Raw genomic sequence first — 111,855 nt, 5'->3', positions numbered from 1 at the left:
AAACTGTCGGGACTGCTAACGCGCATTGCCGACGCGCTCGACCGGATGGCACCGCCCCCAGCGCCGCCGGTCGATCTTCATGCCGCCCCGGCCTATCGCTGGGGCGCGTCGGGGCTGACTGCGGTGCCGCGGATCGTCGCGCCGGACACCGACATGCTGTGTGGGATCGACCGGCAACGCGATGCGGTTTTGTCCAACATGCGCCGCCATGCGACCGGCGCCGCCGCGCATGATGTGTTGCTCTGGGGTGCGAGAGGCACGGGCAAATCCGCGCTGGTCCGTGCCGCGGTGCGCGATGCGGGGGCGCATGGCGATATTGCGCTGGTGCAGGCGAGCGCGGACAGCCTCGACAGCCTTCCGCATCTGTTTGCCCTGTTGAACGATGCCGGGCTGCACGATGCAGGACGGCGCTTCGTGGTTTTTATCGACGATCTGGGTTTCGCACCGGGCGAGGAACGCGCCGTGCGGCAATTGCGGTCGCTGCTGGAGGGGGGCGTGGCACCGCGGCCCGCCAATGTGCGGATAGCCGTAACCTCCAACCGCAGGGCGATCGTTCCGCGCCACGGCGGTGAGCAGGACGATCCGATCAATCCGCGCGATGCCGTCGACGATGCGCTGGCCCTGGCGGACAGGTTCGGGCTCGTGCTGGGCTTTCACGCGGTGTCACAGGACGATTACCTCGCCATCGTCGCGGCCTATGCCAATGCCCATGCGCTGCAATATGAGGAGGCCGATGCGCTTGCCTGGGCACAGCGGCGCGGGGCGCGTTCGGGCCGCGTCGCCCGGCAATTCGTGACAGAACTCGCCGGGCGCGCAGGGCTCGACCTCGCTTGAAAAATTAGCGCGCTTCTTCGTCCCCCGCGCCCACGGACGAGCGCGCGCCTGTCACGCGCCAGATGATACCCGCCGTGTCGTCGCTCACCAGAAGACCGCCCGCATTGTCCCATGCGAGCCAGGTCGGACGGCCATGCGCGTCCTCGCCATCCTCGGTCAGAAATCCGGTCAGCACCGGCAGAGGGGTTTCGCCCTGCGGGTTGCCACGCGCGTCGAACGGCACGAACACCACATCATAGCCCGATTTGGGCACGCGGTTCCATGAACCGTGACGCGCCACGAACGCCCCCCGGTCATATGCGCCGCCAAGCCCGTTCCCGTCCGCGAATACGAGCCCCAGAGGCGCGGCATGCGTGCCGAGCGCATATTCCGGCCGCCTCGTATATTCGGTCAGGAAATTGGGCATCGGTGCCTCGACCCGTTCGTCGATGTAGGTTTTCCAATACACCCACGGCCAGCCATATTGCGCGCCGACGGGCACATTGGTCAGATAATCGGGCGGCACATCCGGCCCGATCATGTCGCGTTCGTTTACCGTGGTCCACAATTCGCCGCTCGACGGTTGAATGGCGAGCCCGTTGGGATTGCGCAGACCCACGGCAAACAGACGATGGGTGCGCGTGGCGAAATCATATTCGTGGATCGCGGCGCGGCCGGTTTCCTCCGCCATACCGTTTTCGGCCACGTTGCTCGCCGAACCGACCGTGATGAAAAGCCGGTCACCCTCCGGATCATACAGCACGTTGCGGACCCAGTGATTGCCCCCGCCGGGCAGATCCATGAGCTTTTCCGGCTCCGCGGTGATCCGCCCCTGCCCCACCTCGAACGGAAAGGACAAAAGCGCATCCGTATTCGCGACGATGAGCCGCCCATCGCGAAGCGCCATGCCGAACGGCGAATGCAGGCCGTCGAGCAGGACAGAGCGTTGGTCCGCCCGACCGTCCCCATCACTGTCGCGCAGCAATGTGATGCGGTCCGCCGATACGCCGCCCGCGCCGACCCGGTCCATGAACAGCCCCATGATCCAGTCGGTGATGCCCCCGTCGTCGCCCGTGGCCGGACCGCGCGTTTCGGCCACGAGCACATCGCCATTGGGAAGGGTGAACACCGAACGCGGATGATCGAGCCCATCGGCAAAGCGCACGACGGAGAGGCCCGCCGCCGCGGTCGGCGTTGCATCCGCCGCCCACCCGGCCGGTTCGGCAAGAGCGATGCTGGGGAATGTTTCCTCTTCCGCCTCGGCAATGACCGGGTCGGGGCCAGTCAACTGCGCATCGGTATATTCGGCGCGAGTCGGGCGCAATACGAGATAGAAAATCAGGGCCGCCACCAGGACGACGATGCCAATGACGATAATCGTCTTGCGGGTTTTCGGTGTCATGGCCGAAGAATAGTCTGTGCCACGACCCCCGGCAATGGGCAGCTTCGCATTGCGCATGGCGTCGGGATCGCTAAGGCGGTGCCATGTTCGATTTCACTCCCTCCGACGCTGCGGACAAGCCGCTTCTCTATCGTGAATTGTGCGAGGCCGCCGATGCGCTGACGTCGGGCGAGCCGGATGGGATCGCCAATATGGCGAATGTCGCGGCGCTGATCTGGGGCTTCGTCCCGGATTTGAACTGGGCCGGGTTCTACCGCGTGATCGGCGACGGGCTGGTGCTCGGCCCGTTCATGGGCCGCCCCGCCTGTATCCGCATCCCGCTTGGTCAGGGGGTATGCGGCACGGCAGCTGGCGAAAAACGCTCCGTCCTGGTGGAGGATGTTCACAGCTTCGCCGGGCATATCGCCTGCGACGCGAATAGCCGGTCCGAACTTGTCGTGCCGATCATCGTCGATGGCGCGGTGAAGGCAATCATCGACCTCGACAGCCCCCTCCCGTCCCGTTTCGATGCGCAGGATCAGGACGGTTTCGAAACGCTTGCCGCAACACTGGCGACGCGGATCTAACTAGATTTCGCCACCCGAAAGCCGCTGACAGACGAGATCGAGTTGATCGAGCGTCTTGTAGCGCACGGTTACCGCCCCGCCCTGTTCCGACCCGTCCGGATCGATCCGGATGGGCAGGCCGAGAAATTCTTCCAGCTGTTTTTGAATGGCGAGAATATCGGCATCGTTTTCGCGCGTGCTGGGCCGCGCCGCACGGTGGCGCGGTTCCTTTGTCGGCGCATTGCGGCGACGGATCAGCTTTTCGACATCGCGCACCGACAAATTGTCGTCCACGACGGTCTGCGCAATCTCTTCCGCATTGTCCACGTTGATAAGCGCGCGTGCATGGCCCATCGACAACGCGCTCGATTCCACCATGGTCAGAACCGGCTCCGGCAAGGCCAGCAATCGCATGAGGTTTGCAACATGGCTGCGCGATTTGTCGACCATGCGGGCGATTTCGGTTTGCGACATGTCATTGCGCGTATGGAGACGGTGGTACGCGCGGGCCTCCTCTACTGGGTTCAGATCCTCACGCTGAATATTCTCGATAAGCGCGAGCGCCGCGACGTCGCGGTCGGCAAGATCGCGAACGATCGCGGGAATTTCATGCAATTGCGCTTTTTGCGCGGCACGCCAGCGTCGTTCACCCGCGACAAGCCGGTAACGCCCCTGTCCGCTCGCCGTCACGATCACCGGCTGAATGACGCCCCTGCTCGCAATGGATCGGGCGAGATCATCGAGCGCATCGGGATCGAAATTAACACGCGGATTATCGGGATGCGGTTCGATCGAGGCGACCGGCAACACCGTCAGACCATCCTGATGGACGGTAGGTTCGGGAGTTGCTGTTTCACGTGAAACAGGACGCTCGATCTGCGTGTCGCCGAGTAGCGCGCCCAGCCCACGACCGAGTGCGGCTCTTTTCTTCGTCGCCTTCGCCCCCTCGCTCATGCTGCCTTCCTCTGTTCCGGAAGCCGACCGATCAGCTCACGCGCAAGTTCCATATAAGCCCGTGATCCGGCGCAGTGATGGTCATACACGATGGCGGGAAGTCCGTAGCTTGGCGCCTCGGAAAGACGCACGTTGCGCGGGATCACGGTATCGAACACCACATCGCCGAGCACGGCGCGAACGTCATCGGACACCGACTCGGTCAAACGGTTCCGGCGGTCGAACATCGTCAATGCGATCCCGATGATATTGAGGTCCGGGTTGAAGCGGTCCTTAACCAATTCGATGGTTTGCATCAGCTGGCTCAGCCCTTCCAAAGCGAAAAACTCGCATTGCAGCGGAACGAGAATTTCGTGCGACGCGGTCAGCGCATTCAACGTCAACAACCCCAGCGAAGGCGGGCAATCAATGAAGCAGATATCGTAACCGCCTGCAGCATCGAGTGCGCCTTGAAGGCGCCGCGTGCGATTGTCATATCCCACCATCTCGATCTCCGCACCGGACAGATCGACAGTCGCGGGCACGATGTCGAGGCCGGTTATCTGCGTCGACATCTTACACTCATCGAGCGGCTTGCAATCGATAAGGAGGTCGTAACTCGAATGTTCGCGATCGTTGGTTTCGATTCCGACGCCGGTGGACGCATTGCCCTGCGGATCGAGATCAATGAGCATCGTACGCCACCCAATCGCAGCGAAAGACGTCGCAAGATTGATCGCAGTCGTCGTCTTTCCGACTCCGCCCTTCTGATTCGCGACCGATACCGTAATCATGAACCCGATTTTCCCGATAAGCTTGGTATAGTACCGACTATAACACCGGACTCCGGATCGGTCACCGAGTGTTCCACGTGAAATGCATGTGGCATGACCATCCCATCGAGTTCAGCCAAAGCGCCCCGCCCTTTGGGAAGAAGCCAGTACGTGTCGGCATCGGCCAGATGGCCAGCGATCGCCACGATCTTGTCTGTTACGGCAACCGCACGGGCGGATATGATATCGACTCTGTTTCGAACGACATTCTGAACCGTAGACGCTTCGATGCATATATTCGTAAGCGCGAGGCGGTCAGCCACACAGCGAAGAAATTCAACCCGTTTGACCCGAGGTTCAACCAAAATGAATTCGCATTTCGGTAGAAGGATGGCGCAGACCACACCCGGTAGCCCGGCGCCCGACCCGATATCAACCCAAGAGTCCGCCCGCGTTTCACGTGGAACGAGATTGATCAATTGCGCCGAATCGAGAATATGACGCGACCACACATTCGAAATCGTGGACCGCGCGATCAAATTCTGATGGCTAGTCTCCGCTAATAACGCCGCAACATAGGCGTCCAGCAGGGGAAGCCTGGACCCATCCACACGTGGCATCCGACAAATCCGCGCCAGACAATCGTCGCGATCCTTGGCATCGACGAATTCGCTCAACATACCAACTCATATTTGCGCAAGGCGACCAACACCGCGGAAACGGCAGCGGGGGTCACTCCCCTTACCCGCTCTGCCGAGGCGAGGGTCTCGGGTCGTGCCCGCGTAAGGCGTTCGACCATTTCGCCCGAAAGGCCAGGCACCTTCGCGAAATCGAAGTGGCTTGGTATCGCAAGCGCTTCACTCTGCCTCAAATCCCGCAATTCGGCGTCCTGACGCTGTAGATACGGACGATATCGGCAATCTTCGATCAGGCTTTCCCATACCTCGTCATCTGCGACATCGTAATTGACCAGTGCGGATATATTCCGTGCAACCGTGTCATGCCGAAGCCAATCAGACAGCGGCATTGCATCATAGCCACGAATGTCCATCCCCGCATCGCGTAATTGCTTAGCGGAATGAACGACGCTCAGCTCCTCTTCGGCACGACCAATGGCATCCTTGCGTGCGGCGAACCATGCGCGGCGTTCCGCGCCCACCGCTCCCACCTCGATCGCCAATTCGGTGAGGCGGTCGGCGGCATTGTTGGCGCGGAGTCGGAGGCGATATTCTGCCCGTGACGTCAACATGCGATAGGGTTCGGTCACGCCCTGAAGCGTCAGATCGTCGATCATCACGCCGATATAGCTATTCGCGCGATCGAGTGGGATCGTGTCCGAACCGGTTGCGGCGGCCGCAGCCGAAATCCCGGCAACCAGACCCTGCGCGCCGGCCTCTTCATAGCCGGTAGTGCCATTGATCTGACCTGCACAAAACAATCCGTCGATGTCTTTCAACTCCATCGAGCGTTTGAGCGCACGCGGGTCGATATGATCATATTCGACGGCATAGCCCGGCTCCACGATCTCGACCTGCTCAAGCCCTGTGATCGTGCGGACCATGGCGTGTTGAACATCGACGGGTAAGGACGTGCTGATCCCGTTGGGGTAGACCAGATGGCCGTTCAATGTCTCCGGCTCCAGGAAAATCTGATGCCCGCTGCGATCTGCGAAGCGATGAATCTTGTCTTCGATCGACGGGCAATAGCGCGGCCCCACCCCGGAAATCGACCCGCCAAACAATGGGGAACGGTCGAGATTGCGGCGAATGAGGTCGTGCGTCACCTCATTCGTGCGGGTAATCGCACAGGAGAGTTGCGGATTTTGTCGCCCTTTCGACAATGGCGACATGGTCCACTGATCCTGGTCCGACGGCTGCCGCTCAAGCTCGGACCAATCGATGGTGCGACCATCCAGGCGCGGCGGTGTGCCGGTTTTAAGCCGCGCCATCGGCAGCGCAGCATCCCGCAATTGCCGGGCAAGGATCGACGCGGAGGCTTCGCCGACACGGCCGCCTTCGAAACGCTCTTCCCCCCGAAAAAGCCGACCCCCCAGAAACGTACCCGTACACAGGACGACCGCCCGCGCACCGATCCTGTCGCCCGCCCCGGTCACCACTCCCGAAACCCGCGAACCTTCGAAGATCAGGCCCGCGGCCTCCGCCTCGATTTCCTTGAGATTGGGAAAAGCGCCGATCATATTTTGGATCGCACGCCGGAACAGGACGCGGTCCGCCTGAATCCGCGGCCCCTGCACCGCGCTCCCCTTGGAGCGATTAAGCATGCGATAATGGATCGCCGCTGCATCGGCAGCGCGGCCCATCAATCCGTCAAGCGCGTCGATCTCCCGAACAAGATGCCCCTTGCCCAATCCGCCGATGGCAGGATTGCACGACATGGCGCCCGTGCGGTTTTTATCGAAGCTGATCAGGGCGACGCGCGCCCCGCCGCGGGCCGCTGCAGCCGCAGCTTCGCAGCCAGCGTGGCCGCCTCCGATGACTATGACATCAAATGTGAGCATGGTCGCCCTATAGACCAAGATCGTGTCCGCTGGAACCGCGTTCCACGTGAAACACTATTTCCCGATGCAGAAGCGCGCGAAAAGCCGGTCGAGCATGGCCTCGACATCGCTCTTACCTGCAAGACGGTCGAAGGCTTTCCGCGCCACGCGCAACCGCTCGGCGAGAACGAGCAAATCCTCCGACTGCGGAATGTCGCGCAATGCGTCCAAAGCCTGATTTATCTGAGCGCGTTGAAAGCTCGAGATAGCGACCGAACCCGGTTTGGGCATACGAGCCCGTGCCAGTGTGACGAGGTCGCGAACCAGATCATCGACGCCCGCTCCGGTACGGGAGGATACGACCGCACGCGGATCTGCCTTCGCCATCCGATCCGCTACGTCGGATTTGGTTTCTATCTCCAATGCGCCATCCGGCCCTTCACCCTCCGGCCCCAACCAGAGAACGACATCTGCAGTTGCGAGAGCGGATTTCGCGCGCTCAATGCCGATTTTCTCGATCTCGTCGTTCGTGTCGTCGCGAATACCGGCGGTATCGACGAACTGGAACGGGATCCCGTCAATAGCGACCGGCCGATACAGCACGTCGCGCGTCGTGCCCGCGACGGGCGTTGCGATCGCCGCATCCTCCCGCAGGATTGCATTGAAAAGACTGCTTTTCCCGCTGTTGGGCGGTCCCGCAATGACGACGCGAAACCCCTCCCGCAGCGCTTCGAGATGGGGCGCATTCGTCCATTTCTCGAGATCAGCGTACAACCCGTTGCGTTTCACGTGAAACGTTGACGAGATTTCTTCCCCGTCCTCCTCGTCGGAAAAATCGAGAACCGCCTCGACCTCCGCACCGAGCATCAGGACGGTCTCCCGCCATTCGGCAACCTGTTTGGATAGAACACCGTCGGCAAGGCTTTGCGCGTTCCGCCGCTGTAACTCCGTTTCGGCTTCCAGCAAATCGGCGAGACCCTCCGCTTCGCTGAGATCGAGGCGCCCGTTCGCAAAGGCACGCCGGGTAAATTCGCCCGCATACGCGGCGCGAAACTCCGGCAATTCGCCCAGCTCCCGTTCGACAGCGGCGATGACCGCACGCCCACCGTGAAGGTGAAACTCGACGCTATCCTCCCCCGTCGCACTGGCCGGGCCCGGAAAAAACAGGACGATCGCCTTGTCGAGGATCATGCCGTCACGATCACGCAAATGGCGAAGGGCCGCTTTTCGCGCGGGCACCATTCCACCTGCCAAGGCGATAAGCGCGTCGGTTGCCCGCGGTCCGCTTATGCGCAAAACCGCGATGGCTGCCGGCGGCTGTCCGCTCGACAGCGCGAAAATGGTGGCATCATTCATGTCGCGATTGCAGCGTGCAATAGGATCAGTCTTTTCGCGGCGTGTTCTTGCCGAACGCGGCATTCGCGCTATTTTCCATCATCTGGCGGAACATCTTGAGGCCAAATTCACCCATGGGTGCAAATTGCTTCATCATGTCCTGAAGCTGCTCGATATTGCCGGTGCCCTTCATCGCATTGACGAGGCTGTCGACATAAATATCGTTGGCGCGCGAGACATCGGGCAGGCCGAGAAACCGCCGCGCTTCCTCCGGCGAGCACTCGAACTCGAAATGACCTTTCATGATGCTCTCCTCTCTTATCGATGGTTTTCACGCTGTCACAGCCGCTTTGCAAAGTCCATCGTCGCCCCCTACTTAATCGTAAACGCCACGAAGGAGATACGCGATGACTCTCGATACCCGGATCAAGACGCTCGACGAAAAGCAGGAATTCGGCGCCTATGTTGCAAAGCCGGCTAGCGCTCCAAAAGCGGCGATCATCGTCATTCAGGAAATTTTTGGCGTCAACGACGGCATTCGCAAGAAATGCGACGATTGGGCGGCGAAAGGGTATCTCGCCATCGCGCCCGATCTGTTCTGGCGCGTCGAGCCGGGCGTCGAAACCAGCTGGGACGACGAAGACGAACGACAGAAAGCCTTCGACATGATGGCCAGGAACAACCCCGACCGCAATGTCGAGGATATCGAAGCCACCATCCGCTGGCTCCGCGCGGAATGCGATATTGCCAAGGTCGGTGCCGTCGGTTTCTGCCTCGGTGGGAAGATCGCCTATATGACCGCGGCCCGGACCGATATCGATGCAACGGTCGGCTATTACGGCGTTGCCATCGATGAAATGCTGAACGAGAAAGAGGCGATCGCAAAGCCGCTCATGCTGCATATTCCGACCGCGGACGATTTCGTCGGCCCCGATGCGCAGGCCCGCATGCATGCAGGGCTCGACGATCATCCAAAGGTCACGCTGCACGATTACGAAGGGCTCGGCCACGGTTTTGCCACCGCGGATGGTTCGCGCCGGGACGATGACGCAGCCGCGCTCGCGGACCGCCGCACCGACGAATTTTTTGCGCAGCATCTTGCCTGAATAGCGCAGCATGGAAAACAAATCGAACGCCCGCGGCTCCGCCAATCTGGCCCGGCGGTTCCTCGTACCGGCGGTGTTGCTGCTGCTGTCCGGCCTCGCCCTGATATGGGGCCCGACGCGTTGGGCGTTGCTGGTTCTGGTGCCGCTGTTGGCCATTGCCTTGTTCGATTTCTTTCAAAAGCGCCATACGCTACGCCGCAATTATCCTCTGATCGCGCGGTTTCGCTGGATCATGGAGGATCTGCGCCCCTATCTGCGCAGCTATGTCGTGGAAAGCGATCTGGAAGGGCGGCCGTTCAACCATGATGAGCGCGCTCTCGTCTATGCCCGGTCGAAGGGGCAGCTCGACGCCCATCCCTTCGGCACCGAGCTCGACGTTTATTCCGATGAATATGAGTGGCTAAGCCATTCGATCGTACCCAATGCCGACGCGCCATCCGAATGGCGCGTTCCCGTTGGCAATGCGCAGTGTTCGCGGCCCTATCATGCGTCCTTGCTCAATATTTCGGCGATGAGCTTCGGCTCGCTCTCCGCCAATGCGATCATGGCGCTGAACAAGGGCGCGGCCATGGGCAATTTCTACCACGATACGGGCGAAGGCGGGCTTTCACGCTATCACCGTTCGCACAATGGCGATCTCGTCTGGGAAATCGGGAGCGGGTATTTCGGATGCCGCACCGAAGATGGCAGCTTCGATCCGGCGCGTTTCGCCGATGTGGCGCAGGATCCGCAGGTCAGGATGATCGAGATAAAGCTGAGCCAGGGGGCGAAGCCGGGACACGGCGGCATGCTTCCCGGCAGCAAGGTGACGAAGGAAATTGCCGAGGCACGCAATGTGAAGGTGGGCGAGGATTGCCTGTCCCCGCCCGGGCATTCGACCTTCTCAAATCCGATCGAAATGCTCGAATGGGCGGCCGGCCTGCGCGACAAATCGGGCGGCAAGCCGGTCGGCATCAAGCTGTGCGTCGGACAGCCGCACGAGGTTTTCGCCATCGCGAAGGCTATGCTCGCAACCGGGATCTATCTCGACTTCATCACCGTCGACGGCGCGGAGGGCGGGACTGGCGCGGCGCCGATCGAATTGTCCAACCGCGTCGGCATGCCGCTACGCGAGGGGCTGATCATGGTGCGCAATGCGCTTGTCGGGACCGACCTCAAACAGCATGTAAAGATCGCCGCGGCGGGCAAGGTGCATTCGGGCGCGCAAATGGCAATGAATTTCGGACTGGGCGCCGATTGGTGCAATGCCGGCCGCGCCTTTATGTTCGCGCTGGGTTGCGTCCAGTCGATGCGGTGTCACGACGACACCTGCCCCACCGGCGTCGCGACGCAGGATGCCACCCGCCAACGCGGCCTCGTCGTGATGGACAAGGGCGAGCGCGTCGCCCGCTTTCAAAGCCACACGCTTCACGGTCTGCGCGAAATCGTCGTGGCCATGGGGCTGGAAACGCCGTGGCAGATCGCCCCGCGCCATATCGGCGAACGGTTCAACACCGTGCGTTCGGATTCGATGGACCGGTTCTACAATTTCCTCAAACCGGGCGAATTGTTGAACGATCCGGGCGATACGCAATATTTGCGCCACTGGAAAGCGGCGCAGGTGGACAGTTTCCGGGCCCGTACGGCGTAGGATCCAGCCCGAACATCGTCACCGCGAACATCGCGTCCAGGGGCCGCCATGCGCGGCGGCCCCTGGTGCAATCTCACTGATTCATGGTGGTGAAGAAATCCTCGTTCGACTTGGAATCCTTCATCTTGTCGAGCAGGAATTCCATCGCGTCGATCGTGCCCATCTGCATGAGAATCCGGCGCAGCACCCACATCTTCGACAGCTTGTCCTTGTCGACGAGCAATTCTTCCTTGCGCGTGCCGGACTTGCCGACGTCGAGCGCGGGGAAGATGCGCTTGTCCGACACCTTGCGGTCGAGGACGATTTCCGAATTGCCGGTGCCCTTGAATTCCTCGAAGATGACCTCGTCCATGCGGCTGCCCGTGTCGATCAGCGCGGTGGCGATGATGGAAAGCGAGCCGCCCTCCTCGATATTGCGGGCCGCACCGAAGAACCGCTTTGGCCGTTGCAGCGCATTGGCATCGACACCGCCCGTAAGCACCTTGCCCGAGGACGGCACGACCGTGTTGTAGGCCCGGCCGAGGCGGGTGATGGAATCGAGCAGGATGACGACATCCTTCTTGTGCTCGACCAGCCGCTTTGCCTTCTCGATCACCATTTCGGCGACCTGCACGTGGCGCGTGGCGGGCTCATCAAAGGTCGAGGAGATGACCTCGCCCTTGACGCTGCGCTGCATGTCGGTGACCTCCTCCGGTCGTTCGTCGACCAGCAGGACGAGCAGGAACACCTCCGGGTGGTTGTCGGTGATGGCCTTGGCGATATTCTGCAACAGGACGGTCTTGCCGGTCCGCGGCGGCGCGACGATCAAGGCACGCTGCCCCTTGCCCTGCGGCGAGATGATGTCGATCACGCGCGACGATTTGTCCTTCACCGTCGGGTCGGCGATGTCGAGCGTGAGCTTCTCTTCGGGATAGAGCGGCGTCAGATTGTCGAAATTGACGCGGTGACGCACGACATCGGGATCGTCGAAATTGATCTTCAGCAACTTGGTCAGCGCGAAATAGCGTTCGCCGTCCTTGGGCGCGCGAATCTCGCCCTCGACCGTGTCGCCGGTGCGCAGGCCGAATTTGCGTACCTGGTTGGGCGATACGTAAATGTCGTCCGGCCCGGCGAGATAGTTCGCCTCCGGGCTGCGCAGGAAACCGAACCCGTCGGACAATACCTCGATCGTGCCGATGCCGAGGATCTCTTCCCCATCGTCGGCGACCTCCTTCAGGATCGCGAACATGAGGTCCTGGCGGCGGAGCGTGGAGGCACCCTCGACACCCATTTCCTCGGCCATTTCGACGAGTTCGGCGGGTTTTTTCTGTTTGAGTTCTTTAAGATGCATGGGCTTTTGTTCCGTGGCGCGGGCGCCGGGTGTCATGGGAATGGACGATCCCTTGCGGATGCCCGCAGGCCGGATCGACGATAGGAAATTGGATCGTACCGCCGCGATGGGCGCAGACCGTGCCGTCCGAAAGGACGAGGAGCGGCAGGACGCCGTCTTGGCTTCGCGAATTACGCCCCCGTGCGCAAATCGTCAATCCGGATTCGCGCAAAGGCCCGAATAGCGGCGGTTCAGCCCGGCAGATACAGACGGAGGACGATCACCGTGGTCACGATGAGAATGACGGCAATGCCCGGCACCTCGTTGACGAGGCGCAGCGCCTTGCCCGAAAGGCGCTTGTCCCCGCGCGCCAGCTTCTTGCCATAGCCGATCATCCAGCCGTGATAGCCCGACAGCAGCAACACCAGCAGCAGCTTCAGATGAAACCAGGGCGCGCTCCACGCATTGGTCACGAAGGCGAGTGCGAGGCCGAATCCCCATACCGCAATAATTGCGGGGTTGAGGATGATCTTGCGCAATTTGCCCTCGCGCTCGACCCAGCGGGCCGCCTCGTCCGATCCCTCGGCCGTTTCCTGATGATAGACGTAGAAGCGCGGCAGCATGAACAATCCCGCCATCCAGAAGATGACGAAGACCAGATGGCCAACCTTGAGCCAGGGATAGAGCACGGCGATACCTTCCATCATAGCCACGTAAATAGGGCATCACGGCCCTTGCTGAAAGCCCCGCCTTAGACGCTCCCGCCTATCGCCGCCACCCTCGCACCGCCTGCAACAATTGCTCGACATGGGCGATCGGCGTTTCCTTGCCGATTCCGTGGCCGAGGTTGAACACGTGTGGACGATCGGCAAAACAGTCGAGGATGAAATGCGCGCGGCGGGTCATCGCCTCCCCCCCGGTGAGCAGCAGAAGGGGATCGATATTGCCCTGCACCGGCATGCCGGCTGGCAATTCGCGTGCGGCCCATTGCGGATCGACCGTTTCGTCAATGCCGACCGCATCGATCCCGGTTTCGCGCGCATAGGCGGCCAGCTTCTCTCCCGCCCCCTTGGGAAATCCGATGAAGGGCGTATCGGGGCATTGGGCCTTGAATGCATCGACGATGCGCACCGTCGGCGCGATGACCCAGCGTTCGAATTCATCGGGGGCGAGTGTGCCTGACCAGCTATCGAACAATTGCACCGCCTCGGCCCCGGCCTGCGCCTGTTTCACCAGATATTCGACCGTAACTTCGGCGATGGCGTCGATGATCGCCCCGAACGCGACCGGATCGCGATAGGCCATGGCGCGGGTGGCATGCTGATCCCGGCTGCCTTCGCCGTTCACCATGTAAGTCGCCACGGTCCACGGCGCGCCGGCAAAGCCCAGCATCGTCCGCTCCGCGCCCAACCGTTCCCGCACCAGGGCCACGGTCCGGTAGATCGGCTCAAGACGCTCAGGCACGGCCTGCAGCGCCCCCAGCGCATGATCGGCGAGCCGGGGCGAGAGATGCGGCCCCTCGCCTGCCAGGAATTGCAGGTCCTGCCCCATGGCGTAGGGCACGATGAGGATGTCGGAAAACAGGATCGCCCCGTCGAAGCCGAAACGCTCTATCGGCTGCATCGTGATTTCGGCGGCCGCCTCGCTATCGTAGACCAGCGCCAGGAAACCGCCCTTTTCCGCGCGCAAGGCCCTGTATTCGGGGAGGTAGCGCCCGGCCTGCCGCATGAGCCAGAGCGGGCGTTCGGCATGGTTCGCGCTGTTCAATGTGTCGAGGAGAAGTCCGGCCATTTTTTGAAAAGCTCCGCGCAGAATACAGAATAATAAGATTCTAGATAAGAGTTGATGAGGGTTGTTGACCCTGTGGATATCGGGAAAACATGGCGCCTGCCCGAAATATCACCCGATGGCCACGGGCAATTGCAACTGCGACTCCTGTCCCGGCATGAGTCAAAGCAAACTTGTCCGCCTTATGCACAGGCTGTGCACCACCGGACGCCCTGTCCACAACCCGCCGCAACGATTCCGGCACAGCGGGGACAGTTCTGAAGCCCGCACTTGTCCACAAGCCTGTCCCGTGGTTTATCGGCGAAGCTTTCCACAGGGCGTCCGGCCGGCCCGCCCGCGGCGCGAAAACAGATGAAAGAGGATGTTCGCTTGACCCCCCTCCACCTCCACCTGCTGTCGGATTCCACGGGCGAAACGCTGGAGATGATCGCAAAGGCCGCCCTCGCGCAGTTCGAGAATGCGATCGTGGATCGGCATTTCTGGCCGATGGTGCGGTCGCAGCAGCATCTCGACCGGATCATGACCGAGATCGTGACGAAGCCGGGGCTGGTCCTGTTCACGGTCGTCAACGAAGCCCTTCGCGACAGCCTCGAAAAACGCTGTGCCGAGGCGGGGCTGAAGACGGTCAGCGCGCTCGATTCCGTCACCGATCCGCTGGCCCGCCTGCTCGACAAGGAGAAGGTCCACCGCCCCGGTCGCCAGCATGTGCTCGACGACGCCTATTTCGAGCGGGTCGAGGCGATCCAGTTCACCATCGCGCATGACGATGGCCTGCTCTGGGAAGAGTGGGAGGAGGCCGACATCCTGCTCGCCGGCGTATCGCGCACGTCGAAGACACCGACGGCGATCTATCTCGCCAATCGCGGCTTTCGCACCGCGAATATCCCGATCGTGGTGGAATCGCCGCCGCCGCCCGCGCTTTTCGGCCTGCGTCATCCGATGGTCGTGGGGCTCACCACCTCGACCGACCGGCTGGTGCAGGTCAGGCGCAACCGGCTCCTCTCGCTGAACCAGACGCCGGAAACCGATTACGTCGACAAGGAGCGTGTGGAGAAGGAGGTGAAATATGCCCGGCGCATGTTTGCCGACAATGGCTGGGCCGTGATCGACGTGACGCGCCGCTCGATCGAGGAGACCGCCGCCGCGGTCATCAAGCTTTACAATGAACGCAAGGCACGGCTCGCCGCCGACCCGGACAATACCGGCGGGACGAAGCCGATATGAGTGCGTCTTTCCCTGCGCGTTCCCATCCGCCTTCCCCTGCAACTGCCCCCGCACCGGGCCTCGTGCTCGCTTCCCGCTCCGCCTCGCGGCGCGCGATGCTCGACGGGGCGGGCGTGCATTATACCGCGCGGCCAGCCGACGTGGATGAGGCCGCGATCAAGACGGGCATGGCGGGCGAGCAACCGGGAAAAATCGCACAGGCGCTCGCCGATGCGAAGGCGCTGGCCATTGCGAAGGATGCCGGCGACGCGCTCGTGCTGGGCAGCGATTCGCTCGTGCAATGTGGCGGGCGATTGTTCGACAAGCCTGAAAACCGCGAACAGGCGGTCGAACATCTGCGCTGGTTCTCTCGCCGCAAGATGGAGCTGCACAGTGCCGCAGCATTGGTGCAGCATGGCACGGTCCAATGGCGCCATACAGCGCTTGCCCTGCTTCGCGTGCGCGAATTGTCGGATGCGTTCATCGCTTCCTATCTCGACAGCGAATGGCCGGACGTCGGCGCGTGCGTCGGTGTTTTCATGATCGAGGGGCGCGGCGTGCAATTGTTCGAATCCGTCGATGGCGATTACTTTTCCATCCTGGGCATGCCGTTGTTTCCGGTGCTGTCCGCCCTGCGCCGGTTCGGAGCGATATCGTCATGAGCATGCCCTTTGCCGAGGTGATCGGCGATCCCATCACGCAATCGAAATCGCCGGTGATCCACGGGTTCTGGCTCGAACGCCTCGGCATTGAGGGCGAGTATAACAGGTGCCATGTGACGGCGGGCGAGCTGCACGGCTATCTCGACGAACGACGCGCCGATGCCAACTGGCGCGGATGCAACGTGACCATGCCGCACAAACAGGCAATCATTCCGTTTCTCGACCGCGTTGATGCGATGGCGGCGCGCATCGGTGCGGTGAATACGGTCGTGTGCGAGGATGGCGCGTTGGTCGGGTACAACACCGATGCGCCCGGCTTTCTCGAACCGTTGCGGCGCGAAATGGCGCAGACGCATCTTTTCCGCATGGCGCGCATCCTGGGCACGGGCGGCGCGGCGCGGGCGATTGTTGCCGCACTGGCCGATGCGGGCGCGGTCCTGGTGCTGGCCGGACGCGACCCGGACAAGGCGCGGGCGATGCTGGACGCGCTAGATCCCGATGGGGAGCATCATGCCGCGCCGCTGTCCCATTTCGCCGAACCGACCGATTTCGCGTTCGACGACCGTGAGGGGTGTCTCGACCTCGTGGTGAATGCCAGCCCGTTGGGCATGCGGGGGCAGCCCCCCCTCCCCTTCGATTTCAGCCATGTTCCGCCGCGCAGCATTTGTTACGACATCGTCACCGTGCCCCTTCGCACCCCATTTCTCGAACAGGCGTCGCAGCGCGGATTTCGCACCATCGATGGCCTTTCCATGCTGATCGGACAGGCGGATCACGCCTTTCGCCGGTTTTTCGGCGCGCGTCCGCCGCGCGGCGAAGATGACGAATTGCGGCGGCGGTTGACGGCATGAGCAAGCCTTTCATCCTGGGGCTTACGGGCGGTATCGGCATGGGAAAATCGACGGTTGCGGACATGTTTCGCGACCACGGCGTGCCGGTGTTCGACGCCGACGCGGTGGTGCACCGGTTACAGGGGCCGGGCGGGCGCCTGATCCCCGGTATCGAGGCGGAATTTCCGGGCAGCACCGGCCCGGACGGGGTGCGGCGCGCCGCGCTGGGCGATATGGTGTTTGGCGATGCGGGCGCGCTTTCCCGGCTCGAATCGATCATCCATCCCGCCGTGCGCGAGGAACGCGATCTTTTCATGGCGGATAATGCGGGTGCGCTGCTGATCGTGTTCGACATACCGCTTCTCTATGAAAAGACGGGGACCGCCGGCCTCGACGCGGTTGCCGTGGTGTCCGCCCCGGCAGAGGTGCAGCGCGCGCGCGTCATGGCCCGGCCCGGCATGACGGCGGAGAAATTCGATCATATCCTGGGGTTGCAGGTTCCGGATGCGGAAAAGCGCGCCCGCGCCGATTACATCATCGACACCGGTACCAGCCTTGAGAAAACGCGCGCCGCCGTTGCCGCGCTGATTGCGCGCGTCCGACCATAAAAAGGGCGACCGCCGGGCCGCCCTCTTCGCTCAATCCTCGGCGCTGGGTTCGCCGGAGGTCGTGCCCGTTTCGGACCCTTCCTCGCCATCCGTGTCCTTCTTCGGCTTCTTGCGCTTCTTCACCGCCTTGGGCGGCGCAGGCGTCAGCTCGAAATCGAGGATCGGTTTGCCATCCTCGCCATCCTTGGTGCCGACATGCACCTCGCCGCCCTGTGCCAGCTTGCCGAACAGCAATTCCTCGGCCAGCGGTTGCTTCACCTTTTCCTGGATCAGCCGGCCCATCGGGCGCGCACCGTAGAGCCGGTCGTAACCGCGTTCACCCAGCCATTCGCGCGCATCGCTGTCGAACTGGATATGCACGTTCTGATCGGCGAGTTGCAGCTCGAGCTGCAGGATGAACTTGTCCACCACGCGGCTGACGATCGTCTTGCCGAGATAGGCGAAGGGCACGATCGCGTCGAGCCGGTTGCGGAATTCGGGGGTGAACATCTTCTTCACCGCCTCCTCGCTCGCATCGTCCTTCGATACGTCGCCGAAACCGATGCCGCTACGCTGCATGTCGGCGGCGCCCGCATTGGTCGTCATGATCAGCACGACATTGCGGAAATCGACCGTCTTGCCATGATGATCGGTCAGCCGCCCGTTATCCATCACCTGCAACAATATGTTGAAGAGGTCGGGATGCGCCTTCTCGATCTCGTCGAGCAAGAGCACGCAATGCGGCTGTTGATCGATGGCATCGGTCAGAAGTCCGCCCTGATCGAACCCGACATAGCCCGGAGGCGCACCGATCAGGCGCGAAACCGAATGCCGCTCCATATATTCCGACATGTCGAAACGTTGCAGCGGAATGCCCATGATATCGGCCAGCTGCCGCGCGACCTCGGTCTTGCCGACGCCGGTGGGGCCGGAAAACAGGAACGAGCCGATCGGCTTGTCCGGATCGCGCAAGCCTGCACGGCTCAGCTTCATCGCGGTGGAGAGCACCTCGATCGCGCGGTCCTGCCCGAACACGACATGTTTCAGATCCCGGCTCAGGTTTTCGAGCGCTTTCTTGTCGTCCTTCGACACCGATTTGGCCGGGATGCGCGCCATGGTGGAGATAACCTTCTCGATCTCCTTGGCGGTGATGGTCTTCTTCCGGCGGCTTGGGGGCACGAGCATTTGCATCGCGCCAACCTCGTCGATGACATCGATCGCCTTGTCCGGCAATTTGCGGTCGTTGATATAACGCGCGGACAGTTCCACCGCCGTCTTGATCGCGTCGGGGGTGTATTTCACCTTGTGGTGATCCTCGAACGCGGTGCGCAGGCCGCGCAGGATCTTCACCGTATCCTCGACCGACGGTTCGTTGACGTCGATCTTCTGGAACCGGCGCAGCAGGGCGCGGTCCTTTTCGAAATGGTTGCGGAACTCCTTGTAGGTCGTCGACCCGATGCACCGGATCGCGCCCGACGAGAGCGCCGGCTTCAACAGGTTCGACGCATCCATCGCACCGCCGCTGGTCGCGCCAGCACCGATGACGGTATGGATCTCGTCGATGAACAGCACCGCCTCGGGCATTTTTTCCAGCTCGGAGACGACCTGCTTCAACCGCTCCTCGAAATCGCCGCGATAGCGCGTGCCCGCCAGCAAGGAGCCCATGTCGAGCGAATAGATGACGGCATCCTGCAACACCTCGGGCACCTGCCCCTCAACGATCTTGCGCGCCAGGCCCTCCGCGATGGCGGTCTTGCCCACGCCCGGATCACCGACATAGAGCGGGTTGTTCTTCGACCGGCGGCACAGGATCTGCACCGTGCGATCAACCTCGGAATTGCGGCCGATGAGCGGATCGACCTTCCCGCCGCGTGCCTTGTCGTTGAGGTTGACCGTGAATTGGTCGAGCGCGGTTTCCTTCTTGCTCTTGTGCTCGGCCTTTTCCTCGGCGCGGGGTTCATCGTCCGCGCCCTTGGCCGGGCCGGCTTCGGCACGGCCGGTCTTGCCGATACCGTGGCTGATGAAGCTGACCGCGTCGAGGCGGCTCATGTCCTGCTGCTGCAGGAAATAGACGGCGTAGGAATCGCGCTCGGAAAACAGCGCGACCAGCACGTTGGCGCCTGTCACGGTATCCTTGCCCGACGATTGCACGTGAAGGATCGCGCGTTGGATCACCCGCTGAAACCCGGCGGTGGGGGACGGGTCGGCCTTCTCCGCGGTCTTGAGCGACTGATATTCCTGATCGAGATATTGTTTGACCACGCCGCCCAGTTCGGAGGTGTCCACGCCGCAGGCTTCCATGACCTGCGCGGCATCGTCATCGCCGATGAGTGCGAGCAGGAGATGTTCCAGAGTCGCATATTCGTGACTGCGCTCCGCCGCATTGGCGAGCGCGGTGTGCAGCGTCTTTTCGAGGCTCTGGGCAAATGAGGGCATATCTTACTTCAATCCTTGCCGAAATCTGATTGCGGGACCGATGATACGATACCGGGTATGAACGGAACGCGAATGTCGTGGTCCGCACGGGCTTTCGCGCAGGTCATCGCGGGTCTTTCCGGGCGGGTCCGTCCGGGGATACGCGCAGGCGAGACGCACGCCGCCATCCGCATGGGCGAGGCGGCGCGAACCATCACGCAGGCGGCCTGAACAAGAGTTCTGCCGCCTTGCGGTGCCGGTCCGCGTTTTCCATGTGGGAACGGGTGCGCGCGATTTCCAGTTCGAGTAGCCCGATACGATCGCGCAATTCGTTCTGGGACAGGGAATCGAGCGATTCGGCTGCGAGCATGCTCGCCAGGTCGCCCTTCGTGCGTGGAAGATCGTCGCCGTCCATTGCAGTGCACAATGTTGGCCGTGATCGGCTTGCTGTCAACACGGTAGCGCGTTAACGGTTCGATTGTGGCGCGAAATCCACATGGCGGGTACGCCGGGGCGATCCGTGCATGGTCCGGCACGCGCGCCGCCAGCCCCGCGCGACGGCGGCCCGTTCAGGGGGGCCCGTTCGGGGGGGGCGTTCCCAGCTATGGAAGGAATTGCGATGACGCAGGACGAGATGACCGCGGTGCTTTTCGACAAACCCGGCGGTCCCGAAGTCGCACGGACGCAGACCGTGACCCGCCCGAAACCGGGACCGGGGCAGGTGCTGATCCGCGTCGCCCATGCCGGGGTGAACCGCCCGGACATCATTCAGCGCGAGGGCAAATATCCGCCGCCGCCGGGCGCGCCGGATATTCCCGGGCTTGAAATATCGGGCACGGTCGCGAAGCTGGGCGAGGGGGTAAATACGCTGGCCGAGGGGGACAGGGTCTGCGCGCTGGTCTCGGGTGGCGGCTATGCGCAATATTGCGTGGCGGATGCACGCCACTGCCTGCCGGTGCCGGGCGCGCTTTCCATGGCGGAGGCGGCGGCCATGCCCGAAACGCTGTTCACCGTATGGCACAACGTGTTCGACCGCGGATCGGCCGCGGACGGCGATACGCTGCTGCTGCACGGCGGGACGAGCGGTATCGGCACGATGGCCGCGATGCTCGCGAAACTGTTCCGGGTTCGCACGATCGTGACCTGCGGGAGCGATGAAAAATGCGCGGCCGCGCTTCGCATCGGGGCGGATCACGCCATCAATTACAAAACGCAGGATTTCGTCGCCGAAACCGCCCGCATCACCGGGGACAAGGGCGTGAACGTCGTGCTGGACATGGTGTCGGGCGATTATGTCGCGCGCAATATCGAATGCCTTGCGCCCGATGGGCGGCACGTGACGATCGCGGTGCTCGGCGGGGCGAAGACGACGATCAACATGGCCCATGTCATGGCCAAGCGCCTGCATCTCACCGGCTCCACCCTCCGCCCGCGCAGCGCCGATTTCAAGGCCGCGCTGGCGCAGGAAATCCGCCGGGTGGTATGGCCCTTCGTCGAAAACGGACAGCTGCGCCCGGTAATGGACCGCCGCTTCGCGCTTGGCGAGGTGGCGGACGCCCATGCCTACATGGACAGCGGCGACCACATCGGGAAGGTCGTGCTCGACGTGGAGGGGTGAGTTGCGCGGGCGGCCCTGCGCCCCGGTTTGCCACTAATGCTTGCCCTTGCGCGCTGTATGGCGTAATCGGAACGGGCAAGCGGCCGCTCCGGGAAGGGGCGGCCCTTATCGTATTCAACCCCCGCGCGCAGGCCGTTCCCGGCCCGCCGGGGCCAAGCCAGAGGGTTTTCCCGTGAGCCAGAACCAAGCAACCCCGCTGATGCCGCATGCAACCGCGAGCTGGCTGGTGGACAACACCGCCCTGACCTTCGACCAGATCGCCGACTTCTGCGGCCTCCACATCCTCGAGGTGCAGGCCATGGCGGACGACATGGCGGGTCAGAAATACACCGGGCGCGATCCCGTCCGCGCGGGCGAAATCACCAATGCCGAGATCGAGAAGGCGCAGGACGATTCGTCCTATCGCATGAAGATGCACAAGGCGCCGGTACAGATGCAGCGCACGAAAGGCCCGCGCTATACCCCGGTGTCGAAGCGTCAGGACAAGCCCGACGGCATCGCGTGGATCCTGCGCAATCACCCGGAAATTTCCGACGCGCAGATTTCGAAGATGATCGGCACGACGCGCAACACGATTGCCGCGATTCGCGATCGTTCGCACTGGAACATTCAGAACATCAATCCCAAGGATCCGGTCACGCTCGGCCTGTGTTCGCAGCGCGAACTCGACGCCGCGGTCGCCAAGGCGGCGAAGAAGGCCGGCACCGACGAGGCGGAACCCAAGACCGACACCCGCCTCACCGACGATCGCCAGGCGCTGATCGACGAGCTCAAGGCAGAGCGCGTGCAGGCGGCGCAGGATGCGGTCGAAGCGGCGCAGGAAGCCGAGGCGCAGGCCTGGCTCGACGCGCGCAAGGCCGAGGGCAACGCGCAGGATTGATCCTGCGCCATTTGAGGCGACAATCCGGCAGTCACGCGAAAAGCCCGGCCCCGTTGCGGGAGCCGGGCTTTTCGTGCGCGCGCCGACCGCGAACCGGTGCCGGATCGGCTTGCAGGAAAAGGCGGACTGTGCAAAATAGCTTACAAAGATGTAAGTAGGAGAGGTGCACGTGTCCGAATGGCCCCCGCAGGGTGCGGGCGAAACCGCATTGGTCCACAACTACCGCCACCCGGGAAGCTGGGATCAGCAGTTCGAGCCGTTGACGATGCCGGCCATGTTTGCGGCGTCGCGGGACCGTGCGGGCGGGGATGCGCTGGTCGATTTCTACGGCCGCCGGTTCACCTATCGCGAGATGCACCGGGAGGCATCGCGCATCGCCGCCGCGCTTCAGGCACGCGGCATCGGCAAGGGCGACCGCGTCGGCCTGTTCCTGCCGAACGTGCCGATGTATGTCAGCGCCTATTACGGCATCATGATCGCGGGCGCCTCGGCGGTGAATTTCTCGCCGCTCTACACGGTCGAGGAACTCGCCGCTCAGGTCGCGGATTCGGGCATCGACACGCTCTTCACGCTCGACAGCAGCGCCCTTTTCCCCACTGCGTGCAAGGTCCTCGACCAATCGCGGCTCGAACGGCTCATCGTCGGGCGGTTGAAGCATATGTTGCCCATCGGGAAGAGCGCGCTTTTGCGGGCGTTCGGGCGAAAGCAGGTGTCGGACCTGCCCGATGACGACCGCATCGTCGACCTGTGGGCGTTCATCGCGGGCCATACCGATCCCGAACCGGTCGAACTCGACCCGATGAACGATGTCGCGCTCCTCCAGTATACCGGCGGCACCACCGGCGTTCCGAAGGGCGCGATGCTTACGCATCAGAACCTAACCGCCAATGCGCGGCAGGTCGCTCGCATCGACGCGCATCGCGGCGAACGCGATGTGATCGTCGGCGTGCTTCCGTTGTTTCACGTGTTCGCCAATACCTGCGTACTCAACCGCACCGTGCTGTCCGGCGGGATGATCGCGATGCTGCCCCGTTTCGATGCGCGCGATACGTTAAGGACGATCGAACGGGTTGCGGCGACCGCGATGCCGGGCGTTCCGACCATGTATCAGGCGCTGCTCGATCGGGACGAGGCCGCGAGGACCGATTTTTCCTCTCTGCGCGTATGCATTGCCGGCGGCGCGCCCCTGCCCCTCCCCCTGAAGGAAAAGTTTCAGCAGAAGACGGGCGCGAAGCTGATCGAAGGCTATGGGCTTACCGAAAGTTCGGGGGTGGTTTCGACGAACCCGTATGAAGGTGGGGAGAAGGTCGGGACGATCGGCCAGTTGCTGCCCGGCACGCGCATTCGCCTTCTGAACAAGGAGGATCCGTCCCGGATGGCCGGCCCCGGAGAGCCGGGCGAACTCGCGATCAAGGGGCCGCAGATCATGAAGGGCTACTGGGGACGGGAGTCGGGCAGCGATTTCGCTGATGGCTATTTCCGTACCGGCGATGTGGCGACCGTCGATGCGGAGGGGTTCCTCAACATCGTCGACCGGATCAAGGACATGATCAGCGTGGGCGGCTTCAAGGTGTTCCCGAGTCAGATCGAGGACATATTGCTCGAATTCGATGCGGTGAAGGAAGCCCTGGTCATCGGCGTGCCCGACGCCTATCGCGGCGAAAGTCCCAAGGCGTTCGTCACGCTGAACGACGGATTCGCGGAGGATGGCGATTCGCTCAAGGATCGCCTGAATGCCCGGCTGGGCAAGCATGAGCGGGTCGTGGGCATCGTCGTCCGGCAGGAATTGCCGAAAACCATGATCGGCAAGCTCGACCGTAAGGCTCTGCGCGCGCAGGAAGCGGTTCCCGGCTGATCCTATGGTGTTTCACGTGAAATACCAGTCTCGTTGGGTGAGGTGTTCGGCGGGATCGAACATAACCGCGCGCCCCACCTTGGGATCAACGCTCGTTTCCAAAATTCGGTGAACTGCAGGCCCGACGGGGCCGCGCGTGGAACCCTGATCGCGGCGCTATTTCGCGTGCGCAAATCCTGCGTCGAATGTTGCATTGATCATGTGTCGCGCACATCTTGCCGTAAATCGCGGGGTGCCCCCTGACTTTTGCAGTGCAACATGCTATGTATGGGCCATGAACATGACACAGACACTTGAACCCGAAACGAAGGCGGAAACGCCTGAAGACCTGATCTCCCGCCTTGCGAAGGATGCCCGCGCCGCGCAGCGTGTGCTCGCCGGCATGGCCGATGGCGACAAGGCCGATGCCTTGCGCGCCGCCGCCGCCGCCCTGCGCGAGGATAAGGACGCCATCCTCGCCGCCAATGCGAAGGATATTGCCGCGGGCGAGGAACGCGATCTCGCCCCTGCCATGCTCGACCGGCTGAAGCTGGATGAGGAGCGGCTCGAAGGGATTGCCAGCGCGGTGGAAAATGTCGCCGCCCTGCCCGATCCCGTCGGCGACGTGATCGATCGTTCCGAAATGCCCAACGGCCTCAAGATGTCGCGCGTGCGCGTGCCCATCGGCGTGATCGGCATCATTTACGAAAGCCGCCCGAACGTCACCGCCGATGCCGCCGCGCTTTGCGTGCGTGCGGGCAATGCGGCCCTGCTTCGCGGCGGGAGCGAGGCGGTGCATTCCAATCGCGCCATCGACGCCGCCATGTCGCGCGGCCTCCTGTCCAAGGGCGTACCCGAAGGCGCCATTCAGCTTATCCCGACGCAGGACCGCGCCGCCGTCGGCGCATTGCTCAAGGCTGCGGGCCAGGTCGACATGATCGTGCCACGCGGCGGCAAGTCGCTGGTCGCGCGGGTGCAGGACGAGGCGCGGGTTCCCGTGCTTGCCCATCTCGACGGCATCAACCACACCTATGTCCACGCCGACGCCGCCCCCGACATGGCGGAGGCGGTCGCCGTCAATGCGAAAATGCGCCGGACCGGCGTGTGCGGCGCGCTGGAGACGCTGCTCCTCGATGCGAACTATCCGAAGAGTGCGGCGCTTCTTGGCAGGATTCTCGATTCGGGTTGTGCGCTGCGCGGCGATAGCCGGGCACGCTCGCTCGACAGCCGGATCGACGCCGCCAGTGATGAGGATTGGGACACCGAATATCTCGACGCGATTCTCGCGGTAAAGATCGTCGACGGTCTCGACGAAGCGCTGGCCCATATTTCGGCGCATTCCTCCGGCCACACCGACGCCATCGTCACAAGCGATGCCGACACCGCCGAACGCTTCCTCACCGAAGTGGACAGCGCCATCGTCATGGCCAATGCCAGCAGCCAGTTCGCCGATGGCGGCGAATTCGGACTCGGTGCGGAGATCGGCATTGCCACCGGGCGCCTGCATGCGCGCGGTCCCGTCGCGCTCGAGGGGTTGACCACCTACAAATGGCAGGTGCGCGGCACGGGGCAGACCCGCCCCTGATGCGCGTTCCGATGTGCATGGCGGGTTGAATGCCCGCCATGCATCCCGTGCACACCGGGCTCCTGGGCGGGAGTTTCAACCCCGCCCATGGCGGCCACCGGCGGATCAGCCTGTTCGCGATGGATGCGCTGCGCCTCGACGAGGTGTGGTGGATGGTGTCGCCCGGCAATCCGTTGAAGGCGAAGGCGGGCATGGCCCCCCTCCCCGCCCGTCTGGCGTCCGCGCGCGACATGGCGCGCGGCACGCGCATCCGCGCCACCGCGATCGAGGCGCAGATGCACACGCGATTTACCGTCGATACGTTGCGCGCGTTGATCCGGCGCTATCCCCGACGGCGATTCGTCTGGCTCATGGGGGCGGACAATCTTGCGCAGTTTCACCGTTGGCGCGAATGGCGCACCATTGCCCGGCTCTTGCCGATCGCGGTCATCGCCCGGCCGGGATATGACGCGGCCGCGCTGCGTAGCCCGGCGATGGCATGGCTCCGCCGATATCGCGTTTCCTCGGCTGGCCTGCTGGAAAAACCATATTCGCACGGTCGAACGCGGTCGCCCGCATGGGCATTCCTGCGATTCGATCCCGATTCGCGTTCGGCCACGGCCATTCGCGCGAAATCGCCGGGCTGGGCTGGGGATCATGCATCCCGTACTCCGCGGGACCGGGTGACCCACCGCATCATATCGCAACCAAAGGGTTGAGCCGAGGCCCAAGAGGGGCCACATTCATAAAAGCATGCGCGGCCAGCAACGGTACATCGGCGAATCGATAACGCTCTGGCTGCAACCCAATATCATCCAAGACCACATCAGGAGGCCTAAACACACCATAATGAACGAGGCGCACACTACGCCGGAACCGTCCGGCAACACCCCCACCGGCCATGCCGGATACGCCAGCCCCGCCGATGCGGAGCCGGGCTCGCTTCACGAACTCGTCCTGCAATCGCTCGACGACGATCAGGCTCAGGAAACGGTGACGATCCCGCTTGAGGGCAAGAGTTCGATCGCGGATCACATGGTCATCGCATCGGGCCGGTCGAGCCGCCAGGTCGCCGCCATGGCGCAAAAGCTGTCGGAGCGCGTGAAGCAGGGCGGCTTTGGCCCTGTGCGCATCGAGGGGCTGCCCGCGGCGGACTGGGTGCTGGTCGATGCGGGCGACGTGATCGTCCATCTGTTCCGGCCCGAGGTCCGCACCTTCTACAATCTGGAACGGATGTGGGGCTTCGGCGAGGGCGGCACGGCCTGAGCCGATTGGCTGGACCGGCGGGAGACGGGGCGATAGGGTCGCGCGATGCGTTTGCACATCATCGCCCGCGGGAAAATCGCCCGCTCCCCCGAAGCCGAGCTTGTCGACCGCTATATGAAGCGGATCGCATGGCCGGTCCGCCTGACCGAACTGCCCGATAACGGCGGCTCCATTCCCGCAGGCCAGACCCCGGCCCGCGAAATCCTGCTCGACGAGCGGGGCAAGCAGATGTCGTCGGAAGATTTCGCCGCGCTGCTCTCCAAATGGCGCGATACCGGCGTGCGCGAGGCGCGCTTTTTCATCGGAGCCGCCGACGGCCATGGCGATGCGGCGCGCCGGGATGCGGATCTTTTACTGGGCTTTGGCCCGATGACCTGGCCGCATCTCATGGTTCGGGCGATGCTCGCCGAACAATTGTGGCGCGCGACCAGCATCGTTGCCGGCCATCCCTATCACCGCTCGGGATGAGTGCGTGCGGGGCGTCATCATCCTGATTGCGTCTCTCGCCCTGCCGGTCGCGGTCGTGGCGAAGCCCACCGCATCGGTTGCCGAACCGTCCGGAGATGCCGCAACGGCGCGCGCGGGCGACGCGGCGGCGACGGCCCGCCTGCCGGTGGAGGGGGCGATACTGTCCGCCTATGCTGCGCGGGACGCCGCCGGTTTGCGCAATACCGGCGTCAACATCGCGGCGCGTCCGTTTGCCCCGGTCATCGCACCGCGCGCCGGTGAAATCGCGTTCGCCGGCGCGTTCCGCGGCCATGGCATGGTCGTCATCATCCGCCATCCGGCCCGGCTTACCAGCGTCGTCGCAGGGCTCGGCGAACTGGCGGTCGTGCCGGGACAGCCGGTCGGCCGGGGTGCGCTGCTGGGCCGGGTCGGGGGGAATCGGGCGCGCATATTCTACCAGATGCGCCGCGATGGACAGCCCGTCGATCCGCTGCGCCGGAATTGATGGCGGGACCACCGGAAACGGCCATCTGGCGTTCAGTCGCAATCGGCTATAGAACGCGCGATCGAAGACAGAGGATTTCGCCATTTCCACGTTGACCCGCCCCCTTTCGCATCGTTTCAAATCCCGCCTGCGCGCAGGGGCGCTCGTGGCGGGGCTCGCGCTTTTGCCGGTGGCGACAGCGGGGCTTGCCGCCGTCGATGGCCGTAGCGCGCCGCAGTTCGGCGAATTGATGGCGGTCTATCAACGGATACAATCCACCTATGTCGACGAGGTCGATAGCGAGACGCTGATCCGCGGTGCGATCGACGGCATGCTGGCCAGTCTCGACCCGCATTCGACCTATCTCGACGCGAATGATTTCGAAAACCTGCGCACGCAGACCGAGGGCAGCTATGGCGGGCTCGGCCTTTCGGTCACGATGGAGGACGGGGTGGTCAAGATCATCGCGCCCACCCGCGGCAGCCCGGCGGACGAGGCGGGGCTGAAAGCCGGCGATTACATCACCCATCTCGACGGGAAGCTGGTCTATGGCGGCACGCTGGACGAAGCGGTGGAGCAGATGCGCGGCCTGCCCGGCACGGGTATCGAACTGACCGTGTTCCGCCCCGGCCGCGACGAACCGTTCGAAGTCGAGATTACCCGCGACATCATCGAATTGCACCCGGTCGAACATGCGGTCGAGGGAAAGATCGGAATCATCACCGTCTCCACCTTCAGCGCCAATGTCGGCCGCAAGGTGGAACGCGCGATGGAATCGATCCGGGCGGAGATGGGCGGCGCGCCGGAGGGCATCGTGCTCGACCTGCGTTCCAATCCGGGCGGTCTTCTGGACGAGGCGGTCAGCCTGTCCGACCTGTTCCTGGAAAAAGGGCAGATCGTGTCGCAGCGCGGCCGGTTCGCGCGCGACAACGAAAGCTATTCCGCACGGTCGGGCGATATTGCGAAAAATATCCCGGTCGTCGTACTGATCGATGCGGGGTCCGCTTCGGCATCCGAAATCGTCGCCGGCGCGTTGCAGGATCACCACCGCGCGCTGATCATGGGGGAGCGCAGCTTTGGCAAGGGCAGCGTGCAAACGCTCGTGCCATTGTCGAACGACAGCGCGCTCAAGCTGACGACGGCGCGATATTACACGCCATCGGGCCGGTCGGTGCAGGAAGGGGGGATCGCGCCCGATATTCGCGTGCCGCAGATTTCCGACCCCGATGCCCGCGCGCGGGCCGCGCGCACGGTGCGCGAATCCGACCTGCGCGGCCATCTCATCAATGAGCTTGAGCTGGACGACAAGGAACTGGAAGCCGATCTCATGGAGGATCCCCGCTTCCAATTGACGGCGGAGCAGCTGGAAGAGCGCGGCATCGAGGATTTCCAATTGCATTACGCGATCCAGACATTGCGCAATACGCGGCTTGCCAATGTTCCGGTCAAGCGCCGCAACAATTGAGCATCGCCATGCCGCCCCGCCCCGGTCCCCTGCGAAAGGCGCAGGCTATCGTCGGAACCGTGCCGGCGGCCCTGTTGATCGGGGCGTATGTGTCGCAATATGGCTTCGGCCTGTTCCCCTGCGAAATGTGCTGGTGGCAGCGTTACGCGCATTTCGCGGCGCTGGTGCCGGCGGTGTTGTCCTTCGTCGTGGGCGGCGAGATGCGGGCATGGCTGGTGCGGATCGCCGCGCTGCTGCTGCTTGTCGCGGGGTTGCTCGGCGGGTTTCACGCGGGCGTCGAATATGGCTGGTGGGACGGTGTCACGAGCTGCGCGATGAATGCCGATACCGGCGGCGGCAACGCGCTCGACGCGATCATGAACGCGCCGATCACCCGGTGCGACGTGGCGCCCTGGTCCCTGCTGGGCATATCGCTCGCGGGGTGGAATTTCCTTATTTCGACAGCTGCGGCGATCGCCGCGCTGATCTTTTCGGCACCGCGCGCCGGTTTGCGCGTTGATAGGGCATGACACAGGCGGTGAAAGACAGGCAGAACGACATCGACGCCATGGTGCGCGTCGATCACGCGGGCGAATTCGGCGCGACCCGCATCTATGCCGGGCAGCTTGCCGTGATGGGCGACCGCGCGCCGGGCAGCAATGAAATCGCCGCCATGGCCGCGCAGGAGGCGGAACATCGCGCCCGCTTCGATGCCCTGCTCATCGAGCGGGGCGTGCGGCCCACGATCCTTCAGCCATTCTGGGACGTGGCGGGTTTCGCGCTCGGCGCGGCGACCGCTCTCATCGGACCGGAGGCGGCGATGGCCTGCACCGCCGCGGTCGAGACCGAGATCGACAAGCATTATTCGGATCAGCTCGACGCGCTCGGCGAGGATGATGCGGAGCTTTCGCAAATCATTCACAAGTTCCGCGACGAAGAGCGCGAGCATCACCAAACCGCGATCGAAAGCGGCGCCGAACGCGCGCCCGCCTATGCGCTTCTGTCGGGTGCGATCCGGCTTGGCTGCAAGGCAGCGATCGCGGTGTCGAAACGCATATGACGGCCATGCGGAAGGGCGGGTTTCACCACTGGTTCACGCCTTCTGCGGCTATGAAAATGAATGAGGACGCGCATGGAGGCGCACGCATTATGACCGGATTTGAGTTTCGCACCCGCTGCACAAGGGGCGCCGCGCTCGTCACCGCGATGACGATGGCCGCGTTCGCGATGCCCGCCGCTGCTCAGGACGCGGCCGAACCGTCGGTCAATCAGGTCATCGTATACGGCGATCAACCCTGCCCCGAATCGACGGAGCAGGAGATTACCGTCTGCGTCCGGCAGGAAGATCCGTATCGCATCCCCGCCCCGCTGCGTCAGTCGGACAGCAGGAAGAACGAGAGTTGGAACGAGCGTGTGATGGCGAATCGCGACGTGGGCGCGACCGGCGCGCAAAGCTGTTCCACGGTCGGGCCGGGCGGCTATACCGGGTGTGAGGCGGAGCGGATCGAGGAAGCCTATGCCGAGAAGGAAAACGCCTCCGACGTGCGTTTCGGACAGCTGATTGCCGAGGAACGCGCGCGCAGGCTCGCCGAGATCGACGAGGATGCGGCGGCGGAGCAGGAGCGCGTCGAACAGCTCGAGCAGCAATATGAAGCCCGCCTGCGCGCCGAACGCGAGGCCGAGGGCGAAACCTCCGGCGAAATGGGTGATCCGCTGCCCAATCCCTGATCGGGCGATCCCGATCTGCCTTGTCGCAAGGGTTTCGACGAAATTCCCCTTGCGATATGGGCGATTGCATATAGGAGAGCGGCCATTCCATTGCGGCCCGGGGTGGCCGGACCGCATGGGCCGAACCGTTAGCTTGCGATTCGAAAACGGCGTGACCGGCGCGACGCGGAGGTCGCGCACTGGCCAACCGGTGCGTTTCCGAGGGAAACGGATGCGGACGGTCCGCCTTTCGCGGCCTGGCCCCGATTTCCACCGGTGGCAAGCACAGGTTAACCAAGTTCGGCATATTCGCGCCGCTGTGTTAGGGACCGCTCGCCAGCCGGGATGGACGGCGGGCAGGTCGGGGCTTCTTCGGGAAGGTGTCTCTTTTGGTTTCAAGGACCGAACCGGGTAATCTTTCATGCTCGGTCAGGAAACATGCGTTGCGCTTTGCCGCCGGTCTGAGCCTCGTGCTCATGGCCGGCGTTGCGCATTCCGCCGCGCAGGATAGCTATGGTCCGCCAGTGCCGGCGGACATACGCGCCGCGAACACGGCGATCCCGGTGCCGCCCGCGGTTCCGGACCGACTCGGCATGGCGGCGGCGCGCACCGTATCGACCTATCCCGCGATGGACGCGGCACAGGCCCGCATCCGGGCGAGCGAGGCCGATGTAGACGCGGCGGAATGGATGCGCTTTCCCAGCGTTTCGGTGGGCGGGCGGATCGGCGACAACGCGCGCAGCGATTTCGCCCCGCAGATACAGATCGAGCAGCCGATCTGGACCGGGGGCCGCATCACCGGCAATATCGAACGTGCCGAGGCGGTGTCCTCCGTCGCGGATGCGCAGCTTGCCGAAACGGCGCAGCAGCTCGCGATGCAGACGATCAACGCCTATTACGAGGCGGTGCGCGCCACGCGGCGCGAAGAGATCCTCAACGTCAGCCTCGCCGAGCATCAGCGGCTTGTCGAATCGATGACGCGCCGGGTGGAGCAGGAAGTCAGCCCGCGATCCGATCTCGACCTTGCCAAATCGCGCACGGCGCAAGTCCGTCAGCAATTGAGCCAGACCATCGCGCAGCGCTATACGAGCCTGCAACGGCTCGCGCAGCTCACCGGGAATGCCGATTTCGAGCTGGGGCCGATCCCCGAATATTCGCGCGCCCTGCATCACCCGCCAACCGATTCTGCCGTGCTGCAGGCGCTGACCTGCGATCCCACGCGCCGGCGCTTTGCCGCCGAGGCGCAGGTGGCCGAGGCCGATCGCAAGCTTGCCAAGGCGCAGATCATGCCCAATGTCGGCGTGCAATTGTCCGATGACGAGATTTACGGCACGCGTTTCGGCGTGGTCGTGACGGCCCAATCCTCCGGCGGGCTGGCGCCGTTTTCCGCGGCGCGGGGTGCGGCGCTCCGCGAACAGGCCAGCCTTTTGCAGATCACCGTGGCCGAACGTGAATTGCGCGAATCCATCCTGCTCGACGTGGTGGAAAACGCGACATCTGCCGAAACGATCGAGAGCAGCGATGCCGCCGCGATCGCCACCGACAACGTCACCGAATCCTTCGTGCGGCAGTTCATTACCGGCCGGCGCACCTGGCTCGACGTGATGAATGCCGTGCGCGAAAGCATGGCGGCGCAGATCACGCTGGTCGATGCACAGACGACCGCGATGGCCTCTGCGGCCCGCCTTCTCCTGCGCACATGCGAATGGCGCCCCGACCTTATGGAAACCGGCGACCGCATGGACGCTGCCGACCTCATGGAAGCTGAACGTGAAGAGTAAACTCAAGCAACTCGTCGAAGTCTTCGCGCGGCAACGCGGGGTGGAATTGCCGCCCGACTGGGACGCGAACACGCAGAACGATCAGCCCGACGATGCCTCCGCCATCTATGCGCTGGCCGAGGCTGCCGGGTGGAAGGAGCCGACCGAGGTCGGCGGGCGTCCGCGCCCGAACCAGTTTCCGCTGCTCATCCATTCGCCGTCGCGCGGGTGGGGCATCGCGGATCAGTGGGAAAGCACCGAGACGCTGCGCGTGTATTCGGGCGAAAAGAACGAGCGCTGGGAATATCGCAGCGGGGTCAAATTCTTCGAACTCGCCCTGCCCCGCTCGGTCGAGCGGGAGGACGTGCCCAGCGCGCTTTCGGTCTTCTGGCGCTCGCTTTTGCTGCGCAAGAAGGTGTTCCTGTCCGCCGTCGTTGCGACGATCATCATAAATCTCGTCACGCTGGCGACCTCGCTCTACTCGATGCAGGTCTATGACCGCGTCATTCCGCGCAGCGGTTTTTCCACGCTCTGGGTGCTTACCGCCGGTGTGCTGTTCGCGCTTCTCATCGATTTTGCGCTGCGCACGACGCGCTCGCTCATGATCGAACGCGAGGCGGCGAAGATCGACGCCGAGGTGTCGGAATTCTTCTTCGCGCGGGCGCAGGCCGTCCGGCTCGATGCGCGGCCGGGCGGGATCGGCACGATGGCGGCACAGCTGCGCGGGCTGGAGCAGGTGCGCTCCCTGCTCAGTTCGGCCTCGATCTTCCTGATCGCGGACCTGCCCTTTGCGCTGTTCTTCATTTTCGTCATCGCCAGCCTTGCCGGCATCGTCGCCATCGTGCCGATCATTAGCTTCCCGATCGCGCTCATCATGGCGTTCACCATTGCCCGGCTCATTCGCAAGGACACTGCCAAGGCGCAGGTCAGCGGCAATCGCAAGAACGGCCTGCTGGTCGAATCGCTTGACGCGGTCGAAACGGTGAAGGCCAATCGTGGCGGGTGGCACATGCTGTCCCGCTGGAACACGCTCATGGACGAGCTGCAGCTGCACGAAGACCCGGTGAAACGCTGGCAGGCGATCGCGGGCTCGATCTTCAGCAGCCTGCAGCAGATCGCCTATGTCGCGATCATCGCGCTCGGCGCCATCCAGGTCAGCGATGGCAAGATGACGATGGGTGCGCTGATTGCCTGCGCAATCATTGCCGGCCGCATCAACGGCCCGCTCGTCAGCCAGCTTCCCAATTTTCTCATTCAATGGGGCTATGCGCGGTCCTCGCTCTCCATGCTGGACGCGATTCTCGCGCTGCCGCTCGACCGACCGACCGAGATGGAGCCGCTGCGCCCCGAAAAGCTCGACGGGCCGATCCGGCTCGAAAACGTGCAATTCGCCTATGCCGGGGCGCGCTCGGGGCTTCATATCCCGCATCTGGAGATAAAGCCGGGCGAACGCGTCGCCATCATCGGCGGTATCGGTTCGGGCAAATCGACGCTGCTGCGCGTGCTCGCCGGGCTTTATGCACCGGCGCAGGGTTCGGTGACGATCGGCGGGCTGGACATGCATCACGTCGCGGAAGATATCCTGCGTCAGCATGTCGGATATCTGCCGCAGGATACGCGCATGCTGAACGGGACGCTGCGCGACAATATCCTGCTCGGCATGGCCAATCCGGGCGATGACGAGCTGATGCGCGTTGCGGGCGATCTCGGCCTGGCGCCCATGATCGCTGGACATCCGATGGGGCTGGACCTGCCGATTTCCGAAGGCGGGCGCGGGCTTTCGGGGGGACAGCGCACGCTGTCGGGCCTGACCCGGCTGATGCTGGGCAAGCCGCGGGTGATGCTGCTCGACGAGCCGACTTCCAATCTCGACCAGGCAACCGAATCGCGCGTTCTGGGCGCGTTGAAATCCGGGCTCGACAGTAACAGCACGCTCGTCATCGTGACGCACCGGCTGCAATTGCTGCAGCTTGTCGATCGCGTGATCGTGGTCACCAACGGACAGGTCCGGCTCGACGGGCCGCCGAAGGAAGTCCTCGAAAAACTGCGCGGCAATACGTCCGACAAAAAGGTCACGCAGCAAAAGCGTCAGCGCGTCACCGCCACAAAAACGGGCGAAACGACGGTCGTGCGGCGATCGCCAGCCGCTTCGGACGAGGGTGCTGCCGCGTCGGGCGGAAGCGCCGCCGGGGCCGCCCCCGCCGCGCCGGACCGCAAGGCGTCCGGCCATGTCCATGCCGGGCAGAATGCCGGAAACACGGCTCCGGCGGGCGACGACGCAACCGCATCCCCGAAACCGAGCCCATCCGCAAAACCCGGCGCAGGCGACACGCCGCCCTCTGGCGCCTGAGTTTTCCCGAGGATCGACATGATCAAGCAATCGAATATCATCATCGCCCTCGCGGCCGCGGCCGTGCTGGGTTTCCTTGCGTGGTCGTTCTGGGCCGAGCTGGATCAGATCACCCGCGCGCCGGGCACGGCGGTCCCGTCCGCCCGGACGCAGATCGTGCAGAGTTCGGAAGGCGGGGTGATAAGCCAGATGCTCGTGCGCGAAGGCGACCGGGTGAAGAAGGGGCAGCTTCTGGTCGTGCTCGACAAGGTGACGCAATCCGCGGCGGTGGAGGAATCGGTCGCCACGGTCGAGGATCTGCGCACGCAGATGGCGCGGATCGAAGCCGAGCTGTTCGATCGTCCGTTGCGCTTTCCCTCGGACGTGCGCGACGGCGAGTTCATCGCGAACCAACGCGCGCTTTATTATCAGCGTCGCCGCGCCCTGCGCGAGGAATTGAGCAACCTTCAAACCATGCTGAAACTCGTGCGCGAGGAGTTGGCCATGAACATGCCGCTCGTCGACAGCGGCGACGTCAGCCGGTCCGAGGTTCTGCGCATGCAGCGCACCGTGGCCGATCTCGAAGGGCAGATCACCAATCGCCGCAACGCCTATCTTCAGGAATTGCAGACCGAATACGCCCGCATCGAAGGCGAGCTCGCCACGGCCGAGCAATCCTTCGCGCAGCGGCAGCAGGCGTTGCAGCAGACCGAGCTCTACGCACCGACCGATGGCGTGGTCGTCAACGTCAAGTACACGACGATCGGTGCCGTGCTGAAACCCGGTGACGAGGTGTTGCAGATCGTGCCGACGGGCGGCGCGCTCATCGTGGAGGCGCGCATTCCGCCCAGCGACATCGCCTTCATCCGCACGGGCCAGGATGCGGCGGTCAAGTTCGATGCCTATGATGCATCGATCTACGGTTCGGCGGAAGGCGAGGTGACCTATGTCAGCGCCGACACGCTGACCGAGGAAACGCCCGATGGTCCCGTCAGCTACTACGCCGCAAATCTGGAGGTCGACACGTCCCGCATGCGGCCGCGCCGCCCGGACGAAGTGATCGCCATTCAACCCGGCATGACCGCGACCGCGGAGATCAAGACCGGCGAGACGACCGTGTTCCATTATCTGACCAAGCCGATTCTCAAGACGGCGGACGAGGCGTTGGAAGAACGATGATCGCTGCAATCCCTGGCCAGGTGCATCGCGGCGATGCGCCGGCCGGGGGCATTACCTCCACAACGGATCAGGTTTTTCTTCCGCCGGAGGAGAGGCCATGACCGCGTGGCGCGGCGATCTTGCCGCATGTTTCGACAATCTCGACCGGCTCTTCGTATCGCACGCCATGGATGAGGATCGCGCCTTTGCCTTGCTGGCACGTTTGCGGGCAGAAGGAGTCGGCTGGCGGGAGCTGGATGCCGCGGTGCGCGACCTTCTGACCGCCGATGGCTGCACGGTGCAGCACATAGAGTTGCAGATGCGGCACGTGGAGCCGCGATTCCGCCCGTGGCTCGCCCCCTGACCCGAAGGGGGCTCGACGACCGCGTTCCGGAAAACAAGACGAATGTCCGGAACCAAGGGGAACATCTTAGATCGTTGAAACGTTAGCATTAACGACCCGCTTGCTACCCATGCCTCGTCTCGAACAGGCCGCGCGGCGCGTCAGCCTCGGTTAATCCGAAAAAGGACCCAATAACAAACATCATACCAGACAATCGCCCTTGTCCCATTTTGGCAAAAAATAGTTTGGCGGGGCGATTGAAGCTGTTATGCACAGCGCGTCAGGGGATCGATTAAAGATGGTCTCCGGTGTTACATCAACTTGAACAAAATTTCAGGGAAAGCGGAATTATGACACGAAGCGAAGCACCGACTGCTGTTGAGCAGGGCCAGCAGGCCGGTTCGACCGCAACACCCGCGAACGAAGCAGCCACTCCGGAAACCTCAGCGAACACTGCCGAAACCGCGAAGCCGATGACCGCCGCCGAACTCGCCGCGCTCGCCGCTGCTGCTTCGGAAGCCGCCGTTCCGCAGGTTGAGTCGGAAGAAGCTCCCGTCGAGATGGCCGATGCCGCCCAGGCTCAGGCCAAGGCTCAGGCCGTGTTCGACGAAGACGAGAAGGAAGACGAAGACGACGCCGACGCGCAGGACGCGCCCGTCGATCTCGCGATGGGTTCGGAAGCTGCTGTTTTCGAAGCGATTGCTGCGGCTGACGATGCACGCGCTGCACCCGGCGACGAAGGCGAGGAAGCGTCCGCTCTCGGCGGCGAGTCGAATGGCGCGCCCATCCTGGCCGTTGCTGCCGTTGCGGCTGCCGGTCTCGGCCTCTATGCCGTCCTCGACGACAACGACGATGACATCGACCTTCCCGAGCCCGAGCCCGAGAATGTCGCCCCGGTTTTCACGTCTGAAACCGATGTGGACTTCGATGAGAACACGGACGCCGACGAGATCGTCTACACCGCGACCGCGACGGACGCTGATGGTGACGACATCACCTACAGCATCGATGAGGACAGCGACGATTTCGCCGCGTTCACCATTGATCCCGACAGCGGCGAAGTCCGCTTCGTGGAATCGCCCGACTTCGAGACGCAGGACAGCTACACGCTGACCGTCATCGCGACCGATTCGGAAGGCAATTCCGTGTCGCAAGACGTGAATATCACGATCAACGACATTGATGAGGGCACTGGCGCGCCCACCGGTACGCGTCAGAGCATCGACGAAGACAACGACGGTGATCTCGATACGGGCGCCCCGTTCCAGGCCGCCGATGGCGACTTCATCTTTACGGACGATCCGTCGGTGGAAAGCAACGCCACGATCCTCGGCTTCGACATTGGCGATTATATCCTCGTCCCCGAAGGCACTGAGGTTTTCTTCGGCACGGGCGCCGACGATGCGAACGACCTTGAAATCACGTTCCGTGGCGAAGATGGCGAGACGAACCTCATCACCATCGATGATGTGCTCAGCGACAATGCAACGGTGTTCGACGAAGAAACCGCCGAAGCGGCCGTGGGTGAGTTCCTCGGCTTCGAAGGCGAAGACGGCGGCACCTCCTACGATTTCTTCCAGTTCGGCGACATCAGCGTTCCCGTCGACACGGTTGCGTAATTCTAATCGATAGAAGCAAGAAAGAGATTTAATAATGGCACGTTTTATTCTGGATAGTTCCGGGTCGGCGACTGTCGGCGGACAGAACATCACCGTATTCGGTACGGCCGAATCGGAAACCGTTACCATCGTAAACACCGACGACGGCGACATCAGCTTCGACCAGTCGTTCAACAGCGGCGGCGACACCATTGCCGTGGCCGGCGAGGCCGAGGAATACACCGCGGTTCGTGAGGGCTCGCGTCTGATCCTGACCAACACCGCAACGGGTTCGACCATCAGCATTCCGGTCGGTGGCGTTGCGACCACCATTGAATTCGGCGGCGACGATCCGCGTGAGCTGATGTTCATGGACGGCGCACTGATGTTTGGCGGCGCCGCGATCACCGACACCGAAGTCACGCTCGAACCGGGCGACGACGATGCAAGCAACCTGACGGCTTCGCTGCAGTCGCTGCAAGGTGCGAACGCCGCTCTAGATGCGTTCCTCGAAGCGCAACCCGAAGATGCGGACACGGAAACCGAAATCGAAGGCAATCTTACTACTCTGCAGGGTGAACTGGCGGCGCTGCCGACCGCTGCACAGTTGCAGGCGCGGCTTGATGTTGCCCAGTCCGATCTCGATGCAGTCGAAGCCGATATTGCCGCGGTAGACGGCCTTGAGGAAGCGATCGCCACTCTTGAAGCTGCTACGTTGGAAGAAGAGACGACCAACGCTGAGCTGAGTGTCGCAAATGCCGAGTATAACGCTGCCGCAGCGCGTTTCGAAGCCTTCGTGGGCGGAAATGCAACTCTGATCCGGAATAGCAACGGTACGGTTGACCTGGACGATGGTACGACCCTGACCTCCGTCATCGAACTTGACGATGATGGCAACCTTGTGCTCGCCGATGCCTATAGCTCGGCTCAGGGTTCGGCTGCTCTGCTGACCGCATCGCAGGATCTTGAGGACGCCGAGGCCGCCGAAATCGAAGCCAATACTGCGCTGTCCAACGCGCAGGCGTCAGTTAGCGCCATCCCGGACGGCGACCAGCTGTACACCCAGCTGGTTCAAGAGGAGGCAGATGTCACGCAGGCTGAGGCAGATGTGACCGCGCGTGCTGAGCTGGCGCAAGAGGTTGCGGATGCGCAGGCCGTTTCCGATCAGCTTGACGCGTTGCAGGCGGACGTCGCCGCTGCCGAGGCTGAGATTGAAGCTCTGGGCTTTGAAACCCCGGTTACCGTCGACGACACTTCGACCTCCAACGGAACCGAAGCCAGCGACATCTTCGTTCTGTCGACCGGCGACGGCACCGGATCGGCCACGATCAACGGCTTCGGTGCGGAAGGCGATGACGTTCTGTTCATCGGCGGCAACACCTACACCGTCGTGAACGTCGATGCGGACACCGATATTTCGAACACCGATGTCGGCAATGTCGGCGTGCTCGAAGTCTTTGTTCAGCAGGACGGCGACAACACGGTCATGTTCTTTGAAGACGAAACCTTCTCGGGTTCGGCATCGAACAACAGCTTCCAGGGCTTCACCCTTACGCTGAACGATGTGGACGCGACGAACGTCTCCTTCGACAGCACCGGTTACATCTCGCTCGACGATTCGGCGATGATGGCCTGATCCAACGATACGGGTGCTTCGGCATCCTGTCGCAAAAGACCCCCGGTCCCGTTGGGCCGGGGGTTTTTCGTGCGCGCTTCCTACACGACCCTGCGCAACGGTTCATGTTCCATACGTTTTCGCGTCTCTAGATCGTTTGACTCCCGTCCCGCAGAATGAAATTGCTTACGCGTGCGAACGAGCCCAACCCTACCTAGCCCCCTTTTACAGCGACTTTGCCGCCGGATGCTCCGGCCTCATTACGCATTCGCGGCGCTTCTCGTGCTGTGCATATCGCTCGGTATCGCAGGCGACCTAACACGCCGCCATATGTTTGGCAGCGAGCCGAACTCCACAATGTCGCAGGGTCGGCGGCACGTCCCGGCAAAGCTCGATACGATGACCGCGGATAAGATCCGCCCCCTGCACGCCGAGGATGCCCGCACCATCAATTCGCAGCAGCCGCTTGCCAGCGAGGCAATCACCCCCCCAACTGCGTTCAAGCCCATGTTCGCCGCAGCATCGCAGCGCGTCCGTGCCCTCGACTGTCTTGCAACGGCGATCTACTACGAGGCCGGAATGGAAGGCGAGGATGGCCAACGGGGCGTAGCACAGGTCGTGCTCAACCGGGTCCGTCACAAAGCCTATCCCAATAGCGTGTGCGGTGTCGTATATCAGGGCGCCGAACGGAGCAGCGGGTGCCAGTTCACCTTTACTTGCGACGGCTCGCTTGCCCGCGCACCTGCGCCCCGCCGCTTTGCTCAGGCGCGCAGGATTGCCGCGGATGCGCTCGCCGGTTCGGTCTACGCACCGGTGGGGCTATCGACGCATTATCACGCGGACTACGTCGTTCCATACTGGAGCCCGAGCCTGTTGAAGACAGCAGTGGTCGGCGCGCATATCTTCTACCGCTCGCCCGGTCGGGCGGGGCGAGCGGGCGCGTTCGCCGCACATTACGCCGGGGAGGACGTCGTTGTCCCCGAAGCGACGCCAGCCGCGAGTCCGGTGACGGAGGTGCCGCAGCGCCATGCCGCCAATCCCGCACTGGCGGCCAAACCGATCGCGCCGGAGGATCAGGCCGACGAACTCGATCGTTTCGCCATTCTGGATTATCGAAAAGCCGGGGAGGTGGCGCCGGCTTCTGCAATCGACCGCCGAATCGCGGCATCCGTCCGGTCCGCCGCAAGCGCATCGCCCACAGCGCCGAAGGCCGAAGCTCCGTCCGGAAAACGCCCAACGACCCCCCCATCCACCAGGTCGCGGCCACAGATCGTTCTCGATTGATTGCGGGTCGGCAACTCCCGCTGGCGTTGCGGCCCGCTCCCGCATAAGAGCGACCTTCCCCCCCGCGCATCGAGATGGAAAGCATGATGGGTTTTTGGAAATTCGGTATCGCCCTCGTCGCGGTTGGGCTCGGCGGGTGCCAGACGCCCGGCGTCGCCGATTATACCCCGTCACGCGATACACTGTCCTACCTCCAACAGCTCGACGGGACGCGCGTATCGGTCGGATCGTTTGGAAATACGCCGGCGAGCCTTGCCGATGCGACGGATACGGGCCTGTTTTCGGCGTGTTCGCTCAAGGTGGACGGCGGTCCCGCCTGGACCGGCCCATCGGATTATATTCGCGGCGCCATGATCGAGGAATTGACCGTCGGCGGGCTTTATGCGGCGCAGGACGCCCCCGTGATCGATGGCGCGATCGAGACGCTATCCTTCACCCGCGATCCGGTATTCGGCGGTGCATGGGATATTGCGGTGGTGCTTACCGGGGCGGGCGGGGCGCAATTCCGCCATGAGAACACGTACAAGTTCGATGTCGGCGCGCTGGGCGGGCCGACGGTATGCCGCCGCGCAATCGACGCGTTTCAGCCGGCGATCGTCGAATTCTGGGAAAGCGCCGCCCGCTCGCCGCAGTTCCGCGCGTTTCTGAAGAGCCAGTAAGGCCGCGCCTACCCGCCGGAGGGTAAACGCGCAATCTCGTCGCGCATGAACCGCACGCGCGTACGCCAGCCGGGATGATCGCGGCCAGCAAACAGCGTGCGCCTGCGTGGTCCGAAATGTTCCCAGAACCGGACCGCGCCCGCCGGATCGTAGCCTGCATTGTCGAGCAGGTGGATACTTTCGCGATCAGCGGCGATCTCGGTCGCGCGGACATTCGCAGATCGGCGCCCCACCCGATCGAGATAGGCCCGGTGGCGCAGCGTATTATGCGCCAGCTCATGGGCCAGCACGGCGGCGAGCTCGTCTTCGTTGCGCACTACGCCGGAGATTGCCGTGGTCACGACGACAAAGGTGCCGTCCGCGCGCGCGTTCAATGTCGCCGACGGTTCGAGGTGAAAGCGCGTGGCGCAGCCGGGCTCTCCCACAATGTCGACCGTCATGACATGACCGTTGCGCATGATGTCGAGCTTAGCACGGCCATCGGCGAACGCGGCCATCACGGCCTCTTCGATCGCCTCGATCCCGGCTTTGCTCGCCCCCTCATCATCGCCGGCCGATGTGTTCACACGAACGCCGTCCAGCGCGCGCAACACGTCACCTTCGCGCAGACCCGCGCGGTCCGCGGCGCCGCCCGGAACCACGGCGAGGATACGCGGCCCCGCATCGAGCGCGAATTGCGCGACCGCCGCATCACGGAACGAGGCCGAATATTGCGACAGATCGTGCACGCTGAAGCCCGGAAGAAAGGCACGGTCGGCACAACGCGCGACATTGGCACGCGCGAGCCGGTGCCCGATCGCGGCAATCGTCCGGTCGAGCCGCGCAATCTGCCGCAGCGCGTCCTGCTTGTCATTCGCCTGCGCCTGCGCCCCGCAGAGCAGCCCCAGCGCCGCGAGGACCGCCGCGCCCCGGCGCATCGCGCGGGGGAAGGGCAGGGCGCCCGCCGCCATCAACTCAGCGCGATATCGGGCGCATCTTCCTGCTTCATGCCGATGAGGTGATAGCCGGCATCGACATGATGCACCTCGCCCGTGACCCCGCTCGACAGATCGGATAGCAGGTAGAGCCCCGCGCCGCCGACATCCTCGATCGTGACATTGCGGCGCATCGGCGAATTGAGCTCGTTCCATTTCAGGATGTAGCGGAAATCGCCGATCCCGCTCGCCGCCAGGGTCTTGATCGGACCGGCGGAGATCGCGTTTACGCGAATGTTCTTCGGACCCAGATCGTTGGCGAGATATTGCACGCTCGTCTCCAACGCGGCCTTCGCCACGCCCATGACGTTATAATGCGGGATGACCTTTTCCGCGCCGTAGTAAGTGAGCGTGACGATCGAACCGCCATCGCGCATGAGCGGCATCGCCCGCTTCGTCACGGCGACGAGGCTGTAGGCGGAAATGTTCATCGTTTTCAGGAAATTGTCGAGGCTGGTATCGACATATTGCCCGCGCAATTCGGTCTTGTCCGAAAAACCGATGGCATGGACGATGAAATCGAGGCTGTCCCACCGTTGCTGCAGCGTGGTGAAGGCCGTGTCGAGCTGATCCATGTCGGACACGTCGCATTCGATGAGGAAATCGCTGCCCAGGCTTTCGGCGAGGGGTTTCACCCGCTTGGCCAGCGCCTCGCCCTGATACGAAAAGGCGAGCTCGGCCCCCTGCGCACGCAGGGCGCGGGCGATGCCCCACGCCAGCGACTTATCGTTCGCCAGCCCCATGATGAGACCACGCTTTCCCTGCATCAGATTGCCGGTTGCCGGGTTATTCTGTCCGGTTTCAGTTGTCATTTATGTGTGTCCGCATCTGTCTTGGCTCTTGATTTCGGAATCTCGGTTTCGCGCCTGACCTCGCGCTCTTCGGGCGTTTCGGCAAGCGCGGCATTCAATTCCGCACCCACCACCAGCCCTAGACCCACCAGCCAGAAAAAGAAAAGGGCGATCATCACCCCGGCAAGGCTGCCATAGGTAAGATTATACGCAAACATCAGCCGCAGCGCCGGGGGCAGGGTGGTGCTGACCGTGATCCACCATGCGGTCACCAGCACCGCGCCCGGCCATTTGGGATAGTCGCGCCCCCGATATCTCTTCGGCGTGAGTGACAGGAACAACAACCATAGCGACAGCAACAGCCCGAAACCGGGAATGAAGCGCGACAGCGCCAGCGTGCCGATCAGACCGCTCGCCTCCGGAAACCAGGCGCCGATCACCTCCTGCGCGGCGGAAATGAAGAATTGCGCGGCAAGGCTCATCATCAACAGCATGACCGCGCCGACCACGACCCCTGCGAAAAAGAGCCGCTGACGCAGGAAACCGATCGTCGGCTGCGTGCCATAGGCGCGGTGAAGAATATCGCGAATGGTCCCGATCAGGCTGCCCACGGTCCAGAAGCCGAACAGGGCGCCTGCCCATAACAGCCAGCCATTGCGCGCGCCGACGACGTCGCGGGCGACGGGTTCGATCACGTCGGCGACCACGCCCGGCACGGCGAGGAGAAAGGCATTGATCGCCGCGGTCCGGTCGCTGGCATCGCCGAACAGCGAGAAGATCGCCGCCCCGGTTATGAAAAACGGAAACAGCGACAGGATCGCCATATAGGCGAGATTGCCCGCATGGATGAACCCGTCGTTATAGGCGCCGGTCCACACGCGTTTCGCAATGGCGAAAAAGCGCGAACCCGGCCCGACTTCCTGTTTTGCAAGACGGATGCCCTTGCGCAATTCGGCGCGCAGATGGGCGGCATGGCGGCGGCGCCCCTCTGGCGTGAACTCGGCCGGGTGGGCGGAGGCGGAATCGCCCTCTTCGCGGGGCGGGGGCGGCCTCACACGCCCAGCTTTGCCCTGACCGAACGGGTATCCTGCCACCCGTCGAGGCGGGCTTTCAGATCGGAATCGTTTTCAGGCAAGTCGATGACCAGCGTCACCAGCTGATCGCCCCGCCCCCCGGCCTTGCGGGTAAAGCCCCGCCCCTTGAGGCGCAGCACCCGGCCCGACGAACTCCCCGGTGCGATGGTCAACATCACCGGCCCCTCGACCGTGGGAACCTTGACCTTGGCGCCGTTCACCGCCTCGTCCAGCGTGATGGGAAGGTCGATCCGCACCGCATCATCGTCGCGGCGGAAAATGGGATGCGGCTTTTCCACGATGGTGACGATCGCATCGCCATGGCCGCCCGGCCCTGCCTCGCCCTTGCCGGAAAGGCGCATCTGCGTGCCATCTTCGGCCCCTGGCGGCAGTTTCAAATCGATGGTCTTCCCATCGGCGAGCGTGATCCGCTGCGTTTCGAGATTGGCGAGATCGGGAAGCGTCACGGCGAGGCGATATTGCACGTTCGCCCCCTTGGCCGCGGGGCCGCGTCGGCGTCCTCCGCCCATTCCGGCCCCACCCATTCCGGACGAGCGACCGCCGCCGAAGATCCCTTCGAACAAATCGGACAGGTCGACCTCTTCGGCGTGCATCCCGCCGCCCATTCCGCCCATGCCCGCGCGCGGATCGCCGCCGCGAAAACCGCCGCCGCCGCCCGCTCCGCCCCGGCCATAGCCGAAGGGCGATGTCGGATCGCCGTTCATGTCGATTTCCCCGCGGTCGAACCGGGCGCGCTTGTCCTTGTCGGACAGGAGGTCATACGCCTTCGTCACGTCCGAAAACCGTTCCGCCGCCTTCGGGTTGTCGGCGTTGCGATCGGGGTGCAACTCCTTGGCCAGCTTGCGATAGGCGGACTTGATATCTTTTTCGGTGGCGCCGCGCGCAACGCCGAGGGTGGAATAGGGATCAGCCATGCCCGATAGCTAGGGTGCGCGCGGGCGATAGGCAATGTTTCAATGCGCGATACGCGGCAATACCCAATGCGCCCGGCGTCCCCGGCAAGCTCGATGGGAGCAAGGGAACGCTTTGCGCATCCGGCGCGCTTCATTTACGAGACGCCACGCATCGCGGCAAAGGACATGCCAATGACCGAAATTTCGAACGAGACCACCATCCCCGCGCATGACCCGCACGGGTTGTTCGCGCAATGGATGGCAGAGGCGCGCGCATCCGAACCCAATGACGGCAATGCGGTGGCTTTGGCCACGGCCACGCCCGATGGCGCGCCGTCGGTGCGCATGGTCCTGCTCAAGGGGCATGAGGACGGGACGGCAAATGGCGGGCCGGGCGGTTTCGTGTTCTACACCAACCTGACCAGCCGCAAGGCCGGCGAATTGCTCGCCAATCCGCAAGCCGCGCTGCTGTTTCACTGGAAAAGCCTGCGCCGGCAGATCCGCATCACCGGCCGCGTCGCGCAGGTATCGGACGAGGAAGCCGATGCCTATTTCGCGAGCCGTTCGCGCGATTCGCAATTGGGTGCCCATGCCTCAGACCAGTCTTCGCCATTGCCGGACCGGCAGGATTTCGTCGACCGTTTCGAACAGGCGCGCGAACGTTACGAAGGCCAGGACGTGCCGCGTCCCGGACACTGGTCCGGGTTCCGGCTCACCCCGGATGCCATCGAATTCTGGAGCGACCGGCCCCACCGCCTGCACGAACGCCGCGTGTTTCGCCCCGCCGATGGCGGCTGGACGAGCGCGATGCTCTACCCGTAAACGGCGTTTCATGGACACCGCGCCCCCTGCCGCACCTGCCCCTGCCGCACCTGCCCCTGCCGCAGCTGTCCCCGCCGCGACCGACGCGGCGGCGCGCGCCTCGCTCACCCGGAGCGCGGCCGTCGGCAGCATGGCGGTGGCCGGGCTGTTGCTCGTGCTCAAGCTATGGGCGGTGTGGCAGACCGGGTCGGCCGCGATGCTGGGCAGCCTTGCCGATACCGCGCTCGACCTCGTGGCGAGCCTTGCGACCCTGGTCGGCGTGTGGGTCGCGGCGCAGCCTGCCGATCACGATCACCGCTTCGGCCATGGCAAGGCGGAGGCGCTCGCCGCGCTGGTGCAGGTGGTGCTGATCTCCATTTCCTCCGTCGGCATCGCCGCCCGCGCGATGGAACAATGGCTGGGCGGCGCACGGGCACAGGCCGCGGAAAGCGGCATTGCCGTATCGGCGATCGCCATGGTCGCGACGCTGGGCCTGCTGTTGTGGCAACGCCATGTCATCCGCCGCACGGGAAGCCTCGCGATACAGACCGACCATGTGCATTACCGTTCCGACCTGTTGCTCAATTTCGCGGTGATCGCTGCGCTGATGCTCGACCAATATGTCGGCATTACCGGGGCGGACCCGGTCTTCGCGCTGGGCATTGCGGTCTGGCTGGCGTGGAATGCATGGGGGGCAATCCGGGACGCGGTCGATAATCTGATGGATCGGGAATGGCCGGTCGAACGCCGCGAAAGGCTGCTCGACCTTATGAGGGATCATCCGGCGCTGCGCGGCGTGCACGATCTGCGCACGCGGACGAGCGGCACCCATGATTTCGCGCAATTCCATGTGAATGTCGACGGGCAGATGACCGTCGCCGCCGCGCATCAGGTGATGGACGAGATCGAGGCCGCGCTGGCGCTCGAATTTCCGGGGACGGAATTTCTCATCCATCCCGACCCCGACGGCCATGTCGAAACCGGTGTGGAGCGCCCGGTGGATCTCCTCACCGCAGGAGTCGATGCCGATTTCCCCGAAACCCAGGCACAGGGATAACCCGCCATGCCCCGCATACCATACTGGCACGTCGATGCCTTCGCCGCCCGCGCGTTCGAAGGCAACCAGGCCGCCGTCATGCTGTTCGATGCCTTCCCCGACGATGCCACGATGCAGCGCATCGGCGAGGAGAACAATTTTGCCGAAACCGCCTTCGTCGTGCCGTATGAGGGGGAGGAGGCCGATTATCATCTGCGCTGGTTCACGCCGGAGACGGAGATCCGACTGTGTGGTCATGCGACGCTGGCGGCGGGGCATGCGCTGCTCACCTGTGACGGCGGCGCGGAACTGCGCTTTGCCACGCGGCGGGCCGGCGTGCTGCGCGTGCGGCGACAAGGCGAGGGTGGTGAGGGTTACGAGCTCGCGCTTCCCGCCATTCCGACGCAGCCTGGCGAATGGCCCGCCGCCGTTGCCGGGCTCGGCGCGATGCCGCAGGCGATTCAGCGCCACCCCGATGGCTACGACATATTCCTCTATGACAGCGAGGAGGCCGTGCGCGCCTTGCGTCCCGACATGGCCGCGCTCGCCGCGCTGGGCGATGCGCAGTTCATCTGCACCGCGCCCGGTTCCGCAACCGACGTGGTCAGCCGCGTTTTCGTTCCCGGCGCCGGCGTCGCGGAGGACAGCGTCACCGGAAGCGCGCATGCCGCGCTCACCCCGTTCTGGGCCGGGCGGCTGGGCCGGGCGGAATTCACCGCGTTTCAGGCCTCGCGCAGGGGCGGGCGGCTGATCTGCCGGCTCGATGGCGACACGGCGTGGCTGGGCGGGCCGTGCGTGACGGTGGTGACGGGCGAATTCGCCTATTGAATCGGGAACAGCGTCACGATTTCGCGCAATGCGGTATTGAGCGCGTCCATCTGCGCCCGGTCCGAATTGCCGAGCCGCACGATGGTCAGCTTCTGTTCGGGCGAAACGATCGTGAACTGTCCCCTATGGCCGAGTGCGGCAAACAGCGTGTCCGGCGCATCGGCGGGAAACAGCACCGCATTGCGCCCCTCCGGCCGCGGGTGGTTGAGCCAGACATGCCCGCCATAGGCCGGATCGCCGGGCGATGACGTCGTCATGAACCGCACCCAGCCGCGCGGCACGATCTGCGCCCCGTTCGCCATGCCGCCAAGGCGCAGCATCTCCCCGAATTTCGCCCAGTCGCGCGCCGGGGCGTGGATCATGCTTCCGCCGATCATCGTGCCCGCGCGGTCATATTCCGCGATCGTCGCATCCATGCCGACGGGATCGAACAACCGCATCTGAAGATAGCGGTGCATCGCATCGCGGCGCCGGTCGGGATCGGGTGAACGGGTCAGCGCCCGCGCCGCGATATCGGCAAGGATGACGCTCGTCGGCGTGGCATAGTTGAATTGCGCGCCCGGGGTATGGTCGAGCGGCTGCGTCTCGGCATAGGCGGCCATGTCGTCGCGCCCGTCCACCGCGAGCATGCGGACCGTGTCGGCATCCTGTGCCGGGCTCGCGGTTTCGGCATGGCGCAGGCCCGATCGCATCTGCAGCAAATGGCGGATCGTGATGTCGCCGCGCGGATCGCCGGGCCGCTGCCACGCAGGGATCGGCGCCGGCTGATCGAGCGAAAGCGCCCCGTCCGCGATCAACATGCCGATGAGCACGCCCGTCACGGTCTTGCTCATCGACCAGCCGATCATGGCCGTGTCCGCATCATACCCGTCCGCATAGCGTTCCGCGACGACCTTCCCGTCGTGAAGGATCAGCAGCGCGCGCGTTTCGCCCGCACGCTCGGCAAAGACATCGTCGATGGCATAGGCGAGCTTTTCGCGCGGCACGGCGGCACCGGGCGCAATTGCGGCGCGCGATTCGGTGCTCGGCGGCTGCGGGCCTGTTTCCTGTGGCGAACAGGCGGCGAGCGCTGGCACGCAGAGCAGGGCGAGCATAGAAGGAAGGCGGCGCATCATCGTGCCGCCCGTTCAACCGCGAAGCGCAGACAAAGGCAATGGCCGACACCGATATGCCCACCAGTAACACGCCGAAACGCAAGGACGCGCCGCATTCCGCGGCTCGCCATCCCATCCGGCAACCGCCGCGCACGGTGGCGATGATCGTCCTCGCCATCGTGATTGCCGCGGGGGTCGCGTGGTATCGCTACCAACCCGGCCTTGCGGCGCAGGCGGGGGCGGGGACGGCTTTCGGTGCGCGCACGGCCTGCTCATGCCGCCACATCGGCGGGCGCGACCTGTCCGATTGCAGGAAGGATTTCGAACCGGGCATGGAGTTCGTGATGTTGAGCGAAGACACCGACGAACGCAGCGTCACCGCGCGCGTGCCCCTGCTCGCATCGAGCACGGCGACATGGCGCGAGGGATATGGCTGCGTGCTCGACCCTTACGAGGGGTAGCGGCATTCTTCCTGCCGGTTCGAGGGCAGTTCGGGCCAGGCTGCGTCTTTGGCAAGCTGCGGCGGCGGGGGCGATGGAATGGGCGGCGGCGGGGGGACCGTGACGCGGCATTGATTCTCCGACCGGCCCCGCGCCATGCAGCGGGCCATAGCCTCGTCCCGCATGGTGCGGACCCGCCTCTGTTCGGCGGTGAGTGCGGCGTCATAGGCGGCCTGCAACCGGGCATCCTCTTCGCGCGAATTTTGACAGATGGGAATGTTGCGAACCTCCGCCACCGCCGCAACCGCACCCGCGCCGCACACCGCATGCCAGCGCCGTTCGACCGCCGCATCGCGGACGATGCTCTCGAAATAGACGAGCCCCTCCGCCCCGACGCGCAGGATGTTCTGAGGGCCCGGCCCCGCCCCGATCGCGAGCCGGTTGGCTTCGTCGCGCAACAGGCCCGCCTGTCGCGAGAATGCGAGCAGCGGCCCGTCCGCGTCATCGAGCCGGAAGCATCCATGGGCGAGCACGATGCGGTGGCGGCCATAACGGCCCACGAAACTCTCATCGGTGTCCATGTCGACGACGACCACGTGACGCGGCGGCGTATTCACGATCCACAGCTTGACGAGAGCGAACAGGTCCCCCGGCACCGGCGACAGACGCACAGGCGCAAATATCCGCACCTGGTCCGCCTGCGGCGCGGACAGCAAGGTGCCCGCGCCAAACGGCGGATCACCCATGGTCACGCCAACAGGTGGAGGCGCGGCGACGGCAGGCGGCAATTCCGCCACGTGCAGCCCAAAGGGCGGGCCGACATGTTCCGGCTCATCGCCGGTAAACACATCGATAAGCGCCGCGAGCGCCAGCGCGGTCCATGCCGCGACCAGCACGCCCGCGCGTGTCATCCGGGCAGGGTCTCGCTGGCCCCCGTATCCTCGATCCAGCCGCCGCCTAAGACCCGGTCCCCGCAATAGAGCACGGCCGCCTGTCCCGGCGCGACGCCATATTCCGGCGTGTCAAACAGGATGCGCGTGCGCGCCCCGTCGCCAAGCGGCCCGTCGAGCGTGACCGGCACCGGCTTTGCGAGCGAGCGAACCTTCGCGGTGATAGGGGCGTCGGGCACGGGGCCAATCCGGTTTGTTTCGCCGATCACCGCGCTATCGACCGCGAGCAATCGTTTCGGCCCGACCAGCACGCGCCCCGCATCCGCGTCGATCCGCACGACATAGAGCGGCTCGTCCTGCCCCCCGATTTCGAGGCCGCGCCGCTGACCCACCGTATAGTGGATGATCCCCTTGTGCCGGCCCAGCACCTCGCCGCTCAGTGCGTGGACGATATCGCCCTTGTCCTCGGCCTCCGGTCGCAATTTGCGGACGAGCGCGGCGTAATCTCCATCGGGCACGAAACAGATATCCTGGCTGTCGGGCTTGCCCGCGACGCCGAGGCCGAGCGCGGTGGCAATGTCGCGCACCTGCGACTTGGGTAATCCGCCCAAGGGGAAACGGATGAAGTCGAGTTGCGCCTCTGTGGTGGCGTAGAGGAAATAGCTCTGATCCCGGGCCGGGTCGGCGGCGCGGTGGAGTTCCGGGCCATGCGCGCCCATCGCCCGCTGGACGTAATGACCCGTCGCAAGACAGTCGGCGCCAAGATCGCGGGCCATCGCGAACAGATCGGTGAATTTCGGCCCGATATTGCAACGGATGCAGGGAACAGGGGTGCGCCCGGCCAGATATTCGTCGGCGAACCGGTCGACGACCTCTTCGCGAAAGGCGCTTTCATGATCGAACACGTAATGCGCGATGCCGAGCCGGTCGGCCACCGCGCGCGCGTCGCGAATGTCGTCCCCGGCACAGCATGCGCCCTTGCGCTTCACCGCCTCGCCATGGTCGTAAAGTTGCAGCGTCACGCCGATGACCTCGGCCCCGCTCGCGGCGGCGAGCGCGGCCACGACCGAGCTGTCGACCCCGCCCGACATGGCGACGACGATACGCTTGTCGGCGGGCGAGCCATCGAGCTGAAAGAGCGCGCCGGCGTCGAGACCTGGGGGAAGTGCGGGAGCGGCATGCGTGGGGGCGGAAACGGGATGGGGCATGAGGCCCGCGATACACGTTTCCCCGCCGCCGCGAAAGATGTGTGCAAAAGGCGCCCTACCGCCCCGCACAGGGCGGCGCGTTTACCCGATGATAAGGCTTCGCATCATAAAGGAAGGCGGGGCCGGGCCGTCGTTGACGCAGCGATGGTGCGCACCCCCAAAAGCTTCCGTGCGGGATGGCAGAACCCGCAGGCGTAACGAGGAACCGATGATCGAGAATCAAAAAATCACCCCGGCCATGGTGATCGGGCCGCAAGGCGAACCGATGACGCTGGACGATCTGCCGCCGCCCACGACGCGCCGCTGGGTCATACGCCGCAAGGCCGAGGTCGTCGCCGCGGTAAGCGGCGGTCTGCTCACCATTGACGAGGCATGCGAACGTTACGCGCTCAGCCTCGAGGAAATTGCATCCTGGCAAAGGGCGATCGAACGATCGGGCATGAAGGGGCTTCGCGTCACGCGCATCCAGAAATATCGCGATAAGTACAAGCGGCAGATGAATTACTGACCGCCAAGAGGAACATATTGCAAGCACTCACGTTTCCCTCCCAATCTTGAAGGAGGCATAACATGGGTTTTATTATTGCACTGATCGTCGGTGGTATCATCGGATGGCTCGCCAGCATCGTGATGCGCCGGGATGCCTCGATGGGCATTTTCTGGAATATCGTGGTGGGTATCGTCGGTTCGTTTCTGGGCCGGCTCATCGGCGGCCTGTTCGGCGCCGGTTCGACGCTGACCAGCTTCGATCTCGTCGGTCTGCTGTTCTCGTTCATCGGTGCGGTCGTTCTGCTCGCCATCGTGAACATGGTGCAGCGCGGACGCGTTCGCTAAGACCGTAACGAAAAGTCCGGTACCGGATCCGATAGGACGCCCCCCCCCGGTACGCCTGTCCCGGTCCCTGCCTGCAATGGGCTCGCCATACGGCGGGCCCATTTGCGTGTATGGGCCGCCGCCCGGCGTCATTTCCAGCCCCAAAAACGGCTGCACGGGGATTTCGCATGTGCGGCTTGTTTCGGGTGATATAGTTGTGTAACACAGCTTATTCTTCAAATCCCGTCCGGGGCTGGGGCGGATTCGGGCAGTGAGCCATATGCAATACGAACATTCGATCGGTTCCGCGCCAGGGGGGGAGCTCGCGCGCGAAACCGGCACGCAATCCGTCGATGCGGATCGCTCCGTCGTGACGGAGTACCAAGAGGACGAACGCGTTCATTCGACCCGGCGGCGCCGGATCCTCATCACCGCCGCGGCGGTGGTGCTGGCGCTTGTCGCTCTTGCCTTTTTCCTGGCGGGGGATGACGCGCCGGCGGTCGGCGACGAAGAGATCGCCGCAGGGGCGGAGGTGCCCGCCGTATCGGTGCTGATGCCGGGGCAAAGCAACATCGAAGGCGCGATCACCACGAGCGGCACGCTATCCGCCCGCCGGCCGGTTCCTGTCGGCTCCGTCGGCGAAGGCGGCGAGGTGCGCAGCGTGCGCGTCGATCAGGGGGACTGGGTCCGGCAGGGGCAGATCCTGGCCGTGATCGACCGTTCGGTGCAAAGCCGCCAGGTCGATGCACAGCGCGCGCAGGTGGAGGTGGCTCGTTCCGATGCCCGGCTCGCGCAGGCGAATCTGGATCGCGCCTCGCAGCTTGTCGAGCGCGGCTTCATCAGCACGGCCGACATCGACCAGCTTACCGCGACGCGCGACGCCGCCGCGGCCCGCGTCCGCGTGGCGGAGGCGCAGCTTGGCGAACTCAACGCCCGCAATGCGCGGCTCAATATCGTGGCCCCCGCCGCCGGTCTCATCCTCACGCGCAGTGTGGAGCCAGGGCAGGTCGTGGGCGGTGGCACGCAATTGTTCACCATCGCCAGCGGCGGCGAAATGGAAATGGCCGCACAGATCAGCGAAAGCGATCTGGCGCGGCTTTCGGTGGGCGTTCCGGCACGGGTCACCCCTGTCGGGACCGAGCAGACGTTTGCCGGACAGGTCTGGCAACTCGCCCCGACCATTGACGAGACCACGCGGCAGGGCACGGCGCGCATCGCGCTCCCCTATGATCGCGCCCTGCGGCCGGGCGGTTTTGCCAGCGCGGTCATTCAGGCCGGCACGTCCAGCGCGCCGGTGCTTCCTGAATCGGCGCTTCTTTCCGATGATGACGGCAGCTATGTCTTCGTTCTGGGCGAGAACAACCGCGTCCGGCGCAGGGCCGTTCGCACCGGGCTGGTCACGCCGCGCGGGATCGCGGTGACCGAGGGGCTTACGGGCAACGAACGCGTCGTCCTGCGCGCGGGCGGTTTCCTCAACGACGGGGATGAAATCGAACCCCGCCTTGTCAAGCGCGAGAGCGCACGATGACGGGATACGCGGCATGAACGTCAACCGCATTTCCGAATGGTCGATCCGCAATCCCATCGTGCCGATCGTCGTGTTCGCGGCATTGTTGTTCGCCGGCATCCTGGCGTTCAACCGGATGGACGTGAACAACAATCCGGACATCGATTTTCCGGGCGTAACCGTCACGGTCGTGCAACCGGGCGCCGCCCCCACCGAAATCACCACACAGATCACGCAGATCGTCGAGGCCGCCGTCCGTTCGATCAACGGCGTCGACCAGATTCAATCCACCGCGAGCGAAGGCAGCAGTACGACCTTCGTACAGTTCGAGATCGGCATCGATCCCAACGATGCGGTGAACGAGGTGTCCAACGCCATCGACCAGGTGCGGGGCGACCTGCCCGACGGCATTCTGGAACCGCGGGTCAGCAAGGTCAATGCCGGCGGCAACGGGCCGATCGCCTATTACGCGGTCAGCGCCGACGACATGACGATGGAACAGCTCAGCTGGTTCATCGACGACACGATTTCGCGCCGCCTTCTGTCGATCGAGGGCATGGCCGCGGTCAGCCGCGCGGGCGGCGTGGACCGCGAAATCCGCGTGGTCGTCGACCCGTCGCGGATGCAGGCCTATGGCGTGACCGCGGCGCAGGTGAATGCCGCATTGCGTCAGATCAATACCGATGCGGGCGGCGGGCAGGCCGAAATCGCCGGTTCACGGCAATCGGTTCGCGTGCTCGGCAATGCGGACAGCGCGTACAACCTGCGCGACACGCGGATCAACCTCGCCGGGGGCCGCGCCATCCGCCTGCGCGACATTGCCGATGTCTACGACGGATATTCCGAACAATCCTCTATCGCCAAGATCAACGGCCGGCAGGTCGTGACTTTCGGTATGGAGCGCGCCAAGGGCGCCTCGGACGTGAGCGTCTACGACGCCGCGCTCGAGGAGCTCGACGCGATCGAACGGGAAAATCCCGGCATTCACTTCACGCAGCTGTTCACGAGCGTCGAATACACGAAATCGCAATATGACAGCTCGATGGAGGCGCTGGTCGAGGGGGCGATCCTCGCCGTTGTCGTCGTGTTCTTCTTCCTGCGCGACTGGCGCGCCACGCTGATCAGTGCGGTCGCCATTCCGTTGTCGGCGATCCCGACGTTCTGGTTCATGGACATGATGGGCTTCACGCTCAATACGCTGTCCCTCCTGGCGTTGAGCCTGGTGGCGGGCGTGCTGGTCGATGACGCCATCGTCGAGATCGAGAATATCGTGCGCCACATGCGCATGGGCAAAAGCGCGTTCCAGGCCTCGATCGACGCCGCCGACGAAATCGGGCTCGCCGTGGTGGCGACCACGATGTGTATCGTCGCGGTGTTCCTGCCCGTGGCGTTGATGCCGGGGATCACGGGACAGTTTTTCAAGAATTTCGGGGGGACGGTGGTTGCCGCCGTTCTCATGAGCCTTGCCGTCGCGCGCATGATCACGCCAATGGCGGCGGCCTATTTCCTGAAGGCGCACGGCCATGCCGAACACGGCGAGGGCCGCGGCATGGATATCTACATGAGCGTGCTGCGCTTCATGATGAATTCGGACAAGGCCGAGGCTTTCAAGCAGCGCCATCCCTCGCCGATCGCCTTTCTCGTGCCCGCGTTCATGTTCGGGATCACGGTGTTCGCAATCACGCTCGTGCTGATGCTCGCATCGGGCGGGTTTGCCGAGTTTCTCGGATCGCTGCTCCAATCCGCCATTGTCGGCGGCATCGCATCTGGCGCGATGCTGGCCATCATTCTTCTCGTTTCGCTTATCGGTGCGATGTTCGGATCGGGCACCATGATGGGCCGCGCGCGCAGCTTTGGCCACCGGGCGCAGGCGCGCGCGCGCGACCATCGGCTCTGGGCGTTTTACATCGGCCTGTTCGCGCTCGTGGCGACGGTCGCCTTGTTCATGAACATGCCGCAGCAGTTCGAGCCGCAAACCGATTCCGACGACAGCCGGATCGACATTTCGATGCCGCCGGGCACCACCATCGAACAGACCGAGGTCGTCGCCGACCGGGTCGCCGCCTTCATGACGAAGCAGCCCGAGGTCGAACGCGTGATGGAGCGGGTGAACGAAGGGTCCGCAAGGCTTTTCATCACCCTCGTTCCCGCAGAGGAGCGCACGTCGAAAAGCTTCGAACTGGAACGCGCGCTCACCCCCGCGCTTCAGGAAGTGTCCGATGCCCGCGTCAGCTTCGCCTCGCAGGGCGGTGGGTTTTCGGGTCGGGCACTCTCGATCATGCTGACCGGGTCCGACCCGGAGCAGCTCGACGAAACGGCGCAGACGCTGATCGAGCAGATGCGGACCATACCCGAGGTCGTCGCCCCGCGGATTGAGGCGGACCTGCAACGTCCCGAACTCATCATCACGCCGCGGCTCGACCTTGCCGCGCAGCTTGGCGTGACGACCTCCTCATTGAGCCAGGCGATCCGTATCGCCACGCTGGGCGAGATCGATCAGAACGCGGCGAAATTCTCGCTATCCGACCGGCAGGTGCCGATCCGCGTGATCCTCGACCGTTCGGAACGACGGGACATCGACACCATCGCCAACCTGCCCGTGCCCACCGCGACAGGTGGCTCCGTCCCGCTCAACCGCGTGGCAGAGATCAGCTTCGGCGCCGGCCCGACGCAGATACAGCGTTTCAATCAGGCGCGCCGCGTGCTTATCGGGGCCGATCTTGCCGCCGGCGCGGTATCCGGACCCGTGCGCGAGAAGATCGATCAGCTCCCGATCATGCAGAACCTGCCCACCGGCATTTCCAACCGCCCCGTCGGCGACGCCGAATGGCAGGAGGAATTGAACCAGAACATGATCACTGCGGTCATCACGGGCATCCTGCTGGTCTTTGCGGTGCTGGTCCTGCTTTACAAACGCGTGGTGTCGCCTTTGGTGAACATGACCTCGCTCCTCCTCGCGCCGCTGGGTGGTCTGTTGGCGCTGCTTCTGGTGTCGGCGGTGACCGGTGTGGCGATGCCGATCTCGCTGCCGGTGTATATCGGCTTGTTGATGTTGCTCGGCATCGTGGCGAAGAATTCGATCCTGCTGATCGATTTCGCGCTGGAGGAGATGGAGGCCGGTGTCCCCAAGCGGGCGGCGATCATCGATGCGGGACACAAGCGTGCGCAGCCGATCGTCATGACTACCGTGGCCATGGCGGCGGGCATGGTGCCGACGGCAATCTCGCTTTCGGGCGATGGCGCGTGGCGGCAACCGATGGGGATCGTGGTGATCGGCGGGCTGATCATGTCCACGCTTCTGACGCTCGTCATCGTGCCGGCGGGTTTCAGCCTCGCCGACGGCTTCGAAAAGCGCGTCGGCCCGCGCCTGCGCCAATGGCTGCTCACCTATCGTCCGGGGGAGGGGGAGCCTGCGCCTGCCGAAACCCCGCGCGCCGATACCGGGCCCGCCGCCCAAGCTGCGCCATAACGGTTTGTCTTGACCGCATCCCGGCTTAATTCGACCATGCCTGCGGACGATGTGCAGGACCGGGGGCGGACCATGCGCATGTTCGCGACAGGGCTGCTCGTGCTCATGGCGGTCGTGTTCTTCGTCTCGCGGCGGTACGACGATATTCCCGCGATTGGTTTCGTCACGGCGTTCAGCGAGGCGGCGATGGTCGGCGCGCTGGCCGACTGGTTCGCGGTCACCGCCCTTTTCCGCCATCCGCTTGGTTTGAAAATACCGCATACGGCGATCATCCCCACGAACAAGAACCGTATCGCCGATAATATGGCGGGTTTCCTGCGGCACAATTTCCTTATTCCGCAAGTCGTGGCGCGGCGCATGCGTCCCATGAACCTCGCGCAGGCGGCGGGAGATTTCCTCGCCGATCCGGAGCGGCTGGCCCAATCGAATGTCGGGGCGGGTGCGGCGGCGCTCTTTGCCGAGATCCTGGAATCGCTCGACCCCGATCGCCTCGGGGCACAGGTGAAGGACGGGTTGAAACGGCAGCTCGAAGGGATCGAGATCGCGCCGGTGCTGGGTGAGATGCTGGCCGGGGCGATCGCGGATGGGCGTCATCTCCCGTTGATGGACGGGGTGATCCGCTGGGCGGGGCTCACGCTCGAGGATAACGAGGAGCTCGTCCGGCAGATGATCAGCGACCGGGCCAATTCGCTGCTGCGCTGGACCGGGCTCGATGCGAAACTTGCCAATTCGGTGCTCGACGGGCTTTACCGGATGCTGGCCGAGATGCTGGTCGATCCGGACCATCCGCTTCGCGCGAAGGCGCAGGAAGGTCTGGACAGCCTCGCCCACGATCTGGTCCACGATCCGGCCATGCGGGCCAGGGTCGAAGGGTTCAAGACCGAATTGCTGAACAACCAGGCCGTCGGCGCATGGTGGCAGGGGGTGTGGGAACGGATGCGGCACAAGCTCATCGCACTGGCCCGCGATCCGCAACCGGTGTCGGGCTATCTGAGCGGGACGCTCACCGATCTTGGCCGGGCGCTGCAATCCGATGCGCGGCTGCAATTGCAGATCAACCGCTTTGCCCGGCGCAGCGCGGTGGGCGTGACGAGCCGGTATGGCGATCAGCTGGTGCGGCTTGTCTCCGAAACGGTGAAAGGGTGGGACGCGGCCACGATCACCGACCGCGTCGAACGGGCGGTCGGGCGCGACCTGCAATTCATCCGCATCAATGGCACGCTGGTCGGCGGGCTCGTCGGGGTGGCAATCCATACGTTAGAACTCTGGCTGCCCTAGGCGCGGGCTTAGGTAAAAACTGCTAGGTGCGCGTTTCCCGATATTAGCGCATGATCGATACTCTTCGTGCTGGGCGATCCGACCAACCCGCCCGCAGACGGAGAGTGCCATGTCCGCCACCACCGATGCGCTCGAGCATGAGGTAGGCTGCGCCCGCGCCATTCGCGCCCGGTATCGCGCGGCGCGGGACCGGCGTTGCAAGGCTCAGGAAAATCGGCATTTCGACCGGATCATGGCGCTGCTCGGACCGCGCATCCGTCATCTGACGCGTGCTTATGGCCTTAACGGCTGGGCCGACGACGCGGAACAGGCCTGTGCGATCGCGGTGCACCGGGCGATCGATGAATATGATCCGTCCATCGCGCGCTTCACGACTTTCGTCACCTGGCCGCTGAGGGGCGAATTGAAGGCATTGCGCAATCGCGTGCGACCGGAGTTGCGCGAAACCAAGGCATCGATGCGATACAGCGTTGTCCCGCTCGATCATGGCGAGGGCGAATTCATCGAACTCGTCGATGTGTCCGCGATGACGCGGGTGGAGCAGGGGGCCGCTCGCCGCCTGGCCCACACCGCGCTCGACCGGCTTCTGTCGGAATACGAACGCGGCATCATGGACCGGCTGTGCAAGGATCTTGCCTCGGCGGATAGGCCGGGCGGAGCGAGGCCGGGACCGGGCCGTGCCGCCATCGACGAAATGAAAGGCGTTCTGTGCAAGGAACGCGAAATCGTCGCGCGCTATGTCTTTGCGGATGGGAAGGACGATAAGTTCGCCGAAAACGATGCGAATTTCACGGCGGAGCAGCAGCGGCAGATCAGCCGGCGGGTTCTGCGCCACCTGAGCGCGAAGGCACCTGCGATCTGACCCTCACTGCGACGCGCCCGCGTCAGGGCCTCGATCGGTCTCCCGGCCCGCCGTCGAGCCGTTCGGGCAATTGCGCCATGATCGCCTTCCGCTCCTTTGGCGCAAGCGTCGCCCATCGGGTAATTTCGTCCAGCGTGCGTCCGCAAGCCGTGCACCATTCGCCCGCGTCGTCGAGCGTGCAGACCTTCCGGCAGGGGGAGGGAATCGTCATTGGTCGGCCTTCATGAAAAACCCCCGGCACGCACACATCGCGGCCGGGGGTTTCTTCTTTCACTTGCGGCAGGAAACTATAGCTTTTCGGTCAGTTCCGGCACCGCGTCGAACAGATCGGCCACCAGACCAATATCCGCTACCTGAAAGATCGGGGCATCCTCGTCCTTGTTGATGGCGACGATGACTTTGGAATCCTTCATGCCCGCGAGATGCTGAATCGCGCCGGAGATGCCGATCGCGAAATAGACCTCGGGCGCGACGATCTTGCCCGTCTGACCGACCTGATAATCATTGGGGACATAGCCCGCATCGACCGCCGCACGGCTGGCACCGACACCGGCGCCGAGCTTGTCGGCGAGCGGCATGATGATCTTTTCGAAGGTGTCGCCGTCCTTCAGCGCGCGGCCGCCCGACACGATGATGTTCGCGCTGGTCAGCTCGGGCCGGTCGCTCTCGGCGAGCTGCTGCCCGACAAAGCTCGACACGCCGGCGTCGCCCGGACCGCTCGCATCCTCGACGCTGGCGGATCCGCCGGTCGCGTCCGCCTTGTCAAAGGCGGTGCCGCGAACGGTGATGACCAGCTTCGGATCGCTCGATTCGACGGTGGCGATGGCGTTGCCGGCATAGATCGGACGGGTGAAGCTCTTGTCCCCCTCGACCGAGAGGATGTCGGAAATCTGCATCACGTCGAGCATGGCGGCAACGCGCGGGGCGATATTCTTGCCCGTCGTGGTCGCCGGCGCGAGAAAAGCATCGAAGCCCTCCATCAATCCGGCGATCAGCGGCGCGACATTCTCGGCGAGCTGATGCTCATACGCGGCGTCGTCGGCTTTGAGCACCTTTGTCACGCCGGCAACCTGCGCGGCGGCATCGGCGACGGCGCCGCAACCGGCACCCGCGACCAGGACGGTCACATCGCCCAGCTTCGCCGCGGCGGTGACGGTGGCGAGCGTTGCATCGCCCAGTTCGGAATTGTCATGATCAGCAAGGACGAGCGTATTCATTTCGCAACTCCCATGGACTTCAGCTTGGCAACCAGCGCGTCGACGTCCTCGACCTTTTCACCGGCCTGGCGAACGGGCGGTTCGGACACGTTGGTCACGGCGAGGCGCGGCGCGGTATCGACGCCGAAATCGGCGGGCGTCTTCGTATCGAGCGGCTTCTTCTTCGCCTTCATGATGTTCGGCAAGGAGGCATAGCGCGGCTCGTTCAGGCGCAGATCGGTGGTCACGATGGCGGGAAGCGTGAGCTTCACCGTTTCGAGGCCGCCGTCCACTTCGCGCGTGACGGTCACGGCATCGCCGTCGATCTCGACCTTGCTGGCAAAGGTGCCCTGCGGCCGTTCCATCATCGCGGCGAGCATCTGACCCGTCTGGTTGGAATCGTCGTCGATCGCCTGCTTGCCCAGCAGGACGAGGCCCGGCTCTTCCTCGGCGGCGATCGCCTTCAGGATCTTGGCCACCGCCAACGGTTCGACATCGTCATCGGTTTCGACCAGGATCGCCCGGTCGGCACCCATGGCAAGTGCGGTGCGCAACGTTTCCTGCGCCTTTGCCGGGCCGATGGATACCGCGACGATCTCTTCGATCTTGCCGCCTTCCTTCAGGCGGATCGCTTCTTCGACGGCGATTTCGTCGAAGGGGTTCATGCTCATCTTCACATTCGCGAGATCGACGCCGGAACCGTCGGATTTCACCCGCGGCTTCACGTTATAATCGATCACCCGCTTTACGGGTACGAGAGCCTTCATGCGCTTGTCTCCCAAGTTTCGTTCAAATTCAAAGGGGCGGTATGTTCATAACACACCGCCCCGCAAATGGTTCATGCGGCCTTCTTGACCTGCGCGACGATCTTCTCCGCCGCGTCGCCCAGATTGTCGCCCGACACGATGGGAAGGCCGGAATTTTCAAGGATTTCCTTGCCCTTCTCGACATTCGTCCCTTCGAGGCGAACGACCAGCGGCACCGACAGGTTCACTTCCTTCGCCGCCGCGACGATGCCATCGGCGATGATGTCGCACTTCATGATCCCGCCGAAGATATTGACCAGAATGCCCTCGACCGCCGGATCCGACAGGATGATCTTGAACGCCGCGGTCACCTTCTCGGTGGTGGCGCCGCCGCCGACGTCGAGGAAATTGGCCGGGAACGCACCGTTGAGCTTGATGATGTCCATCGTCGCCATGGCGAGGCCCGCGCCGTTCACCATGCACCCGATATTGCCGTCGAGCTTGATATAGGCGAGATCATGCTTGCTCGCCTCGACCTCGGCGGGGTCTTCCTCGGTCTCGTCGCGCAGTTCCTCGACCTTCGGATGGCGATAGAGCGCATTGCCGTCAAAGCTCATCTTGGTGTCGAGCACCAGCAGCTTGCCGTCCTTGGTTTCCACCAGCGGGTTGATTTCGAGCATTTCGCCGTCGAGCGCCATGAACGCCTCGTAAAGCTGCTTTGCGAGCTTCTGCGCCTGCTTGTTGAGGTCGCCGTCCAGCTTCAGCGCGAACGCCACCGCGCGCCCGTGGTGCGGCATGAAGCCCTGCGCCGGGTCGATGGTGATCGTGGTGATCTTTTCAGGGGTCGAATGCGCGACATCCTCGATATCCATGCCGCCTTCGGTCGACACGACCATGGCGACCTGGCCGCTGGCCCGGTCGACGAGCAGGGCGAGGTAGTATTCCTCGGCAATGTCGACGCCGTCGGTGACGTAGAGGCGGTTGACCTGCTTGCCCTCGTCGCCGGTCTGCACCGTGACGAGCGTGTTGCCGAGCATGTCCTGCGCATCGGCGCGCACCTCGTCGATGCTCTTGGCGAGGCGGACGCCGCCCTTCGCATCGGGGCCGAGCTCCTTGAACTTGCCCTTGCCGCGGCCGCCGGCGTGGATCTGTGCCTTCACGACATAGAGCGGTCCGGGCAGTTTCTTTGCCGCCTCGACCGCTTCTTCGACGGTGAGTGCCGCATGACCTGCGGGGATGCCGACACCGAAGTCCGCGAGCAGTTCCTTAGCCTGGTATTCATGGATATTCATGGACGGTCCCTATCATTAGAGTGAGTCTTGTGGCGCGGTTGCCCGCTTTTTGCACCCATGTCCCGCATTTTGCAGCCATGGCTCGCATTTTGCATTTGCGTAAAGCATAGCATTGCCTGCTTGAAAAGGGCTGCTGCCGCTTTGGCGAGGAGGCGATGCGCAAATGCGATGCGATTGCAAAGAGTGAAAGGCCGGCGGCGCCATTTTCCGCGCCGAAGGACAAAGGGCGATTGATGACGAACGCGAATACGATGACCCACGCAAATACCGGGCGGCGATGATCGACCAGGAACGCCTGGACCGGATCATGCAGGAGGCAGGCGACATCGCCATGGCCATGTGGCCGGGGGCGGGCCATGCGCCGGAACGCTGGGAAAAGGCAGACAATACGCCGGTTTGCGCCGCCGATATCGCCGTGAATGCCTTTCTGCGGGAAAAATTGTCGCGCCTGCTTCCCGCCGCCGGCTGGCTTTCGGAGGAGACGGCGGACGCGCCCGATCGTATCGCGGACGGTCTGATCTGGCTGGTCGATCCGATCGACGGCACGCGCGATTTCCTGCGCGGGCGGACGGGCTGGGCCATTTCCGTGGCTTTGGTCAGCGCGGGGCGCTCGCTCCTCGCCCGGTTGCAGGCCCCGGCGCGCGGCGAATCATGGTCGGCGGCGGCGGGGCAGGGCGCGACGCGCAATGGCGCCGCCCTGCGCGCGCGGCGGCGCGAATCGCTTGTGGGCGCGCGGGTTCCCGTCGATGCGCTGCCGAAAGTCGACCGGATCTTCACCATGGTTGACAAGCCCAACAGCATCGCACTGCGCATCGCGATGGTCGCGGCGGGGGAGGCGGATCTCGTGGCCACGCTGCGCTGGGGTTACGAATGGGACATCGGCGCGGCCGGGCTCATCGCGAGAGAGGCGGGCGCGATCGTCACCGACGCCTTTGGCCAGCCCTTCGCCTATAACAAGCGTGATCCCCGCGCGTTCGGTGCGCTGGTCACCGCGCCCGGCATTCATGCCCCCGCGCTCGCCCATATAAAGGAGCGGGCCGACCGGCTGTCCGCCGGGGCCCGCCCTTCATGAACGCGAATCGCGCAAGGATCAGTTGCGCGCGGCGTTCACCTCGTCTTGGCTGATCGGGATGATCTTGAGTTCGACGCGGCGATTTTGCGCACGGCCGGCCTCTGTATCGTTCGATGCGACGAAATTCGTCTCACCGAACCCCTGCGATGCGATGCGCGCGGCCGGCACGCCCTGCTGAATGAGGTAATTGGCAACGGCCTCGGCGCGCTGCTTCGACAATTGCAGGTTGTAGCTGTCGGACCCGGTCGAATCGGTATAGCCGTATACGTCGATCAGGCTGTTGGGATAGGTGCGCAGCGATTGCGCGATCGAATCGAGCGTGCTGCGGAACTGCGGCTGGATGGTGTAGCTGTCGACCGGGAAGGTCACGCCGTTCGGCAGGTTGACGAGGATCGAATCGCCATCCTCGCGCACGTCGACGCCGGTGCCGGCGGTCTGTTCGCGCAATTCCTTGATCTGCTGATCCATGGTGTAGCCGACCGCGCCGGCGGCCACGCCGCCCACGCCCGCGCCGATGATGCGCGCCGTCTTGCCGCCGATGATCCCGCCAAGCAGATAGCCCGCGGCCGCGCCGCCGGCGGTGCCCAGAACGGTGCGCGACACCTTCTGCTCCCCGGTGTTGGGATCGGTGACACAGCCGGACAGGCCGATCAGCGACACGGCGGCAATGGCGGTGGTGAAATAGCGTTTGGCCATGAAAAATATCCTCTTTAGACGCGCCGGGCGGTTTACGGACAACATATTCGAAATCTGGTTTCGGGCGACTGTTGGATTTCATAACGCGCGGGACGTGGCGCCGGTTCCGTATCGCCCACGCTATCGCGGCGCTTGCCGGGCGGGGGGAAAGGGCGCTATCATCCCCATTCAGACCTTCATCCCCGTTCTGGCCAAAGGCGCCCGGCTTGTCCCCCTTCCCCTGGACTGATCTTCTCATCATCGTCGGGCTGATCGTGCTCAACGGTGTGTTCTCCATGTCGGAACTCGCGATCGTGTCGGCGCGGCCGGCCCGGCTCGGCCGAATGGCGCAGGAGGGCAGCAAGTCGGCGCGCATCGCGCTTTCGCTGGCCAATGATTCGGGTAAGTTCCTGTCCACGGTGCAGATCGGCATCACGCTGATCGGGATCGTCGCGGGCGCCTATTCCGGCGCAAGCCTTGGCGACCCGGTGGGCGAGCGGCTGGCCCGGCTCGGCATTCCGGCGGATATCGCGGACGAGGCGGGCTTCATCCTCGTCATCGCGGTCACCACCTATCTCAGCCTGATCGTGGGCGAACTTGTCCCGAAACAGATCGCACTGCGCGGGCGGGAACGGATCGCGATGCTGACCGCGCCGCTGATGTCGCTGCTGGCGCGGATCGCATTGCCTCTGGTCTGGTTGCTCGACCGTTCGACCGACGTGCTGCTGCGTCTGCTCGGCCTGCGCGGGAGCGGCGAATCGGGTGTCACCGCGGACGAGCTTCACCTCATCATATCGGAGGCGACACGGTCCGGCGCGATCGAGGAAGCCGAGCGCACCATCATGTCGGAGGTGCTCCGCCTGTCGGACCGTCCGGTGCGCGAGCTGATGACGCCCCGGACCGAGATCGACTGGGTCGACCGGCGGGCGAGCATCGACGATCTGCGCGCCGTCATCAACAGATCCCCGCATTCGCTGCTCCCGGTGGGGCAGGGGTCGGTGGAAAACATCATCGGCGTCATCAAGGTGCGCGAGGCGATGGCCGTTCTGATGAAAGGGCGCCGCCCCAATATCTCCCGCATCATGCGCAAGGCGGAGGTGATCCCGGACCAGGTCGATGCGCTCGACGCGCTGCGCATCATGCAGCGCGGCGATGTCGCCATGGCGCTGGTGCACGACGAATATGGACAGTTCGAGGGGATCGTGACGCCGGCCGACCTTCTGTCCGCGCTGGTCGGGCATTTCGTCAGCCATGCCGACGAAGGCGACGATCCGATGGTGGTGGAGCGCGAGGACGGTTCGCTGCTGCTGTCCGGCGCGTTGCCGGTGGATCGCCTGCCCGAATATCTCGGCATCGAGGTGCCGGAGGACCGCGAATTCGCGACGCTGGCCGGGTTCACGCTCTGGGTGATGAAACGCCTGCCGACCGAAGGCGAATATTTCACCGATCAGGGCTGGCGATTCGAAATCGTCGACATGGATGGACGCCGTATCGACAAGCTTCTGGTCGGCCGCGAGGTGCCCACGCCGCCCGACGCGATGACGGACGGCGATCCGGCCGAGGCCTGAGGTCCGGCGGAGCCACCGCCGAACCGTTCGCCGCCGTCATCAGCCTTCGGGAATGACCGCCTGTGCCTCGCTGCCGTCGCCCTGCGGCGCGGCGATGATGTCGCGGGTGACGACACCCTTGTCGACCGTGTTCGTGGCCGTATCCCCGACCGAGGAACGGATGCCCGCATCGGACGCGCCCGCGCGCGAGATCGCCGTGCTTTCCACGCCGCTCCGGCTCGCCGGGCCGCCGAACATAGCTTCCAATGCCTGCTGACTGCTCGACGGGTCCTGCGGGCGGGGGGCGCCGGGTTCGGGCGGGGTCAGCGTGAAATCCGGCGGCAGCGCCAACGGTGCCTGTCGCGCGACGATCATCTCGTCCGGGGCATCGCGGTCGAACAGGTTCAGTCCGGCGCCGCAACCGCCCAGCATGGGCAGCGCGGCCAGAACGGCGAGAGCGGAAAATTTACGCATTGGGTGTCGTCTCCGGGCCGTGGCGGCCAGTTGTGAATAACGGGTGCGGCGATCCGTCATGCGGCCGCCGCGCTGTCCTCGGCCTTGTCCCGTATCAGCAGCGAGCGGGCGAGCAGCAAGACCACGCCGCCTGTAATCGCCGCATCGGCAAGGTTGAAAATGGCAAAGGGGCGAAACGTGCCGAAGTGCAGATCGGCATAATCGACCACGAAGGTAAAGCGCAGCCGGTCAATGATATTGCCGACCGCCCCGCCGAGCACGAGCGCCAGCGCAACGATATCGCCGAACCGCTTTTCCCGCAGCATCCAGATCAGCACGCCAAGCGCGATCAACCCCGTAAGCCCGAACAGCAGGATCCGGCTCTCCAGGCTGTCGGCGGTCAGGAAACCATAGGATATGCCGCGATTTTCGGCATAGCGCAGGTCGAAGAACGACACGATGTCGATCACCCCGCGTTCGCGCAGCCGCATCGGGCCGAGCAGCCAGAGCTTCACCAGCTGATCGGCGAGTGCGATGCCGCCCGCGATGGCAAGCCCGGTGGTCCGATGGCGCCAGACAGGCTGCGCAGGCGTATGTGTCACGCGGCATCCTCCGTATCGCTGACCACATGGTCACAGCGCGCGCAAAGGTCGCCGTCGTCCGCCACATCGGGAAGATGGCGCCAGCAACGGCCGCATTTGGCCATGTCGGTGGGCGTGATCTGCACAGCGTCGTCCTGCCCGCGTTCCACTGTCGCGGTGATGAACAATTCGGCAAGATCGCCATCGTCGAATCCGGCGGGCACCTGATCGGCGGGCACGCGGACCTCTGCGGCGAGGCTGGATCGGATGGTCTTTTCCCGCCGGAGCGGTTCGATCGCCTCGTTCACGTCCTCCCGCAATTCGCGCAACGCGGCCCAGCGCTCGCATAGCGCGGCATCGTGCCATGCCGGATCGATTTCGGGCCATTCGAGCAGATGCACGCTGTCCCCGTCGGGGAAGCGGGTCTGCCACACCTCCTCCGCCGTGAAGACCAGCACCGGCGCGGCATAGCGCACCAGCGCGTGGAACAGCATGTCCAGCACGGTGCGATAGGCGCGGCGCCGCGTGTCGGTCGGCGCATCGCAATACAGGCTGTCCTTGCGAATATCGAAGAAGAACGCGGACAGATCCTCGTTACAGAAATCGACCAGCGCCCGGTTGTAGTCGTTGAACTCGAAATCATCGACTGCGCAGCGCATCTTCGCATCCAGCTTCGCCAGCAGCGCAAGCACGTAGCGTTCCAGCTCCGGCAATTCGGAAACCGGCAGCGCCTCCTCCTCCGCATAATCGGACAATGCACCGAGCAGGTAGCGGAACGTGTTGCGCAGGCGGCGATACTGATCCCCGACACCCTTCAGGATTTCGGGACCGATGCGGTGATCCTCGGTATAATCGACCGAAAGCGCCCACAATCGGATGATGTCGGCGCCGTAATCGCGCATCAGGTCGAGCGGGCTGATCGTGTTGCCCTTCGACTTCGACATCTTCTCGCCCTTGCCATCCATGGTAAAGCCATGGGTCAGCACCGCGTCATAGGGCGCGCGGCCCCGCGTGCCGCAGCTTTCGAGCAGGGACGATTGAAACCAGCCGCGATGCTGGTCGCTGCCTTCCAGATAGAGATCGGCGGGCCAGGTGAGATCCGGCCATTTGCCCGATTCCAGGACGAAGGAATGGGTGCACCCGCTGTCGAACCACACGTCGAGAATGTCGGTGACCCGCTCGTAATCGTCGAGATCGTAATCGGGGCCGAGCAGCGCGGCGGCGTTTTCCTCGTCCCAGCCATCGACGCCGTTTTCGCGAATGGCGGCGACAATGCGCGCATTGACCGCCGGATCGACGAGATATTCGCCGGTTTCGCGATTGACGAACAGCGTGATCGGCACGCCCCACGCACGTTGACGCGACAGCACCCAATCGGGCCGGTTGGCGACCATCGAACCGATGCGGTTACGACCCTTCGCCGGAACGAAACGCGTATCGTCCAATGCGGTCAGCGCGGTGGCGCGCAGCGTGGTGCCGTCGGCCCGTTCCCTGTCCATCGGCACGAACCATTGCGGCGTGCAGCGATAGATGATCTTCGCCTTCGACCGCCAGCTATGCGGGTAGGAATGCTCGTAACTGCCGACCGACAGCAGCGCGCCCGCATCGCGCAGGTCTGAACAGATCGGGCCGTCGGGGGCGTTGAACTTCGGATTGATGACCGATGCGCTGCGCTCGTCCGTGCGCGGCAGCCAGAGCCAGTCCTCGCGATAGCGGCCATCGGCCTCCACCACGAATTTCGGGTTGATGCCGTATGCCTTGCACAGCTCGAAATCGTCCTCGCCATGGTCGGGCGACATGTGGACGAGCCCGGTGCCGGAATCCGTCGTGACGAAATCACCGGGCAGCATCGGGCGCGGCTCGGCATAGAACCCGCCGAGATGGTGCATGGGGTGGCGGACCTTGGTGCCGGCGAGGTCTGCGCCTTTCAGCACCAAAACCTCATCGAGGTATACGTTGATGGAGGTGTCGTTGTTCACGTTCTGCGAAGAACGCTCTTCCAATTCAGCTTTCAGCGCCTTTGCAACCAAAATCTGCTCGACGCCGTGCCACGGATGCGCCCGCATGGCTGCCTCATCATGCGCCCGCTGCTCATCACCTCCGATTCCAGTTGATGAGCCAGCATGCGAAACGTTGTAAAGCACATACTCAATATCCGGCCCATAGGCGAGCGCCTGGTTCACCGGAATCGTCCAGGGCGTCGTCGTCCAGATCACCGCATGAGCACCGACCAGTTCCGCCACCGGCGATTCGACAATCTCGAACGCCACGTCGATCTGCGTCGAGGTGATGTCCTCGTACTCCACCTCCGCCTCGGCCAGCGCGGTCTTTTCGACAGGCGACCACATCACCGGCTTCGCGCCGCGGTACAATTGCCCCGATTCGGCAAATTTCAGCAGCTCGGTGACGATCGTCGCCTCGGCGTCGTAATCCATGGTGAGATAGGGCTTGTCCCAATCTGCCATGGTGCCCAGCCGTTTGAGCTGATCGCGCTGCACATCGACCCAATGCTGCGCATAGGCGCGGCATTCGGCGCGAAATTCCTTGCGCGGAACGTCGTCCTTGTTCTTCTTCTTCTTGCGATACTGCTCCTCGACCTTCCACTCGATCGGGAGCCCGTGGCAGTCCCAGCCCGGCACATAGGGCGCGTCCTTGCCCAGCAGCGTCTGCGTGCGCACGACCATGTCTTTGAGCACATGGTTCAGCGCATGGCCGATATGCATGTCCCCGTTCGCATAGGGCGGGCCGTCGTGCAGGATGAACTTTTCCCGCCCGCGCCGCGCATCGCGCAATGTGTCGTAGAGATTCGCACCCTGCCATCCGGCCAGAATGCCCGGCTCCTTTTGCGGAAGGCCGGCCTTCATGGGGAAATCGGTCTTCGGCAGGAACACCGTGTCTTTATAGTCGCGCTTTTCGGTCATCGCCCGGCGCGTTAAACCGAAATGGCGCGCGGATAAAGCCGGTTCGACGTCGCGGCCCGCTTCACCCGTTCAACAAGACCCGCGCCCGGTCGCAATCCTTCGCCATTTGCGCCATCAATGCGTCGAGATCGTCGAACTTCGCCTCCGGCCGGAGGAAATGGTGAAAGGCGACCTCGATCTCCTGATCGTAGAGATCTTCGGCGAAATCGAAGAAATACGGCTCGAGCAATTCCTTCGGCGGGTCGAAGCTGGGGCGGATGCCGACATTCGCCGCACCCTGCAACACGCGCCCGTCGGGGAGCCGCCCGGTGACCGCGTAAATTCCGTATCGCGGACGCAGATATTGCCCGAGCTCGAGATTGGCGGTGGGATAGCCGATGGTGCGCCCCACCTTGTCCCCGTGCCGCACGATGCCGCGAACGGCGAACGGACGGGTGAGCAGCCGCGCGGCCAGTTGCGGATCGCCGGCGGTCAGCGCCTCGCGTATGCGGCTCGACGACACGATCTGTTCGCCATTGGTGACGGGGTCCACGGTGATCGCGTCCATGGATTTTTCAGCGCCGAGCGAGCGCAAGGCCGCAACATCGCCGCGCCGCCCCTTGCCAAAGGTGAAATCGCTGCCGGTAACGACGCATTTGGCGGCAAGGCGGGTGGCGAGCAGGTCGGCCACGAATTCTTCGGCCGAGGTCGTGGCCAGCGTCCGGTCAAAGGCGAAGACCACCATGGCATCGGCGCCCAGGCTTGCGAAAAGCTCCTGCCGCTGATCCAGTGTGGTCAGGCGGAAAGGCGGCGTGTCCGGCTTGAAATAGCGGACCGGATGCGGATCGAAGGTGGCGACGATGGCCGGGCGGCCATGGGCGCGCGCATCGGCGATGGCGGCGCCGATCACGGCCTTGTGGCCCGAATGCACCCCATCGAAATTGCCGAGCGCCATCGTCGCGCCGGCAAGCGCGTCGGGCATAGGTTCACGGGCGTCGAGGCGGATCATCGCGCGTCTTTGCAGGAACGGGGCGAACCGCTCAACCCCGGCGTTTCAGGGTGACGAAGCTATAGGCCGGGCGTTTCCCTTCGGCGGGATGATCCTCGCGCGCGGTTTCCTCCCACACGGCGGGGTCGGGCGCGTCCATATGGGTGTCGCCGGAAAAATCGGCATGCACCTCGGTCAGCTCGATCCGGCGGGCGCGCGGCATGACCTCTGCGAACACTTCCGCCCCGCCGATCACCGCGATGCGCGCGGCATTGGCGCGGTGGATCGCGGCGTCGAGATCGTGGACCACCTCCACATCGTCATCCTCGGCCTGCCAGCCATGCTGTCGGGTGAGGACGATATGCCGCCGACCGGGCAATATGCCGGGCAGCGAATCGAAGGTCGTACGCCCCATGATCATCGGCGATCCCATGGTCAGCCGCTTGAACCGGGCGAGATCCGCCGGGATATGCCACGGTAGGCGATTGTCGATGCCGATCACCCCGTTGTCGGCGCGCGCGGCCACGAGGAAAAGCTCCGGCCCGGTCACGCCGCCGCATCCATGATCAACCGCGTCACATGGCCCATCTTGCGCCCTTCGCGCACATCCTTGCCGTAAAGATGCAGGTGATTCGCAGGGTCGGCCAGCACCTCGGCCCAGCCATTGGCCTGTTCGCCGATGAGATTGTCCATCACCACGCCCGGCACGATCGTCGCCGTATCGCCCAGCGGCAGACCGCAAATCGCGCGAATGTGATTCTCGAACTGGCTCGTGCGCGCACCCTCGATGGTCCAGTGGCCGGAATTGTGCACCCGCGGGGCCATTTCGTTGAACACCGGCCCCTGCGCCGTCGCAAAGAATTCGAGCGTGAGCACGCCGATATAGCCCAGCGCCTCTGCGACCTTGGCCGACAATTCGCGGGCGGCGGGCACCTGCGCGGCGATGTCCGGGCGGGCCGGCACGGTGGAACGCGCGAGGACCCCGCTGCTGTGTTCGTTCTCCGCGCTGTCCCAGTACCGGATCTCCCCATCCATCCCGCGCACGAGTATGACCGAGAATTCGGCGAGGAAATCGACGAAACCTTCGTAGATGAGCGGCGTGCCTGCGGGCAGGTTCGCATCCTCGGCATCGCGGGGCGACATGATGCGCCACTGCCCCTTGCCGTCATAGCCGTCGCGGCGGGTCTTCACGATGCCGGGTGTGCCGATCTGTTCGATGGCACGGGTGAAATCCGCCTCGTCGTCGACGGCCATGAAGGGCGCGGGCGTTCCGCCCAGATCGGCCACGAAACGCTTTTCCGCCAGGCGATCCTGCGCGATTTCAAGCGCGCGGACCGGCGCACGCAACGGCGCGCCGCCCACCGCCGCAAGCGGGCCAACCGGCACGTTCTCGAACTCGTAGGTCACGACGTCGCACGTACCCATGAAGGCGGCAAGCGCGTCCTCATCCTCGAACGGGGCGGCGGTGAACCGGGCGCAGGTTTCGGCCGCCACGCATGGATCGTCGGGCGCGAAGACATGGCAGCGATAGCCAAGCTGCGCCGCGGCGACGCCCATCATGCGGCCAAGCTGCCCACCGCCCAGCATGCCGATCGTCGCACCCGGCGCGATGGCCACGCGCCTATCCCGCATCGGTCGGACGCTCCTGGACGGCGTCGCTCTGCATCTGGCGCCAGGCTTTCAACCGGTCGCCGAGATACGCATCGCCGAGCGAGAGGATCGAGGCGGCGAGAAGCCCTGCGTTCTTGGCCCCGGCCTCGCCGATGGCCAGCGTGCCGACCGGCACCCCGCCGGGCATCTGCACGATGGAAAGCAGCGAATCCTGCCCCGACAGCGCGCGCGATTGCACCGGCACGCCCAGCACGGGGAGATGGGTCATCGACGCGATCATGCCGGGCAGATGCGCCGCCCCGCCCGCGCCCGCGATGATGACCTTGATCCCATTGTCGGCGGCGCCCTTTGCGAAATCGAACAGGCGTTCGGGCGTGCGATGCGCCGACACGATGCGCACATCGGTGTCCACGGCAAGATCGTGCAGCACGTCGGCGGCATGCTTCATCGTCGGCCAGTCGGACTGGCTGCCCATCACGATCGCCACCGGTGCGGTCATCGCCCCTGCCTCAGCCGTCGGAGAGGTAGTAGCGTTCGCCTGACACCCGCCCGTTTTCCACCGGGTAGACGATGGGCTGCCCGGTCGGAATTTCGAGGCCGGTAATCTCGTCATCGGAAATGCCCGACAATTCCTTGACCAGCGCACGCAGGCTGTTGCCATGGGCGGAAATGATGACGGTTTCGCCCGCCTCCATCACCGGCACGATATTTTCGCGGTAATAGGGAAGCACCCGGTCGATCGTGTCTTTCAGGCTTTCGGCGTCGGGCACGGCGATGCCCGCATAACGATTGTCGGCGGACAGGTCGAACAGCCCGCCGCGCGCCATCGGCGGGGGCGGGGTATCGAAACTGCGGCGCCACACGTGCACCTGCTCCTCGCCATGCTTTTCCGCCGTTTCCTTCTTGTCCAGCCCGGTCAGCCCGCCATAATGGCGTTCGTTCAAACGCCAGTCCTTCGTTTCGGGAATCCAGAGCCGCCCCGCGGCCTGCAGCGCGATATGCAGCGTGCGGATCGCCCGCGTCTGAAACGAGGTGAAGGCGACGGTCGGCAGCATGTCCTTCGCCATCATCAGCTCGCCCGCGGCTTTCGCCTCCGCCTCGCCCTTGTCGGTGAGGTCCACGTCCCACCATCCGGTGAAACGGTTTTCGAGGTTCCACTGCGACTGGCCGTGGCGGACGAGGATCAGGCTGGACAAGGTAACCGGTGCTCCTGAAAAAAACGTTGCACCGGTGGCCCTAGCGAGCCGGGCGCGATTTGAAAAGTGCGCCCGGCGCTTATCGCGTTCAATCCATGAAGATCAGTGCGGGATGTTCGAGCAGACGCTTCATCCTCTGCACGAACAGGGCCGCTTCGTATCCGTCGATGATCCGGTGGTCGAAACCGCACGACACGTTCATGATCTTGCGCACGGTCATGAAGCTGCCCTCGACCACGGGCCGGTCGACCAGCTTGTTCGGGCCGATGATCGCGACCTCGGGCCGGTTGATGATCGGCGTCGTCGTGATCCCGCCCAGCGGGCCGAGCGAGGTAATGGTGATCGTCGAGCCGGACAATTCCTCCCGCCCCGCGGTGCCGTCGCGGGCCGCGGTGGAAAGCCGCGCGATCGCCTCCGCGCTTTCCCACACGGTCAGCGTTTCGGCATTGCGCACGACCGGCACCATCAATCCGTTGGGCGTCGCCGTCGCGATGCCGACATGCACCGCGCCATATTGCTGCAACATGCCGTTAGCATCGTCGAAATGCGCGTTGACCTGCGGAAAATCGGGAAGCACGCGGACGAGGGCACGCACGAAGAACGGCAGGATGGTCAGCTTGGGCTGCCCCTCCTCGCGGTCCTCGTTCATTGCGGCGCGCAGCTTTTCCAGCTCGGTAAGGTCGAATTCCTCGACATAGGTGATGTGCGGGATGTTGCGCTTCGCCTCGGCCATGCGATCGGCGATCTTGCGGCGCAGGCCGATGATCTTCTTTTCCTCGACCGCGTCGCGAACGGTGTAACGGCTGTCCCCCCCGCTGCCGAGATAGTTCTCGATATCGTCGGGCGTGACGCGGCCATTGCGGCCCGTGCCCGGCACCTTGGCGAGATCGAGGCCCAGCTTTGCCGCGCGGCGGCGCGTGGCCGGCGCGGCGAGCGCGAAATTCGGTTTCCCGCTCGAACTCGTCGGGGCGGGGGTTACCTTCGCGCGGGGTGCCGGGGTGGGTGCGGGCGCGGGGGCCGGGTTCGGCTTCGGGGCCTGCGCCGGTGCCTTCGGCGCGGGTTCGGGGGCGGGGTCGCCCGCCTGCGGCACATCATCGCCGGCATCGGTTTCGGCGGGCGCATCGTCATCGGCATTGCCCGCGCCCTCGATCTCCATCTCGACCAGCACGCTGCCGACCGCCTTCATCTCGCCGACCTCGCCGCTGATGGAAAGGATCCTGCCGCCGACCGGCGTGGTCATGTCGACCGTCGCCTTGTCGGTCATCACGTCGCACAGCGGATCGTCCTCGGCGATCTCGTCACCCGGCTTTACGTGCCATTCGACGATCTCGGCCTCGGCCACACCTTCGCCAATGTCGGGCAGGCGGAACTTGTAACGACCCATCAGCGATACTCCACGGCGGATTTGAGGGCTTCGGACAGGCGCACCGGTCCGGGGAAATAATCCCATTCAAAGGCATGGGGATAGGGCATGTCGTACCCGCACACCCGCGCGATCGGCGCGCGCAGATAGTCGAAGCAGCGCTCCTGTACCAAGGCCGACAATTCCCCGCCGAACCCTGCATAGCGCGACGCTTCGTGCAGGATGATGCAGCGGCCTGTTTTCCGCACCGACGCGGTGATCGCATCGATGTCGAGCGGCACGATGGAGCGCAGATCGATCAATTCCGCATCGACACCGGAATCGAGGATGCCCGCCTCCGCGACATGGACCATGGTGCCATAGGCGAGCACGGTCGCCTCGGTCCCCTCGCGCACGATGGCGGCGCGGCCTAGTGGCACCTCGTAATGCCCCTCCGGCACATCGGCGCCGACATGGTCCGAATTGGCCCAGGTCTTCAATTCCTCGTCCGGACGGCCGTAGAACGGGCCGTTATACAGGCGCTTGGGTTCCAGGAACACGACCGGATCGTCGCATTCGATCGAGGAAATGAGCAATCCCTTCGCATCATACGGGTTCGACGGGATCACGACCTTCAAGCCCGTCACATGGGCAAAGATCGCCTCGGGCGACTGGCTGTGGGTCTGCCCGCCGAAAATGCCGCCGCCATAGGGGGTGCGCACGGTGATCGGCGCCCAGAATTCGCCGTTGGAGCGATAGCGCAGCCGCGCCGCCTCGCTCACCAGCTGATCATAGGCGGGCAGGATGTAATCGGCGAACTGGATTTCGGGGACCGGGCGCAGGCCGTATGCCCCCATGCCGATCGCCGCACCGATGATGCCGCCCTCGGTCAGTGGCGCGTCGAAGCAACGTTGCAGCCCGTGCTTTTCCTGCAATTTCTCGGTCACGCGGAAAACGCCGCCAAAATATCCGACATCCTCGCCGAAGACGAGCACGTCCTCGTCCTGACCCATCTTTACGTCCAGCGCGGAATTGAGCGCCTGGATCATGTTCATGCGTTTGCTGGCCATGGTCAGCCTTTCTTTCCTTCAAGCCCGCGGCGATGCAGGAGTTCGCGCTTCTGCTCCTTCAGGCGCCAGTCCATTTCCTCGAACACATCCTCGAACATTTCGTCGATGGGCGGCTTCGACTGACCCAGCGTGCCGATCTTTTCCGCTTCCTTGACCGCGACGCGGACCTTTTCCTTCAATTCCTCGACCAGGGCGGCGTGGCGTTCCTCGTCCCATTCGCCAAGGCCGATGAGGTGGTCCTTCAACCGCTCCACAGGATCGCCGAGCGGCCATTTCGACGCTTCGTCCTTGGGCCGGTATTTGGTCGGATCGTCGGAGGTGGAATGCCCCTCCGCCCGATAGGTATAGAATTCGATCAGCGTCGGGCCATTGTTGGTCCGCGCGCGTTCGGCGGCCCATTGCGTCGCGCCCCACACGGCGAGGAAATCATTGCCGTCCACCTTCAGCCCCGGCATGCCATAGGCCAGCGCCTTGGCCGCGAACGGCGTCTGTTCCGCCTGCGCGAACCCGGCGAAGCTGGAAATCGCCCACTGATTATTGGTGATGCACAGGATCGTCGGCGCCTTGAACACGCCGGCAAAGGTCATCGCCTCGTGGAAATCGCCATCCGCCGTGGTGCCGTCTCCGACATAGCCGAGCGAAATCTTGCGCCCACCCTTGTACGCCGACGCCATGCCCCAGCCGACCGCATGGGCGAAACGCACGCCCAGATTGCCGGAGATGGAATAGAAATCGTAATCGCGCGCCGACATCAGAATCGGCAATTGCTTGCCCGCCAGCGGGTCCTCCGCATTGGAGAAGATCTGATTGCACAGCGTGGTCAACGGATAGTTGCGTGCATGCAACCAGGCGAGCGCGCGATAGGTGGGGAAGAACATGTCCCCCTTGTCCAGCGCCAGCGATTGCGCCGCCGAAATCGCCTCCTCGCCCGTGCTCTTCATGTAGAAGCTGGTCTTGCCCTGACGGTGCGCGCGGAACAGACGGTCGTCGAACACGCGCGACAGCATCATCGCGCGCAACCCCTTGATCAGCGTGTCGGCGCCCAGCATCGGGTTCCACGGCCCCACCGCATTGCCATCATCGTCCAGTACGCGGATCAGCTTGTAGGGAAGATCGCGCATCTCCTTTTCCGTCTCGGCGCTGTCGGGGCGGCGCACCGCGCCCGGTTCGCCGCGGTCGACATGGGCAAAGCTGACCTCCTCACCGGGCCGCGCAGGCGGTTCCGGGATATAGAGGCTGAGTGGCGGAAGGTTGGATTTGGACAGGTTCGAATCGGGCAAAATCGGCATCCTTGCGGCTATGCGCGCGCGCCGGCCCGGGGCGGGCCACAGGGCGCGTGCTTTGCGAAAAAATTACACGGCAATTTCCGGTATATCTTCCCTTTCTTTGCCCCATAATTCCGGGGTGGGAGAAATATATCCCAATAAGAGACGCCAAACATCAAACGCATTGCGCTGCAACGCAACATGATGCAGGGCGCGCCATCATGGATGAGACCGACTGGAAGATATTGCGAACGTTGCAGGCCGACCCCGACCTGTCGATCAATGCCCTGTCCGAACGCGTCGGCCTGTCGCATACGCCGTGCTGGCGCCGGTTGAAGCGCATGGAAGAAGACGGCGTGATTCGCGGACGCAGCCTTCTTCTGGACGAGCGCAAACTCGGGCTTGGCGTCGATGTGTTTGCCAATATACGATTGTCGCGGCATGACGGGGAAACGCTCGACGCGTTCGAAAGTGCCGTGCAGAGCCTGCCCAATATCGTCGAATGTTTCCTGTTGGGCGGTGAAAGCGATTACGTGCTGCGCGTGATAACCGGCTCGATCGAGGAGTATGAACGATATCTCAAGAAAACGCTGGTCCATCTGCCGGGCGTCTCGTCGGTAAATTCCAGCTTTGCCATGCGGCGGGTTAAACTGACCAGCCGGCTTCCTATCTGAGGCTCCAACCCCATCGGCTCGCCCGCGTGCGAGCGGACACCAGACACGAGGTTTGATACCATGACCGACCAAGACCGGAACGACCCCATCGTCATCGCCAGCTACGCCCGCACGCCAATGGGCGGATTGCAGGGAAGCCTGGGCGGGATGAAGGCCACCGACCTCGGCGCCGCGGCGGTACGCGCCGCCGTCGAACGCGCCGGGATCGAGGGCGAAAGCGTCGATCAGGTCATCATGGGCTGCGTCCTGCCCGCCGGGCTGGGCCAGGCGCCGGCGCGGCAGGCGGCGATCCATGCGGGCCTTGGCACCCATGTCCCGGCGAGCACGGTGAACAAGATGTGCGGTTCGGGCATGCAGACCGCGATCATGGCGCATGACGCGCTGAGGGCGGGCAGCGCGCAGGTCATCGTCGCCGGCGGGATGGAGAGCATGACCGGCGCGCCCTATATCCTGCCCAAGCATCGCGGCGGCGCGCGGGCCGGCCATGACGTGGTGAAGGACTCCATGTTCCTCGACGGGCTGGAGGATGCGTATGACACCGGCCGGTTGATGGGCACCTTTGCCGAGGATGCCGCCGAAAAATACCAGTTCACGCGGGAAACGCAGGACGAATATGCGATTTCCTCGCTGACCCGCGCGAAAAAGGCCTGCGGGGATGGTTCGTTCGACCGCGAAATCACGCCCGTGACGGTCAAGACGCGCAAGGGCGAAACCGTCGTCGAAACCGACGAGCAGCCGTTCAAGGCCGACGAGACGCGCATTTCCAAGCTCAAGGCCGCGTTCCGCGACGGCGGCACGGTGACGGCGGCGAATGCCTCCTCCATTTCCGATGGCGCGGCCGCTCTCGTCATGACGCGGGCCAGCACGGCCGAGGCCATGGGCATGACGCAGGTGGCGCGCGTCGTTGGCCATGCCAGCCATGCGCACGAGCCGGAATGGTTCACCACCGCACCTGTCCATGCCACGCGCAAGCTGATGGAAAAGATCGGCTGGACCATGGACGACGTCGATCTGTTCGAGGTGAACGAGGCCTTTGCCGTGGTCGCGCTGATCGCGGAAAAGGAACTGGGCATTCCGCGTGACAAGCTGAACGTGAATGGCGGCGCCTGTGCGCTGGGCCACCCGATCGGCGCGTCGGGCACGCGCATCATCGCCACCCTGCTGGGCGCGTTGCAGAACCGTGAGAAGAAGCGCGGCATCGCCAGCATCTGCATCGGCGGCGGCGAGGCGACCGCCATGGCATTCGAGATGGTGTGAGCGCACAAGACGCGCGCGACTACGATGCGATAGTGCTGGGCGGCGGGGCGGCGGGGCTGATGTGCGCCGCCTTCGCCGGGCAGCGCGGCCGGCGTGTCGCCGTCATCGAACATGGCGACCGGGTGGGGAAGAAAATCCTCATTTCCGGTGGCGGGCGGTGCAACTTCACCAATATCGACGCTGCGCCCGACCGTTACCTTTCCTCCAACCCGCATTTCGCGAAAAGCGCGCTGTCACGCTATACCGCCGCCGATTTCCTCGCGCTGGTCGAAAGCCATGGCATCGCCTGGCATGAAAAGACGCTGGGGCAGCTGTTCTGCGACGGATCGGCGCAGCAGATCGTGGACCTGCTCCTCGCCGAATGTGCGAAGGCGGGCGCCATGGGCGGCGCGGTCGATGTGCATTGCGGCGCGCCGGTAACGGCCGTGTCGCATGCCGATGCGCGTTTCACGGTGGCGACGGGGGGCGGGGCGTATCGCGCGCCATCGCTGGTGATCGCGACCGGCGGGCCGTCCATTCCCAAGCTTGGCGCGAGCGGGTTCGCCTATGATCTTGCCCGGCAATTCGGGATGAAGATCGTGGAGCCGCGCCCGGCGCTGGTGCCGTTGACGCTCGGTGGGGAGCAGGTGCTGTTCCGCGAATTGTCGGGCGTTTCGACCGAAGTGTCGGCGACGGCAGGCAAGGCGCGTTTCCGGGAGGCGGCGCTCTTCACCCATCGCGGCCTGTCCGGCCCGGCGATATTGCAGGTGTCGTCCTACTGGCGCCATGGCGATACGGTCGGGGTGGATTTCCTGCCCGATGCGGGGGCGGACTGGCTCCTTGCGGCCAAGCGGGAGCATCCGCGTGCGACGCTGCGCATGATGCTGCGCGAACATCTGCCGGCGCGGCTGGCCGATACGCTGGCCGACCGGATCGACGCCCCGCGCGAGTTGGGCAATATGCCGGACAAGGCGCTGCAGGTCGCGCAGGCGCGGCTGCGCGACTGGCGCTTTGCCCCCAACGGGACCGAGGGTTTTGCCAAAGCGGAGGTCACCGTGGGCGGCATCGCGTGCGGCGAGTTGTCGTCGAAAACCATGGAATCGCGCCGGGTTCCGGGCCTCTATGCCATTGGCGAGGCGGTGGATGTCACAGGCTGGCTCGGCGGGTATAATTTCCAATGGGCCTGGGCCAGCGGCATGGCCGCGGCGCAGGCGGTGTAGAACGCGTTTTCATCGCCATGCGAGACGGTAACCGATTGTTTGCAATTGGTCCGCCAATGTTTCGCCATGGTAAACGAAGTCCTTTACCCCGGCGCGCTGGCCTCCGTTCAGGAAATTCAGGCTCTCGCCGACGAATATCGCAAAGCGGCCTCCATACTTCGGCCAAGCGGAACGCGGGGGAAGCCCATTTCGCATGCACCGATGCGGCTGGTCGCGATACAGGCGATCGAACTCTATCTGAACGCGCTCCTGCTGAATGGGGGACACAGCCCGGCCGAGGTGCGAGGCACGCAGCATGATCTCGCCAAAAAGAAAGAGCTCGCCATCCAATGCGGCTTGGTGTTGAGGGCCAGGACCGCCGCACATCTGTGCGACCTGGTGGAGAGGCGGGAATATCTGGTGTCGCGTTACGGGCCGGAACTGGCGTCGTCTGTGTCACAGATCAACCGGCTTCTTGCGACACTGTATGAGGTGGGAAACAAGATTTCGAAGATCATCGGGCAGAAGGATTGCGCGCCCGCGCCATGAGGCGCCTCCCTGCCCACGGGGCCATACGCCTCACCCTTGCGGCATGGCCGTAGCCCGTGTGTCTTTGCGATGGGTATCGGCGCGCGGTAGGATGCACGTCATGACCGATGAAACATGCACAAACCAGCCCGACGACATCGGCAAGAAATCGTCAGCAAACTTTTCGGAGCGCGATCCGGTCGCCATGTTCCTGAAGACGCGCAGCAGCGGCGAACGTGTTCTCATCGCCTTTGCCGTGGGTATCATGCTTTTCGCCGCCGGCGTCATGATCGGCGGCGCCATCGGCAGACTGAGCTTCTGAGAGGAGGGGGCGTGTCCTTCGCCTAGGTCAACTCCCCCACTAGCGCGGCGATCCGGTCGAGCCGTTCCATCTCGTCCTCGATCCTCTCGGCAAGGATCAGGCGGTCGTCCTTTTTCTTCAGCCCCGCCGCCTTTGCATCCCCGCCGAATTCGTCACGGGGGGTGAGTGCGATCGCAGCAGGTCCGGCGTCGATGCGGGCGATGGCGGCGGCGCGCGCCTCCACCCGGATGCGGGCCACCGCGATCAGCGTCGCCGCCGCCTCGGGCAGCGCGCCGAACCTGTCCTCCAGCTCGGCGACGAAAGCATCCAGCCCGATGGTATCGCCGATCCGCGCCAGCCGCGCGTAAAGCGTCACGCGAATTTCCTCGTCCGGGATCCATTCGGCGGGCAGGCGCCCCTCCACGCCGAGATTGAGTTCCGGTGCCCAGCGTTCGACGGTTTCGCCCCGCGCGGTACGCAAGGCGGATTCGAGCAGGAATTGATAGAGATCGATCCCGATCAGCTTCATGTGCCCGGCCTGCGCCTCGCCCAGAAGATCGCCGGCCCCCCGCATGTCGAGATCGCGCGCCGATATGGCAAAGCCTGCGCCAAGCCTGTCGAACGCCTCCAGCGTGCGGAGCCGTTTCAGCGTCGCGGGCGCGATCTCTGCATCCGGATCGGTCAATAGCATGACATTGCCGCGCCGGCTGGCCCGCCCGACCCGGCCGCGCAGCTGATGCAATTGCGACAGGCCGAAACGGTCGGCGCGCCAGATGATCATCGTATTGGCGCGCGGCACGTCCAGCCCCGCCTCGATGATATTGGTGGCGAGCAGCACGTCGCCCTCACCGCGGGCAAAGCCGACCATGGCCTCGTCGATGTCGCCGGCCTTCATCTTGCCATGCGCGGTCACGACCGACAATTCGGGGACCAGCCGTTCAAGCTTTGCCGAGAGCGGTTCCATATCCTCGATCCGGGGCACCACGACAAAGCTTTGTCCGCCGCGCGCCTTTTCGCGGAGCAGCGCGCTGCGCACCCGTTCGCCGTCGAATGCGCCGACGGCGGTGCGGATCGGCTGCCGCCGGGCTGGCGGTGTGGCGATGACGGACAATTGCTGTAACCCGACAAGCGCGGTTTGCAGCGTGCGGGGAATGGGCGTTGCGGAAAGCGAGAGCGCGTGGCCCGCGCTCAATTCGCGCAGGGCGTTCTTGTCCTTCGTGCCGAAACGCTGCTCCTCGTCGATGATGACGAGAGCGAGATCGGCATATTCGACGCCCTTGCCCGCGACCGCGCCGGTGCCGACGACGATGGCGATGCTGCCGTCCTTCAACCCTGCCTTCACCGCCTTCTTCTCGGCGGCGGTGGACAGGCGCGACAGACCTGCGACCTCGATGCCGGTGCCGGCGAAACGGGCGCGAAACTCCTCCAGATGCTGCCGCGCGAGCACGGTCGTCGGTGCGGCGATGGCGACCTGTTTGCCCGCCAGTGCGGCAATGGCCGCAGCGCGCAGGGCGACCTCCGTCTTGCCATAGCCAACATCGCCGACGATGAGCCGGTCCATCGGCTTGCCGCTGGCGAGATCGTCGCGCACAGCCTCGATCGCGCGGGCCTGATCGGGCGTTTCGGTAAAGGGGAACCCGGCGGCAAAGCGTTCGTAAGCGTCGGGATCGGGGTCCAGCACCGGCGCATTGGCATTTTCGCGCGCCTTTGCCATGTCGATCAGCGTGCGGGCGCTGTCGGCGATGGCCTTGTCGATTTCCGCCCGGCGTTTGAGCCAGCTCGACCCGTCGAGCCGGTCCAGCGTGACGGCATCCGCCTCCGCCCCGTAGCGCCAGACGAGATCCGCCTCGTCCACCGGGACGAGCCGCGTATTGTCGCCGGCATAGGTCAGCGCGATGGCGTCGCCCGATGCACCCTCGATCCCGTCCATCGTGCGCAGTCCGGCCACCTGCGCCAGGCCGTGATCCTCGTGGACGACGACATCGCCGACGCGGATCTCTCCGAAATCGAAAATCTCGCGGTAGGAGGGGGCAGCGCTGTCCTGACCCCGGTCGGCCCGGCTGCCGAGGAGATCGGCGGCGGCAACGGCGGAAATACCGTCGCGCACGAAACCGCGGTCCGCCGGCGCGGTAAGGGCAAGGACCGCGCCCGGTTCCGCATCGAGCACGGCGGTCCAGTCCTGCGCCTCGCCAATATCGCCGAGCGCCCCGGCCGCGCGGCGGCGCAGGAAGCGCAGATCGCGCGCGCTTCCCAGAAGCACGATGCGATCGCCCGCCTTGCGCCTTTCCTTTACGAAGCGGTCGAAGGCGGCCTGCGTGCGTTTCGCCTCGACGAAGCGCGGCGGCGGTTCGCCATGGCGGGCGATGGCCTGGCTTTCACGGAATTGGAGCGCAGCGGTCCAGTCCTCATCGCCCGTTACGATGCGCAGCGCGCGGCCCGACCGCCGGTTCGCCGCATCCTCGGCGAGGGCGAGGAAGCGTTGCCGCCGTTCGTCCGCCCCGGCCGCGAGGATGACCGGCGCATCGGGCAAATGGGCGAGCAGCGGCACAAGATCGCCATCGCCATCGGGTTCGGCGGCGCGGCCGATCTCGCATGTCTCGCAATCCTCGATCGTGCGCTGATCGCCGGCGTCGTAGAGATGGATCGCGGCGACCGTGCCGTCCTTCGCCTCGATCCGCAGGGGATGCGCGGCATCGGCGGGAAACACGTCGAGCACCTGCCCGCGCAGCGCGACCTCGCCCGGCTCATCCACGCGTTCGTCGTGGAAGTAGCCGATGGCCTGCAATCGCTTCGCCAGCGCGTCGAGATCGAGCGCCTCGCCCACATGCACCGCGGGCGGCATCGCGCCATAGGCATCGGGTGCGGGATAGGCGCGGGCAAGCGCCTCGCCCGTGGTGACGAGCGCGATGGCCGGGCGGTCCTTGCGGCCGAGCGCGGCATGCACCGCGCGCAGGGCCGACACGCGCTGTCCCACATTGGCGGGGGAGGCGGGGGCATCGTCGCCGGGTAACGCGTCGCTGGACGGGACGAAGGCGACCAGCGCATCGGGCATCAGCGCATCGAGGCACGCGGCAATGGCACGGGCCCGCGGTTCGTCGCGCGCGGCCATGAAGACATCGCCCTTCGCCAATCGTTCGGCAAGCATGGCGGCGGTTTCGCAAAGGCCGAAATCGCGGGCGGGGTCGGGGGTCGGCACGTCGGCGGTCAGGCGCGCGGAGGCGGTTTTCGTGTCGGACCCAGCATCGGGCATGAAGGCAGTTCTTTCACCATGGCAATGCGGCAAAGAACGGGCGCATCGGACGTGCGTTCCCGCGCTGCGTTGCATGCTTCGCGATTGGCGCGGGCCGGGTTTGCTGGCATGGCGGCGGGAATGGAGACATTTGCGACACAGGCAGGCAGGGCACTGGCAGGCGGGCCACAGGCAGCCGCCGCGCGCGCAGGCCGGGCGCAGGCCGGGGAACCGGCGAGGTGAGGCCGCTGCTTGGCTGGATCGGGCGGCGGGCGCTGCTGTATCTCGGGCTGGTGATCGCCATCGGTTTTGCAAGCTTCGTGCTGCCAACGCTCATCCGCGAATGGAACGGCGCTGGCGAGGCGGAGGCGAATGCCACTGCGCTCGAACGCAGTATCGCCGAGGTCGAGGCGATGCGGAACGAGGCGCAGGCCCGGCTGAACCGTGACGCGGAAAGGTTCGGCGAATATGGGGCGCAAAGGCTGACGCGCGAGCTCGCAACGCGCCGCGCCGCGCTTGCCGAGGCGGAGGCCGCGCTGGGCGAGCAGGGTCTGCTCGACCGGGTGAACCCGTCCGCAATTCTGAACCGCAAGCGCGGGGAATTGCGCATCGCCGTGCTGCGGCAGGAGATCGCCGCGCTCCAGTCGGCGCAGGAGGCGGCGCGGGCCGGCGACCTGCGCGCCGCCGCCGCCGCGCGCGTGCGGGCCGCGGGGCCGATCCCGACCCGTGCCGCCACGCAAAGAGCACAGCGCCGGTGCGAGATTGCCCGCCGCGAACTGGCCGCGTTCGAAAACGGGCCGTGGATCGAAGGGGCGGTGCGCGAACTGCTGCGCTCCGAACGCAGCACGCTGATCGCCCGGCGCGATGCGCGGTGCAAAACCGCCCGCATGGCACAGCGCAAGCGTGCGATCTACGATGCATGGCGCACGGCGCAGGCGCGATATGACGCGGCGCGCCAATGGTCTGTCGGAACGCTGGACGATGTGACCGCAGATCTTGACGCGGCGCTGGCCGCCGAACGCAACGCGGCGCAAAACTCGCTCCGCGCGCGGACCATGCGACAGGCGGAACGCTGGCACGTGATCGACATATTGCGCGCGGCGGGCTGGGCGTTTCTGGCGGTGGTGCTGATGCCCTATGCGATCCGGCTGCTGTTCTGGTTCGTGCTCGCCCCGCTGGCGCAAAGGCGGGCCGCGATCCGGCTCTGCGTGCCGGGCGGTGCGGGCGCGGCGATCCCGCCCGCACCGCAAAGCCGCGCATCGGTCGCGATACGTCTTCGCGAAGGGGAGCAATTGCTGGTCCGGCAGGATTATCTGCAGACAAGCTCCGACATGGGGGCGAAGCGCACGCAATGGCTGCTCGATCCGCGGCACCCCTTGTCCAGCATCGCGGCGGGCATGACGTTCCTCACCCGCATCACCGGCGACGGCGAGGTGACGACCATTTCCGCCACGCGCGATCCCTTTGCCGAGATTGCCGTGCTGGACCTGCCCGAGGGCGGGGCTTGCGTGCTGCAACCGCGCGCGCTGGCCGCGGTGGCGCAGCCGCGCGAACGGCCCATGCGCGTGACGAGCCATTGGCGCCTGTTCTCGCTCAATGCGTGGTTGACGCTGCAACTGCGCTACCTGGTGTTTCACGGGCCGGCCCGACTGGCGATCAAGGGCGGGCGCGGGGTGCGCGTCGAACGGGCCGAACGCGGGCGCATCTTCGGACAGGACCAGCTTGTCGGGTTCAGCGCCGATCTCGCCTATTCCGTAACCCGGACGGAGACGTTCTGGCCCTATTTCCTCGGCCGCGAACAATTGTTGAAGGACAAGGTGGAGCGCGGGACGGGTGTCCTCATCGTGGAGGAAGCGCCGATGGCCGGGCGGCGCGGAACCGGCGCGCGCGGCGGGCTCGAGGGGGCGTTCGACACCGCGTTGAAGGCGTTCGGCCTATAACCCGCCGCACGGATGCGCAATTAACGCAAGCCAAACGGCCACGAAACGTGTATGGCCCGCCCATCGGCAGACGGGCCATCGCGCCCGGACGGTCCGCGCCGCATGCGCCGAACCGCCTTCACGCCGACGATCACCCCCGGCCGAACCCGCATTGGCGGACCGGCCCGAATTGCGAGACTCATGATTTTTTCCCAACTCCCGCCGGTTCTCGGCGAAGCCCTTGCCGAACGCGGCTATGAACAACCAACCGCCGTGCAGGCCGCCGTGCTGGAACCCGAAGCACAAGGCCGCGACCTTATCGTGTCCGCGCAGACCGGTTCGGGCAAGACCGTCGCGTTCGGCATGGCGATGGCCGACCTGCTGATTGCGGATGACATGACCGTGTTCGGAACCGCGCCCGCCGCGCTCGTCATCGCGCCGACGCGCGAACTCGCCCTGCAGGTCAGCCGGGAGCTCATGTGGCTCTATGGCAAGGCAGGCTCGCGCATCGCCACCTGCGTCGGGGGCATGGACGCATCGAAGGAGCGCCGCAACCTCAGCCGCGGGGCGCAGATCGTCGTCGGCACGCCGGGCCGGCTTCGCGATCATCTCGAACGCGGCGCGCTCGACCTGTCGGAACTGAAGGCCGTCGTCCTCGACGAGGCGGACGAGATGCTCGACATGGGGTTCCGCGAGGATCTGGAAGAGATTCTCGACGCGACGCCCGAAGGCCGCCGCACGCTGCTGTTCTCCGCGACCATGCCGAAACCGATCGTGGCGCTGGCCCGCCGGTATCAGGACGATGCCCTGCGCATTTCCACGGTCGGCGACGAACGCGGACATGGCGATATCGCGTATCAGGCGATGACCGTCTCGCCCGCCGATGTCGATGCCGCCGTCGTCAATCTTCTGCGCTTTCACGAGGCGGAGACGGCGATCCTGTTCTGCGCGACGCGCGACAATGTGCGCCGCCTGCATGCCACGCTTCAGGAGCGCGGTTTCGCCGCCGTCGCCCTGTCGGGCGAGCATTCGCAGAACGAGCGCAACCATGCGCTGCAGGCGCTGCGCGACAAACGTGCGCGCGTGTGCGTTGCCACCGATGTCGCCGCGCGCGGGATCGATCTGCCGACCCTCACGCTCGTGGTGCATGTGGAAATTCCGCGCGATGCTGAAACGCTTCAGCATCGCTCGGGCCGGACGGGCCGCGCGGGCAAGAAGGGCACCGCGGTCATCGTCGTGCCCTATCCCCGCCGCCGTCGCGTCGAATCCATGTTGCGCGGCGCCCGCATCGAGGCGGAGTGGATCGACGCGCCCACCCCCGACGACATTCGCAAGCAGGACCGCGAACGCCTGCTCTCCACATTGATGGAACCGGTTGCATTCGATGACGAGGATCGCGCCCTGGCGCAGCGCCTCATCGCCGAAAAATCGCCCGAGGATATTGCCGCCGCGCTGGTCCGCGCGCATCGCGCCGCCATGCCGCAGCCCGAGGAGCTGATCCCCAACACGCCCGAGGCGCGCAAGGCCGCGCAGAAGGAACGCCATCGCCCCGGTTTCGAGGATATCGTGTGGTTCCGGCTCGACATCGGGCGGCGTCAGAACGCGGATGCGCGCTGGATCCTGCCGCTTTTGTGCCGGCGCGGGCATATTACCAAGAACGAGGTCGGCGCGATTCGCATCGCCGGCAACGAAACCTTCGTACAGGTGCCGACCGCGATCGCGGGCAAGTTCGAGGCATCGGTCGCGCGCACGGCGGGCACCGACGACGGCGGCGATGTGACCATCACCCGTTCGGACGAGGCCCCGCGCGAACAGGCGCGTGAAAACCGGCGCGGCGGTTTCGACCCGCGCGGCGGCGGTGACGGCGAACGCCGGGGCAAGCCGCGCCCGCCCTATGGCGGGAATGGCGGCGAGGGCCGGTTCGCGAAAGGGGGCCGCAAGTCGTTCGGCGACCGTGACGGCGGCCCCGGCAGCGGTCCGCGCAAACCCGGCGGTTTCAAGGGTAAGCCGAAGGGCAAGCCTCACCGCAAGGGCCCGCCCAGGGACCAGTAATGCCCCCCAAGGCGACCATCGGCGACATCGGCACCGGCCCCAGGATACTGGTCGATGCCGATGCCTGCCCTGTGAAGGAAGAGATCTACAAGGTCGCCTTTCGCCACGCGGTCCCCGTCGCCGTCGTCAGCAACAGCCATTTTCGGGTGCCCGCGCACCCGCTCGTTCGGCAGGTCGTTGTGTCCGATGGTTTCGATGCGGCCGACGACTGGATCGCGGAGCGTGTCGATGGCGACGCGCTGATCGTGACGGGCGACATCCTGCTGGCCGATCGCGGGTTGAAGGCGGGTGGCACCGTCATCGCGCCCAATGGCAAGCCATTTACCGCAGCGTCGATCGGAGGCGCCATCGCCACGCGCGCAATCATGGCGGACCTGCGCGCCGGTATGGGGCAGGGCAGCGAACACATCGGCGGACCGCCGCCATTTCGCAAATCCGATCGCTCGCAATTTCTTCAGGTGCTCGACCGCGAAATCGTAAGAATGGGGCGCCGGGCGCGGCCAACACCGCCCTGACGGATGCGACAGCTTGTCACCCCGGCGCGCTTTCGGCATGGCCTGCGGCAAGCTTGCGATACGAAAATGACAGGAGACACGTGATGAAGATTACCAAGGACACTGTTGCCGTCGTCACCGGCGGGGCATCGGGCCTGGGCGCCGCGACGGCCCGCGCGCTCGCCGCGAAGGGGGCGAAGGTCGCGCTTTTCGATCGCGATGCCGAACGCGGGGAGCAGATGGCCGGCGAGATTGGCGGGCTCTTCTGCGAAACCGACGTCACGGACAAGGCCAGCATCGAGTCCGCCTTTGCCAAATCGCGCGAGACGCTGGGCCAGGAAACGATCCTGGTATGCTGTGCCGGGATCGTCGTCGCGCAGAAGACCGCGTCGCGCAGCCGCGAGGACGATAGCATCAGGACGTTCGACCTCGCCGCCTTTGAAAAGGTGATAGACATCAATCTGGTCGGCACGTTCCGGTGCATCGCTCTCGCCGCACAAGGCATGATGAGCCTGCCTGCGGGCGAGGATGGCGAACGCGGCGCGATCGTCACCACCGCGTCGGTCGCGGCGGAGGACGGGCAGATCGGCCAGGCCGCCTATACCGCGTCGAAGGCCGGCGTGCTGGGCATGACGCTGCCCGTCGCGCGCGACCTCATGGGGGAGGGGATCCGCATCAACACGATCCTGCCCGGCATTTTCCAGACGCCGATGATGGAAGGCATGCCCGAAAAGGTGCAGGATGCGCTCGCCGCGTCGGTGCCGTTTCCCAAGCGCCTCGGCAAGCCGTCGGAATATGCCGACATCGCGCTGACGCTGATCGAAAACGCCTATGTCAACGGAACCAGCATCCGGCTCGATGGCGCGATCCGCATGGCGCCGCGCTGATCCATCGGCACGGGGTGGAAAGGTTTGGGGCGGGCGGCGTGTCGCATCGCGGCGGGCCGCCCCGCACCCGCCCCCGAACAGCGGTCAGCGCAGCTGGCTGTCCTTCGAACCGCGCCGATTGATGCCGGCATGGGCGGTGCGCTTGTCCGCCGCGGACTGACACGCGATGCAATTGCGCACGCCAGGGAGCGCCTGCCGCCGTTTTTCGGGAATATCCTCGCCGCACACCGCGCAATATTCCAGGCTTTCGCCGCGCGGCATGCGCGAACGGGCGGCCGAAACCGCGTCGGACACCGTGTCGTCGATCTGATCCTGCACCGCGCCGTCGCGGGTCCATCCTCCGGCCATTGCGGGCCTCCATCATTGCTGTGCGAGGGAACCGATATGGGGGCGGGCTGCGATTTTTCCAGTAAGACGAGGTCGCGACGTCACGCCATGTTGCGCGCGGCCTGCGCCAGCGCGCCGGCGATTTCCTGAAGATCATCGGATACGCGGATCATCGCGTCGCGGTCGAAATGCGACATCGAATGCACGATCGCCGCATCGGCCGCGTCATAGATGGTAAGCAGCGGTTCCCCCATCGGATGGGTGATGTCGACGCCCGCCTTCAACGCGGTGAGGGCGGATCGCGCCCGCGTCATTGCGCGCCCGCGTAACAGGGTATGCCCGTGCACATGCGCGTAGCAGGCCCGGTTGACCGCCGCGATCGCCTCCTCGAAACACAGCGCGGTCAGCGCGTGAACGTCAGAGCCCGAAACGCGAAGGTCGAACGCCGCGCGGCGATACGCTTCGGCAGGGTCGCGGCAGACCAGCACCGCATCAATCCTTCGCGGCGTTCCACACGGCGATCTGGCTCTTCAGGAAGGACAGCGTCGATTGCGACTGCGCCACGCGGGCGTCGGATGCGGCGAAGGTTTTCGTCATCTGCTCGCGCAATCGATCTTGCTGCTCCCCGATCTTGGTCAGGCTCTCGGTAATGGCCTCGCGCTGCCGGGTGTAACGCTTGATCGAACCGCCGATGCGCCCCGGATCGGTCGCGGAGCTGGTGCGGCGGGCCAGATTGTCGAGGGTGGAAAACACGCCGTATAGCCCGGTGGTGAACATGGCGGCCGTGGCCTCCGGCGCGTCGGAAATCGTGGTTTTCAGCCGCGCCACATCCAGGCGGAACGTGCCGTCACGCTCCCGCGTCAGGCCGAGATCGGACAGGCGCGAGGGTTCGCCGGGCGCGGCATTGGGCATCACGACCAGCCCGGCAAAGGCGGAAAGATCGCGTTTGAGCGCGCGCGCACCGGGATCATTGCCCAGTTCGCCACCCAGCGGCGCGGCGGTTTGCGCAAGCTGGCCTGCGATATCGTTGAGCGCGGCGGTGAAATCCACCATCATGCTTTCGATCTGCGTGCTTCGGTCGGCGAAGGTGATCGTCGCCGGATTGCCCGCATTCACGCCGGTCAGCGTGAGCGACAGCCCGCCGGGCAGGTTCGTCGCGCTGTTGGTGGGCGAGCGCATCTGGACGCCATCGAATGTGTAGAGCGCATCGGCGGAGGCTTGTTTCAACTGTCCGCTATCGGTGCCGGGTGTCCAGTTGAGATAGTCGATGGAGCCGGGAGCACCGCCGCCCGCACTCGCCCCGGTCCCCTCGACGACGAAACCGTTGTTCTGTCCCTCGGCGCCTTTCATCACGAGCTGCGCGCCGGCCTCGCCCTCCACGACATAGGCGGTGACACTGCCGCCCGCCAGATTGATGGCATTGGCCACATCGTTGAGCGTATCGCCGGCCCCGACATTGATGGACAGCGCCGTCTGCGCCGTATCTTCGGCAAAGGTGCCGCCCGCCGTGCTGCCGAAACGGATGGTGAGCGTGCCTTCGCCGACCGGATCGGTCGCGGCGCCATAGGGCGCGAGCGCGAGCGTCTGTGCCTTGGCAAGCTGCGTCACCTCGAGCGCATAGCTGCCGCTTGCCGTGCCGCCGGAGGCGACCTTGGCCGTGGCGACGGCGGGATCGCTGCTCGTCGGCTTGGGCGCGAGATCGCCGGTGCGGATACGCTCGCCCAGCGCCGAGGCCAGTTCGTTGAGCGAGGATTTGAGCGTCGCAGCCGAGGAAATCCTGAGGTCCAGCGTTTCGGCCCGGTTTTCCAGCTGCGCGATCTTGGGGGCGAAGCGCGCGGCGGCAAGATCACTCGCCAGCTTGGCCATGTCGACGCCGCTGCCCGCGCCCAGCGCGCTTACGATTGAGGTGGTTGAGCTATCCATGGTGCCAAGAACGTCCCGGTCGCGCGGTGTTTAAGGGGGGCGTCACTGCGCCGTATCGGTTTTGCGGGCAGGCTTCGCAGGTTTGGCCGCCGCGCGCCCGTCGGCGTCGAACTGCACCTCGACCGGGACGGTGACATCGGGGCGCGCCGGGCGTTCCCCGCGTTTCAATGCAAAGACGAAGGCAAGCACGCTGGCGACGGCGGCATAGAGCTCCTCGCGTATGACCTGATTCTCGCGCGTGGTGAAATAGACCGAGCGTGCAAGGGCCGGATATTCGAGCACCGGAACCCGGTTTTCCGCCGCCAGTTCGCGCATGGCCGCCGCTTTTTCCGCCCGCCCGCGCGCCAGCACGATCGGCGCGCCCGCCAGCGCCGGATCGTATTTCAGGGCGACGGCGAACTGTACCGGGTTGGTGAGCACGAAATCCGCCTCCGCCATCGCAGAGGCCACCCCGCCGCGCGACAATTGCCGCTGCTTGTTGCGGATGGCGGCCTTTTTCTCCGGGCTGCCCTCGGTCTCCTTATACTCGTCGCGGACCTGTTGCATCGTCATCTTGAGCCGGCCCATGCGCCGGACCCACTGAATCGGAAAATCGATCATCGCGATCAGCGCCAGCCCCACGGCAAGCAGCATCAGCAGCGAGGTGATCGCCTCCCACGCGGCGGTCAGCTGCCCCGTCAGATCGCCCCGGCCCAGCGCGAGCACATCGGGCAGAGCATCACGTGCCCACCACGCCGCCATCCCGCCGAGCAGGATGAGCTTCAGCACACTCTTCCCCAGTTCGATCAGGCCGTTGGGGCCGAACATGCGTTTCAGCCCGGAGGCGGGATTGAGCCGCGAGGGTTTGGGTTGCAGATTGGCGGCCATGAAGCGCCCGTCGCCGATGGTCAGCTGGCTGATGACCGTGACGATCATCACCGCCGTGCCCAGCAGCAGCACCGGCGGCAACATCGCGACGAGCAGGTCGAGCATGAGCCGGCCGGAATCGAAATCGTCGATATCGGCCCGCTCGAACGACAGGCTCGCCCGGGCCGAATCTTCCAGCCGGCCCATCATCCAGCCACCCCCGAAACGCAGCCACAAGGCACCTGCCATCACCGCCGCCGCCGTCGCCAGCTCCTTGCTGCGCAGCACGTCGCCTTTTTTGGTGGCGTCCTTGCGGCGCTTTTCGGTGGGTTGTTGCGACTTTTCGCCGCTGTCGTCGCTCACCCGAAAATCTCCGCGACATGAGTCACCGAATCGAGCGCCAGCGCGACGAACAGATCGGTCAGCATGGGCATCGCCGCGATGAGCGCCGCAATCCCCGCCAGCACCCCTGCGGGCAGGCCGAGCGAAAAGAGATTGAGCGAGGGCGCCGAACGCGACAGCACGCCGGTCGCCATCTGTACCAGCAACAGCACGAGCGTCACCGGAAGCGCGATGGCGACCGCGGTGGCGAACATCTGCGCCGCGAAACCCACGATCATCATCGCGCGATCGGCCCCGAACCATTCGGCGCCGGGGGGAAAGGTCTGATAGCTTTCGATCAACAGCCGCAGCCACAACAGGTGCCCGCCCACCGACAGGAAAATGAGTGTCAGCACCACGGTGAAATATTGCCCCAGCGCGCCCGACTGACCGCCGGTATTCGGGTCCACGGCGGTCGCGATCGCCATGCCCATGCCGCCCGCGATCTGTTCGGCCGCGAGCACCGGTGCCGCAAAGGACAGGTGCAGGACGAAGCCGAAGGCAAAACCGACGACCGCCTCTGTCAACGAGGCGATCATCGTTTCGATGGCGAGCAGGTCGGTCGGCATGACCGCACCCGCCGGCGTCCAGTTCAGCACGAAAACCGCAATGGCGCCGGCGAACACGATGCGCACCTGCACCGGCACGGTCGCCGCCCCGAAAATCGGCGCCGCGATCAGCGCAGCGCCGATGCGCACCATGGTGAAGATCAGGCGCCACAGCTCCTGCTCGATATTGCCGAAGCCGAAATCGGGGAGGCTCATCGCACCGTCACAACAGCGAGATATTGGCGATCTGCGCAAAGATATCCTTCGCGAAATCACCGATCAGCCCCATCATGCCCGCCCCCATGAGCACGAGCACGAGTGCGATCATCGCCAGTTTCGGCACGAAGGTCAGCGTCTGTTCGTTGACCGATGTCGCGGCCTGGATCACCCCGACGATAAGCCCGACGGCCAGCGCCGCGAGCAGGATCGGCGCGGCGACCAGCGCGGTCGTCCACAGCATCCTGTCGGTGAGGGCGAGAAGGGCGGAAGATTCGTCCATCGCGGCCTCCTCAGCTAAAGCTCATCGCCAGCGACCCCATCAGCAACGCCCACCCGTCGATCAGCACGAACAGCAACAGCTTGAACGGGAGCGACACGATGGTCGGTGACAGCATCATCATGCCAAGGCTCATCAGCACGCTGGCCACGACGAGGTCGATGACGAGAAACGGCAGGAACAGCATGAAGCCGATCTGAAACGCGGTTTTCAGCTCGCTCGTGACGAAGGCGGGGAGCAGGATCGAGAAGGGCACGTCCTGCGGGCTGGCGAACGGGCCGGCCTCCGCGATATTGGCGAACATGGAAAGGTCGGTGGTCCGCGTCTGACGGATCATGAAGGCGTGGAATTCATCGCCTGCCTCGGCAATGGCGACCTCCGCGTCGATGCGCCCCGCGGCATAGGGTTCGACGGCGCTTGCGTTCACCGCCGACAAGGTGGGCGCCATCACGAAGAGTGAGAGGAACAGCGACAGCCCGATCAGCACCTGATTGGGGGGCGATTGCTGCAAGCCCATCGCCTGCCGCAGAATCGAAAGCACGATAATGATCCGGGTAAAGCTCGTCATCATCAGCACCAGCGCGGGCAGAATGGTGAGCAGCCCCATGATGAGCAGCAATTGCAGCGAAAGGCTCAGCGGCGCGTCCTCCCCCGCCGCGCTGCCCGCGCCCAATGCGCGGTCGATCGCGCCGCCGATTCCGCTCCCATCCTGTGCGAGAGCGAGGTCGGGCCAAGCGATCATAAAGCCTGCGAAAAAAATCGCGAGCCAGGGCTTAAACGCGCTCACCGCCGGTCGTCCTTTATGGCATGATCGTTCGTGCGTTCATCTCCGGCTCCGGCGCCGCCCATGCTTGCCTCCTCGACCGCGCGGGCGAAATCGGCACGCGGGGCGGCGTCCACCTCGGCCAGTCGGGTCAGCCCGTGACGCGTGCTGCCGATGAGGATTTCCCGACCGCGAAATTCCACCACCGCAAGCCTTATGCCGGGCGAAACCATCGTGGTTTCCACCAGCCGCGCGGCGCGTTCGGAACGCCCCGCCGCGGCGTTCTGCGCGTTGAGCCGCTGCTGCATCCGCTTCGTCAGCCAGAGGCTGCCCCAGATCAACCCACCCAGAAGGGGAAGGAGAATCAATAGCTTGAGGAGGTAAAGACCCATCAGCCGAAGTCCGCCTCACTCGCCGGAGTGCCAGACCGGCGCTCGGTCTTTCCGGCGCCCAGCATGTCGGCCATCGCATCGGGGGCATCGTCCTCCCCGTCGGCCAGTTCGACGATGCGGACGGCAAAGCGATTGCCTTCGGTCACGACTTCGCCCCGCGCGATGCAACGCCCGTTGACGTGGATCTCGAGCAGTTCATCCGTCAGCCGGTCGAGCGGGACGATGCTGTCCTCCCCCAGTTCGAGCACATCCTTGAGCCGCATATCGGTGCGGCCAAGCTCCACCGACAGGCACACGCCGACATTGCGCAGCAAATCCATTCCGCGCCTGGAATTGTTGATCATGGGTTTCGTCCTTTATCAAAACTTGCGGGTGATACGGATGGCGACGCGACCATCCTGTGATCCCACCGCGCCAAGGGCGATGGTCACGCCCCGGATGGAAATGGGCACTTCGCGTCTCGCACTCAGCGGAAGAACATCGCCGGGTTTCAGCGCGGAAAGACGCGCAAGTGGTACGGTCAATTCGGCAAGATGGGCCGCGATCGGGAGCGGGAGATCGGCGAACGGCGCATCGGTCGCGCTGCGCGCCCGGCGACGCGGCGCGGGCAGCCGCGGATGCCCGGCGAACAGCGTGGTCAGATCCTCCTCCACGATCGCCAGCAGGATCGACCAGCCGTCGCGGCCCTGCTCCTCCACCCGCAAGGTGATCACGCCGCAGCTCATCTGCGACGGGTCGCCTTGGGCAAAGGGCGGCATCGCGGAGAGATCCTCGGCGCGGTGACAGATTGGGTCCGGTCCGTCCGCCATCGGCAGAATGCCGCGCATGGCCGCGCCGATCGCCTTTTCGAGCCGCTTTAACGTAAGCTCCGAAGACATCGGAAACTGGTCCGGCAATTCATCGTCCACATCGCCATTGCCGCCAAACGTCCGGTCGGTCAGCGACAGCGCCGCCCGTGCGGCCACGCTGGTCATGATGCGCGGTCCGCCTTCGGCCTGTTGAAACAGGCAATTGGCAGCGAGCGGGCCGACCCGATCGATCAGCTCGCGGCCCGTGAGATATTCGACATAGCCGCATTCGACGCGCGGTATCTCGTCACCGAGCAGACCGGCGAGCGGCCCGCGCAAGCCGCGTGCAATATCACGCGCCGCGCGGGTCAGATGCGTTGAAAATTCGTCGCGGCCCGGCCCCTTGGCAATCAGCCCGGGGCAATGGTTCGCCACCGCACGTTCGGCGACGAAGGTGAAATTGCCCTTCATTGGACGATATATTCGCGGAAATAGACGGCATCGACGCCGCCGAAACCTTCGGTGCGGACCAGAACCTCGTTTATGGCATCGGTCATCCGCTTCTGCAGGCGCGCCTTGCCTTCCTGCGAATAGGCGTCCTCTTCGGGCGTATCGGCGAGTTCGGCGAGCAATGCGGACCGCACCGCCAGCTCATGTTTGGCCAGCCACAGCAGGACGCGCCCGTCGCGCCGGGTGCTGGCGGCGAGGCTCACCTGCACCAGTGCGGGCGATTGGCGCAGATTGGTGGTGAAGGGCTGTTCGAAACTGTAGTAATTGGTGCGGAACTCGCTGCCGCCTTCGCCCTCGACCGCATCGCCTTCGCTTTCGCCCTCGGGCATGTAGGGGTCGGCCTCACCCTTGCGGACGAGTTGCGGCCCCAGCGGCGCGGAATGGCCCGTCGGCGCGAGATAGCCCATCTGCGCCGCGGCAAAGGCGCCACCCGCGCCCGCACCGATCAGCACGACCGCGGCAAGGACCAGTTTCAGCTTGCCGCCGCCCTTCTTCGTTTTGGTTTCCTTGTCCTCGGCCATGTCGTGTCGATTCCCCTGTGCGACTGTGAACGTCCGCGATTATGCGGCTCGGCGATTATAAATTTGGTTAACGCGCCCTGGGGGTTCGCTCAGATATAAAGCCCACGCGAACGCACCGATCGCGGAGTAGGGGCCGGGCTCCGGCTTCGTTCGTCGCTGCGCGCAAGGCCTGCGAATTCACGGTCGAACACGCTGTCCCGGTCGGTCGGCTCGCCCTGCCGACCGTGCCCCCGGTCGAGATTGCGCGCTTCGCCGTGGCGGCCCGACTGATCGTGCGATGATGGTTCCTGGCGCGTGCCGGACTGCCCTTGCTCGGCGAATCGTTCCGTGCCCCGGTCCGCGACGCGCTCGCCCATCCGTTCCCCGCCGCGTTCCGACAATGCGGCCATGACCGCCGGCGCAAAATCCGGGTCCGCGTTCGACAGTGTCACGTTCAGCATCGCCGCCGTCGTCGCATTGCCGAGAGAGCCGGCGTGCCCGCCGTCAAAACGCACGCCGACCTGGCCGAATTCCGCATGGGTGACGGCGATGCGCGCCGCGCCGGGCTGCGCCGTTTCGCGCGCGATGGCGAGCCTGTCGACGACCGCACCGAAGTCATGGGAGGCAATTCGCGCCGCCTCGCCGGTTGCCGCAAGCATGGGCGCGGGCGAAGCCGACGCGCCGGACGGTAGCATGGGCGCAGGCTGCGCCGCCGTGCCCGACGGGGCGCCGGTCTGGGTGAGCGGGATTTCTACGCGTCCCTTCCCCTCGACCTGCAATGCCGCGATGTCCGGCTTTGCAACCGCTTTCGTATCCGGTTCCGCGTCATGGGGAGCGAGAAGATCCGGCGCCTGCAATGAAGACCGTATCTGCGTTTGCGCCTGAAGCTCGGTCGCCGGTGGCGGCGCGGTGTTCGCAGCATTGGTCGAAGCGGGCACGACCGGCGCGGGCTGCGTTTCGCCCACGCGGCCGACCTGTGCACCGGCGATCATGGCGTGCATGGCAGGCGTAGGCGACGGCGCGATCGCCGATATGCTGGCGCCCATGCGCTTGCCCGATGCGTCGATTGCCATGGCCGGAATGGCCGGGTTCGGGCCGGTTTTTGCCGACAACGCGGCGGGCATTTCGGCTGCGGTTCGGGCGGCGATCGCATTCCCGCGCGATGGGGGCACGGGGGAGGATTGCACCGACGCGGCAGCATTTTGAATAAGCTGGGGCGCGGTCTTCGGGTTCGCGATGACGGAGCGGCGGGCCCCCTCTTCAATGGCGGCGCTCTGGCCGATCAGGTCCGATGCGGCAGTGTCCGGCAGGCCGGGCTTGCCGGGCGGCATTATCTTGCCGGTCTGTGGGTGCGCACCCGTGTTCATGCGCGCCATTGTCCCTTCGTCCTGCGCGTCAATGGCGGATCCGGCGCCGGGAACGAGCGGCGCGACCCATGCGATACCGCCCGGCAGCGAATGGCCAGGCGGAACGTCGAGGGATGCAGTGTCCGCACCATCGGGCATATCGCCATGACCGGGCATCGTCGGCGTATCGTACGGCACAATCGCGGGATTGGCGCCTGCGGTGAGCATCATCGCGGCAAAATCGCCCCCGATTCCATCGGCAACCGGCGCGTTCTCACCCGGAATGGTCGGGGCGACCGCCCCGGATCTTGCCGTGCCCGCGTTCAAGGCCAGTGCACTCGCTATCGTGTTCATCATCATGCGTTCAACCATCCCGCTTGCGGCGTTTCTTTTCCGTTCCTTTCAAGGATCGTGCCAGATCGGTCCCGTTTTCCTGCCGCTGTCGAAGCACGTCGCGCATGGCGGCTTTGGCCCTGTCGTCGGCCATGTCGCGCCGGCGGGTCGCCTGGGCGAGGGCGGCGCCTTTCTGCTCCGCCTGTGCGGCGGCATGTTGCGCATCGGTGGCGGCGCGGAGGGAAAGCGCGGCAATCTCGCTCGCAAAGCCGCGCATCCGGCGCAATTCGTCGCCATCGCTGCAATCGCGCCGCGCCGAATATTCGGCGCACAGCGATTCGGTGCGCCGGGACAGGCCGTGATGACGGGCAAAACCGGCCTCCGCCTCCGCCGCATCGCGAAGCGCGGTCAGCCGCTGCGCCCCGCGCAACCGCGCCAGCAGCCGCAGCCGCCCCGCCCGCGCCTCAGTTTGGCTCATCGACCAGCGCGAGCATGGCCGAAAGGCTGTCGCCCATCGTGCAGTTTTCTTCGGCAGCCTGCGAAACGAAGGCGCGGATCGCCGGGTTCATCGCCATTGCGCGGTCGACCGCCGCATCGGCCCCCTCGCGATAGGCACCCATGAGAACGAGTTCGCGATTCGCCTCGTAATCCGCGATCCAGGAGCGGACCTGCCGCGCGGCGACGATCTGTTCGTGGGGGACGATGTCGTGCATCACCCGGCTGAGCGATGCGGGCACATCGATGGCGGGATATTGCCCCCGCTGCGCCAGATCGCGGGACAATACGATATGCCCGTCGAGGATTGCGCGGGCGGTATCGACGACGGGATCGTCGTGATTGTCGCCATCGGCCAGCACGGTGAACAGCCCGGTGATCGCACCGCCCGACATGCGCGAATTGCCCGCGCGTTCCACAATGCGGGTGATGCGCGACAATGCGGACGGCGGATACCCCCGCGCCGCGCCCGGTTCGCCGAGCAGCAGACCGATTTCGCGGCCCGCATGGGCAACGCGGGTCAGGCTGTCCATGATGAGCGTGACGCGGCGGCCCGTTTCGCGAAAATATTCGGCGATCGACATGGCCATTTCCGCACCGCGCAGGCGCAGGTTCGCCGCATGGTCGGCAGGCACGGCGACGACGACGGTGCGCGCGGCGGCGGCGCCCGTCATGTGCCGGCTCACGAAATCGGACACCTCGCGCGCGCGCTCCCCAATGAGGGCGACGACCGCGATGTCCGTGTCCGCATGGCGCGCGATCATGTCGATCAGCACGGATTTGCCGACGCCGGATCCGGCGACGATGCCCATGCGCTGTCCAATGCCCAGCGTGGTCAGCGCATTGATCGCGCGAACCCCGCAATCGAAGGTTTCGGCGACGCTGCTCCGCGCGAGCGCGCTTTCCCGCCGTCCCGCAAGCGGCCAGCTTTCGAGCGATCGCACCGGCGGTCCGCCGTCGATCGGCGCGCCGGTGCCATCGACCGCACGGCCGAGAAACGCCTCGCCCACAGGGACGGAACCTGGCTGCCCCACCGCCCGGACGAGCGCGCCCGGTTCCAAACACAGCGAATCGCCGAGCAGCATCAGCAGGCCGCGCCCGTCGCGAAACCCCACCGTTTCGGCAAAGGTTTCCCCGCCGCCCGGCGTTGCGATCCGGCACATGGTCCCGACCGGCACCGGCAATCCGGCCATTTCGACGAGCGGCCCGTCGCACGATACGACCGTACCGAACCGTTTCGGCGGAACGGCGCGCGGCGCGATGTCACTCAGCACATCGTCCCAGCACAGGACGTCGCCGTCGAATGATTCCGCGCTCATCGCATCAGGTTCCGTATACGGCGGCACGCACCGCCACCATCCAGTCGGCCGGCCCGCACACGACGCCGCCGCCGCCCTGTTCCGCGCGCAGGTCGCCGCGCTTCATCGCCGGGTCGACGATGATGCTGCGGCTGAGGCGGTATTCCTCGTCCAGCATCTCGATATCGGCGGGATGCATGCGCAGTACCGGCGGCTCGCCATCCGCGAGCGCGGCAATCGCACGGTCGCACCGTGTCTTCAAAAGCTCGGCATCGCCCGCCGCCTCGCCCAGCACGGCCTCGCACAGCAGCATCACCGTTTCGCGCAGCCGTTCGGCAAAGCGGCCCCGCTCATCCGCGTCGAGCCGGGTGAGCGCCCCGGCAAGGCGCGCGCGGATGGCCTCACGCTCGGCGAATTCGGCCTCGGCCTCCTCCCGGCCTTTCTGTAGCCCGTCGCCATAGGCGCGTTCGATCGGATCGGGGCCGGCCGGCTCCTCTTCCGTCTCGTCGTTTTCGTTCTGCGGTTGGGGGGGCGTGTTGGTAAAACGGCTGTCGGGTGCGAATATGCCGGTGGCGCGCGTATGATCGATCCAGGCGGTGTCGGAAACGTTGAGGGTGTTTTCCTTAAACATAATCGCCACCATCGGCGCCGAACATGATCTCGCCGCTTTCCGACAGGCGTCGGGCGATCTCGACAATGGATTCCTGCGCCTTCTCGACATCGGCACGGCGCAAACGGCCGCGGGTCTTGATCTCGTCCTTCACCCCGTCGGCGGCGCGCGCCGACATCGCGGCATAGAACGGTTCGCGCGCATCTTCGTCCAGCCCCTTGAGCGCGTCGATCAGCACCTCGTTCTCGATCTCGCGCAGCAGGCGACCCATCGCCATCGGCTCGAGCGCGGTAAGCTGGTCGAAGCGGAACATCTCGGCCTCGATCTCGGAGGCGAGCTTGCGGTCGCGCTCCGCAATCGCGGGCATTACGTGCTTTTCCACCCCGGCGGCGCGGTTCATCAATTCGGCCGCCTCGCGCACGCCGCCGATGGCGAGCGTGCGATTGCCGAATCGTTCGGCCAGCCGGCGGTTCAGCAATTCGTCGAGCATGGCGACCGCGTGCGAGGACACAGGACCGATGCGGGCGACGCGCTCGACGACGCCGGACTGATGCCGTTTCGGCAGGGCGGCAAGAAGATGCGCCGCCGGTTCGGGGTCGAGCATGAGGAGCAGCACGGCAATCGCCTGCGGATGTTCGTCCTCGAGCAACGGCACGAGCACCTCCGGCGTCAGCCAGCGGGCGATTTCGATCGTGCGGCTGGGCGCTGTGGGGGCGATGCGGCTCATCATGCCGTGCGCCTTCACCTCGCCGACGGCGCGCGTCATGACGCGCGACAAATGGGTTTGCCGGTCGCCGACACTGAACCCCTGTGCATCGGCGTGGGTGACGAACGATTCGATGGCACTTTCCAGGCCATCGCTCTCGATCTCGCCAAGCTTCACCATGTGGCTGCCCAGCCGTTCCAGCTCCTCCGGTTCGAGCTGCGCCAGCAGGTTCGCGGCGCTGTCGTCGTCGAGCAGCATTACGATCATTGCCGCCCGGTCGGCATCGGTTAGGGATCCGGGTTGCACGGCGGTCATGCGGCTTCCTTTTCGGGTTCGGCCTTGCCGGGTGTGGACGCATCGTCGTCCTCGGCGACATTTTCGTTCGGTACCGCCAGCATCCGGCGCAGGGCGGATACGGCGCGGTCGGGCTGTTCGGTGGCGAGCTGACGGGCGAGCGCGACATGTTCGCGCAGCCGTTCGCCCTGCTGGCCCTTCAACCCTGCGGGCATTTCGCTTTCGATGTCGATGACGGCATCGGGGTCGCGTTCCTCGGCCGTGTCGTCCGTCAATTGCGGATCGGCGACAGGGTTGCGCTCCTTCAACGCTTTCACGATGGGCCGCACACCGAACACCAACGCCAGGATCACCGCGATCAGCGCGACCACATTGCGCAGTACGGTTGCGAACCACGCGGTTTCCCAGAACGGTGCCTCTTCCATCGCGGCGGCTTCGAACCCGCCGGTGACGACCGTGACCTCGTCACCGCGATCCGTCTGCGCCCCGACGGCGGAGGCGACGAGCCGTTCGATGTTCGCGCCGGTGGCGGGCGCGATGGCGGCGAGCGCCTCCTGGCTGATGGCGACGGCGACGGACAGGCGTTTCACACCGCCCGGGCCGTTGCTCGACACGGCGACCTCGCGGCCGAGTTCGTAGGTGCGGCGGGCGCTGCTTTCGCCGGTGGTCTGCATGGGCGGGGTGGGGGCGGTGCCTTCGGGGGCGCCGTCCTCGATGCCCGTCGGCGGCGGCGGGGTGTTGGACAATACGCCCGGAACCCCTGCCATCGGCCCGGCGCCGGTGCTTTCCATCTGGCTTTCGGTCTCGGTGCGGATGGCACCGTCCTTGTCGTAGCTTTCGCGGGCCGAGGTGACCTCGGCCATGTCCAGCTCGACCTGCACTTCGCTTGTAAAATTGCCTTCGCCGAGCATGGGGACAAGCAATTGGGCAATCTGCGCGCGCAGCTTGTCCTCGTACTGGCTCTGCACCTCCAGCGCGCTGCCGCCCTGCGACGTGACGTCGGAGAGGAGGCGGCCATGCTGATCCGCGACGCGCACCGCATCGGGCGACATGCCCGGCACGGAGCCGGCGACCAGATTGACGATGGCGCGCACCTGATCATCCGCGAGCGAACGCCCGCGCGCCATGCGCACCATGACGGAGGCGCCGGGGGCGAGATTGTCGCGCACGAAAACGCTGCGTTCCGGCTGAGCGAGATGGACGCGCACGGCCTCCACCCCATCGATTTCCGCGATGGTCAGCATCAATTCGCGCTCGCGCACATTGCGCAGCCGCTCGCCTTCCAGAGTGCGGCTCGACCCGATGGGGATCGCGTCGAGCATTTGCGCCCCGGTTTCCGGCACGGCCAGCGCGCCGTCGCTCGCCACCAGCATGCGTGCGCGATAGAGATCGTCCTCCGACACCGAAAGCGCGCCGGTGTCGTTGTCGATGGTGTAATCGATGCCAGCGCTTTCCAGCGTTTCGACCACGCTGGCACGCTCGCCATCGCCAAGGCTGCTATATAATACGCGCTGCGGCCCGGACGACATCGCCATCCAGAGCAGCAGGGCCACGACGAGGAGCCCCAGCCCCGCCACCATGGGCAGGCTGCGGCGCACGGCGGGCTGCGCAAGAAAGGCGGCGATGCGGTCGCGCGGGCTGGCCCCTGCCTGCGAAAGCGGGCGCAGCAGGGCAAAACCGGTGGCGTCCCCATTGCGGGGCGTGTCGCCGGTGGGCGGGCCATTGGCGGGCACGGGCAGGGCTGCCATCGGTTATACTCCCATCCGCATGATGTCCTGATAGGCGGACAAGAGCTTGTTCCTGACCTGAAGCGTTGCCTCGAACGCGACGCCGGCTTCCTGTCGGGCGAGCATGACCTGCGCGACGTCGGTGACCTCGCCCCGTTCATAGGCGGCGCTGATCGCGCCGGCGCGTTGCTGCGTCTGGTTCACGCCGTCCACGGCGGTCTTCAGCGTATCGGCAAAGCCGGTGCCGCGCGGGCCGGTGGGGGCCGCATCCGGGGTCGCGGGCGCGCGAATGGATTGAAGCGCTTCCGACCGCTCGATGATCTGCTGACGCAGGGCGATGATCTGCTGCAACCCGCCGGCCGCACCCGGACCGGCACCGATGCCGGTGATGGGCCCGCTCATCGGCCCGCCCCCATCGCCATGCGGGACAGGTCGAGGCCTGCGGCCCGCATGTCGGCCAGACGATAGCGCAATGTGCGCTCGGAGATGCCGAGCTGCCGTGCCGTATGGCCGCGATGGCCGTCATTGCATTGCAGCGCCTCGGCGATGGCGCGGGCCTGCGATTGCTGCACAATATTGGCGAGGCGGGGCGCCGCGCCGGAAATCGCGGCGGGCTCCTGCGTGGCGGCGTCCTGCACCATGTCCTCCACCGCGATGTCCTGCGCCGCAAGGGAGGGCGTGTCCGCGGCGGAGAGTGCGGCGATCGGGCGCGCGGCCATGTCGAAGCAGATGTCCCCCTCGCCGATCATCGTGCCGTCGCCGATCAGCAATGCGCGGCGCATCACGTTTTCCAGCTCGCGAATATTGCCGGGCCAGCTATGCGCCTGCAGCTTGGCGATGGCGGCATCGCTGATCCACGGCAGATCGTCGCCCTGCGCATGACGCAGCATCAGCGCGAAGGCGAGCGGTGCGATGTCCGCGACCCGTTCGCGCAGCGCCGGAATATTGAGCGGAAAGACGTTCAGGCGGTAGAACAGATCCTCGCGGAAGCGGCCCTCGGCCACTTCGCGCGGAAGGTCGCGATTGGCACAGGCGACGATGCGCACATCCACCTTGACCGGGACCGTCGCGCCGAGCGGCAAAATCTCGCCTTCCTGAAGGGCGCGCAGCAATTTCGCCTGAAGCGGGAGCGGCATCTCGGCGATTTCGTCGAGCAGCAGCGTACCGCCATCGGCGGCCTGGAACAATCCTTCGGCACCATTGGCGGCCGCGCCGGTGAACGCGCCCTTGCGATGACCGAAGAGCAGCGCCTCCAGCATGGTTTCGGGCATGGCGGCGCAATTGATCGCGACGAAAGGCTTGCCCGCGCGGTCGCTATGTTCGTGAATGAAGCGCGACAGCACTTCCTTGCCCGTGCCGGTCGGCCCGGCGATGAGCACCGGAATATCGGACTTCGCCAGCTTCTCCGCGAGCACGAGCAGGGCAAGCGAGCCGGGATCGGCGCACACCGGCCCGCCCGACGCGCGTGCGCAGGCAATGCCGGCGGCAAGCGATGCCTCGGTCTGTGCATCGGCATGCCGCACCAGATGGCGATTGGCCCCCTGGCGCACAATCGCAGGGGCCGTATCGCCCCCCGCGCGTTCGAAAACCACCACGATATCGTCGCGCCGGCGTGCCGGCAGATCCTCGTCCGCCTCGCATAGCGTCACGATTCCGGTTCCCGGCATCGATTCGACCACAGTCGCGACCCGGCGAACCAGCGGATTGTGATTTTTTTCGGCGTTTTTACCCGTCCGTGCGGTGAGCATTTGCGAATCCCGTTTACCCTGTTGATGCCCCTGTTTGACTCACCGGCGTGAAAGGCGCCGGAAATTTAAGACAACGTAGAACTACGTACCCATGTGGCCGATCGACCCCCTTAAGCTTTGCCGCTGCCTGCCGGTCTTTGGGGGGACAGCGCGGCAATCCGCCATCGCTGCTCAACCGAAACCAAAGGGAACACATCATGGCCGTTATCAATTCCAACATCAGCGCTCTTCGCGCCACCAACGCTTCGACCATGGCCGACAAAATGACCGGCCAGGCAATGGAACGCCTTTCCACCGGCAAGCGCATCAACTCCGCCAAGGACGACGCCGCCGGCCTCGCCATCGCCACCGGCATGACCTCGCAGGTGCGCGGCATGAACCAGGGCATCCGCAACGCCAACGACGGCATCGCCCTTGCGCAGACGGCGGAAGGTTCGCTCGACGAAGTCACGAACATGCTGCAGCGTATGCGTGAACTGGCCGTGCAGAGTGCCTCGGGCACCTATACCGACACTGACCGCATAAACATGACGGCCGAAGTCGACCAGCTCACCGCACAGCTCGGCGACGTCGTAACGAACGCCGAATTCAACGGCACGAAGCTGTTCGACGGCACCGTGGCGACCGTAACGATCCAGGCCGGTGCGAATGCCGCCGACACGGTCGACATCACCAATGCCAACCTGACGACGCTGACGGGCGGTACCGGCACGGCGGGCTCCTACGCCGTGGATACGCAGGCCAATGCCAGCTTGACGCTCGGACTGCTCGACACGGACATCACCGCGATTGCCACCGCGCGTGCCGGCATGGGTGCTTCGCAGAACCGTCTGGAATCGGCGGTGAACAGCCTGTCCAACAACGCGACCAACCTGACCGACGCGCGTTCGCGGATCATGGATACCGATTATTCGGCGGAAACGACCGCTCTCGCCAAGGCGCAGATCCTGAGCCAGGCTTCGACCGCGATGCTGGCGCAGGCCAACCAGAGCACGCAGAACGTGATGTCGCTGCTGCGTTAATTTTCGGCCTCCCACCGTGCGCCCCTCACCGGGCGGAACGGGCGCCCGGCGAGTTCCCCCTCCAGGAACTCGCCGGGTTTTGGCGTTTGGCGTGTAGCGGCTTGATGGGATGTGCGCATCCTGCCACACCGCTCGCTCGCACGAGGAGAACGCCGTGGCCCATGGCCGAACCATCAAGCTGTTCCTGATCGATGGAACCGCGACCGGGCTGAAGACCGCGATAAATTCATAACTGGACCGGCCATCTCCTCCACTTCCCCCGTATGCGAATCGCCGATGCGCTATGTCGCAGCGAGGCCGAGCGCACCGGGATCTACTTCCTTGTCGGGCCGGATCCCGACCACCCCGCGCGCAGCCGTGTCTATATCGGCGAGGGGGACAATGTCTCCCGGCGTTTGCGCGCACATGACTCCGACGCTGGCAAGGATTTCTGGCAACAGGCGTGTATCGTCACGTCCAAGGATGCCAATCTCACCAAGGCGCACGCCCGCTATCTCGAAGCGCGGTTGATCGAGCGCGCGCACAAGGCCGGGCGCGCCGAGGTGGAGAACCGGAACGGCGGTGCGCCCAATGCCCTGCCGGACAGCGACATGGCGGACATGGAATATTTCCTCGAACAGATCGAGACGGTCTTGCCCGTCGTCGGGATCGATGCGCTGCGCTCGAAATCGAGAATGGCGGAGGGGGAGGCGCCCGATCGCGCAGGGAGTAACCGCTCGATCCCGCTACAATTGAAAGCGCCCCGGCACGAGGTCGAGGCCCATGCCGAGGAAAACGACGGCGAGTTCGTCGTGCTGCGCGGTTCGACCGCGAGCGCGTTCGAGGGGCATACGTCCAATCAATATGCCGAGACGCGTGCAACGCTGATCGAGCAGGGCATATTGCGGGAGGACAGGCCGGGCGGTCCGTTGCGCGTAACCCAGGACACCGTGTTCCGCAGCCCGAGCGAGGCGGCGGCCGTCCTCCTCAACCGCAACGCGAATGGCCGGACCGAATGGAAGCTATCCGGTACCGGCCAGACGTTGAAAGCGTGGCAAGAGGCGCAGCTTAGCCGCGATTGAACGTTGGTTTTAGCGCAGGAGCAGGACCGAGATGCGGCGATTGCGCGGATCGGCGGGATTGTCCGCGATGAGCGGTTCCATGTCGGCAACACCCTCGATCCGGCGGAACCGGGTCTGCGCGACGCCATTGCGCATCAATTCCTGACGCGTGGCCTCGGCCCGGCCGGTCGACAGCGACCAGTTGTTGGCGACAAGGCCCGGTTTCCATTTCAGCGCATCGGTATGGCCGCGCACGATGATCGGGGCGCTGTCCTGCGACACGGCCTTGGCGATGACATCGACCAGCGCGCGGGCGCGGTCGGTCAACACGGTGGTGCCAAGCGCGAACATCGAGAAATCGGCATCGTCGACGAGATCGATGCGAATGCCCTCGGGCGTTTCCATGACCCGCACCTGCCGCGCAAGATCGCGCAGCTGCGCGCTTTGCCGCAAGCGTTGTTCGATGCGTTCGCGCAGCACGTTGGCCGACGGGGCATCGGCATCGCGCGGCGGCGATTGCAGGCTCGTCTGCGACTTTGCATCGCGCAGATCTTCGGCGGCGTTGAGTGAATCGCCCTTGAGCAAGCCGCTCGATCCCGCCGCATTCTCCTTGAGATTGACGAGCGTGGGCGTGAAATAATCGGCGAGCCCCTGCTTCTGCTTTTCCGTCGTCGCGCCCAGCAGCCATAGCAGCAGGAAAAACGCCATCATTGCCGTCACGAAATCGGCATAGGCGACTTTCCACGCGCCGCCGTGATGTCCGGCCGCCTGCACGACGACCTTCTTCACGATGATGGGGCGGACCGGTTCCTCGACCGGGGCGGGTTGCAGCAGCGGAGCCGTGGCCATCTTACGCAGCCTTCAACGTGTCAAGCAGGTCGGTCAGCGGCGGACGCAGCGCATCGGGCAGGCCCGACCGCGCCGATTCCACGGCCAGCGCATGCGGCCATCCGTGCAGGCTGGCGATCATGACCTGCTTGATCGAATGGAAGATCTGCTGATCCTGCTGATTGATCTTGGCGAGCTTGCCGGAGAGCGGACCGACGATGCCATAGGCCAGCAGCACGCCCAGAAACGTGCCGACCAGCGCCGAACCGATCATTCCGCCAAGCACCGCGGGCGGCTCGTCGATGGAACCCATCGTCTTCACCACGCCGAGAACCGCGGCCACGATACCCAGCGCGGGGAGCGCATCGGCCAGATTCTGAAGCGCATGGGCCGGCTCGTCCATGTGGTGGAAATGGCTCTTGATCGCATTGTCCATCACCTCCTCGACCGCATGCACCTCCAGCGTGCCCGACGACACGATGTTGAGCATCAGCGTATCGCAGATCAACTCGCGCAGCGCCTTGTCGCTGAGAAGGCGGGGATATTCGGCGAAAATGGCCGATTCCATCGGAAACTCGGCATGCGCTTCCAGGGCAACCGGCCCTTCGAGTTTGAACTTGCGCATGAACCGGCCGGTGAGAGCGATGGCGTCGATATGGTCCTGCTTGGTATAGCGCGGCCCCTTGAACACCTTGACGAAACCCGCGCCGATGGCCTTGAGCTCATGCATGGAATTGCCCGCCACGAGAGCGCCGATCGCGGCGCCGCCGATGATGAGCATTTCGTGCGGAACGGCGTGCATGACCGGCCCCAGCGCACCGCCGGTGATGGCGAAACCCCCGAACACCATGACGATCAGAATGACGATGCCTATTGCCGGCAGCATGGAATTTCCCCCTAGGACAGAATAAAAAATTGCTTTGAAAGCGCCGCGAGATCAGCGAATGGCGTCGAACAGCGTCAGCTGGCTAAGCCGTGCGAAACCCGCCTGGCTTCCTTCGAGCACGAGCATCAGCTGTTGCAGCTGCGTAATGGCGGAGGCCACGTCGACACCACCGGTGCGGTCGCTTTCCTCGGCGCGCGCGACGGACGAGGCGACCTGGCGGTCCTGCACCGTTTCGATCCAGGCGACGCGCGTGCCGACCGCGGTCTGCGCGCGGGTAATCGATTCCAGCCCCGCATCCATCGCCGCCAGCGAATCGCGGGCCACCGACGATCCCGCGCCGGCAAGCATGGCCTCGGCAAGGTTGCGCACGACGGCGAAGATGTCGGAGGTGGTGCCGCCGATTGTGAATTCCGCGAATTGCGGCCCGGTGACGCCGCGCGTGACGCGCTGCCCTTCGCCCAGTTCGACGACGCCGGGATCGTTGGTGCCGACATAGACCGCCGCCCCCGTCGCATCGATTTCGTAGGCCTGTCCCGACGCCGCCCCGCCGAATGCGGCATGGCCGGTGGAGGTGCGGGCGTTGGCATTGGCCACCATACCCTCGTGCAATTGGAGCAGCTCGCCGGAAATGAGCCGCCGCTGCTCTTCCGACATGGTGTCGCTCGATGCCCAGACGGCGAGTTCGCGCGCACGGATGAGATCGCCGGCAATGTTCTGCAGCGCGGTATCGGCATAGCTCAGGTCGTTGGCCGCGCGGGCGGCGTTCGATGCGTCGATTTCGGCAAGCCGGTCCGCGCGCATCAGGCTGCGCAGGCGCGATGCGGCGACGGGATCGTCGCTCGACCGTTCGATCCGCTCGCCAGTGGCAAGCTGCGCCTGCATGCGCTCGGCTTCCTTGCGCAGCGTGCCCATCTCGATCCGGGAGCGGTTGAAGAAGGCGGAGGTGCCGCTCGTGATATTGGCGCCATAGGTCATGTCAGCGAATTCCCAGCATGGTGTCGAAGATTTCGGCGGCCACCTGAATGACCCGGCCCGAGGCCTGGTAAGCCTGTTGGTAGCGCACCAGATTGGCGGCCTCGGTGTCGAGATCGACGCCGGTTTCGGTGGAAAGCGCGACGCTCGCCGTATCGGCCAGCGTGCGCAGCGCATCGCGCGTGATGCTGCGCCCGTCGATGGCGCTCGACACCTGCAGCAACAAGGCATCGAGCTGTGCCGCAGGGCCGTTCGGGCCGGCCAGCACGGAACGCAGCGAATCGAGATTGCTGGTGTCGCGGCTATTGGGGCCGCTGCCCGTGGGCGCGGTGGCGAGATCGGCGCCGTCGGTGATGGCGAGCGCGATGTCGCGTGCTCCCGCCCCTGTGAACATCGGCGGTGCCGCCGCGCCCGATTTGGTGACGCCGTTCGCCTGCGCAGCATTGACGGTCGTGATCAGGCTCGACGCAATATCGTCGAGCGATGTACGCACGTCGACCATGCGGTCGAGCGCGCGGGCCGAACCCGAAAGCCGCCCGGCAACGACCGTGGTCGGACCGCCGGTGGTCGCGAATTCCAGCGTGCCGTCGGCCGCGATGGCAATCTCCAGATCCTCGGATTGGGCGCCGAGCACGAGCAAAGGCTCCGTCCCGCCGGCGAGCCGTACCGACACGCGGCCAAGCGAATCGAATTCCGTCCGGATGCCCGCGATCGTCGACATCTGCGAGAGCAGCGCATCGCGCTTGTCGAGAAGGGCTGCGTGATTGCTCGTGCCGACCTCGCTGCGCGAGAGGCCGATATTGTTGCGCGCCAGCTCCTGCGAGATG

At 64.8% G+C, this 111,855-nt stretch carries 111 protein-coding genes (2 of these 111 running past the window's edge); 52 read left to right on the top strand and 59 right to left on the bottom strand.

Annotated elements, in window-relative coordinates:
- Positions 1-834, top strand: the 3' portion of a protein-coding gene (locus K4G67_RS05160) for an ATP-binding protein (protein ID WP_420829991.1). Its footprint begins 21 nt before the window's first position; 834 of the gene's 855 nt are visible here — the last part of the coding sequence; its start codon lies off the left edge, out of view; the stop codon is at positions 832-834.
- Between the two features lie 4 nt (positions 835-838).
- Here K4G67_RS05160 and K4G67_RS05155 read toward each other — a convergent pair whose 3' ends face one another.
- Positions 839-2,215 carry a PQQ-dependent sugar dehydrogenase gene (locus K4G67_RS05155; protein WP_239805307.1) on the bottom strand — a complete coding sequence of 459 codons (1,377 nt, stop codon included), beginning with the start codon at positions 2,213-2,215 and terminating at the stop codon, positions 839-841.
- Between the two features lie 83 nt (positions 2,216-2,298).
- Between K4G67_RS05155 and K4G67_RS05150 the strand changes: the two genes are divergently transcribed.
- Positions 2,299-2,781 carry a GAF domain-containing protein gene (locus tag K4G67_RS05150; RefSeq protein ID WP_239805306.1) on the top strand — a complete coding sequence of 161 codons (483 nt, stop codon included), beginning with the start codon at positions 2,299-2,301 and terminating at the stop codon, positions 2,779-2,781.
- Here the strand turns inward: K4G67_RS05150 and K4G67_RS05145 are convergent, their stop codons facing one another.
- From K4G67_RS05145 to K4G67_RS05120, 6 genes are read right to left on the bottom strand one after another with little or no spacing between them, the layout of a single operon-like run.
- A complete protein-coding gene (locus tag K4G67_RS05145; protein ID WP_239805305.1) occupies positions 2,782-3,714 on the bottom strand; it encodes a ParB/RepB/Spo0J family partition protein in 933 nt (310 codons plus the stop codon).
- Positions 3,711-4,487 carry a ParA family protein gene (locus K4G67_RS05140; RefSeq protein ID WP_239805304.1) on the bottom strand — a complete coding sequence of 259 codons (777 nt, stop codon included), beginning with the start codon at positions 4,485-4,487 and terminating at the stop codon, positions 3,711-3,713. The genes K4G67_RS05145 and K4G67_RS05140 overlap by 4 nt, the downstream gene beginning before the upstream one ends.
- Positions 4,484-5,146 (bottom strand): 16S rRNA (guanine(527)-N(7))-methyltransferase RsmG, encoded by a 663-nt coding sequence (rsmG, locus tag K4G67_RS05135; RefSeq protein ID WP_239805303.1) that lies wholly within the window; start codon positions 5,144-5,146, stop codon positions 4,484-4,486. Before rsmG ends, K4G67_RS05140 begins: the two co-directional genes overlap by 4 nt.
- On the bottom strand, positions 5,140-6,984 hold the full coding sequence (mnmG, locus tag K4G67_RS05130; protein ID WP_239805302.1) for a tRNA uridine-5-carboxymethylaminomethyl(34) synthesis enzyme MnmG: 1,845 nt from the start codon (positions 6,982-6,984) through the stop codon (positions 5,140-5,142). The genes rsmG and mnmG overlap by 7 nt, the downstream gene beginning before the upstream one ends.
- Before the next feature lie 54 nt (positions 6,985-7,038).
- Complete coding sequence (gene mnmE, locus K4G67_RS05125; protein WP_239805301.1) at positions 7,039-8,319, bottom strand: tRNA uridine-5-carboxymethylaminomethyl(34) synthesis GTPase MnmE; 1,281 nt, start codon at positions 8,317-8,319, stop codon at positions 7,039-7,041.
- Between the two features lie 25 nt (positions 8,320-8,344).
- On the bottom strand, positions 8,345-8,602 hold the full coding sequence (locus K4G67_RS05120) for a DUF6489 family protein (protein WP_239805300.1): 258 nt from the start codon (positions 8,600-8,602) through the stop codon (positions 8,345-8,347).
- A 103-nt stretch (positions 8,603-8,705) separates the two neighbouring features.
- Here K4G67_RS05120 and K4G67_RS05115 point away from each other — a divergent pair, with 103 nt between their 5' ends.
- Both K4G67_RS05115 and K4G67_RS05110 read left to right on the top strand, forming a co-directional pair.
- On the top strand, positions 8,706-9,404 hold the full coding sequence (locus K4G67_RS05115; RefSeq protein WP_239805299.1) for a dienelactone hydrolase family protein: 699 nt from the start codon (positions 8,706-8,708) through the stop codon (positions 9,402-9,404).
- Positions 9,405-9,414: 10 nt separating this feature from the next.
- On the top strand, positions 9,415-11,034 hold the full coding sequence (locus K4G67_RS05110; protein WP_239805298.1) for an FMN-binding glutamate synthase family protein: 1,620 nt from the start codon (positions 9,415-9,417) through the stop codon (positions 11,032-11,034).
- 73 nt (positions 11,035-11,107) lie between these two features.
- Here the strand turns inward: K4G67_RS05110 and rho are convergent, their stop codons facing one another.
- The 3 genes from rho to hemE form a co-directional block, all read right to left on the bottom strand.
- The gene (gene rho, locus K4G67_RS05105; protein WP_239805297.1) at positions 11,108-12,364 is read right to left on the bottom strand and encodes a transcription termination factor Rho; all 1,257 of its coding nucleotides are present in this window, start codon (positions 12,362-12,364) and stop codon (positions 11,108-11,110) included.
- Positions 12,365-12,594: 230 nt separating this feature from the next.
- Positions 12,595-13,047 (bottom strand): CopD family protein, encoded by a 453-nt coding sequence (locus K4G67_RS05100; RefSeq protein ID WP_239805381.1) that lies wholly within the window; start codon positions 13,045-13,047, stop codon positions 12,595-12,597.
- Positions 13,048-13,108: 61 nt separating this feature from the next.
- A complete protein-coding gene (gene hemE / locus K4G67_RS05095; RefSeq protein ID WP_239805296.1) occupies positions 13,109-14,134 on the bottom strand; it encodes a uroporphyrinogen decarboxylase in 1,026 nt (341 codons plus the stop codon).
- 366 nt (positions 14,135-14,500) lie between these two features.
- Between hemE and K4G67_RS05090 the strand changes: the two genes are divergently transcribed.
- The 4 genes from K4G67_RS05090 to coaE all read left to right on the top strand — a co-directional run bounded on the left by K4G67_RS05090 (position 14,501) and on the right by coaE (position 17,434).
- Entirely contained in the window at positions 14,501-15,355 is an 855-nt protein-coding gene (locus K4G67_RS05090; protein ID WP_239805295.1) for a pyruvate, water dikinase regulatory protein, read from the top strand.
- 62 nt (positions 15,356-15,417) lie between these two features.
- Positions 15,418-15,996, top strand: a complete 579-nt coding sequence (locus K4G67_RS05085) for a Maf family protein (RefSeq protein ID WP_338026392.1) — start codon at positions 15,418-15,420, stop codon at positions 15,994-15,996.
- The gene (gene aroE / locus K4G67_RS05080; protein WP_239805294.1) at positions 15,993-16,847 is read left to right on the top strand and encodes a shikimate dehydrogenase; all 855 of its coding nucleotides are present in this window, start codon (positions 15,993-15,995) and stop codon (positions 16,845-16,847) included. Before K4G67_RS05085 ends, aroE begins: the two co-directional genes overlap by 4 nt.
- Positions 16,844-17,434: a dephospho-CoA kinase gene (coaE, locus tag K4G67_RS05075; RefSeq protein ID WP_239805293.1), complete on the top strand. Its 591-nt coding sequence runs from the start codon at positions 16,844-16,846 to the stop codon at positions 17,432-17,434. Before aroE ends, coaE begins: the two co-directional genes overlap by 4 nt.
- Before the next feature lie 30 nt (positions 17,435-17,464).
- Here coaE and clpA read toward each other — a convergent pair whose 3' ends face one another.
- Complete coding sequence (gene clpA, locus K4G67_RS05070) at positions 17,465-19,849, bottom strand: ATP-dependent Clp protease ATP-binding subunit ClpA (RefSeq protein ID WP_239805292.1); 2,385 nt, start codon at positions 19,847-19,849, stop codon at positions 17,465-17,467.
- A 72-nt stretch (positions 19,850-19,921) separates the two neighbouring features.
- Between clpA and K4G67_RS05065 the strand changes: the two genes are divergently transcribed.
- Positions 19,922-20,059 carry a hypothetical protein gene (locus K4G67_RS05065; RefSeq protein ID WP_239805291.1) on the top strand — a complete coding sequence of 46 codons (138 nt, stop codon included), beginning with the start codon at positions 19,922-19,924 and terminating at the stop codon, positions 20,057-20,059.
- On the opposite strand, the gene K4G67_RS05060 is transcribed toward K4G67_RS05065, so the two are convergent.
- Positions 20,043-20,198, bottom strand: coding sequence for a DUF1192 domain-containing protein (locus K4G67_RS05060; protein ID WP_239805290.1), 156 nt, complete (start codon positions 20,196-20,198; stop codon positions 20,043-20,045). The two genes, K4G67_RS05065 and K4G67_RS05060, sit on opposite strands and share 17 nt — an antisense overlap.
- 249 nt (positions 20,199-20,447) lie before the next feature.
- On the opposite strand from K4G67_RS05060, the gene K4G67_RS05055 reads away from it, so the two are divergent.
- The 20 genes from K4G67_RS05055 to K4G67_RS04960 all read left to right on the top strand — a co-directional run bounded on the left by K4G67_RS05055 (position 20,448) and on the right by K4G67_RS04960 (position 41,818).
- Complete coding sequence (locus K4G67_RS05055; RefSeq protein ID WP_239805289.1) at positions 20,448-21,446, top strand: NAD(P)H-quinone oxidoreductase; 999 nt, start codon at positions 20,448-20,450, stop codon at positions 21,444-21,446.
- A 199-nt stretch (positions 21,447-21,645) separates the two neighbouring features.
- Positions 21,646-22,326 (top strand): DUF1013 domain-containing protein, encoded by a 681-nt coding sequence (locus K4G67_RS05050; RefSeq protein WP_239805379.1) that lies wholly within the window; start codon positions 21,646-21,648, stop codon positions 22,324-22,326.
- A gap of 169 nt (positions 22,327-22,495) precedes the next feature.
- Positions 22,496-24,181: an AMP-binding protein gene (locus K4G67_RS05045; protein WP_239805288.1), complete on the top strand. Its 1,686-nt coding sequence runs from the start codon at positions 22,496-22,498 to the stop codon at positions 24,179-24,181.
- A gap of 274 nt (positions 24,182-24,455) precedes the next feature.
- On the top strand, positions 24,456-25,745 hold the full coding sequence (locus K4G67_RS05040) for a glutamate-5-semialdehyde dehydrogenase (RefSeq protein WP_239805287.1): 1,290 nt from the start codon (positions 24,456-24,458) through the stop codon (positions 25,743-25,745).
- A gap of 29 nt (positions 25,746-25,774) precedes the next feature.
- Positions 25,775-26,443 carry a nicotinate-nucleotide adenylyltransferase gene (locus K4G67_RS05035; protein ID WP_239805286.1) on the top strand — a complete coding sequence of 223 codons (669 nt, stop codon included), beginning with the start codon at positions 25,775-25,777 and terminating at the stop codon, positions 26,441-26,443.
- Positions 26,444-26,573: 130 nt separating this feature from the next.
- Entirely contained in the window at positions 26,574-26,990 is a 417-nt protein-coding gene (rsfS, locus tag K4G67_RS05030) for a ribosome silencing factor (protein ID WP_239805285.1), read from the top strand.
- Positions 26,991-27,035: 45 nt separating this feature from the next.
- The gene (locus K4G67_RS05025) at positions 27,036-27,458 is read left to right on the top strand and encodes a 23S rRNA (pseudouridine(1915)-N(3))-methyltransferase RlmH (protein ID WP_239805284.1); all 423 of its coding nucleotides are present in this window, start codon (positions 27,036-27,038) and stop codon (positions 27,456-27,458) included.
- 4 nt (positions 27,459-27,462) lie between these two features.
- Positions 27,463-27,942, top strand: a complete 480-nt coding sequence (locus tag K4G67_RS17655) for a murein hydrolase activator EnvC family protein (RefSeq protein WP_239805283.1) — start codon at positions 27,463-27,465, stop codon at positions 27,940-27,942.
- A gap of 91 nt (positions 27,943-28,033) precedes the next feature.
- Entirely contained in the window at positions 28,034-29,386 is a 1,353-nt protein-coding gene (locus K4G67_RS05015; protein WP_239805282.1) for a S41 family peptidase, read from the top strand.
- 8 nt (positions 29,387-29,394) lie between these two features.
- Positions 29,395-29,895, top strand: coding sequence for a disulfide bond formation protein B (locus tag K4G67_RS05010; RefSeq protein ID WP_420829995.1), 501 nt, complete (start codon positions 29,395-29,397; stop codon positions 29,893-29,895).
- Entirely contained in the window at positions 29,892-30,425 is a 534-nt protein-coding gene (locus tag K4G67_RS05005) for a demethoxyubiquinone hydroxylase family protein (RefSeq protein ID WP_239805280.1), read from the top strand. Before K4G67_RS05010 ends, K4G67_RS05005 begins: the two co-directional genes overlap by 4 nt.
- A gap of 89 nt (positions 30,426-30,514) precedes the next feature.
- Positions 30,515-31,093: a hypothetical protein gene (locus tag K4G67_RS05000; protein WP_239805279.1), complete on the top strand. Its 579-nt coding sequence runs from the start codon at positions 30,515-30,517 to the stop codon at positions 31,091-31,093.
- 422 nt (positions 31,094-31,515) lie between these two features.
- Positions 31,516-32,853, top strand: coding sequence for a TolC family protein (locus K4G67_RS04995; RefSeq protein WP_239805278.1), 1,338 nt, complete (start codon positions 31,516-31,518; stop codon positions 32,851-32,853).
- A complete protein-coding gene (locus K4G67_RS04990) occupies positions 32,843-35,182 on the top strand; it encodes an ATP-binding cassette domain-containing protein (protein ID WP_239805277.1) in 2,340 nt (779 codons plus the stop codon). Before K4G67_RS04995 ends, K4G67_RS04990 begins: the two co-directional genes overlap by 11 nt.
- 18 nt (positions 35,183-35,200) lie before the next feature.
- Complete coding sequence (locus K4G67_RS04985) at positions 35,201-36,340, top strand: beta-barrel domain-containing protein (protein WP_239805276.1); 1,140 nt, start codon at positions 35,201-35,203, stop codon at positions 36,338-36,340.
- A gap of 97 nt (positions 36,341-36,437) precedes the next feature.
- A complete protein-coding gene (locus tag K4G67_RS04980; RefSeq protein ID WP_239805275.1) occupies positions 36,438-36,683 on the top strand; it encodes a hypothetical protein in 246 nt (81 codons plus the stop codon).
- Between the two features lie 329 nt (positions 36,684-37,012).
- A complete protein-coding gene (locus K4G67_RS04975) occupies positions 37,013-38,281 on the top strand; it encodes a cadherin repeat domain-containing protein (RefSeq protein ID WP_239805274.1) in 1,269 nt (422 codons plus the stop codon).
- Positions 38,282-38,315: 34 nt separating this feature from the next.
- The gene (locus K4G67_RS04970) at positions 38,316-39,896 is read left to right on the top strand and encodes a hypothetical protein (protein WP_239805273.1); all 1,581 of its coding nucleotides are present in this window, start codon (positions 38,316-38,318) and stop codon (positions 39,894-39,896) included.
- Between the two features lie 225 nt (positions 39,897-40,121).
- Positions 40,122-41,159: a cell wall hydrolase gene (locus tag K4G67_RS04965; protein ID WP_239805272.1), complete on the top strand. Its 1,038-nt coding sequence runs from the start codon at positions 40,122-40,124 to the stop codon at positions 41,157-41,159.
- Between the two features lie 83 nt (positions 41,160-41,242).
- Entirely contained in the window at positions 41,243-41,818 is a 576-nt protein-coding gene (locus K4G67_RS04960) for a hypothetical protein (protein WP_239805271.1), read from the top strand.
- An 8-nt stretch (positions 41,819-41,826) separates the two neighbouring features.
- Here K4G67_RS04960 and K4G67_RS04955 read toward each other — a convergent pair whose 3' ends face one another.
- From K4G67_RS04955 to K4G67_RS04940, 4 genes are read right to left on the bottom strand one after another with little or no spacing between them, the layout of a single operon-like run.
- Complete coding sequence (locus tag K4G67_RS04955; RefSeq protein WP_239805270.1) at positions 41,827-42,768, bottom strand: M48 family metallopeptidase; 942 nt, start codon at positions 42,766-42,768, stop codon at positions 41,827-41,829.
- Positions 42,768-43,604 (bottom strand): enoyl-ACP reductase FabI, encoded by an 837-nt coding sequence (gene fabI, locus K4G67_RS04950; protein ID WP_239805269.1) that lies wholly within the window; start codon positions 43,602-43,604, stop codon positions 42,768-42,770. The genes K4G67_RS04955 and fabI overlap by 1 nt, the downstream gene beginning before the upstream one ends.
- The gene (locus tag K4G67_RS04945) at positions 43,601-44,638 is read right to left on the bottom strand and encodes a YihY/virulence factor BrkB family protein (RefSeq protein WP_239805268.1); all 1,038 of its coding nucleotides are present in this window, start codon (positions 44,636-44,638) and stop codon (positions 43,601-43,603) included. The genes fabI and K4G67_RS04945 overlap by 4 nt, the downstream gene beginning before the upstream one ends.
- The gene (locus K4G67_RS04940; protein WP_239805267.1) at positions 44,635-45,591 is read right to left on the bottom strand and encodes a DnaJ C-terminal domain-containing protein; all 957 of its coding nucleotides are present in this window, start codon (positions 45,589-45,591) and stop codon (positions 44,635-44,637) included. The genes K4G67_RS04945 and K4G67_RS04940 overlap by 4 nt, the downstream gene beginning before the upstream one ends.
- Positions 45,592-45,762: 171 nt before the next feature.
- Here K4G67_RS04940 and pdxH point away from each other — a divergent pair, with 171 nt between their 5' ends.
- From pdxH to K4G67_RS04925, 3 genes are read left to right on the top strand one after another with little or no spacing between them, the layout of a single operon-like run.
- On the top strand, positions 45,763-46,392 hold the full coding sequence (gene pdxH / locus K4G67_RS04935; RefSeq protein WP_239805266.1) for a pyridoxamine 5'-phosphate oxidase: 630 nt from the start codon (positions 45,763-45,765) through the stop codon (positions 46,390-46,392).
- A gap of 10 nt (positions 46,393-46,402) precedes the next feature.
- Positions 46,403-47,428, top strand: a complete 1,026-nt coding sequence (locus tag K4G67_RS04930) for a cation diffusion facilitator family transporter (RefSeq protein ID WP_275588745.1) — start codon at positions 46,403-46,405, stop codon at positions 47,426-47,428.
- Positions 47,429-47,434: 6 nt separating this feature from the next.
- Positions 47,435-48,235: a PhzF family phenazine biosynthesis protein gene (locus K4G67_RS04925; protein ID WP_239805265.1), complete on the top strand. Its 801-nt coding sequence runs from the start codon at positions 47,435-47,437 to the stop codon at positions 48,233-48,235.
- Here K4G67_RS04925 and K4G67_RS04920 read toward each other — a convergent pair.
- Entirely contained in the window at positions 48,229-49,350 is a 1,122-nt protein-coding gene (locus K4G67_RS04920) for a serine hydrolase domain-containing protein (RefSeq protein WP_239805264.1), read from the bottom strand. The two genes, K4G67_RS04925 and K4G67_RS04920, sit on opposite strands and share 7 nt — an antisense overlap.
- 38 nt (positions 49,351-49,388) lie before the next feature.
- Between K4G67_RS04920 and K4G67_RS04915 the strand changes: the two genes are divergently transcribed.
- Positions 49,389-49,790, top strand: a complete 402-nt coding sequence (locus K4G67_RS04915; protein ID WP_239805263.1) for a hypothetical protein — start codon at positions 49,389-49,391, stop codon at positions 49,788-49,790.
- Here K4G67_RS04915 and K4G67_RS04910 read toward each other — a convergent pair.
- Together K4G67_RS04910 and mnmA are read right to left on the bottom strand one after the other, a co-directional pair.
- Positions 49,778-50,680: a hypothetical protein gene (locus K4G67_RS04910; protein ID WP_239805262.1), complete on the bottom strand. Its 903-nt coding sequence runs from the start codon at positions 50,678-50,680 to the stop codon at positions 49,778-49,780. The two genes, K4G67_RS04915 and K4G67_RS04910, sit on opposite strands and share 13 nt — an antisense overlap.
- Complete coding sequence (mnmA, locus tag K4G67_RS04905; protein ID WP_239805261.1) at positions 50,677-51,867, bottom strand: tRNA 2-thiouridine(34) synthase MnmA; 1,191 nt, start codon at positions 51,865-51,867, stop codon at positions 50,677-50,679. The genes K4G67_RS04910 and mnmA overlap by 4 nt, the downstream gene beginning before the upstream one ends.
- A 208-nt stretch (positions 51,868-52,075) precedes the next feature.
- Here mnmA and sciP point away from each other — a divergent pair, with 208 nt between their 5' ends.
- The 6 genes from sciP (at position 52,076) to K4G67_RS04875 (ending at position 59,796) form a co-directional block, all read left to right on the top strand.
- Positions 52,076-52,375: a CtrA inhibitor SciP gene (gene sciP, locus K4G67_RS04900; protein WP_239805260.1), complete on the top strand. Its 300-nt coding sequence runs from the start codon at positions 52,076-52,078 to the stop codon at positions 52,373-52,375.
- A gap of 62 nt (positions 52,376-52,437) precedes the next feature.
- Entirely contained in the window at positions 52,438-52,701 is a 264-nt protein-coding gene (locus K4G67_RS04895) for a GlsB/YeaQ/YmgE family stress response membrane protein (RefSeq protein WP_239805259.1), read from the top strand.
- Between the two features lie 259 nt (positions 52,702-52,960).
- Entirely contained in the window at positions 52,961-54,208 is a 1,248-nt protein-coding gene (locus K4G67_RS04890) for an efflux RND transporter periplasmic adaptor subunit (protein ID WP_239805377.1), read from the top strand.
- A gap of 13 nt (positions 54,209-54,221) precedes the next feature.
- Positions 54,222-57,656: an efflux RND transporter permease subunit gene (locus K4G67_RS04885; RefSeq protein ID WP_239805258.1), complete on the top strand. Its 3,435-nt coding sequence runs from the start codon at positions 54,222-54,224 to the stop codon at positions 57,654-57,656.
- A gap of 36 nt (positions 57,657-57,692) precedes the next feature.
- Positions 57,693-58,934, top strand: a complete 1,242-nt coding sequence (locus K4G67_RS04880; protein WP_239805257.1) for a DUF445 domain-containing protein — start codon at positions 57,693-57,695, stop codon at positions 58,932-58,934.
- 109 nt (positions 58,935-59,043) lie between these two features.
- Entirely contained in the window at positions 59,044-59,796 is a 753-nt protein-coding gene (locus K4G67_RS04875) for a sigma factor (RefSeq protein ID WP_239805256.1), read from the top strand.
- A gap of 22 nt (positions 59,797-59,818) precedes the next feature.
- Here K4G67_RS04875 and K4G67_RS04870 read toward each other — a convergent pair whose 3' ends face one another.
- The 4 genes from K4G67_RS04870 to sucC all read right to left on the bottom strand — a co-directional run bounded on the left by K4G67_RS04870 (position 59,819) and on the right by sucC (position 63,030).
- A complete protein-coding gene (locus K4G67_RS04870) occupies positions 59,819-60,007 on the bottom strand; it encodes a DUF1289 domain-containing protein (protein ID WP_239805255.1) in 189 nt (62 codons plus the stop codon).
- Positions 60,008-60,083: 76 nt separating this feature from the next.
- Positions 60,084-61,013 carry an electron transfer flavoprotein subunit alpha/FixB family protein gene (locus tag K4G67_RS04865; protein ID WP_239805254.1) on the bottom strand — a complete coding sequence of 310 codons (930 nt, stop codon included), beginning with the start codon at positions 61,011-61,013 and terminating at the stop codon, positions 60,084-60,086.
- Positions 61,010-61,759 (bottom strand): electron transfer flavoprotein subunit beta/FixA family protein, encoded by a 750-nt coding sequence (locus tag K4G67_RS04860; RefSeq protein ID WP_239805253.1) that lies wholly within the window; start codon positions 61,757-61,759, stop codon positions 61,010-61,012. Before K4G67_RS04860 ends, K4G67_RS04865 begins: the two co-directional genes overlap by 4 nt.
- Positions 61,760-61,830: 71 nt before the next feature.
- Positions 61,831-63,030, bottom strand: a complete 1,200-nt coding sequence (sucC, locus tag K4G67_RS04855) for an ADP-forming succinate--CoA ligase subunit beta (protein WP_239805252.1) — start codon at positions 63,028-63,030, stop codon at positions 61,831-61,833.
- Between the two features lie 277 nt (positions 63,031-63,307).
- On the opposite strand from sucC, the gene K4G67_RS04850 reads away from it, so the two are divergent.
- The gene (locus tag K4G67_RS04850; protein WP_239805251.1) at positions 63,308-64,102 is read left to right on the top strand and encodes a 3'(2'),5'-bisphosphate nucleotidase CysQ; all 795 of its coding nucleotides are present in this window, start codon (positions 63,308-63,310) and stop codon (positions 64,100-64,102) included.
- An 18-nt stretch (positions 64,103-64,120) separates the two neighbouring features.
- On the opposite strand, the gene K4G67_RS04845 is transcribed toward K4G67_RS04850, so the two are convergent.
- A complete protein-coding gene (locus tag K4G67_RS04845) occupies positions 64,121-64,798 on the bottom strand; it encodes a YiaD family glycine zipper/OmpA-like lipoprotein (RefSeq protein ID WP_239805250.1) in 678 nt (225 codons plus the stop codon).
- Positions 64,799-65,004: 206 nt separating this feature from the next.
- Between K4G67_RS04845 and K4G67_RS04840 the strand changes: the two genes are divergently transcribed.
- A complete protein-coding gene (locus tag K4G67_RS04840) occupies positions 65,005-66,345 on the top strand; it encodes a hemolysin family protein (protein ID WP_239805249.1) in 1,341 nt (446 codons plus the stop codon).
- 39 nt (positions 66,346-66,384) lie between these two features.
- Here the strand turns inward: K4G67_RS04840 and K4G67_RS04835 are convergent, their stop codons facing one another.
- The 11 genes from K4G67_RS04835 to K4G67_RS04785 form a co-directional block, all read right to left on the bottom strand.
- Complete coding sequence (locus tag K4G67_RS04835) at positions 66,385-66,798, bottom strand: DUF3035 domain-containing protein (protein ID WP_239805248.1); 414 nt, start codon at positions 66,796-66,798, stop codon at positions 66,385-66,387.
- 56 nt (positions 66,799-66,854) lie between these two features.
- Complete coding sequence (gene lspA / locus K4G67_RS04830) at positions 66,855-67,379, bottom strand: signal peptidase II (RefSeq protein WP_239805247.1); 525 nt, start codon at positions 67,377-67,379, stop codon at positions 66,855-66,857.
- Positions 67,376-70,279, bottom strand: coding sequence for an isoleucine--tRNA ligase (ileS, locus tag K4G67_RS04825; protein WP_239805246.1), 2,904 nt, complete (start codon positions 70,277-70,279; stop codon positions 67,376-67,378). The genes lspA and ileS overlap by 4 nt, the downstream gene beginning before the upstream one ends.
- Before the next feature lie 61 nt (positions 70,280-70,340).
- Entirely contained in the window at positions 70,341-71,267 is a 927-nt protein-coding gene (locus K4G67_RS04820; RefSeq protein WP_239805245.1) for a bifunctional riboflavin kinase/FAD synthetase, read from the bottom strand.
- Positions 71,268-71,298: 31 nt separating this feature from the next.
- Positions 71,299-71,796 (bottom strand): dihydrofolate reductase, encoded by a 498-nt coding sequence (locus tag K4G67_RS04815; RefSeq protein ID WP_239805244.1) that lies wholly within the window; start codon positions 71,794-71,796, stop codon positions 71,299-71,301.
- Complete coding sequence (locus K4G67_RS04810) at positions 71,793-72,878, bottom strand: 5-(carboxyamino)imidazole ribonucleotide synthase (RefSeq protein ID WP_239805243.1); 1,086 nt, start codon at positions 72,876-72,878, stop codon at positions 71,793-71,795. Before K4G67_RS04810 ends, K4G67_RS04815 begins: the two co-directional genes overlap by 4 nt.
- Positions 72,868-73,356 (bottom strand): 5-(carboxyamino)imidazole ribonucleotide mutase, encoded by a 489-nt coding sequence (purE, locus tag K4G67_RS04805; RefSeq protein ID WP_239805242.1) that lies wholly within the window; start codon positions 73,354-73,356, stop codon positions 72,868-72,870. Before purE ends, K4G67_RS04810 begins: the two co-directional genes overlap by 11 nt.
- A gap of 10 nt (positions 73,357-73,366) precedes the next feature.
- Positions 73,367-74,053 carry a 2,3-diphosphoglycerate-dependent phosphoglycerate mutase gene (gene gpmA / locus K4G67_RS04800; protein ID WP_239805241.1) on the bottom strand — a complete coding sequence of 229 codons (687 nt, stop codon included), beginning with the start codon at positions 74,051-74,053 and terminating at the stop codon, positions 73,367-73,369.
- A gap of 88 nt (positions 74,054-74,141) precedes the next feature.
- Complete coding sequence (locus tag K4G67_RS04795; RefSeq protein WP_239805240.1) at positions 74,142-75,437, bottom strand: dihydrolipoamide acetyltransferase family protein; 1,296 nt, start codon at positions 75,435-75,437, stop codon at positions 74,142-74,144.
- Positions 75,437-76,450 carry an alpha-ketoacid dehydrogenase subunit beta gene (locus tag K4G67_RS04790; RefSeq protein WP_239805376.1) on the bottom strand — a complete coding sequence of 338 codons (1,014 nt, stop codon included), beginning with the start codon at positions 76,448-76,450 and terminating at the stop codon, positions 75,437-75,439. The genes K4G67_RS04795 and K4G67_RS04790 overlap by 1 nt, the downstream gene beginning before the upstream one ends.
- Positions 76,451-76,467: 17 nt before the next feature.
- Positions 76,468-77,745 carry a thiamine pyrophosphate-dependent enzyme gene (locus K4G67_RS04785; protein ID WP_420829990.1) on the bottom strand — a complete coding sequence of 426 codons (1,278 nt, stop codon included), beginning with the start codon at positions 77,743-77,745 and terminating at the stop codon, positions 76,468-76,470.
- Positions 77,746-77,951: 206 nt separating this feature from the next.
- On the opposite strand from K4G67_RS04785, the gene K4G67_RS04780 reads away from it, so the two are divergent.
- The 5 genes from K4G67_RS04780 (at position 77,952) to K4G67_RS04760 (ending at position 81,689) form a co-directional block, all read left to right on the top strand.
- A complete protein-coding gene (locus K4G67_RS04780; RefSeq protein WP_239805238.1) occupies positions 77,952-78,404 on the top strand; it encodes an Lrp/AsnC family transcriptional regulator in 453 nt (150 codons plus the stop codon).
- A gap of 60 nt (positions 78,405-78,464) precedes the next feature.
- A complete protein-coding gene (locus K4G67_RS04775) occupies positions 78,465-79,661 on the top strand; it encodes an acetyl-CoA C-acyltransferase (protein ID WP_239805237.1) in 1,197 nt (398 codons plus the stop codon).
- Positions 79,658-80,860, top strand: coding sequence for a BaiN/RdsA family NAD(P)/FAD-dependent oxidoreductase (locus K4G67_RS04770; protein ID WP_338026391.1), 1,203 nt, complete (start codon positions 79,658-79,660; stop codon positions 80,858-80,860). Before K4G67_RS04775 ends, K4G67_RS04770 begins: the two co-directional genes overlap by 4 nt.
- Before the next feature lie 66 nt (positions 80,861-80,926).
- Positions 80,927-81,388: a hypothetical protein gene (locus K4G67_RS04765; RefSeq protein WP_239805236.1), complete on the top strand. Its 462-nt coding sequence runs from the start codon at positions 80,927-80,929 to the stop codon at positions 81,386-81,388.
- Positions 81,389-81,479: 91 nt separating this feature from the next.
- The gene (locus K4G67_RS04760; RefSeq protein WP_239805235.1) at positions 81,480-81,689 is read left to right on the top strand and encodes a hypothetical protein; all 210 of its coding nucleotides are present in this window, start codon (positions 81,480-81,482) and stop codon (positions 81,687-81,689) included.
- 22 nt (positions 81,690-81,711) lie between these two features.
- Here K4G67_RS04760 and K4G67_RS04755 read toward each other — a convergent pair whose 3' ends face one another.
- The gene (locus K4G67_RS04755; RefSeq protein WP_420829989.1) at positions 81,712-84,918 is read right to left on the bottom strand and encodes a helicase-related protein; all 3,207 of its coding nucleotides are present in this window, start codon (positions 84,916-84,918) and stop codon (positions 81,712-81,714) included.
- 218 nt (positions 84,919-85,136) lie between these two features.
- Here K4G67_RS04755 and K4G67_RS04750 point away from each other — a divergent pair, with 218 nt between their 5' ends.
- From K4G67_RS04750 to K4G67_RS04735, 4 genes are all read left to right on the top strand, one after another.
- Positions 85,137-86,837 carry a hypothetical protein gene (locus K4G67_RS04750; protein WP_239805234.1) on the top strand — a complete coding sequence of 567 codons (1,701 nt, stop codon included), beginning with the start codon at positions 85,137-85,139 and terminating at the stop codon, positions 86,835-86,837.
- A gap of 180 nt (positions 86,838-87,017) precedes the next feature.
- Positions 87,018-88,868, top strand: coding sequence for a DEAD/DEAH box helicase (locus K4G67_RS04745; RefSeq protein WP_239805233.1), 1,851 nt, complete (start codon positions 87,018-87,020; stop codon positions 88,866-88,868).
- On the top strand, positions 88,868-89,383 hold the full coding sequence (locus K4G67_RS04740) for a YaiI/YqxD family protein (protein ID WP_239805232.1): 516 nt from the start codon (positions 88,868-88,870) through the stop codon (positions 89,381-89,383). Before K4G67_RS04745 ends, K4G67_RS04740 begins: the two co-directional genes overlap by 1 nt.
- Before the next feature lie 83 nt (positions 89,384-89,466).
- The gene (locus K4G67_RS04735; RefSeq protein ID WP_239805231.1) at positions 89,467-90,249 is read left to right on the top strand and encodes an SDR family NAD(P)-dependent oxidoreductase; all 783 of its coding nucleotides are present in this window, start codon (positions 89,467-89,469) and stop codon (positions 90,247-90,249) included.
- Positions 90,250-90,333: 84 nt separating this feature from the next.
- Here K4G67_RS04735 and K4G67_RS04730 read toward each other — a convergent pair whose 3' ends face one another.
- The 19 genes from K4G67_RS04730 to K4G67_RS04640 all read right to left on the bottom strand — a co-directional run bounded on the left by K4G67_RS04730 (position 90,334) and on the right by K4G67_RS04640 (position 106,199).
- Positions 90,334-90,597, bottom strand: a complete 264-nt coding sequence (locus tag K4G67_RS04730; protein WP_239805230.1) for a DksA/TraR family C4-type zinc finger protein — start codon at positions 90,595-90,597, stop codon at positions 90,334-90,336.
- Between the two features lie 80 nt (positions 90,598-90,677).
- Positions 90,678-91,064 (bottom strand): flagellar protein FliS, encoded by a 387-nt coding sequence (locus K4G67_RS04725; protein WP_239805229.1) that lies wholly within the window; start codon positions 91,062-91,064, stop codon positions 90,678-90,680.
- Positions 91,065-91,068: 4 nt separating this feature from the next.
- Positions 91,069-92,499, bottom strand: coding sequence for a flagellar filament capping protein FliD (gene fliD, locus K4G67_RS04720; protein WP_239805228.1), 1,431 nt, complete (start codon positions 92,497-92,499; stop codon positions 91,069-91,071).
- Between the two features lie 42 nt (positions 92,500-92,541).
- Positions 92,542-93,708, bottom strand: a complete 1,167-nt coding sequence (locus K4G67_RS04715) for an EscU/YscU/HrcU family type III secretion system export apparatus switch protein (RefSeq protein ID WP_239805227.1) — start codon at positions 93,706-93,708, stop codon at positions 92,542-92,544.
- Positions 93,705-94,490 (bottom strand): flagellar biosynthetic protein FliR, encoded by a 786-nt coding sequence (fliR, locus tag K4G67_RS04710; RefSeq protein ID WP_239805226.1) that lies wholly within the window; start codon positions 94,488-94,490, stop codon positions 93,705-93,707. The genes K4G67_RS04715 and fliR overlap by 4 nt, the downstream gene beginning before the upstream one ends.
- A 7-nt stretch (positions 94,491-94,497) precedes the next feature.
- Complete coding sequence (locus K4G67_RS04705) at positions 94,498-94,773, bottom strand: flagellar biosynthetic protein FliQ (RefSeq protein ID WP_202087076.1); 276 nt, start codon at positions 94,771-94,773, stop codon at positions 94,498-94,500.
- A gap of 10 nt (positions 94,774-94,783) precedes the next feature.
- Positions 94,784-95,512, bottom strand: a complete 729-nt coding sequence (gene fliP / locus K4G67_RS04700; protein WP_239805225.1) for a flagellar type III secretion system pore protein FliP — start codon at positions 95,510-95,512, stop codon at positions 94,784-94,786.
- A 41-nt stretch (positions 95,513-95,553) separates the two neighbouring features.
- A complete protein-coding gene (locus K4G67_RS04695) occupies positions 95,554-95,925 on the bottom strand; it encodes a flagellar biosynthetic protein FliO (protein ID WP_239805224.1) in 372 nt (123 codons plus the stop codon).
- A complete protein-coding gene (gene fliN, locus K4G67_RS04690) occupies positions 95,925-96,269 on the bottom strand; it encodes a flagellar motor switch protein FliN (protein ID WP_239805223.1) in 345 nt (114 codons plus the stop codon). Before fliN ends, K4G67_RS04695 begins: the two co-directional genes overlap by 1 nt.
- A 15-nt stretch (positions 96,270-96,284) precedes the next feature.
- Positions 96,285-97,184, bottom strand: a complete 900-nt coding sequence (locus K4G67_RS04685) for a flagellar motor switch protein FliM (protein WP_239805222.1) — start codon at positions 97,182-97,184, stop codon at positions 96,285-96,287.
- Positions 97,181-97,744: a flagellar basal body-associated FliL family protein gene (locus K4G67_RS04680; RefSeq protein ID WP_239805221.1), complete on the bottom strand. Its 564-nt coding sequence runs from the start codon at positions 97,742-97,744 to the stop codon at positions 97,181-97,183. The genes K4G67_RS04685 and K4G67_RS04680 overlap by 4 nt, the downstream gene beginning before the upstream one ends.
- An 89-nt stretch (positions 97,745-97,833) precedes the next feature.
- Positions 97,834-99,429 (bottom strand): hypothetical protein, encoded by a 1,596-nt coding sequence (locus K4G67_RS04675; protein ID WP_239805220.1) that lies wholly within the window; start codon positions 99,427-99,429, stop codon positions 97,834-97,836.
- Between the two features lie 4 nt (positions 99,430-99,433).
- Positions 99,434-99,880, bottom strand: coding sequence for a hypothetical protein (locus tag K4G67_RS04670; RefSeq protein ID WP_239805219.1), 447 nt, complete (start codon positions 99,878-99,880; stop codon positions 99,434-99,436).
- Complete coding sequence (locus K4G67_RS04665; protein ID WP_239805218.1) at positions 99,867-101,216, bottom strand: FliI/YscN family ATPase; 1,350 nt, start codon at positions 101,214-101,216, stop codon at positions 99,867-99,869. The genes K4G67_RS04670 and K4G67_RS04665 overlap by 14 nt, the downstream gene beginning before the upstream one ends.
- A 4-nt stretch (positions 101,217-101,220) precedes the next feature.
- The gene (locus K4G67_RS04660) at positions 101,221-101,826 is read right to left on the bottom strand and encodes a FliH/SctL family protein (protein WP_239805217.1); all 606 of its coding nucleotides are present in this window, start codon (positions 101,824-101,826) and stop codon (positions 101,221-101,223) included.
- Positions 101,819-102,826: a flagellar motor switch protein FliG gene (gene fliG / locus K4G67_RS04655; RefSeq protein ID WP_239805216.1), complete on the bottom strand. Its 1,008-nt coding sequence runs from the start codon at positions 102,824-102,826 to the stop codon at positions 101,819-101,821. The genes K4G67_RS04660 and fliG overlap by 8 nt, the downstream gene beginning before the upstream one ends.
- The gene (gene fliF / locus K4G67_RS04650; protein ID WP_239805215.1) at positions 102,823-104,553 is read right to left on the bottom strand and encodes a flagellar basal-body MS-ring/collar protein FliF; all 1,731 of its coding nucleotides are present in this window, start codon (positions 104,551-104,553) and stop codon (positions 102,823-102,825) included. Before fliF ends, fliG begins: the two co-directional genes overlap by 4 nt.
- Before the next feature lie 3 nt (positions 104,554-104,556).
- On the bottom strand, positions 104,557-104,934 hold the full coding sequence (gene fliE, locus K4G67_RS04645; protein ID WP_239805214.1) for a flagellar hook-basal body complex protein FliE: 378 nt from the start codon (positions 104,932-104,934) through the stop codon (positions 104,557-104,559).
- The gene (locus K4G67_RS04640) at positions 104,931-106,199 is read right to left on the bottom strand and encodes a sigma-54 interaction domain-containing protein (RefSeq protein WP_239805213.1); all 1,269 of its coding nucleotides are present in this window, start codon (positions 106,197-106,199) and stop codon (positions 104,931-104,933) included. Before K4G67_RS04640 ends, fliE begins: the two co-directional genes overlap by 4 nt.
- Positions 106,200-106,477: 278 nt before the next feature.
- On the opposite strand from K4G67_RS04640, the gene K4G67_RS04635 reads away from it, so the two are divergent.
- Together K4G67_RS04635 and K4G67_RS04630 are read left to right on the top strand one after the other, a co-directional pair.
- Entirely contained in the window at positions 106,478-107,302 is an 825-nt protein-coding gene (locus K4G67_RS04635; protein ID WP_239805212.1) for a flagellin N-terminal helical domain-containing protein, read from the top strand.
- Between the two features lie 263 nt (positions 107,303-107,565).
- Complete coding sequence (locus K4G67_RS04630; protein WP_239805211.1) at positions 107,566-108,363, top strand: GIY-YIG nuclease family protein; 798 nt, start codon at positions 107,566-107,568, stop codon at positions 108,361-108,363.
- Between the two features lie 9 nt (positions 108,364-108,372).
- On the opposite strand, the gene K4G67_RS04625 is transcribed toward K4G67_RS04630, so the two are convergent.
- The 4 genes in view from K4G67_RS04625 to flgK are tightly spaced (at most 51 nt apart) and all read right to left on the bottom strand, a layout consistent with a single transcriptional unit that may run on beyond the window.
- The gene (locus tag K4G67_RS04625) at positions 108,373-109,191 is read right to left on the bottom strand and encodes a flagellar motor protein MotB (RefSeq protein ID WP_239805210.1); all 819 of its coding nucleotides are present in this window, start codon (positions 109,189-109,191) and stop codon (positions 108,373-108,375) included.
- 1 nt (position 109,192) lies between these two features.
- Positions 109,193-110,056 carry a flagellar motor stator protein MotA gene (gene motA, locus K4G67_RS04620; protein WP_239805209.1) on the bottom strand — a complete coding sequence of 288 codons (864 nt, stop codon included), beginning with the start codon at positions 110,054-110,056 and terminating at the stop codon, positions 109,193-109,195.
- Positions 110,057-110,107: 51 nt separating this feature from the next.
- On the bottom strand, positions 110,108-111,031 hold the full coding sequence (locus K4G67_RS04615) for a flagellin N-terminal helical domain-containing protein (protein ID WP_239805208.1): 924 nt from the start codon (positions 111,029-111,031) through the stop codon (positions 110,108-110,110).
- 1 nt (position 111,032) lies between these two features.
- Positions 111,033-111,855, bottom strand: partial view of a flagellar hook-associated protein FlgK gene (gene flgK, locus K4G67_RS04610; protein WP_239805207.1) — the 3' portion only. It continues 518 nt past the right edge of the window; the window shows 823 of its 1,341 coding nt (coding positions 519-1,341); its start codon lies off the right edge, out of view; its stop codon occupies positions 111,033-111,035.

Origin of the sequence: Croceicoccus hydrothermalis (assembly GCF_022378335.1) — a bacterium.
Taxonomy (GTDB): domain Bacteria; phylum Pseudomonadota; class Alphaproteobacteria; order Sphingomonadales; family Sphingomonadaceae; genus Croceicoccus; species Croceicoccus hydrothermalis.
Note: the sequence above shows the minus strand (reverse complement) of the source record. Positions and strands in the feature narration are given on the sequence as shown.

What these genes read in the sequence shown, in the direction of transcription:
- sciP (WP_239805260.1), top strand. Translation starts at nt 52,076, where the DNA reads ATGATCGAGAATCAAAAAATCACCCCGGCCATGGTGATCGGGCCGCAA.
- mnmE (WP_239805301.1), bottom strand. Translation starts at nt 8,319, where the DNA reads ATGAATGATGCCACCATTTTCGCGCTGTCGAGCGGACAGCCGCCGGCA.
- K4G67_RS04835 (WP_239805248.1), bottom strand. Translation starts at nt 66,798, where the DNA reads ATGCGTAAATTTTCCGCTCTCGCCGTTCTGGCCGCGCTGCCCATGCTG.
- K4G67_RS05155 (WP_239805307.1), bottom strand. Translation starts at nt 2,215, where the DNA reads ATGACACCGAAAACCCGCAAGACGATTATCGTCATTGGCATCGTCGTC.
- K4G67_RS05140 (WP_239805304.1), bottom strand. Translation starts at nt 4,487, where the DNA reads ATGATTACGGTATCGGTCGCGAATCAGAAGGGCGGAGTCGGAAAGACG.
- fabI (WP_239805269.1), bottom strand. Translation starts at nt 43,604, where the DNA reads ATGACAACTGAAACCGGACAGAATAACCCGGCAACCGGCAATCTGATG.
- K4G67_RS05145 (WP_239805305.1), bottom strand. Translation starts at nt 3,714, where the DNA reads ATGAGCGAGGGGGCGAAGGCGACGAAGAAAAGAGCCGCACTCGGTCGT.
- K4G67_RS04625 (WP_239805210.1), bottom strand. Translation starts at nt 109,191, where the DNA reads ATGGCCACGGCTCCGCTGCTGCAACCCGCCCCGGTCGAGGAACCGGTC.
- K4G67_RS04705 (WP_202087076.1), bottom strand. Translation starts at nt 94,773, where the DNA reads ATGGACGAATCTTCCGCCCTTCTCGCCCTCACCGACAGGATGCTGTGG.
- K4G67_RS05005 (WP_239805280.1), top strand. Translation starts at nt 29,892, where the DNA reads ATGACACAGGCGGTGAAAGACAGGCAGAACGACATCGACGCCATGGTG.
- K4G67_RS04675 (WP_239805220.1), bottom strand. Translation starts at nt 99,429, where the DNA reads ATGATGATGAACACGATAGCGAGTGCACTGGCCTTGAACGCGGGCACG.
- K4G67_RS04860 (WP_239805253.1), bottom strand. Translation starts at nt 61,759, where the DNA reads ATGAAGGCTCTCGTACCCGTAAAGCGGGTGATCGATTATAACGTGAAG.
- ileS (WP_239805246.1), bottom strand. Translation starts at nt 70,279, where the DNA reads ATGACCGAAAAGCGCGACTATAAAGACACGGTGTTCCTGCCGAAGACC.
- K4G67_RS04965 (WP_239805272.1), top strand. Translation starts at nt 40,122, where the DNA reads ATGCTCCGGCCTCATTACGCATTCGCGGCGCTTCTCGTGCTGTGCATA.
- K4G67_RS04660 (WP_239805217.1), bottom strand. Translation starts at nt 101,826, where the DNA reads ATGTTTAAGGAAAACACCCTCAACGTTTCCGACACCGCCTGGATCGAT.
- K4G67_RS04875 (WP_239805256.1), top strand. Translation starts at nt 59,044, where the DNA reads ATGTCCGCCACCACCGATGCGCTCGAGCATGAGGTAGGCTGCGCCCGC.
- K4G67_RS04925 (WP_239805265.1), top strand. Translation starts at nt 47,435, where the DNA reads ATGCCCCGCATACCATACTGGCACGTCGATGCCTTCGCCGCCCGCGCG.
- K4G67_RS04975 (WP_239805274.1), top strand. Translation starts at nt 37,013, where the DNA reads ATGACACGAAGCGAAGCACCGACTGCTGTTGAGCAGGGCCAGCAGGCC.
- K4G67_RS05025 (WP_239805284.1), top strand. Translation starts at nt 27,036, where the DNA reads ATGCGTTTGCACATCATCGCCCGCGGGAAAATCGCCCGCTCCCCCGAA.
- K4G67_RS04890 (WP_239805377.1), top strand. Translation starts at nt 52,961, where the DNA reads ATGCAATACGAACATTCGATCGGTTCCGCGCCAGGGGGGGAGCTCGCG.
- K4G67_RS04970 (WP_239805273.1), top strand. Translation starts at nt 38,316, where the DNA reads ATGGCACGTTTTATTCTGGATAGTTCCGGGTCGGCGACTGTCGGCGGA.
- coaE (WP_239805293.1), top strand. Translation starts at nt 16,844, where the DNA reads ATGAGCAAGCCTTTCATCCTGGGGCTTACGGGCGGTATCGGCATGGGA.
- K4G67_RS05050 (WP_239805379.1), top strand. Translation starts at nt 21,646, where the DNA reads ATGCCGCATGCAACCGCGAGCTGGCTGGTGGACAACACCGCCCTGACC.
- K4G67_RS04940 (WP_239805267.1), bottom strand. Translation starts at nt 45,591, where the DNA reads ATGGCTGATCCCTATTCCACCCTCGGCGTTGCGCGCGGCGCCACCGAA.
- hemE (WP_239805296.1), bottom strand. Translation starts at nt 14,134, where the DNA reads ATGGCCGGACTTCTCCTCGACACATTGAACAGCGCGAACCATGCCGAA.
- K4G67_RS04980 (WP_239805275.1), top strand. Translation starts at nt 36,438, where the DNA reads ATGACCGCGTGGCGCGGCGATCTTGCCGCATGTTTCGACAATCTCGAC.
- sucC (WP_239805252.1), bottom strand. Translation starts at nt 63,030, where the DNA reads ATGAATATCCATGAATACCAGGCTAAGGAACTGCTCGCGGACTTCGGT.
- K4G67_RS05035 (WP_239805286.1), top strand. Translation starts at nt 25,775, where the DNA reads ATGCCCGCCATGCATCCCGTGCACACCGGGCTCCTGGGCGGGAGTTTC.
- K4G67_RS04845 (WP_239805250.1), bottom strand. Translation starts at nt 64,798, where the DNA reads ATGGCCAAACGCTATTTCACCACCGCCATTGCCGCCGTGTCGCTGATC.
- motA (WP_239805209.1), bottom strand. Translation starts at nt 110,056, where the DNA reads ATGCTGCCGGCAATAGGCATCGTCATTCTGATCGTCATGGTGTTCGGG.
- K4G67_RS05150 (WP_239805306.1), top strand. Translation starts at nt 2,299, where the DNA reads ATGTTCGATTTCACTCCCTCCGACGCTGCGGACAAGCCGCTTCTCTAT.
- K4G67_RS04740 (WP_239805232.1), top strand. Translation starts at nt 88,868, where the DNA reads ATGCCCCCCAAGGCGACCATCGGCGACATCGGCACCGGCCCCAGGATA.
- K4G67_RS05100 (WP_239805381.1), bottom strand. Translation starts at nt 13,047, where the DNA reads ATGGAAGGTATCGCCGTGCTCTATCCCTGGCTCAAGGTTGGCCATCTG.
- K4G67_RS04810 (WP_239805243.1), bottom strand. Translation starts at nt 72,878, where the DNA reads ATGCGGGATAGGCGCGTGGCCATCGCGCCGGGTGCGACGATCGGCATG.
- K4G67_RS04895 (WP_239805259.1), top strand. Translation starts at nt 52,438, where the DNA reads ATGGGTTTTATTATTGCACTGATCGTCGGTGGTATCATCGGATGGCTC.
- mnmG (WP_239805302.1), bottom strand. Translation starts at nt 6,984, where the DNA reads ATGCTCACATTTGATGTCATAGTCATCGGAGGCGGCCACGCTGGCTGC.
- K4G67_RS04635 (WP_239805212.1), top strand. Translation starts at nt 106,478, where the DNA reads ATGGCCGTTATCAATTCCAACATCAGCGCTCTTCGCGCCACCAACGCT.
- K4G67_RS04780 (WP_239805238.1), top strand. Translation starts at nt 77,952, where the DNA reads ATGGATGAGACCGACTGGAAGATATTGCGAACGTTGCAGGCCGACCCC.
- K4G67_RS05040 (WP_239805287.1), top strand. Translation starts at nt 24,456, where the DNA reads ATGAACATGACACAGACACTTGAACCCGAAACGAAGGCGGAAACGCCT.
- K4G67_RS04915 (WP_239805263.1), top strand. Translation starts at nt 49,389, where the DNA reads ATGGCCGACACCGATATGCCCACCAGTAACACGCCGAAACGCAAGGAC.
- K4G67_RS04640 (WP_239805213.1), bottom strand. Translation starts at nt 106,199, where the DNA reads ATGCCGGGAACCGGAATCGTGACGCTATGCGAGGCGGACGAGGATCTG.
- K4G67_RS04870 (WP_239805255.1), bottom strand. Translation starts at nt 60,007, where the DNA reads ATGACGATTCCCTCCCCCTGCCGGAAGGTCTGCACGCTCGACGACGCG.
- fliR (WP_239805226.1), bottom strand. Translation starts at nt 94,490, where the DNA reads ATGAGCCTCCCCGATTTCGGCTTCGGCAATATCGAGCAGGAGCTGTGG.
- fliG (WP_239805216.1), bottom strand. Translation starts at nt 102,826, where the DNA reads ATGACCGCCGTGCAACCCGGATCCCTAACCGATGCCGACCGGGCGGCA.
- K4G67_RS04760 (WP_239805235.1), top strand. Translation starts at nt 81,480, where the DNA reads ATGCACGTCATGACCGATGAAACATGCACAAACCAGCCCGACGACATC.
- fliN (WP_239805223.1), bottom strand. Translation starts at nt 96,269, where the DNA reads ATGATCAACAATTCCAGGCGCGGAATGGATTTGCTGCGCAATGTCGGC.
- K4G67_RS04680 (WP_239805221.1), bottom strand. Translation starts at nt 97,744, where the DNA reads ATGGCCGAGGACAAGGAAACCAAAACGAAGAAGGGCGGCGGCAAGCTG.
- K4G67_RS04920 (WP_239805264.1), bottom strand. Translation starts at nt 49,350, where the DNA reads ATGATGCGCCGCCTTCCTTCTATGCTCGCCCTGCTCTGCGTGCCAGCG.
- K4G67_RS04630 (WP_239805211.1), top strand. Translation starts at nt 107,566, where the DNA reads ATGCGAATCGCCGATGCGCTATGTCGCAGCGAGGCCGAGCGCACCGGG.
- K4G67_RS05065 (WP_239805291.1), top strand. Translation starts at nt 19,922, where the DNA reads ATGTCGTGGTCCGCACGGGCTTTCGCGCAGGTCATCGCGGGTCTTTCC.
- rho (WP_239805297.1), bottom strand. Translation starts at nt 12,364, where the DNA reads ATGCATCTTAAAGAACTCAAACAGAAAAAACCCGCCGAACTCGTCGAA.
- mnmA (WP_239805261.1), bottom strand. Translation starts at nt 51,867, where the DNA reads ATGCCCCATCCCGTTTCCGCCCCCACGCATGCCGCTCCCGCACTTCCC.
- K4G67_RS04670 (WP_239805219.1), bottom strand. Translation starts at nt 99,880, where the DNA reads ATGAGCCAAACTGAGGCGCGGGCGGGGCGGCTGCGGCTGCTGGCGCGG.
- K4G67_RS04955 (WP_239805270.1), bottom strand. Translation starts at nt 42,768, where the DNA reads ATGGCGGCGGGCGCCCTGCCCTTCCCCCGCGCGATGCGCCGGGGCGCG.
- fliP (WP_239805225.1), bottom strand. Translation starts at nt 95,512, where the DNA reads ATGATCGCTTGGCCCGACCTCGCTCTCGCACAGGATGGGAGCGGAATC.
- fliD (WP_239805228.1), bottom strand. Translation starts at nt 92,499, where the DNA reads ATGGATAGCTCAACCACCTCAATCGTAAGCGCGCTGGGCGCGGGCAGC.
- fliF (WP_239805215.1), bottom strand. Translation starts at nt 104,553, where the DNA reads ATGGCAGCCCTGCCCGTGCCCGCCAATGGCCCGCCCACCGGCGACACG.
- K4G67_RS04880 (WP_239805257.1), top strand. Translation starts at nt 57,693, where the DNA reads ATGCCTGCGGACGATGTGCAGGACCGGGGGCGGACCATGCGCATGTTC.
- K4G67_RS04985 (WP_239805276.1), top strand. Translation starts at nt 35,201, where the DNA reads ATGATCAAGCAATCGAATATCATCATCGCCCTCGCGGCCGCGGCCGTG.
- K4G67_RS05000 (WP_239805279.1), top strand. Translation starts at nt 30,515, where the DNA reads ATGACCGGATTTGAGTTTCGCACCCGCTGCACAAGGGGCGCCGCGCTC.
- K4G67_RS05055 (WP_239805289.1), top strand. Translation starts at nt 20,448, where the DNA reads ATGACGCAGGACGAGATGACCGCGGTGCTTTTCGACAAACCCGGCGGT.
- K4G67_RS04730 (WP_239805230.1), bottom strand. Translation starts at nt 90,597, where the DNA reads ATGGCCGGAGGATGGACCCGCGACGGCGCGGTGCAGGATCAGATCGAC.
- K4G67_RS04735 (WP_239805231.1), top strand. Translation starts at nt 89,467, where the DNA reads ATGAAGATTACCAAGGACACTGTTGCCGTCGTCACCGGCGGGGCATCG.
- K4G67_RS04960 (WP_239805271.1), top strand. Translation starts at nt 41,243, where the DNA reads ATGATGGGTTTTTGGAAATTCGGTATCGCCCTCGTCGCGGTTGGGCTC.
- K4G67_RS04910 (WP_239805262.1), bottom strand. Translation starts at nt 50,680, where the DNA reads ATGACACGCGCGGGCGTGCTGGTCGCGGCATGGACCGCGCTGGCGCTC.
- K4G67_RS04695 (WP_239805224.1), bottom strand. Translation starts at nt 95,925, where the DNA reads ATGGGTCTTTACCTCCTCAAGCTATTGATTCTCCTTCCCCTTCTGGGT.
- K4G67_RS04765 (WP_239805236.1), top strand. Translation starts at nt 80,927, where the DNA reads ATGGTAAACGAAGTCCTTTACCCCGGCGCGCTGGCCTCCGTTCAGGAA.
- K4G67_RS04745 (WP_239805233.1), top strand. Translation starts at nt 87,018, where the DNA reads ATGATTTTTTCCCAACTCCCGCCGGTTCTCGGCGAAGCCCTTGCCGAA.
- K4G67_RS05120 (WP_239805300.1), bottom strand. Translation starts at nt 8,602, where the DNA reads ATGAAAGGTCATTTCGAGTTCGAGTGCTCGCCGGAGGAAGCGCGGCGG.
- K4G67_RS04795 (WP_239805240.1), bottom strand. Translation starts at nt 75,437, where the DNA reads ATGGGTCGTTACAAGTTCCGCCTGCCCGACATTGGCGAAGGTGTGGCC.
- purE (WP_239805242.1), bottom strand. Translation starts at nt 73,356, where the DNA reads ATGACCGCACCGGTGGCGATCGTGATGGGCAGCCAGTCCGACTGGCCG.
- K4G67_RS04930 (WP_275588745.1), top strand. Translation starts at nt 46,403, where the DNA reads ATGGACACCGCGCCCCCTGCCGCACCTGCCCCTGCCGCACCTGCCCCT.
- K4G67_RS05110 (WP_239805298.1), top strand. Translation starts at nt 9,415, where the DNA reads ATGGAAAACAAATCGAACGCCCGCGGCTCCGCCAATCTGGCCCGGCGG.
- aroE (WP_239805294.1), top strand. Translation starts at nt 15,993, where the DNA reads ATGAGCATGCCCTTTGCCGAGGTGATCGGCGATCCCATCACGCAATCG.
- K4G67_RS05010 (WP_420829995.1), top strand. Translation starts at nt 29,395, where the DNA reads ATGCCGCCCCGCCCCGGTCCCCTGCGAAAGGCGCAGGCTATCGTCGGA.
- rsmG (WP_239805303.1), bottom strand. Translation starts at nt 5,146, where the DNA reads ATGTTGAGCGAATTCGTCGATGCCAAGGATCGCGACGATTGTCTGGCG.
- K4G67_RS04755 (WP_420829989.1), bottom strand. Translation starts at nt 84,918, where the DNA reads ATGCCCGATGCTGGGTCCGACACGAAAACCGCCTCCGCGCGCCTGACC.
- K4G67_RS05115 (WP_239805299.1), top strand. Translation starts at nt 8,706, where the DNA reads ATGACTCTCGATACCCGGATCAAGACGCTCGACGAAAAGCAGGAATTC.
- K4G67_RS04665 (WP_239805218.1), bottom strand. Translation starts at nt 101,216, where the DNA reads ATGAGCGCGGAATCATTCGACGGCGACGTCCTGTGCTGGGACGATGTG.
- K4G67_RS04850 (WP_239805251.1), top strand. Translation starts at nt 63,308, where the DNA reads ATGATCGACCAGGAACGCCTGGACCGGATCATGCAGGAGGCAGGCGAC.
- K4G67_RS04820 (WP_239805245.1), bottom strand. Translation starts at nt 71,267, where the DNA reads ATGATCCGCCTCGACGCCCGTGAACCTATGCCCGACGCGCTTGCCGGC.
- K4G67_RS05060 (WP_239805290.1), bottom strand. Translation starts at nt 20,198, where the DNA reads ATGCTCGCAGCCGAATCGCTCGATTCCCTGTCCCAGAACGAATTGCGC.
- K4G67_RS04775 (WP_239805237.1), top strand. Translation starts at nt 78,465, where the DNA reads ATGACCGACCAAGACCGGAACGACCCCATCGTCATCGCCAGCTACGCC.
- K4G67_RS04790 (WP_239805376.1), bottom strand. Translation starts at nt 76,450, where the DNA reads ATGAACATGATCCAGGCGCTCAATTCCGCGCTGGACGTAAAGATGGGT.
- K4G67_RS04615 (WP_239805208.1), bottom strand. Translation starts at nt 111,031, where the DNA reads ATGACCTATGGCGCCAATATCACGAGCGGCACCTCCGCCTTCTTCAAC.
- fliE (WP_239805214.1), bottom strand. Translation starts at nt 104,934, where the DNA reads ATGAGCGGGCCCATCACCGGCATCGGTGCCGGTCCGGGTGCGGCCGGC.
- K4G67_RS04885 (WP_239805258.1), top strand. Translation starts at nt 54,222, where the DNA reads ATGAACGTCAACCGCATTTCCGAATGGTCGATCCGCAATCCCATCGTG.
- K4G67_RS04685 (WP_239805222.1), bottom strand. Translation starts at nt 97,184, where the DNA reads ATGAAGGGCAATTTCACCTTCGTCGCCGAACGTGCGGTGGCGAACCAT.
- pdxH (WP_239805266.1), top strand. Translation starts at nt 45,763, where the DNA reads ATGACCGAAATTTCGAACGAGACCACCATCCCCGCGCATGACCCGCAC.
- rsfS (WP_239805285.1), top strand. Translation starts at nt 26,574, where the DNA reads ATGAACGAGGCGCACACTACGCCGGAACCGTCCGGCAACACCCCCACC.
- K4G67_RS04865 (WP_239805254.1), bottom strand. Translation starts at nt 61,013, where the DNA reads ATGAATACGCTCGTCCTTGCTGATCATGACAATTCCGAACTGGGCGAT.
- clpA (WP_239805292.1), bottom strand. Translation starts at nt 19,849, where the DNA reads ATGCCCTCATTTGCCCAGAGCCTCGAAAAGACGCTGCACACCGCGCTC.